Raw genomic sequence first — 115,343 nt, 5'->3', positions numbered from 1 at the left:
GCTCTCCGTCGCACCTTTTAGCTTGCCGCTTACGATGAGTTTGTTAGCATAGATTTCGCCATTTACAAAGCCGCTTTTGCCTATCATCACGGTGTTTTTTGAGCGGATACTTCCCTCAAACTCGCCATCGATATGCAAATGGCAGTCTGTGTCGATCTCGCCTTTGATTTTCGTGCCTTGCGCGATAATGGTGGCAGCTCCGGCTTTTTGCCCTAGTCCATTAGATTGTTTATCGTCGTTAGTAAAGATTGCCATGCAATGCTCCTTTCTTTTTGAAATATGGAATCAAAGTTTTTCATATCCCACTGCACGAAGTTCATGGGATTGATAGGCTGCTCCAAAAATCGCACTTCATAGTGCAAGTGCGGTCCGGTGCTCACGCCGCTGTTGCCCGTGCGCGCGATAAGCTGCCCCTTTTTGACAAAGGTGCCGCTTTTTACGATGATTTCATTTAGATGCGCATAATATGTTTTAAAGCCAAATGAATGGGTAATCTTGACAAGCTTTCCATATCCGCCATTCCAGCCAGAATCCGCCCAATCCACCACGCCATCAGCTGTGGCAAACACGCCTGTGCCTATTCTCGCGCCAAAATCTGTGCCAGTGTGCTGGCGCACGACGCGAAGCACCGGGTGGAATCTCGTGCCATAAGGGTCAGTGATGCCAGAAAATGTCTCTAGCGGATAGCCATTTGGGATAAATTTCATAAAAAACGCTTTTTGCGCGCCAGTGATACTCGCCACATCGATGCGCTCTAGCAGATTCTCATTTGGCGTATTATCCACGCCTATGACACCTTCGAGATTGTCTATCTTATCGCTCGCGATAGCTATCTCTTCTAGGCGCTGGTTTATCTCATCATTCAAAATCGCATTGCCTAGCATCATCGTTTCATTGCGCTCTTCGATGAGTGAAGTCCTAGCGTTTATATCAGCGATTTCAGAGCGAAAGACGCCAATAGAGATGATGATAAAAAACACCAAGCTCAAAAAAAACAGCAACACATAAAGCGTGATTTGCCGAAAAATCATATTGACATTGATGTATTTACTGCCATCTTTATGGGTAATCATCAAAACAAGGCGACGATCAAAAATCATAAAGACTCTTTTTTGTATTTTTCGCTTGAGCTCACTCGCAATGTTTGTAATCTAGCGATATCTTCGATCGCCCATACTAGATTTTTCCAATCAATCCCATCTTCTTTTTGAAAAATCACATCAAAATTATCAAATCCCCAGCTAGCGTAAGTCTCTGGGTTTAGCGGGTTGCCTAAAAATCCCACTTCATAATACAGCCTATCGCCATTAGAGCGCCCGCTGCTGCCGCTATATCCGATGATTTGCCCCTTTTGCACGAAATCGCCCTTTTTGATAGCAAGCGTGTCAAGATGCGCATAGACAGACGAGAATCCAAAAGAATGCGTAAGCTTGATGACATTTCCTAGCCCAGTTTTGCCATTTTCTTGCACGAGCACCACCACGCCATCAGCTGTGGCAAGCACAGGGGTTTTGTGGTTGGTAAGATAGTCCATCCCGCCCTCTACGCCTTTGATATTACGCAAAGGGTGGATGCGCTCGGATGTTTTTACCTTTTCTTGAAAATCTTTTAGTGGGTCGCCATTTGGGATGAGGTTTAGCAGTAGCAATTTGTGCGCGTTGCTTATGCTTTGGAGATCGACTTTTGTCATTTGGGGGTATTTGGTGATATTGCTTTTGATATTGACGATGTCTTCTAGCTTGTCGATTTTGGAATTTACCGCTTCTAGCTCATCGGTTTTTTGCTGTATGGCGTTTTTTAGCTTCGCGTTTTTTTGGTAGATGGAGTGGTATTGCGCGATGGCGTCATTTTTTTGCTTGACGATGTCGTTTATTTGGTTCATCAAAAAGTCCATGACAAAAAAGCTCGCCAAAAACATCACAAACACCACCACTGCGCCAAGCACTATGAGTTTGCTCGCGTTGCGCGGGAGAGAGAACTGCTTTGAGCCTTTCTCATCGACAATAGAAACCACTAATCGATCTTGCATTTTGTATTCTCCAGAAATGTTTCTGCCACGCTAAATGAGCCAAACACGACATACTCGCTGTCATCTTGAATATGGCTAAACTCCCCATGCTTGATGCCAAGCTCCTCGCAAATGCTTACCAGTTCTTGCTTTGGCATAATCCTTGGGTGCGACACAGGGATAATCAATAACTCGCTAATTATGGGCTTTAGGATGCTTAAAATATTGCGCACATCTTTTTGAAAGAACGCATTATACACCAATTTTATGCGTTTTTCGCCAATAATTTTCAAAATGCACCGCGCGCCATCGACATTATGCCCCACATCAAGCAAGATATTTGGCGCGATCCTCTGCGCTCTGCCGGGCAGGTCAAACCGCGCTAAATGCGCGAAATCAACCGCTACGCCAAAAAACGCCAAAGCTCGCGTGGCTACGACTAGATTCTCCTGCAAAAAATGTGCCATATTTTTGGCATACGCGCGCATATTTTTATCGTTTTTATACGCGGATTCTATGTCGTTTGGCGTGATAAATGTGAGATGTGCGGGGCGATTTTTAGCAAGATTTTGTTTGGCGTCTTGAGTGGTATTTTTTGCGATGTTTTGCGCGATTTGCATGACTTCTGGGAAGCGCTGGGGGGCGATGAGATTGTGCGCGCCCATCGCTTTTAGCTTCGTCGTCGCGATATCCTCGATGCGCTCGCCCAGCATCTCTTGATGATCGTAGGAAATCGGCGTAAAAACACTCAAATCAGATTCTAGCACGCTCGTGCTGTCATACTCCCCGCCAAGCCCCGCCTCACACACAAAATACTCGCTCCCCTGTGCTAGCACAAGTGCCAAAAATGTGGCATATTCAAAATAGCTGGCTTCTTTGATGAAGTCAAACTTTTGCAAAAATCTATGCGCGCGCTCTAGCTCATCATCGCTAGTGATAGCGCCAGAATCTGGCGCGGCGGGCGTTGGTGTGGTGTGTATTGGCGCTGTTTTAGATTCTAGTTTGGCACGCGTGATTTGCGCTTCATTTTGCGCGCTTTTAGATTCTAGTTTAGATTCTGGTGCATTTGGCGCGCGTGGCGTTTCAAGCGCATAATTTTTATAAAACCTCTCGCGGAAGTGAAAAATATGCGGCGAGGTGAAATGCAGCACTTTTGCGCCCTTTTGCATAAGCCCTAGCGTGATAAAGCGCCCCGTGCTGCCTTTGCCATTGGTGCCGATGAGGTGGATAATGCGCGCTGGCAAGGTGATGTGAGGCTTTAGCAAATCATAGATTCTGCGCGCGCGCGTGGGGTCAAATGGCGCGTATTCTGCGCCTTTGGATTCCAAAAACGCTAGATATGAAAAAGTTTGCAAATTTTGCGAGATTTGTGAAGTTTGCGCGTTTTGTGAAGTTTGCGCGTTTTGCAAATTTTGTGAAAAAGTGCCAGAATCTGATTTCATCGCATTATCCTAGATATTCCAAATTTTTCAAACTTTCGGGGCTTATTGTTGTTATTTTGTTGTCATGGCGCGTAAGCCAATATTTGCCAAGCGCGAGGCAATCCACAAACAAAGCCGCAGCCAAAACTCGCCAGATTTTACTAAATTTAGATTCTACAAATTTAGATTCTGCTAAATCTCGCGCGCAAAGATTGCAAACTAGATTCTAGCGCGAGAATCCAGAATCTAAAATCTGCCTAAATCCACCAGCCCGCCTAAAATCCGCCAAAATCCAGAATCCAAATCCCAAAACTCGAAAATCCCAGAATCTAGATTCTACCTTTTTGCGCTACTTTTGCCCCTCAAAAGAGAGTCGCGCCACGAAGCTATCCATCGTCTGCCCGAAGGCTTGATTTATCGCGTAGTAGCGGTTGTTATAAGTGGTGAGCGGGCTTTCTAGCGAGACATTGTAGTCAAAATACCCGCTGCCGCTAAATGTCCTGCGCGAGCCTTTTTTGTTGTCATAAGTGTAGGTCACATAGGTGGTCACGCGGTAGTAGGTGGTGAAGGCGCTTGAGCTCACCGCGAAGGTGGTGTCAGTGATTTTATTGACATCGATGGTGATGATGCTATCGGCTTCTTCCTCGCTGCCTACGCGTGTTTGGAAGCGCGCGATGATGTTTTTGTTTAGCAAGTCTTTGAGCTCGACGGAGTTTTCTGGGTTTGGGAGATTGACATTTAGCTTGACATAGACGCGCTCGCCTAGCGCTTTTTGGGCGTATGTGGCGGAGGGGACATAGCCACAGCCTAGCAAAAAAAGCGCGCAAAATACGCTAATGATGCTAGCTAATGCGATTTTGCTAAGCTTTGCAAGTCCGCCAACCCCGCCAATTTTCCAAAGCCCGCCAGCTTCACAAACTCCGCTAGCCTCGCTCATCTCACCGCCCGCGCGCCAAAGCATAGATTCTACCCTATCACAAAATTCACTAGCTTTTTTGGCACCAGAATCTGCTTTTTGATAGTAGCGCCCTCTAGCCATTTTTGCGACACTTCTTTGGCTTTGGCTAGTATATCATCCTCGCTAGCATTCGCACTCACGCTGATTTCTGCGCGCTTTTTGCTATTTATCGTGATAGCAAGCGATATCTCTTCACTCACGAGCGCGCTTTCATCCACCGCGATTTCACAGAAATTTGCCAGCCCGAAAAACTCCTCGCTCATCTCCCAGCACACATGCGGGATGATAGGCTCTAGGATTGAAAGCAGCACGAAATACCCCTCCGTCCAGATGTCTTTATCATCTTGGGCGGATAGGTAGTTTAGCGCCTCCATGCATGCAGCTATCAAGGTGTTGAAGTTATAGTTATTTTGGCGCTTGGTGAAAACTTCGCCTGCCTTTTGCAGCGCCTCATACACTTTTTTGCGCGCGAGTTTTTGCTCTGGGCTAAGGTTGCTCGCATCTATCTTTGGCAAAGTTTTGGTAGGATACACGCTGCTGGCGCGCTCATAGAGCTTGCGGATGAAGCGATACGCGCCATCCACGCCACTATCGCTCCACTCTAGCTCCCTAATAGGCGGCGCGGTAAATAGCACAAAAAGCCGCGCAGTATCCGCGCCATACTCGCTTATCAAGGCGTTTGGATCGACGACATTGCCTTTGGATTTACTCATTTTCGCGCCATCTTTTAGCACCATGCCTTGCGTGAGTAGGTGGGAAAATGGCTCATCTATCTCACAATACCCCAAATCGCGCAAGACCTTCGTCCAAAAGCGCGCATAAAGCAGGTGCAAAATAGCATGCTCGATACCGCCGATATACTCATCCACGCTTAGCCAATACTTTAGCGCGCGCTTATCAAAAGCGCTTTTCTCCCAGCACTCGCGCGGCGTGGCATAGCGCAGAAAATACCAGCTAGATTCTACAAAAGTATCCATGGTGTCTGTCTCTCGCGTCGCTTTGCTGCCGCATTTGGGACAGGTGCAGTGCCTAAATGTCTCATGTTTGTCTAGCGGGTTGCCTTCGCCTGTGATTTCTACATCTTCTGGCAAGGTGATAGGGAGATTTTCGATTTTCTCACACACGATGCCGCAGCTCTCGCAATGCACCATAGGAATGGGCGCACCCCAATATCGCTGTCTTGACACGCCCCAATCGCGCAAGCGGTAGTTGGTGACGCGCTGTCCTAAGCCCTCGCGCTCAAAATGGCTTATGACTTTTTCGCGTGCCTCATCGCCACAAAGCCCATCAAACTCGCCAGAATCTATCATTTTGGCATCTTTGGTGAAGGGGAGCGCGGCGGTGTTTGCGTTTGCGTTGGTGTTGGTGCTCGCGCTGGTGCTGGTGCTGGTGTTCGCGCTCGCGCTCGCGGATTTTGCAGAATCTTGCGCGTTTGGCGCGGTGGTGGATTCTGTGCTTGCTATATCTAGCACTTGTTTGATAGGCAGGCTGTATTTTTTGGCAAACTCAAAATCCCGCTCATCATGCGCTGGCACGCACATCACCGCCCCGCTACCATAATCCATAAGCACAAAATTCGCCACCCAAACCGGTAGCTTCTCGCCACTTAGCGGGTGTGTCACGCTAATGTCAAGTGCCACGCCCTGCTTTTCTGCCATGGAGCGCTCGCGCACGGAGGTGTTTTGCATGCGCTTTATCTCTTGCGCTTTATCATCTGGCAGAGAATCTAGCATGGCTTTTACGAGAGGATGCTCGGGTGCTAGCGCGCAATATGTCACGCCAAAAATCGTATCTGGGCGCGTGGTGAAAACTTCGATTTGTGAGAGGGTGTCGAGATTTTGCGCGCCTTGTGGAGTTTGCGCGCTTGTGCCAGAATCCGCATCGGCATTTTTAGATTCTGCGCTGGTGTTTGCAGAATCTACATTTGCATTTTTAGATTCTAGATTTTGCGCGCTTTTAGATTCTGCATTTTTGGCAAGCATTTTTTCTAGCGCGCCTTTTGACTCGCTATCAAGGGAGAATCTAAACTTCAGCCCGCTAGATTTTCCTATCCAGTTGCGCTGCATCGTAAGCACCGCACTCGACCATTTACCCTCCAGCAAATCCAAATCATCTAGCAGCTCTTGGGCGTAGTCGGTGATTTTGATGTAATATTGCTCCATCTCTTTTTGCACGACTTCAGTATCACACCGCCAGCATTTACCTTCGATGACTTGCTCATTTGCCAGCACCGTTTTATCATTGGGACACCAATTGAGAAAAGATTTTTTGCGATAGATGAGCCCTTTTTGCCACATTTGGATGAAAAACTCTTGCTCAAAGCGCGTGTATATGGGATCGCAAGTCGCTAGCTCTTGCTCTTTGGAAAATGACAGCCCAAGGCTTGCAAGCTCTTTTTGCATGTTGGCGATGTTGTTGTAAGTCCATGTTTTTGGGTGGGATTTGTGCTTTATCGCGGCATTTTCAGCAGGCATACCAAAGGCGTCAAATCCGATAGGATGCAGCACATTGAACCCACGCGCACGATAAAATCTAGCCAGCGCATCGCCAATGCAGTAATTTCTCACATGCCCCATGTGTATCGCGCCGCTTGGGTAGGGGAACATGCTTAGGATGTATTTTTTGCGCGATTTTAGATTCTGCAAAGTTGCGCTAGCATCGCTTGCTTGGCTCGCAGAATCCGCCTCTTTAGAATCTGCGCCTGCAAGACTTTGCATAAACTCCCAAGAAGGCTCAAAGCTGCGATTGGATTCCCAGTAGTTTTGCCATTTTTGCTCGATAGTTTTTGGATTGTATGTCCGCATGATGTGTCCTAGTAGTCAGAATCTTGCTTTTGCGCGCTTTCAATCAGCAGCAAGACAAGCGAAAAAAGATTTGCCATCATCGCGCCTATAGCAAACACAAACGCCAGCTTTTCATTGTGAAACACCTGATACACGCCAAATGCCGGTAGCAAGTGCAAATCCGCCACGATAGAGCTAGCAAAAAGCTCGGATGATAGCTTTTTGCGAACGCCGATTTTTAGCGTGGTGGCGATGAGGTTTAGCGCCACAGCGACAAACAAAATCGTAACCTCTGGCGCAAACAAAAATCCCGCCGTAGAAGTCGCGCTGCTTAGCGTAAAAAATATAAATATGATTCTGCCCCAATCCATTTTTGCTCCTTTTTTAGATGAGATGCCAGATGAGATGTCGATTGGATCGATTCGCTGGCTAAATCCAAAAGCGCTAGAATCTCATGCCAAAATCTCGTATGAAAATCCCATATCAGAATCTAATGCGAGATTCTAGCGTAAGATTCTAGCGCTTTTTGCTTTGGGCGGTGCTTTTTGGCGTTGTTTTGGTCGCTTTTGGCTGGCTTTGGCTTTTTTGACCTCGTTTATCTCGCTTGGCTAGCTGGCGCTTAGCGCTTTGCCAGCACATTGGCGCTTTGCTAGCCTAGCTTTTGGCGCGTATTTTGCGCTTAGATTCTAGATTCTAGCTTTTGCTAGCCATTCGCGCCACGCGCCACACAAAGCGCGCCAAACCTCGCCCATTCTTCGCCCAGATTTTTCTTGGATTCTGCTTGGATTCCGCCTATACGCGCCCGCCTTCATACTGCTGGCGCATTTTTTTGCGCTCAAGGGCTCGCTTTTGTTTTTGCATCTCTTTTTGGTGGTATGAGTGGATATTAAACCCTAGCAGTATCGCTAGCTTGGGCGCTACAAACATCGAGCTATAAGTCCCCACGATAACGCCAATAAGCATAGGCAGCGAGAATCCAACGATAATCGCCCCGCCAAAAATATAAAGTGTCAGCACCACAAAAAACACCGTAAGCGAGGTAAGCAGCGTGCGCGATAGGGTGTTTGAAATTGCTTCATTGATGACTAGGCTTATGTCGTTTGTGCGATCGGTTAGCATTTTTTCGCGGATGCGATCAAAAATGATGATAGTATCATTTATCGAGTAGCCAATAAGTGTGAGAAGTGCCGCGATGACTTCTAGATTCATATCTATGTCAAATACCACGACGCTAGCCGCGGTGATGATGACATCATGCACGAGTGCGAGAATCCCAGCGAGTGCGAAGCGCCACTCATAGCGAAAGCTCACATACACCATCATCGCGATAAGCGCGAGTGCCAGCGAGATGATACCCTTTTGGCGCAGCTCCTCGCCCACTTTTGCGCCCACAGAATCTAGCTTGCGTATCTCAAACGCGCCACTAGGTGCAAGGATAGATTCTAGCAGGGGCGCTAGATTTTGCCCTTCTAGCTCGGCGTTGTTTGGGATTTTTATCGCTAGCTCATATATGGAGTCAAACTCACTCACCTGCACGCCTTTAAACCTCGCATCAGCCTCTAGCAGCGCGCGCACCTGCTCGATAGGGGCGGCGACTTCATAGCGGATCTGCGCCACACTCCCGCCGGCAAAATCAATCCCGGGCGTAAATCCGGGCTTTATCAAAAGCACGATAGCACCGATTAGCATCACCGCGCTAATCCACAGCCCATAGCCAGAATATTTGACAAAATCAAAGATTTTTACTTTTTTGAATATTTCCATTATTTGTCCTTATTTATGGCTTTGGCTTGATTTGGCTCGTTTGTGACTTTTGGCGCGCTATTTGTCGCGGGCTTTGTCGCGCTTTTTGACGCGCCAGCCGGTGCGGGCGCATACGACACGCCAAACCAAAAATACATCCTCTTGCTTTTGGAAATCACCGGCAAAAGCGCTTGATACACGCCTTGTGTGCCAATGATAGCTGTGATGATAGAAGCCAAAATCCCAATGCCTGTCGTGATAGCAAAGCCTTTGATAGCGCCCGTGCCATACGCATAGAGCAGCACGGAGGCGATGAGTGAAGTGATGTTTGAGTCAAATATCGCTCTAGAGGCATTCACATAGCCTATCTGGATAGCGCGCGCGATATTTTCGCCCGCGCGCAGTGCCTCGCGTATGCGCTCATTTATGATGATATTGGCATCCACCGCCACGCCCACGGTTAGCACGATACCAGCCATACCCGGCAGTGTCAGCGTCGCGCCAAATATCGCCATCGCCGCAATGATAAGCAAAAGATTCACCACAAGCGCAAATGACGCGATAACGCCCGCCATAGAATAATACACTATCATAAATCCAACCACCAGCACAAAACCGCCTATAAGCGCAAACATCGATGCTTTGATGCTATCTGTCCCTAGACTTGGTCCTACGCTTCGTTTCTCCAGCACGCTAAGCGGTGCAGGAAGCGCGCCAGAACGCAGCGTGATAGCAAGGTCTATCGCCTCTTCTTCGGCGAAATCGCCACTTATCTGCCCGCTGGATGAGATTCTAGCGCGGATGACGGGTGCGGAGTAGATTTTGCCATCTAGCACGATAGCCATGCGCTTGCCGATGCTCGCACTAGAAAAATCCGCAAACCGCTTCGCCCCTTGCGAGTTTAGCTCAAAAGAAACGACTGGGCGATGTTTATCATCATAAGCTAGCCTAGCATCGGTTATCATACTGCCATCTAGTATAGGCACGGCTTTTAGCAGTAGCTTTGGTATCTCTTGGCCATTTTTCTTGGCTATCGAGGCCTCTTTGGTGGATTCTGCAAACTCCAAAATCACATCATTTGCGCTCTGCGCTTCAAAATCACTCATGCTATAAACGCGCGCCACTCTATCCTCATCCACTGCCATCATTTGCAAAAACGCCGCCTTTGAGATAAGCGCTCTCACGCGCTCTTCTTGCTGGGTGTTTTTGATGCCCGGAAGCTCTACTAGGATATTTTCCCTGCCTTGTTGTGTCACGCTTGGCTCGCCTAGTCCAAACTCATTTAAGCGGTTGCGTATCGTAGAGATGGCTTGTGCTATGGCTTGTTTGCGCACCTCATCTTGCTCTAGTGGCGTCATCGCTACGATGTAGTGGTTTTGACTCGTTTCGTATTTGATACCGCGCATGGTATCTAGCATGCTATTTAGTGCGGGGATATCGTCCGCATCGATGATGTCAAACTGCACGCTAGCATCTTGGGCTTGGATAGGAGAGAGCAGAATCTGCTTTTGGCTGGCTTCATACTCGATAGATGAAGCGATAGAGGCATATCGCGAGATGATAGCAGCGTCTGTATCTACGCCTAGCAAAAGGTTTAGCCCGCCTTGCAGATCAAGCCCTAGCGTGATTTTTCGCATATCTTTGGTGAGATTTGTATCGATGAGGCTAGGCAGCGAAAACACCGCACCAAAAATCACCGCCACCAGCAATACAAGCAGTCTTTTGTTTAGCATTTGCATATATTTTGGCTCGCTAGATTCTAGGATTTGGCAGGAGTTTCTTCTAGCGCTTTATTCCAGATGAATTCCTTAGAAACGCGCGCGGTGCTGTCATCGCTCAATCGCACGGTAAAAAATGTATCCTCTACTTTGATTATCTCACACACTAGCCCGCCATTAGTGATGATTTTGTCGCCCTTTTTTAGGGATTCTACCATTTCTTTGTGTTTTTTGGCTTGCACGCGCTGTGGTCGTATCAAGAAAAAATAAAACACCGCAAAAAGCACAATAAAGGGTAGCAAAGCGACTAGCATATTATCATTAGAACCTTCAAGCATGGTATTCCTTGTTTTGAAATAAAGTCGCTATTGTAACACTAGATTTATTTATTTTTCTTTAGTTTGGCAGTGAATATCAAAAACACTGCGCCTATGATTCCAGATAATATGGAGCCGCTTAAAATCGCGATTTTGGAGATTTCTGTGGCTGCTTGTGCGTGCGCGGTATTTTCAAACGCTAGATTTGAGACAAAAATCGACATCGTAAATCCAATCCCAGCCAGCATCCCAGCACCCAGAATCTGCAGCCACGAGACGCCATTTGGACGCGCGGCGATGCCTAGCTTTTCACAGGCAAAAGTCGTGATAAAAATCCCTAGTGGCTTGCCTATAATAAGCCCCAATGCCACGCCTAAAAATATATGATCTATCTTTAAAATATCGCCAAATCCGATATCCCCGCCAATCTCCACGCCAGCATTTGCAAAGCCAAAAAGCGGCATGATAAAATACGCACTCCAAGGATGCAGCGCGCGCTCAAGGCGTCCTAGCGGGCTTTGTATCATAGAGATGCGCTTTTGCATATCGCGCAGATTGCGGACTTGTGATTCATTGAGGAAGGTTTGATCTTGCCGATTTGCGCGCGCGAAGCTGTCCGTGGTATCTTTGATAAATGGCGCAAACTCTTCAAAAGAGATTTTGGGGCGTATGGGGATGCAAAAAGCTAGAATCACCGCCGCGATAGTGGCGTGTATCCCGCTATGATGCACCGCAAACCAAAGCCCGATACCTACGATGATATAAGGCGTGAGCGCTTTTACGCCAAGCTTATTTAGCGCGATGAGCACAGCGATAAAGCCAAGTGCCACAAGCATCCACATAAAATGCAAATCGCTCGCATAAAATATCGCAATGACGACAATCGCACCCAAATCATCCACCACTGCGAGCGTGACTAGAAACACCTTTAGCGCCATAGGCACGCGCGATTTTAGCAGCATTATCACACCTAGTGCGAAGGCAATATCTGTCGCCATAGGTATCCCAAAGCCATGCGCGCTAGGCGTGCCAAAGTTTAGCCCATAGTATATGAGCCCCGGCACAACCATCCCGCCAAGTGCGGCAAGCGCTGGGAAGATCGCTTTTTTAAAGCTTGCTAACTCGCCAAAAAGCACTTCGCGCTTGATTTCTAGCCCAACCATGAGGAAAAACACCGCCATCAGCACATCACTAATCCACTCATGTATGCTAAATCCCACAAACAAGCTTCTGCCCTCACCCGTAGCGCCCAAATGCGCGAGCGCTGGAAAAGGATGCATAAGCCCCTGTATCTCTAGCCCCAAATCCAAATGCCAAAACTTAAAATACGCCTCGCTTAGCGGCGAGTTTGCCACAATCATCGCAGCCACAGCGGCAAAAAACAAAAACACCCCACCAAATGCTTCACTTCTAAGGAAGCTCAAAAATACATCTCTAAGCCCCGCTTTTTCTAGCCTTTGCTCTAGTTTTTGCCTATTGTCTAGCTCCACGCGCGCTCCTTGTTTTTTGGGTATAAGTTTTGGGTTTTTGGTTTTGGGGTTTGGCGGTTTTGCTAATTTGGCGTGATATTTTGTCGCTATATTTTGCCGCGCGCCAAGCCCCTAAGCCTATTAAATGTAAAGCAAAAAATCATAACAAAAAATATATATTTTTTAACTGATACAAGCTGCTTTTTGGTAGAATCCAAAAATTTAACGCAAAAATTAATGAGTGATGACATGAATGATTTGACTTCGAAAATAGATTCTGGGCGGATAGATTCTGCAAGCGAAGCGAGACACGCAGACGCGCGCGCAAGCGGCGATAAAAGCGAGACAAACGAGCTAAGCGCGCCAAAAGCGCAAATAACGCAAATAGCGATAAAGCAAGCGCTTTTGATGGATTTCGCGCGCATCGCCTATCCGATAGAATCCAGCATCGACTCATCGCTACAATGCCTAGAATCTATGGCGGCAAATGCTTTGGATTCTGCTTTAGATTCTGGTGCAGAGGGGGATTTTGGTGATGTGGATTCTAGCGATATGGATTCTGCGCTAGAATCTAAAAATGCAGAATCTAGCGCGTTAGATTCCGCGCCTGCCAACATCGAAGCGCTTGCGATATTGCTTTCTTTTGGCGAGCAAAATTGCGAGCGCTATATTAGCACTAGCATTTTTGCAGATATTCTCAAGCGCGGCGCAAACGCACGAGAATCTAAAAAAACAGAATCCGCCACACGAGAATCCAAAAAGCCAGAATCTAAAAAAGCAGATTCTATAGATTCTGGCGCATTATTTATCTCTAAAAGTGACGCCGCGCCTACCATGCGCGAGGCGCTTATTATGCAGTTTGCCCTCCTAGCGCGCGCCACGCCAAGCACGCTCAAATCTGCTAAAGCAAAGCTTATGCGCCTAAACGCTGCTGGCATCATCACAAGCACGCGCACAAGGGCTTTGCTAAATCTATTTGACACGCATAACGCAACACTTGAGAAGTTAAGCGCCGATAAAAAGATGCAAAAAAGTGCGAATCTCTCGCAAGACACACTCCGCCACGAGCTAAAAAACATCACAAACATCATCAAAAAAGCCGCGCCAGATTCTGCCAAATCGCTAGAATCTATTTTGGAAAACCTAGCGCATAATCGCTTTTCTATCGGTGTGGCGGGCGTATTGAGTGCTGGCAAAAGCACCTTTTTAAACGCGCTTTTGGGGCAGGAGATTTTGGGGACTTCGACGATTCCAGAGACGGCAAATCTCACGATTTTGAAATACGCCAAAGAACCTTATGCAGAGATTTATTTTTGGAGTGAGGAGGAGTGGAGGCAGCTAGAATCCACGCAAAACGCGAGACAAAACGCTGGCGGTGAAAATGCGGATTCTGCGCCAGAATCTATCCCAGAATCTAGCGCGCTGGAAAATTTAGATTCTGCCCCAGAATCCACCGCGCCCAAAAACGCAGAATCCGCCCCCACTTCAAACCCCGACTCCCCCCTCGCCCTCATTCGCACGGGCAAAAAGCGCATAAACATCGATGAGCTCTCGCGCTACACTTCTGCCAATCACCAAAGCCGCCTTTGTGATTTGGTGGAAAAAGTGGAGCTTTTCACTCCGCTCGCGTTTTTGCAAAATGGCGTGGAAATCGTGGATACACCGGGGCTTGATGACCCTGTGATAAAGCGCGAGGAAATCACTAGAAGCTATATGCGCGCGTGCGATTTGCTGATATATGTGATGAATGCCAGCTGTGCCGCCACGCAAAAAGATATGGATTTTATCTTGCAAACGCTTATGAGCGGGCATATCTCGCGCCTTTTGGTGGTGCTGACACGCGCGGATTTGCTAGAATCTAGAGAGCTAGAATCCAGCCTTTCTTACACCAAATCAAGCCTTGCCAAAGAGCTGCAAAAGCTGCATTATGAGGGCGATATAGATGCGCTTTTATCGCGGATTGATCTTATCGCGGTTTCTGGGATTTACGCGCTTGCTTACAAGACGCAAGATAGCGCGATGATGCAAAAGGCGCAAGATGCTGGATTCTCGCTAGAAAAGACAGGCATCCCACAAGTAGAATCCTACCTAGAATCCATGCTTTTAGGAAGTGAAAGCCAAAAGCAAAAAGATATGCTCTATAGCGCGTATAGGCACACTTCTAGCATCATAAAAGGTGCGCTAGAGGCGCTAGCTTTGGAGCGCGGGATATTTGAGGCGGATGAGGGCGAGAAAGAGCGGATTTTGCGCTCACTTAATGCCACGCATGAAGCGCTGCTAGATAGCCAAAACGCGCTAGAATCAAGGCTAAATAGCGCGCAAGATGAGTTTGCCCGCTATCTTTCTGGGCTTGGTAGCATCATCGATGCGCATTTGCGCGCGCATCTTTCGCGCCTGCATACGCAAATCTATGATGATGCGGTGTATGAATACGCGCGCGGTGCTAGCCCAAGCAGCGAGCGGATAAACGCCATCACCACGCAAAGCTTAGCTGATAGCCTAAGCGATCTCATGCGCGAATACCAATACAAGCTCACGCAAAAACTACTAAACCTAAGCGCGCTGCTAGAGGCAGACATCGCGCGCATCGAGACAATGGGCGCGCTGGATTCTGACGCACTAGGCGCGCTAAAAATCGAGCTGCCAAGCATATCTAGCGCAAATGCCAAAATAAAAGCTTGTGCTAGCGAGCTTGGCGAGGCTATCTATAAGCTAACTACAGGCTACAGCAAATCCACGCAAGAGGTGCTTAGAGGCGCGCTAGAATCTAAGATTTTCGCCTACATAGATACGATAAATGCGATAATCGCGCAGGAAAATGCAAGCATAGAATCTAGCCTTTGCCAAACTTTTGATGCGTATAGGAGCGCTTATAAAAAGGCATTGCAAGAGAAAATGAATCACAGCAAGCAAACGCTGCAAAACGCGCTAGAGCGCGCTAAGGGGGCGAATAAGGAGCGGATTTTGGCAGAGAATCTGGCAGCGCAAAAGATACTAAAAACCACGCAAAATGAAGTCCAAATCATCATCGAGGCGCTAGCATGAAAACAAATGAAAATATGAAAAATGTGGATTCTGGTGTTTTGGATTTTGCTAGTTTAGATTCTGGCGCGCGGGATAAAAATCTAGAATCTAAGACGCTAGATTCTACCACCGACTTACTAGAGCGTTTTATAAAAGAATGCCTTATAAACACCTCCCAAAGCCCACTCCAAAAGCTCATCGCCCAAACGCGCTACACCCTAAGCCACTACTCAAAGCTAAGCGCGCACGCCTCAAATGAGCTAGCTAGGCTAGAATCCATCATCGATGAGTCGATAAAAATCGCGATTGTCGGGCAGTTTTCTAGCGGGAAAAGCACCTTTTTAAACGCGCTTTTGGGCAGGGAGATTTTGCCTAGTGGCATCACGCCCATCACCTCCAAAGTATGCGAAATCCGCTATGGCGAGGCGTATGAGCTGGAGGTGCGCTACAAGGATTCTAGCATCAAACATAAGCCGCTGTCGTTTCTCCACACGCTTGATGAGCTGGAAAACACGCATATATCAGATTTCAGACTATACGCGCCAAATGAGATGCTGCGCCAAATCTGCTTCCTAGACACGCCCGGATTCAACTCACAAAACGCGATAGACACGCAAACCACCAACCAAATCCTAGAAAGCGTCGATGGCATCATTTGGCTATCCCTCATCGATAATGTCGGCAAGCAGAGCGAAAAAGACATACTGCAAGTGCATATCAAAAAATACGCCGCGAAGTCCATCTGCGTGCTAAACCAAAAAGATAGGCTGAAAAATGAAGATGAGGTAAAAACGAGCCTAGAATACGCCAAGCGCGCGTTTGAAGGGTTTTTTGGCGAGGTGGTGGCGATCTCGGCCAAACTCGGACTGTGCGCGCAAATCAGCACTCGTGGTGGTGCAAATGGGCGCGCTGGTGGCGCGCGAGGAGAATCCATCAATGTGGATTCTGGCAGCGCGGATTCTACTTTGGATTCTAGTGCGCCTGCAAACACTGCAAGCACCACCGCCGCGCCCCGCACACTAGATTCTGCCCTCTGCGCAGAATCCAACATGCAATCCGTGATAGATTTCATCCGCACAAACCTCACGCCAAACGCCAAAGCGCTAAAAACACTCCACATCAAAAAATCGCTAAAAGCAATGCTCCTTAGCGCGCTTTGCCACACACAAAACGCCAAAAAAAGCCTAGAATCCTTGCTAGAGGAGCTCGCCCTGCAAGATGGCAGGGTGCGATTTGGCGCATTGCAAAGCGGGCTAGAAAAGCGCTTTGGCGCGCTATTTGTCGCGTATAATAGCCTGCTAGAGAGCCTCGCGCAAGAGATTTTCACCAAAATGCAAAGCCAAGAAATACAGCTGCCAATCACCACCAAAAACAAGCTAGGCATGCGCACCACGACGCTAGAGAAAAAAAGCGCGCCATATCTGCCAAAAGATATGCTTATCAGCCGCCTTTGCAGCGAGGAGGAGGCGAGCCTGCGCGAGTTTCGCAAAGTGGGCTTTGCGCTAAGCGAGTTTGGCGAGGCGTTTGGCGAGATGCTAGGAGCGCAGGCACGCGAGCTAGATTCTAAGATAGCGCGGATAAAGCTATGCTTTTTGCCAGAAGCGCTAGCAGAATCTAGGGCGCGGTATTTTAGGGATTTTGGCGCGATAAATGAAGTCTCTACGCGCAAGATTTTAGCGTTTTCTAGCGTGCTAGAATCCATCGCGCGCGATTATGAAAAAGCGGGGCAAAAGATCCTATCTAGCCTAAAAAGCGAGCTTTTCGCACTTAGGACGCTCATCACGCTAAACTATGCCAATGCCATCACGCTCGCACTCACCAAGCTTGATGCCAAAATGGAATACGCGCTCAAAAAGCACCTACAAAACCCCAAAGACTTCGCGCTTTTCACGCCCACGCTAGAAAATATCCGCGATGAGCTAAATGCTGCTTTGCATTTTTTGGTGTTTCAAGACAAGCTATTTTTGCAAAACTCGCTCTATAAGCGCGCGCTATGGGAGATAGGCGAGGAGTATGAAAAATCGCTCGCACGCGCCCGCGAAGCGATATCCGCCACACAAAACGAGCTGCAAGAATACCGCCACACCCTAAAATCACAGCTAGCCACCATCAGATCGCAAAATGCATAGATGCGTAATGTGCAAAAGTGTAAATACACATGGGTATTATATATGCGTATTGCCGCGCCGCTGGCTTGCGCTATACAAAACAAAGTTTATTTAAAAGCTAGCGACGATGCGCTAGAGAAAAACAAAAAAAACCAAAAATATGCCCTGCTAATTAATTATGATTTCTTGTTAATTATGTTTCATTGCAATGACAATTTTATATATCTTTATATATTTTGGCGTGCTATTTTGCAGAATCTAGCCAGAATCCGCCTCGCGCTTACATATTCGCAAATATTCTGCCGCTCACAAATATTCCACCACATAGCAAACGCTCCGCCCCAGCGCCTACACCATAAACATTTCCCAATATTACAAATCCCGCCCCGGTGCCTACACCACAAACGCGCTTAGCGGGTAGCTTTTACCAGCGCGCTTTAGCTCGATATACGCGCGGATCCCTTGCGCCTCATCATCGGCGAAGCCTTTGAGCTCCTCGCCAGCCTTTGCTATCATCTCTAGCTCCAAAAGGGCTAGCACATAGGCTTTGTGCGCCTTTTCATCAGCGCTTGAGAGCGCGGCAAAAAGTGCTAGCAAGGCATCGGGCGATAGTTTGCCGCTAAGCTTTTGCGCCAGCTCTACATAGTCTTTGGGCGCGAATGCTGCTTCTTTGCAAAGCTTTGCGACAAAGCCAGATTCTAGCTTCTCGCCAAGCTCGATTAGTGCGAAAAGCGCCTTTTGTAGCATTTTTGGCTCGAGGCATTCGCTCACTTCTAGCGCCTTGTATATGTCTTTTTCTTTTCTAGCATCGCATATCACGCCAAAGGCGAAGCGGCGCAGCTCCATATCTTTGCTCGCATCGCATAGGATTTCAAAGGCGTTTTTACTGCCCTTTAGCGCGTAGTTGCGCCAGTTTTGCAGCACAAAAGGATTATTTGGCGAGAGTTTAAATTTTCGCAAATCCTCAAACGCGCCCATATTGATGCTTTTATACAGCTCAAACATCCTATCCACGCGCGCATTCCCAGAATCTAGACTCGCTAGATTTGGTGAAAGCTCATAGCGCAAAAGCGCGCTTGAGATGCGTGCTAGCTCATCGTCTTTGATGCGCGGTGGCGCGTAGCTTTCAGCGGCGTTTTGGAAGAGAATCTGCTCGATTATAGATTCTGCGTCTTTGGCGTCGTTGCGATTGTTTAGCATCGTTTTGACCCACTCAAAAGCAAAAAAACAAGTCGTGAAAACAAAAAATATCACCACCGCCAGCACCACCCAAAGCGCGATAGGGAGGCTGATCCCAAGTCCTATATCAAAGCGCTCCATCGTGATATAATACACCCCGCCAAACAGCGCGATAAAAAACAGCAGCGAAAACAGCGCGTAATACTTAAATTTCATTTTTGCTCCTTTGTTTGCTAGCTAATGGATTGGCTTGCGCTGATGCCTTTTGCGAGATTTTGGCTTTGTGGTATTTAGCTGCGGCCTTTGTGATATTTGAGCCACAGCTTCTATGAGATTTTAGGAGATTTTAGCCATAGCCTCGCGCGACAAACCAGAATCCAAATATTTTAATCAAAAATTCTAAGCGGGATTTTAACCAAATTTGTAAAAATATGAAATAGCTTAAAACAAATTTCTGGCGCGCAAGTGGATTGCTTCGCGTGCAAGCCCGCTCGCAATGACGGAAGGCAGTTTTGGATTGTCAAAGCATTTCTTTGACAATGACAAAAAAGCGCAAAAATACCAAGTTGTCATTGCGTAGCAAGCGCGGAATCTACCAAATTTTGCGTGCTTTTGCCTTCTGGCACGCGCGGCTTTTATATTTTGGTTTGCTCGCATTTTGGTTTGCCTACATTTTGGCTTCCACATTTTAGCTTGCTTGATATTTTCTTTTCCTCACATTTTGACCCTTTGCATTTTATTTATGTTTGCGCGCGAATTTTTACTTTTAAGCAGATTTTTAGGGGGGCATAATACTCCGCTATTTTTATGGATTTTGTATTTTTGTGGATTTTGCGACTGGCTTTTATCATTTTCTAGCCTTTTTGGTAAGCTATGAGGCTTTTGAAATCTTGATACCATCGCTTCATCTGTATAAATGCTCGCAGATTGCAGTTTCGCGCCAGATTTGCGTGGCGCGCTAATACTTGCTATTTGCAAACTCTATAACCATATTTAGAGGTGATTGATGAAAACTCTTTATAAAACATTCCGCGCGCAAATATGCGCCTGTCTTTTTGCCTTCGCCTTTTTGCAAGGGCTACATGCTGCCATAACGACAGAAGTCATCGGCATAGGCGAGAGTCTAGAAGCTGCCAAAAAAGATGCCATAGCCAATGCTGTGCGAGAATCTATGGGCGAATATGTCCGCACCAAACAAGTGCTAGAAGATGAGAATCTCAATGAAAAAATAGTCGGCTTTAGCAACGCCTATGTGCTAGACTACAAACAGCTCTCCGCTCACAAAAACGAGCATGGACTCTATGAAGTCAAAGCGCAAGTAGAGATAGAAGATGGCAAGCTTGTAGGTGTGCTAAAAGATCTCAATGTCGATGTTAGAAATCTAGATTCTGGTAATTTCAAAGTCTATGTCGATGAAAGCTACAAAAAACTAGAGGACTTCAAAGCAGTATTTCAAGACACCGTCATAGAGCCACTAAAAAGTGGCGAGGCATGGGAGACGAAGATTTTGACATTTGATCCATTAGAGCTTACGGAGGTTTATCAATATTGTCGTGAGAGAGAGGGCTGGTGTGGCAGATTTCGAACGCCAGAGCGCTTAGACTATAAAGCCTATGTGCTGACACTGCGGGCAAAATACCAAGAAGGCTATCTAGAGGGTGTAAAAAAGCTTCTCTCTAGCGTAGGGAAGGTTTGTGATAGTGGAGATAATAGTAGCAAAGGATGCTATGCTCCCGAGAATCAGATTGTGGGAATTCCTCTTTATAGTGATGTCATAAGATTTTATGCCCTTACACCAGAATTGCAAGTATTGTGGAGTCTGAGGCTTGATGATTTATTTAAAACCTATGTGTCATCAGAGCTGTGGAAATTTGAGGGAGGGAATTTGCGGATTAGATTTTTTGACAAAAAAGGCTATGAACTTCCATATGCACCGAGAATTTTTGATGGTAGAGACCTAATAGACCGTTTAGATGTAGTTAATTCTCAATTCCATATAGATATACGCAAACTTGATGAACTTGACCGCAAGAGAAGAGACACCTATCGTGCAAGATCATATAGTCCAAATTACCACCTAGTGCCCCGTAGAGGCCAATTTCTCGTAGATGCACCAGATATCATGATGGTAATTCATCTCACGCAAGAGGAGGCAGAAAGACTTGGCTCGATAAAAGCGACATTTTCGCTCGCAGAACCCCTTAGATAAAACACCCAAAAGGAGACACCATGAAAAACGCCTCAAAAAAACTTTTTGCCTTACTTTTTGTATGCTGTGTGAGCGTAGGGCTCGCTGATGACTTTGAAGATATACAAACGCTAGGCGTGCAAAGAAATGAAATCGTCATAAACCCGCAGACTAAAGAAATCACGCGTATCATCTCTATCGGCGAGGCAAGCTATCATTTCGGCGATGCTAAAGATATACGCCAAGCCACTACCAAAGCCGAGCTATCCGCCAAAGCCTATATCAGCAAATACCTAAGCGAGGATATCAAACCCCAAGAATCCCAAGAACAGCTAAGCAAAATCCTAAGCGAGCAAAGCTCTGAAGGTGCAGCAAGTGTCAGTAAAAAAGATGTCGATACGCTCACGCAAAATATCAGCATCCAATCTCAAGCTATACTCAAAAATGTCGTAACGATAAAAACGCAGGTAAATAAAAGCTCAAAAGTCGTGCGCGTGACACTAGGCTGGAATCGTGACGCGAAACCAAAAAAGCCAAGCAAAAAATATGAAGACTTCTAGGATTTGCGCGCTTTTGCTTTGCGCGCTAGGAGTGATACTGCAAGGCGCGCCATTTGAAAAGGCTAAGCAAATATGCGAGGGCAAGGATTCTAAGGTATTAGAGCAAACATTGGAGGGGCAGGAGTATTTTGTGATTTGCACGCGTATTGTGGATAAGGAGGCTGATGCCAAAGGACAAGCACGCGCGCAAATCTATGCGCGATCACAACTCCTAGCGCACCTCAAGCAAAACGATCCAAAGCTAGAAAGTATCAGAATCTCACAGCTTCAAAATGAACTATCAAGCGATAAAAATACGCTCATATCCTTGCTACCAAAGCAGAATCTAAGCAAAATCTATGCCAAAGAAACGCAAAAAGCGCAAGATAAAAGCGGGCTGGATTCTAAATCAGATGGGCTAGATTCTACGCAAGGCACGCAAGATGAAGCGCAGACAATCGATACTGTCAAAGCCTTGCAAGTGCTAAAAGACATAGAAAAAGGCTTGGATAAAAATCAAGCAAGTGCTAGCAAAAATGCTGATAAAAGCGCGCCAAATAGTCAAAATGGGGTTAGTCAAAATACAGCTCAAACTGCGCCAAGTATTACACCAAATATAGAGCAACTCCAAGAGCTAGCAAAAATGTATTTCCAGCTCGGCGACATAGAATCTTACAACCAAATGCAGGACAAAATCCTTTTGTATAAATTCCAGTAATCCGGCGCTTTGAAGCCGCGCAGACGATGCGTGGCGCGTTTTGCAGATGATGTTTTTGTGGATGATACATTTTGCAGATGATGTATCGTAAGCGAGATATTTTAAGAGATTTAAGAAATATCATTTGCAAATTTCAACGCCTTTTTGGTGAGATTTGAAATCGGCAGCAGATCCCCTAAATGCGCGAAAGTGAAGCTATCATTCGCAGGATTTTTAGAATCTTTGCTAGATTCTAGCGCATACACAGAGGCGGTGATTTTGTATTTCGTGTAAGAGTGCTTAAACTCCCCGATATAGCGCGCTTTGGCTTGCTGTGCGGGTGAAAAATCCCCCAAATGCGGCAGATTATAAAGCCCCGCATATAAGCCACTCTCCGCCTTTCTAAGCGCAAAGCAAATGCCGCGAGAATCCTGCGTAGAATCCCGCACAGAATCCCGCGCATAAAAAATGCAAAGCTTAAGATGTAGATTCTCGTATTGTTTGGCGGTTTTTAGCGGGTATCGCGCTGGCGCGCTTTTGCCTTGGCAAAACTCGCTCAAAGGGCAAATCAAGCAACGCGGCGCGGGCGTGCAAATAAGCGCGCCCAAATCAAACAAGGCTTGGTTGTGCTCAAAACTTGCATTTTTATTTAGCAGGCGATGCGCTAGGCTCTCGAGCTCTTTTTGACTCGGATTTTGCAATGCAAAAAGTCGCGCCAAAACTCGCCTGATATTCGCATCCACAAACCCCACACTCTCCCCAAAGCCAAAACACGCAATCGCGCCCGCCGTGTAGCTCCCGATGCCCGGCAGCCGCTTTAGCGCATCCACATCTGCGGGCAGCTGCGCGCCATACTCCCTAGCGCAAATCTGCGCGCACTTTCGCATATTGCGCGCGCGGGAGTAGTAGCCAAGCCCCTGCCACGACAAAAGCACCTCGGATTCTAGCGCTTCACTTAGTGCGCGCAAAGTCGGGAAACGCTCCAAAAATGGAAAATAAAAAGACTCCAAAACGCGCGAAACCTGTGTCTGCTGCAGCATGATCTCGCTCACATACACGCCATACGCCTCGCTCCCATCGCGCCTAAGGTTGCGCCACGGAAGCTCCTTGCGCCCGGCTTTCTCATACCATTCCAAAATCCGCTGCTGCACCAACGCCAACGAAGAAAAAAGCAAAGACATAGCCTAGCAACACGCGCGCTTATACGCAGAAAATACCCTAAGTGCGGGCGCCAAACTCAATGCAAAATCTGCATACATAATCTTTGCCTTTTATTTATAAATGTGGGAAATGTGCTAAAAGCATTATAAACGCGAAAGTGCCATAAACGCAAAAACGCGAAAACCCAGCGCATTGTAGCAAACACGGACTAAAACAACTCTTTTATATGCGCGATTTGGCTAGTCTGGGTTTATGTGATTTATTTGGCTTGAGATGTGCTCGATTAGGGCGATGCAGGCGCGTATGTCATCTAGCCCAAAGCCCATGCCCGCTAGGATTTCTTGATAGCTTTTGGTGTGTAAATCCTCAAATCCTTGCGAAAAATCAAATGATAAAGGCTCGCTCATGTCGCGCGGCGTGGTGCTTGGTGGATTTGGCGCTTTGTCTTGCGCGTTAAGGGCTTTTGGCGCGCTTGTGGAGGCGGAATCTCTTGTGGAGGTAGAATCTTGCGGGATGGATTCTAGTATTCGCAGCGCTTTTTTGGCTGGTGGCTGGTGGCTATCAGTGCGCGCAAGATTGGCAGATTTCGAGGTGCTGGCAAAATCTAAAGCGCTAGCAGAATCCAAAGCTTTTACGCCTGTCCTGCCAGAATCCAGAAAATCCATATCACGCGGGTTTTGTGCGCCAGAATCTATGCCTGCCGCCCCAGAATCCATAGAATCCACAAATCCCGCACCTCGCACATTTTTCGTATTGCCCCGCGTATTTTCCACATTTTGCGCGCTAGATTCCACGATTTCCGCGTCCTGCGTGTTTTCCACCCTATGCGCCGCCAGATCATCGCTTTCTACCGAGAGCAGCCACTCCACGCGCGCATTTGCAAGCTCTAGCACCCCACTCGCGCGCGTCTCGCTAGCGCCACGCATCTCATTGCGCGCAAACGCGCCAAACACAAACAGCAGCATATCAAACAAATGCACACCAATATTGCACACAATGCCCCCGCTTTTGCGCGCATCGCCCTTCCAAGACGCGCCATACCACCGCCCGCGCGGCGTGATGTAGCGCAGCCGCAGCTGGTAGATTTGCTGCGGATTTTGCGCGAGCTCGTGCGTGATGCGCTGCTTTAGCGCGATGATGCTTTCATGCAGCCTAAGCTGGAGTATCCCAAACACCCGCGGTTTAGGATGCGTGCCAGAATCTAGCAAATCCGCAGAATCTATTTTCGCCTTTTCTGCCCTTTTTTGCGCGGCGGATTCTAGCGCTTTTAGCTCATCAAAAGAGCTTATATCTAGCACCAAAGGCTTCTCGCAAATCGCGCTCGCACCGTGATTTAGCGCGATGGCGATGTGGTGCTTATGCAAAAAGTTTGGCGTGCAAATACTGATAAAATCTAGCCACTCGCCCCGCCCACTAAGCGCGTCCAAAAACGCGACAAACTCCGCCTCCTGCGTGAAAAACGCCGCCTCTGGAAAATAGCTATCCAAAATCCCCACCGAGTCGCTGATGTCTAGCGCGCAGATGAGCGTCCCGCCGACTTCTTTGATGGCTTTGAGATGGCGCGGCGCGATGTATCCGCCCACGCCTATCAGCCCAAATCGCGGGCGTTTGGCGCTGGCGGGTGCGCTTTGCGCGCGGCTTTTGTTTGCATTTGCGCTATTATCGGCGTTCTCTGCATTCTCTGCGTTTGCGGCGTTTGCGGCGTTTGCGCTCTCTCTAGCGTTCATTTTCGCTCCTTTTCTCTCATATAGCTCCCATATCGCGCTGGCGATGATGTCGCATGCGTTGCCATCGCCAAAGGGCGTGGCGCGCGGCTTTGTGGCGCGTGCGCTGGAATCCGCCAAACTAGATTCTGTCAAGCCAGATTTTGCCAAACTAGAATCCAAATCGCCAGAATCCAAATCTTTAGAATCCACTTGCGCGTTAATCTCGCTGGCAACGCGCGCAAACGCTGCGAGTATGGATTTTTGCGTGTTGGCTAGTATATGCACGCCTGAAAGCTCGGTGTATTCGCTGTTTTCGCGCAGTGTGATATGCGGTTTGCCAAAAAAGTAGGCTTCTTTCTGCAAGCCGCCGCTATCACTCATCACGCACGCGGCGCGCTGCAGGCAAAATAGCATGCCAAAATACGAAAGCGGCGCGCAGAAAAATATCGCGCTCTCTTTTATCCGCGCTAGTTTGGCGCGCAAACTAGAATCCAAAGGGGCAGAATCTAAAGAGGTAGAATCTGGGGAAGCAGAATCCAAAAGGGCAGCGTCCGCCATGTAGCCCAAATCCGCATCAAAATCCAAATCCGCGCTAGATTCTAGCTCTGCCAAAGCGCGTGCGGTGCGTGGATGCAGCGGGAAAAGTATAGGCAAATGCCAGCTTATTTTGGCTAGGGATTCTAGGATTTCTAGCAGTTTTTTGGCGTCATCGGTGTTGGTATTGCGATGAAGCGTAGCGATGGCAAAGCGCGGAGTTTTGGCATTGCTAGGCGTATTTTGTCGCGCGCTAGAATCTGATTTTGATATGTCAGAATCTAATTTTATCGCGCTAGATTCTGCTAAACTTGCTAGCATTTTTTGAAACTCATCCCATGAGATCGCACGACTAGGCGCGAAATTTTTGGCAGAATCTAGCAGCGTGATATTTGGCGGCGTGGCGCGTTTGGCAAAATAAAGGCTCGCATCAAACATCACATCACCACTTAGCAAAATGCGCGCATCATCGCGCAGCGCCCCATCTCTAGCCTCTCGCGCTAGATTCTCGCGTGCGCGCTCGCTTGGCGCACAAAGCAGGGTGGCGAGCCTATCAGCCAGCACGCGATTGCGCTCCTCTGGCATCGCGGCATCATAGCTACGCAGTCCCGCCTCGACATGCACGAGCGGCACGCCGCAAAGATGCGTAGCAAACGCACCGCTAAGCGTGGAATCCGTATCGCCATACACCAGCACAAAATCAGGCTTTTTCGCCAAAATCTCGCGTCTAATCGCTTCACTCATCGCCCATAGTCGCGCGATGTTGCGGGTGGTGGTTTTTGAGCGGGTGGGATTTGTGCCAGAATCCACTTGCGCCACATTTTGCCACGCGACGCTTAGCATCACGGGACGCAAATCAAGCTCTTCTAATATCACCCCGCTTAGTTCATAGTCGTAATGCTGCATCGTGTGGCAGATGACCTCGCGGATGCCAGCGCGCTCGAGCGCTAGGCTTAGGATTTTTGCTTTGACAAACTGCGGGCGCGCGCCGATGATAGTCAGCACAAGGGGTGTTTTTTCGGGATTGGCGGTTTTGTTTAGTTTGGCAGTTTTGTCGGTTTTTGGCATGGCGCGCCTTTTGGATTCTGGTTGGATTTTAAAATTTTAGATTCTAGCAGGTCTAATTTCTGCGTGATTTTAGCACAAATAACACAGAAATAACCGCCGAGCGCCAAAACAAATTTAGAACAAAAATCAAGGTAAAATCAACGCCAAAACTAGAGCCAAATCAAAGCCAAAAAGGAACAAAAAATGCTTCATCTAGCCAAAATCTACGACAAAGGGCTACAATGCAGCAAAAAGATATTCTTGAGACTTTCAAAAAATATGTGGGCGAGTTTGGGCTGGATCAGAAGTTTCAAGTCCCGCTTTGCAAGGCGCAGAGGATTCAGAATTTTGGCGAGGATATCAAAAGCGCAAACGAGCTTGCCGGCGCGCTTCAGACGCTCCAAATCGCGCTGAAAAAGATGCTTGACATATCTGGTGGGTTGCAAGATGAGGGCGGGCTGGCAGCGCGCGCAGAATCTACACATAGCGCAGAATCCGCGCATATCGCAAAATCTGCGCCTATCGATAAAAACGCGCGCAATCTCGCGATACATCAAATCCAGCAAAAAATCGCGGAATGCCGATTTATGGGGAGCGATCTATTTGGCGCGGTGCTAAGCGCGAAGGTGGGCGCGCAAAGCATCGAGTTTGACAACCCTTCGCCCATGCCTTTGCTTGAGCGAGGCGATGTGAGCGGGTTTGTGGGCTATGTGCAAGATAAGCTTAGCGAGATTTCTGAAAAGCTTGGCGTGATAAGCGAGGCGATCACGCAAGAGCGGCTTTTTGGCAAAAAAGAGGTGGTGGTAAGCGATGTGGTGGATTTCGATCCCAATGTGTTTAAAAAGATGTTTTAGGGACTTTGCGGGCGTTTGATTTGGCAAGCGTTTAATTTTGACGAGCATTTAATTTTTATAATTTTGGAGGGCTTGGCTAGATTTTGGCGTTTAGGCATACTTAGGACTGGCGTGGCGCTAACATTTATTATAGGCAGAATCTAGATTTATAGCACTATAGAATCTATTGCCAAGTTGTCTATTGCCAAATTATCTATCGCGTGAATAGCTGTGGTGAAAGCAGATTCTAGCGCTTTAGCCTCATCATCGGCGTGCATTTTTTGCAGCGGCTTTTTTAGCACGAGCATAAAATCCTTTCGCATATTTGCCCCAAACCACAGGCGCATATCTTTTGGGCTGTAGATCCCAATGGTAGGGACTTGCAGCATATCTGCGATATGTATCGTGCCCGTGCTTGGGCTGATGAGCGCACTTGAAGCACGCAGAAGCGCGATAAGATTTGCCAAATTTTTGTCATTTTCAAAAATCGCGATATTTGGCAGGCTTTTAACAAGCTTTGGCAGACTCGGCGCGCCAGCAAAGCTAATAAACACAAAAATAATGTGCCTATAGCGCTCCGCCAAACGCGTAGCCAGCGCAGCGTAGGATTCTAGGCTAAGGTTTGTGGGGCTTGAGCGCACAAAGGGGTTTATGCAGATGATGTTTGGCGTGGCTGGCGTTGTGGCTTGTGTGGCAGGGGCGACTTGCGTTGTAGTCGGCATGGCTTGACGCGCAATATTGTCAATAAAATGCGAGATTTTTGCATTTGATTTTGCATCTTGGCAAAAGGTGATACGCGCAAAATCGATGCGCGAAATTTGGCTGTCATAATGCCTCACATCGATGCGGCGCACAAGCTTTAGCAGCGCCTCGCGATAGGTGATGCGCGAGAATGCGCGCGAGAAAAACGCCTTCTCAAAGCGCGGCTGGAGCGCGTTGCGCGCGGTGGCAAAAGTGATGATGCGCCTTGCGCCACTAGAAGCCACGAGGGCGCATCGCCAGCGGTTTGGCTGGGTAAGCAAAAAGCACTCAAACGCCTCGCGCTTGATATGGCTCGCAAGCCCCTCGCGACTCATCTCATCGGTATTGACGCACACAAAGCGGCTCGAAAAATCGCGCAAATGCTCGCGCGCAAATGCTCGCGCGACACTATCAGCTGGGGCGGCAGAATCTAAATGACTATTAGAATTTGCGAAATCTAGGGAATTATCAGAATCTAAAAAATTAGCATTTTGCACTTCTTTAGTTTCTGCAGGTTTTTTGGATTCTGATAATGTTTGGGATTCTATAGGATTGCTGGATTCTGCGGGGTTTGTGGATTCTAGCGATTTTGTAGATTCTGCCAAGCTTGCGCTATTTGCATCCGCGCCAAAATCCGCCACTTTTTCTGCTAGCTGGCTAAAAATCTGCGCGCCTTCAGCATTGGTATATACGACTATCTGCGCGCGCGGGTAGAGCTTGCAAAGCGCGTATAGCGCGTGTATCGCCACCACGCTATCGCCGATAAATGCGCTGCGGTAGAATCCGATTTTTTGCGGGCAAGGCGCGCCAGAATCCGCCAAACTTTTGGATTCTATAATTTCGCATTCTGCGCTTTTGCATTTTTGGCTTTTGGATTCTGCGCTAGAATCCGCCGCGCTAGATTCTGCGCCCCTAGACTCGATCCCGCCGCTTGCCACGCCTACGCCCTTATTTCGCCATTGCCGCGTATTTTGTATTTGGTGGTGGTGAGATCTCGCGCGCCCATAGGTCCGCGCACATGCAGCTTCTGCGTGCTGATGCCAATCTCTGCGCCAAGCCCAAACTCCCCGCCATCGCTAAATCTGCTCGAGGCATTGACATACACCGCCGCCGCATCCACCGCGTCCAAAAACCGCTCCGCCGCCGCGTAGTCGCTGGTGATGATGACTTCGCTGTGCTGCGAGCCAAACGCGCCGATGTGTGCGATCGCCGCATCCATAGAATCCACGACTTTGACGCTTGCGATTTTTGCGCCAAACTCACAGCCAAAATCTGCGCTAGTGGCTGGGATGACACAAGCGCGCGCACTGGAATCTTGTGCGCTGGAATTTGGCGCTTTGGAATCTTTAAAATCTTTGGATTCTGAAGCGCTGGAATCCACCATTTTAGAATCTGGCATTTTAGATTCTCCCGCTTTAGATTCTAGCACTTTAGCTTCTCCCAACTCGCGCAAAATCGCTAGGCTTTTTTCACATACGCGAAGCTCGACGCCCTCTTTGCGCGCTATGCTAGCGAGCTTTGGCAAAATCCTTTGCGCGATGTCGCTATGTATCAGCAGCGTTTCGCAGGCGTTGCAAGCGCTTGGTTTTTGGCATTTGGCGTTGATGAAAATCTCTAGCGCCATTTTTTCATCCGCGCTAGAATCTATGAAAATGTGGCACACGCCCTTATTATGCATCACCACCGGCACTTTGGCATGCTCTATGACAAAATCGATAAGCCCCTCGCCCCCGCGCGGTATCACGACATCTATGAGTCCGCGCGCGCCAAGGAGTGCTAAAATATCCTCATGACTAGAATCTATGAGGCAGCGGATAGGGAAAATGTCGCGCGATTCTTGCAGCACCTCGCCAAACGCCGCTTGTATGATTTGCGCCAAAATCGCATTGGAATGCCGCGCCTCTTTGCCCCCCTTTAGCACCGCGCCATTGGCGGATTTGATGCAGAGCGCGGCGGCATCGATGGTGACATTTGGGCGCGACTCATATATCATGCCTACCACGCCAAGCGGGACGCGCACCTTTTCTATGCGTATCGCGCTTGGGCGCACGCTGCCGCTGATGACTTCGCCCACGACTTCATCTTGCGCGATGATTTCTGCGATGCTTTGGCGCATGGCGTCTATCTGCTTGTCATCTAGGCGCAGTCTGTCGATGAGCGAGGGTTTTAGCCCGCGCGCGCTGGCGGTGGTGATGTCTTTTTGGTTTTGCGCTTTTATCTTGTCGCGCCTTTCATCTAGTAGCGATCTCATGCGCGCGAGTATCGCGTTTCTGCCGTTTGCGCCGATTTGGCTTAGGATTTTGCTAGAATCTTTGACTTGTTTTAAAATCGCGTGCATATCGTGGTTTGGCATGTTTTGTGTGTTTGGCGTGCTTTGTTTGGCGTTTGTCATTTGCTGGCCTTTTTGGCGGATTCTGTTTTGCCGGATTCTGTTTTGGCAGAATCCCTAGCGACTTTCTCGCTCATCGAAATATCATTACTATGCACCACCTCATCGCCTAGCGTGCGCCCTAAGATAGCGGCAAACTCTTTGGAGTCTTTGCCGATGATTTTACGCACTTCAGCCCCGCTATATCGCGCCTTTCCCACGCCAAGCTGCGCGCCGCTAGAATCTAGAAGCGCGACAACTTCGCCCGCGTGAAACTCGCCCTCGCATTTTATCACGCCTTTTGCTAGCAAACTTTTGCGCGATTTTACCGCGATGGTAGCGCCTTCATCAAGGGTCAGCGCACCTTTTGGTATGGTGGCGTATTCGAGCCAAAGGTTGCGCTTTTTGATACCGCCTTCTTGGCTTTTGAAATAAGTGCCGATGACTTCTTTGGCAAAAAATCGCTTGATATTGCTCGTGTCGCTGCCGCCGATTATCGCGACATCACAGCCCATTTTTAGCGCTTTTTTCGCAGCATTTAGCTTTGAATTCATCCCGCCAGTGCCAACGCCTGAACTACTACTTTTTGCCAGCGGCAGGACAGAATCTATATCGCTTACTTCATGGATTGCCCTAGCACTCGCATCTTTGCTGGGATCGGCTGTGTATAGGCCATTGACATCGCTAAGGATAAGCAGCAAATCCGCATCCATCATGCCAGCCACGAGCGCGGCGAGATTGTCATTGTCGCCAAAGGTTTCGATGTATTTGAGCTCATCGACTAGGAGGCTGTCGTTTTCGTTGATGATAGGTATCACGCCAAGCGCGAGTAGGCGCTCTAGCGTGGTGCGCGCGTAGTAGAATCGCTTGCGATTTGCCAAATCATCTTTGGTAAGCAAAATCTGTGCGACTTGTATGCCATGCGCGCCAAACGCCTCATCATACTGCCACATAAGCCTAGCTTGCCCCACCGCAGCGCACGCCTGCTTATCGGCGATGTCTTTTGGGCGCGTGGGGAATCCTAGCAGCTTAAAGCCCGCTGCTATCGCGCCTGAAGAGACGATGATGATGTTTGGGATTTGCTCTTTTAGCTTGGCGATTTGGCTAGCGAGGCTTGCTAGGTATTGGCTTTGCACTTCGCGTGCGTGGGGGATTTGCTGGGATTGCGGAGCTTGTGCTGATTGTGGAGTTTGCTGGCTGTTTGGATTCTGCGCGGGTTGCGAGCTAGATTTTGTTTTATTGTTGGATTCTGCTTTGTTATTAAATTCTGCTTGGGCGCTAGATTCTGCTTTATTATTTGCAAAATCTTGTGTGAGAATCGAGCTGCCTATTTTTATGATAAGCGTTTGTGGGGTGTGTAGCGCTTGGCGTGAGATTTGCGCCAAACTAGAATCTAAAATACCAGATTCTATATTTTTGGAATCCGCTTTTTTGGATTCTAGTATTTTTGCCTTTTTAGATTCTGCTTTTTTCGTCACGCTAGAATCTATATTTTTAGATTCTGCGCGCTTTGGATTCTTTGCGCCCGCACTTTGCGCCTTTGGATTCTGCGCGCTTGTATTTAGAGAATTTTTGCGTGATTTCATAGCATTTTAGCGATAGGCTATTATTTAAACAGCCCTTTTAGCGCGCCCACTGCTTTTTGCACTTCGGGGTTTTTATCGATTTGCTTTTCTATCTCTTTTTGCACGGCTTGCTCTGCTTTTTTCTGCACCAGCTTGCTAAAATCTATATCCACTTTTGGCGAGTTTATCGCGCCATTGATATTGACATCCACGCTATCACCCTTTATCGCGGTTTTTAGCTTGGCGTTGATAGTGGATTTTTCTAGGTCGGTTTTGATATTTTCACCATTCATCGCAAAATCGCCACTTTTCATATCAAGGCTAGAGTTTAGCGTCATGCCTTTAATATCGCTATTTAGCGCGATGTCATTAAATATCAAGCCTGTCGCATCAAACTTGGCGTATTGTTTTAGCGCATCGGTGAGCTTGTTTTGCAAAAATCTGCCGCTTGAAAGCTTTGCTTTTAGATTCCCGCTTTCTTTAGCGATATTGTAAGCTAGATCGCCATTTACTTTTGCGCTAAATACTTGCGGATATTGCGCCATTTTTAGCAATGACACGAGATCTAGCTCTTTTATCTGCGCGGTGAAATCATCGCCTTTAAGCAGCGCATCGACACTGCCTCCAAGGCTTGTAGTGTGGAAATCCGCCTGTATAGATTCTGCGATATGCGCGCTACCATTTGCTTCAAAAGCGCCCGCTAGCTCGATTCCGGTTAGGAATTTTAGCTTTTTGAGATTTGGGATTTTGGCGGTGTAGGGGGTTTTGATATCGATTTTGTTGATATCTATCTCTATTTTTGGCAGATTTACCTGCGCGATACCAGAATCAAAGACAAACTTCGCCTCGCCCACGCCGCGCTTGATATTTGCCTCGGATGCATAAGAAAAAGGCGTATTTGGCATATCTAGGTCAAACTCTTTTTTGATAGCGGCATTTTGCGTCGTGCCTTTTAGCGTGGAGATCACACTTGCACTTATGCCTTTATCTAGATCCCATATCTCGCCTTTGGCATTCTCGCGCCCGGTGATGTAGATGGGCTGATAGAGCATATAAAGCAGCTCTTCGATTTTTAGATTTTGCAGATCAAAAGTGATTTTCTCCGGCGCAAAAGATTTGAGTGATGCGGTGTAGGTGGTGGCAGAATCTGCGAGATTTGTTTTGCCAGAGATTTTTAGGTCATTCATATCGCCGATGATGTTGCCATTTGTCGCAAAGGCACCGCGCACTTTCATGCCGATGATGGGCGTAAATGCGCTGATGTCTGTTAGATTTATCCCATAGGTGCTTTTGGTGGCTAGGTTTGCTATGGTTGTCGCACCGCTAGAAGTGATGCTGCCGATGTTTGAGTTAAAGGCAAATTTGTGCGTGACTTTATCCATGTTAAATATCGCATCTAAAGTGGTGGTGAAATCTGTCTTTGGCACGCTTATGTCAAAATCTTGCGCGATGAGTTTTTGTGAGAAGCTGCCATTTGTGATTTTTAGCAATGCCTTGCCATCAAACTCTAGCGCATCCTCGTTTTGCTCGTTTTTCGCCACTTTGCCTAAAATATCCGCGTCTAAATCAAGCGAGCCATTTATATATGGCTTTTGCCCTATCATCGCTAGCACCTCATCGATTTGCAGCGCTCTGATGTCGGCAAAAATCTTTGTAGGCGTTAGATTATCAAGCGTGATATCTAGCGTGGTGTTTGATTCTGCGATGTCGCTTTTTGCCTTTATCTCAAGCGTCTCAAACACCTTTCCCTTAGCACTAGAATCCACTTCAAACGCCCCAGCCAGCGGCACGCCCACCATATCGCCAAAAAGTGAGATGTCATTGGCATCGACATTTAGCCCAAGGTCGATAAAGAGCGTGAAAAGGTTATAATCGCCCTTTAGCGTGATGATAAGTTTTGGGTCGTTTTTGATGATGATTTCAGTAGAAGTAAGCCCAAGCGAAAAAGTCTCAAGCTTTAGCGGCAGGGGCGAGTATTTGTCGATTTGTGATTGGATGATGGGCTTAAAGATAGCGTTGCCTATGGGGCTAAACACAAGAATATATATAAGCAAAAGCAGTCCTAGCAAAATACCCAAAATCCACAGCAAAAGCTTTTTCATATCATCTCCTTGATGCGTAAAATTACAAAATGGTGTTTGGATTCTGCTCATGCGAGAATCCAAAAATTGCGCCAAAATCTAAAAATCCAAGCGCGCAAATAATCCCGCATTATAGCGCGCTTTTTCTTAATGCCTCATAGATTCTAAGCATATCTCTATGCGCCACAAAATCATGCGCCCTTATGATATTTGCGCCATTTTGCAGCGCGATTAGATGCAGTGCCAGCGTGCCGCTAAGCCTATCTTGCGTGGCTTTTTGCCCGGTGATTTCGCCTATCGTGCTTTTGTTGCTAGCACCTACAAGCAGTGGCAGGGAAAAATGCTTGAAATGCTCTAGGTTTTGGATAAGTGCTAGATTTTGTCGCACATCTTTGGCAAAGCCAAAGCCTATGTCTAGGATGATAGCGCTTGCTTTGGCATCTTGCAGCCGCGCGATTTTCTCCGCAAAAAACGCATCAATATCCAAAATCAAATCATCATAGCTCGTGAGCCTTGCCATATCTTTTGGCGTGCCGCGCGAGTGCATCAGCACCACCTGCGCGCGATAACGCTCGATGACTTTAAACATCTGCTTGTTGCTAATCCCGCTCACATCATTCACCATCTCAAATCCAGAATCTAGCGCATAATCCGCGCATTCTGGGTTGTAGGTATCGATAGAAAAGCAGGCCTTTTTATGCAACTTTTCTTTTTTGATAAACGCACACACTTCTTTGATGCGCGCGATTTCTTCGCGATAATCGATAAGCTCACTGCCCGGGCGCGCGCTAGCGGCGCCTATGTCTATGAGTGTCGCGCCTTGTGCGATGAGGCTCTCTATATCGCTTATCGCTTGCGCGCTAGTTTTGCGCGATGGTGCGTGGAAGCTATCAGGCGTGAGGTTTATGATAGGCATGATGAGGGGTGCGCGGTAGATGTAGTCGTCGTTCGTTATGTATTTTTGCGAAGCGTTTTTTTGCGCGGATTCTGCGTTTTTGGCGTGGTTTTGGTTTGTGGATTCTAGGATTTCAAACGCTTGATATTTGGCGCGCTTGGCAAAAGCAGAATCCACATGCGACTCTAACGCTAAGGCGAGCACTTTTAGCCCAAAGGGCTGGATTTTGCATTTTTCTATCACGCGCGCAAGCTGCGCTTTTGTCGCTATCACAAGCGCGCGGTATTTTTTGCGCTCACAAAGTATCGCCTCTCTTGGCGTGGCGAGATCGCCGCCCGCACTTAGCAGCTCTTGCTTTAGGATCATAAGCGCTGAAATGCTAAGATTTTCTACGATGAAAAGCAGTATCTCGCCTTTGGAGCGCATGATGCGCACACCCATTTTTTCACACGCTATGGATTCTAGCGCATCATCCAAAAACGCCGGCAAAATACGCTTGCAAGCGATTTTAGATTCTAATGATTTTTTATTTTTTTTAGAATCTATTTTTTTGGCATCCATTTTTTTAAATTCTACTTTTCTAGAATCCACCTTTTTAGATTCCGCACTTTTTTTGGCTTTTTTATTTTTTTCTTTTTTATTGCTTTTATCAGCGGTTTTCATTTTGCCCCTTTTTGTGAGATATGCTTTATCGCCCCATTTGTGCTCCCATTTGCACCTTATTTGGGCGCGTCTTTTGATACACCATAAGCAGCAGCGGCAGCAGCACAAACTCCTTCCTGCGATAGTTTTCAAGCTCCAAAAACGCATTATCAAACATATTTAGCTCATCCTCATCTAGCCGCAACCCGCTGCGAAAGACCGCATCCAGCAGCGATGCGACAAGCGCCCTGCCATAGATTTTATTATCACTGCTATCTTGGGAGAGCGATTTTATGAAGTTATAAATATCTGATAGCGAAAGCTTGTTTATATCTAGGCTAAAGGGCGCGATGGGCTCTTTGCTTCGCATATCTTTTAGCAAAAGGCGCGAGCGGATGGTGGGTAAAAATGCCGTTTTGTTGCGCGCGATGAGGATAAATTTCACATTTTCTGGCGGTTCTTCGAGAATCTTTAGCAAGGCATTTTGCGCTTCGTTGCGGAAAGAGTGCGCGGCGATTATTATGGTTTTTGTTTCGCTGCTGGCGATGAAGGCTTCAGCGATTATTTCATGCACGCTTTTTATTTTTAGCTCATTTTCTTCATAGATACGCACGAGGCTTGGGTTTAGCGGCTCGGCTATGCGCGCGATTTCTTGTGAGATGTCGTTTGTTAGGATTATCTCGCCTATGTGATTCATTCTGGCACTACTTGATCGATGATGCAAGCATACGCCGCTTTTTCAAACAATTTCAGCATTTCAATAAGCTTATAATCCAAAAACTCATCATTCCCGCGCAGATAAAACGCGCCCTTTATCCCCTCATCCATCAGCCAAAACAAGCCATGATCTTTACTTAGGCACAAATCCGCGATGCGATTATTCGTCTGCCCCACATACCAAAACATATAGTTTTTATCATAGGCGATATCTAGCATATTTTTTATGTCAATAGCATTTGATTCTTGCAGGTTAAAATCACTTGGAAACATATTATTCAGCGGAAAAATCGGCAATAGCGGGCGCCTCACCCCAGAATAGTAGAATCTAGAAAGCGCATAATGCCTAAACCAAGTGCGCTGCTCATCAGTCGCTAGCAAAAGCGCGCCACCATTTGCGATATGCCTTATCGCGCGCAGGGCAGTATCCGCCCATAGGCTACGCTCCATCTCTAGCCACTCTAGATCATTTGCCCATTTTTTGCACTCATTGCGTATAGATTCTAGCAGCCACACGCGAAAATCTGTCGTCTCTATTTTGCTCATATTTTTCTCAAATTTTATTTGTCTAGCTTGTATGCGCTATGCAACGCGCGCACTGCTGTTTCTGCAAATCTGGATTCTATGATGAGTGAGATTTTTATCTCGCTTGTGCTTATCATCATGATATTTATGTTTTCACTCGCGAGTGTTGAAAACGCCACGCTAGCCACGCCAGAGTGGCTTTTCATCCCCACGCCTACCACGGAAACTTTAGCGATATTATAATCATACTCGATAGAGCCCACATCTTTTTTGAAGCGCTCAAGCGCTAGTTTTGTCTGCTCTATTTCAGTTTGTGGGATGGTGAAATCTATGTCTGTTTTGCCATCGCGCCCGATAGTTTGGACTATCATATCGACATTTATATTGCCTTCACTCAATGCGCCAAAAATCTCTGCAGCAATGCCCGGGCGGTCGAAAACATCCGCGATACTCACGCGCGCTTGGTTTTTATCTAGTGCGATTCCGCTAACGATTGGTTTTTCCATGATATTCTCCTCTGTGGTTATAAGTGTGCCTTCTTTTTGCGTGAAGGAGCTGCGAGTGACCAGTGTCACGCCCCATTTTTTGGCTAGCTCGACAGAGCGATTTAGCAAGACTTTTGCGCCCATGGAGGCAAGCTCTAGCATCTCATCATAGCTGATTTTATCTATCTTTTTGGCGTTTTTCTCGATGCGCGGATCGGTGGTATAGACGCCATCCACATCTGTATATATCTCGCACAAATCCGCTTTCATAGCGCCAGCCAGCGCCACCGCTGATAGATCGCTCCCACCGCGCCCAAGAGTCGTGACTTCGCCCTCTGTGTCTATCCCTTGAAACCCAGCTACCACGACGATATATCCATCATCTAGCAGCTCTTTGACATGCCATGTGTCTATCTCTTCTATGCGCGCTTTGGTATGCGTAGAATCCGTGCGGATGCCCGCCTGCGCGCCGGTGAGTGATATGGCTTTGTAGCCTTTGGATTCTAGTGCTATGGCTAGGAGTGCTGCGGTGACTTGCTCGCCTGTGCTTAGCACCATATCCACTTCGCGCGGCTTTGGCAAAGGGCAGAAATATTTCGTCCAGTTTATAAGCGTGTCTGTCTGCCCGCTCATCGCGCTCACCACGACTACAAGCTTATTTGCCTCTTTTGTTTCTTGATTTATAGTAGCTTCTATCACACGATTTGCGACATTTTCGATGCGCTCGCAGTCGCCCACACTGGTGCCGCCATATTTTTGCACGATTAGCATGATAAATATCCTTTCTTTTGAAAATACGCCAATACCTCGCGATAAACGCCGGCTTTAAACCCGCTGATTTTTTGCAAGGCTTTGTCAATCGCCACAAACTCATAGCGCGCAAACTCCGGCTCTGGCGTGTTTAGATCGATTTGCGCGCCCTCTTTTAGCTTCACTAGAAAATACTTTTGCTTCTGCCCGCAAAAGGGCGCTTTGGATTCTGCGATATGTGGCGGGTAGTCGTAATATATCCAGCTAGATTCTGGGGCAGAATCCGCTTTGGCAGAATGCAAAACAGAATCTAGGCTGGCAGAATCTAAGCTGGCGGATTTGGCGCTGGAGTTTTGGCTAGAATCTAGGCTGGCAGAATCTATTTTGGCAGAATCTGCTTTTGCCAAACTCGCAGAATCCGCGCCTGTTTTGCTCGCCAAACCCCCAGCGTTTGCAGAATCCGCATTTTTAGATTCTGGATATTGCGCGATGATTTCTACTTGATTTGTGCCTATCTCTTCTTCTAGCTCGCGATATAGCGCCTCTTTTGGCGTCTCGCCCTCATCAATCCCGCCTTGTGGAAACTGCCACGCGCCCGCTATATCGCTGCGCTCACCGATAAATATCTCACACGCGCTCGGATAGCTAGGCGAGAGGATAATCGCTGCGACATTTGGGCGATAGATTTTACTAGAATTCATTCGGGCTGCCTTTGTGCCTTTGGTGGCTGATTGACATAAAAGCGCAATTATAATACAAAATGCTTAAAACCAAGCCAAAGCGCGCCACGCCAAAATGCCAAAATCCATGCCGCAAAAATGCCGCACAAAACCAATGCATCAAAATCCAGCCGCGCCTTTACATTTCGCGCGCCCCTTTATATTGCACCTTATTGTCACGCGCTTATTTATCGCACCTTGCTTGTCGCGCGCCCTTATTTGTCACGCTTTTTTGCGCCTTTTATGCTATGTATTTTATCGAGCCACTCATTTAGCGTTTTTTCAAAGCCAATATCCCGCCGCTCGACAAACTCCATAAACTTCATCAAATACCGCTGCTCCACATAGCCGCCAAAATCATGCGGGTAGAGATACTCGCGCGAGTGTGGCAGGATGTTTGGCGCGATAGGTAAGATCTCGCCCTTTTCTATCGCGCTAAGTGCGGCGTTTATCGCCTTGTATGCGGTGTTGCTTTTGGGCGATGAGGCTAGGTAGATGACGCATTGCGCGAGGATGATTCTAGATTCTGGGTAGCCGATTTTGCTGACGGCTAGCATGGTGGATGTGGCGAGATTTAGGGCGTGTGGGTTGGCATTGCCGATGTCTTCGCTAGCGAGAATCACCAAGCGGCGCGCGATAAACTCTGGCGCTTCGCCGCCTGCGACAAGCCGCGCTAGATAGTAGATGCTCGCATTTACATCGCTGCCGCGGATGGATTTGATGAGCGCGGAGGCTAGGTTGTAATGCGTGTCGTCCTCGCTCGCGCCGTCATTTAGGCTGTGTGGGCGCAAGGATTTGGCGTCTTCTAGCGTGATATGGGGCTTTTGGGCGAGGACTTCTAGGAGGTTTAGCATCGCGCGCGCGTCGCCTGCGCTGCTAGATATGAGGTAAGCGGCGGCGTCTTTGTCGATGGTGTGGGTGGCAGAATCTAGCGCGCTGGATTCTGTTTTTTTAGATTCTGCGTTAGAATCCATTTTTGCGCCAGAATCCATTTTTTCACCAATATTTTCCCCGCCAGATTCTGCATTTTCCCCAGAATCCAGCGCGCCAGCAGAATCCGCATTTTTGGATTCCGCGCCAGCATCCACCTCCGCTATCCCTAGCAGCTTCAATGCACGATCTAGCAGCGCCCGCATATCCTTTGGGCTTAGCACCTTTAGCTCAAAAAGCAGCGAGCGCGAGCGGATCGCGTTTGTCAGCGAGTAGAAGGGGTTTTGTGTGCTAGCGCCAAGTATTAGCGCCTGTCGCTCCTCCATCACCGGCAGAAGCGCCTCCTGCTGGGGCTTGGTGAGGCGATGCACCTCATCGATAAACACCACCGGCGCGATTAGCGAGTCTTTGTAGGCTTTTAGATTCTGGCGCAGCGCATCAAGCTTGAAATCCGTCGCGTTAAACTCCAAAAACACCCCGCCAATCTCCTTGGCGATGAGCCTTGCCAGCGTCGTTTTCCCCACGCCCGGCGGTCCATAAAAAAAGCAGTGCGGGCACTGCCCCGCCTTTATCGCGCGATACAGCGGCTTGTCCGCGCCGATGATGTGGCGCTGCCCGATGAGCTCTGCCAAAGTGCTTGGGCGCATACGCACCGCTAGATTCATGCTTTCTCCTGCGTGTGGGGTCGCTTTGCAATGCCTGATGCCTGTCAAATCACAGATTTGCAAAAGCGTATTATACCCCAATGCGCTAGATTCTAGCACAAAGCTAAAGCAGAATCTAAAGGCCAAAATCTGCTGAACGAGCGCGCCACAAAATGCGCGCCCAAATATTTATGAAGCACCTAAAAGCACACCAAAATAAAATACCCAAAAACGCCTAGAAACTATACCCAGCGCCTAAGCCCAAAAAGTTAAACCCAGCGTTGCGCGGCGTCAAATCGCCATTGGAGTAGTGTTTGATAAATATCTCAAGCGAGAGCCCCCCCCCCCCCCCGATTTGCTGCGCGTAGCCCATAAATAGGCGCTCGCCAAAGGTAAAAGCCGAGCCCACGCGAGAATCTAGGCGCGAGCGGATGTAAATCCCGATGCCAAGCCCCGCGTAAAAATGCCTGCCGAGGCTGAAAAACACATCTTGCACGCCGCCAAAAATTACTTGGTTAAACGCCTCATTTTTGTCGCCAAATCGATTGCCGCCAAACATATACTCTAGCTCCACGCCAAGCCTGCCGGGTAGGCGAAATGCGCGGTTTGGCTGGTAGTAATGCACGCCGATGATGCCAAGCCCGGAGAAGCCAGAGCGCGTGGTTTTGGAGTGCAGCATATCCGCGCCGCCAACGACTTGCAAAATATTCTTTTTGCCATAAAAGGGCGGTTTGTCGGCGGTGGCAAGCTTTTGGGAAGCCTTGGCGGGGTTGGCGGATTTTGTGGATTTGGCAGAATCGGCTTTGGCGAGGTTGGCGGAATTATCGGCTTTGGTAGATTTGGCGGGGTCGGTAGTTACGCCTGCGATTTGCGCGGCTTTTGTGCTTGCAGAATCCATATTTGCACTATTTGCGTTTGTGTTTATTTCGCTATCGCTGGCAGTATTTGCACTATCCGCGCTTAAACTGCCAACCATAAGCACCAGCGCAAATCCCGCGCTAGCAATGATTTTATAGGGGGGGGGGGGGGGGAATTGGCATTTTTTTCCTTTTTTTTTTAGGGTTTGCCGATTTTTTGGATTTTTTCTTATTTCCCGGGCAACCCAAAATCCTAAAATCTGCTTTTAGATTCTGCGATTAAAAGCGCGCATTATATCAAATCACCCAGCGATTAGGCAACATCTACCAAGTCTTGCACGCCAAGCCCCTTTTTTTTGCCTTTTTTACCCCTCCACTTTTTTTAAAATTTTTCGTCCCGTCCCGCGCACTTCAAAATCAAAAATAACAATTAAGCGATTTCTAAGGGGGGGGGGGCATAATTCGCCCGCGAATTTTAAGGCTGGTTTTAGCTTGCGCTTTTTGGCTTGCATTTCATTTTGTGCCAAGCCAGCGCCAAATCTTGCGCCAAACCGCCTCAAACTTACGCCACAAACATTACCAAAGGGGATAAAATGAAAGTTTTTGATATTTCTCGAGATTCTCGAGTTTTTAAGGTATTTTGCGCTCTCTTAGCATCATCAGCGCTAGCACACGCAGCACCAAGCGCGCAAGCAGCAAATGTCGCCACAAACTCCGCAAACACCACAGAATCCACCAGCCAAACCACAAAAACCGCACCAACCACGCAAGAAAAATTTGCAGAATCTGGCGATGGCTTTTTGGGGCTATACGCAAGCGCTGGCAAAATCACGCTCTCTAGCCCATCGGCCTATGGCGCAGAATCAAGTGTCGGCAATGTTTTGCCGGGCATTGGCGCAAGAGTTGGATACAGAAGTTTTTTCACTAGATATGTGGGGCTAAGATACTATGCAGATGTGGAATATATATGGCAGAACGCCAGCCAAACTTATGGCACAAATAGCGCAACATCGACCACCAGCATACTAATAAGCAGCGTAAATATGGATGTATTGCTAGATTTTCTACATACCAAACACGCTAGCTATGGCGCATTTGCGGGCGTGGGCGCTGGGTATCAGATGCTATGGTCAGAATCTATGTCTGTAAGGGGAATCCACGCGGATTTTAAACTAGGCTTGCGCGCAGCCAGCAAATCTGTGGGCGCAGAGATTGGCATCAAAGCGCCATTTGTCAATATGGAGAAAAAGGATGAGATGTATTCGACAACCGAGCCGCTACTTATCATAAACCAAAACATTCCGCGATTTTATGTCGCTTGGGATTTGTATTTTTAGGAGTTGTGTTTCTTGCCGAGCTGCGACCTTGGATTCTGGTCTAAAAAGCGTGCCGGCATAGCCTAGATTCTTGGGTTATGCAATTTACAAAAGCAAAATCTGGGTTTGTGTGAAAGTTTGCAAATGGGCTTACAAGCCTTTGGAGAGGATGGCGATGGCGGCGGTTTGGGAGCGCAAAATAAAACTAGAATCTAGCGCGATTACGCGTCTGCTGGCAAACTTCTCGCGCTCTTTTTTGCTAAATCCGCCTTCTGCGCCGATGATTATCCCGCCACTTAGCAGGCTTGATATAGACTCTGCGCCGCTAGTTTTTGTGCTAGAATCCTTGGCGCGAGAATCCTTGCCCTTGCAGCCCTCGCCAAAATCATCGCCACCAGAATCCGCGCGCCTGCTCGCGTTGTTAAAATTTGCACTGCTTAAAACTTCACCAGAATCTGCCTTTTGCGCGGATTTAGATTCTGCATCGCCAAAATCTGCTTGAGTGCTTGCGTTGTCAAAATCTGCGCTAGAATCCACACTAGAATTTAAATCATCGCTAGAATCCACGCGCGCACCAGCGCTGCCAGAATCTGCTCCAAAATCCACGCTAGATTCTGCGCCAGATTTCACGCCACTCACCACCTCGCCGCCAAAATCCAGCGCACAAGCCCGCTCATAGCGCGCCAGCACCTCATCCAAATCGCGCAAAATCTCTATCTCCATCATATCGCTTCGCCCGCATTGCTCGCATGAGCCTATCAGAATCCGCCTAAGCTTTTCTAGCTCGATTTTGGCATTTTTCTGGCTAAACTCCGACCAAAACAGACTAAGCCTGCTAAGCCCAAGCTCGTTTAGATAAGGCAGGGCTTTTTGTATCGTTTGTGGATGCGTGATAGCCCAGATGATATGGGTAAATCGCGACATTTTGCAAGGTGTGCGCGCGCTAGATTCTAGTCTCAAATGCGCGCTTTTGCGATTTATCGAGATGATAGCATAGGTGTGAAGCATATCATCGCGCAGGTTTCGCAGGGCTAGAGTTTCGCTAGCTTTGGTGCGCCTAGAGCCAAATATATGTATAAAGCTTTCACCCTCTATCTCCACCTCTGGCGCGCCGGCGTCCGCGTGATAGACAAAGCGCATTTAGATGATTATCCTTAGGCTAAATGCTAGCGACACCGCCAAATCAATAGCATATAAAATCTTGCAAAATCGTATATAAGAAAGCATGAGTGGTTCGCTGGTGCGCGCTAGTTTTAGCTTTTTGATACGCACAATTTCGCCGATAAAAATAAAAAGCATAAAGACAATCATCCCTAGCACTTCAGCATTCATATACCACTGCGCGCTAGCTAGGATAAACACGCCACTAAGGCTACCCACCGCCACTAGCAAAAAAATGATAGGCATCACAAACCAAATCTTAATGATGACTTTTTGGTAACTTTTGTAGGTAAAAAGGGTGTAGAGATTTATGACAAAGGGTATCGGGAAAAATGCCATAAAAAAGCTGTGAAAAAATATCATATCATTGAAGGCTTTTGCCACCATATCTATTTCTATCGGCTCCATTTGCTACCTCTATATTTTATTTTCGCCAAAAGCGTTTTTGTGTTAATTTTAGCATATTATTATTTCAATCTTATTGATAAAAGGGAAGCAGTGCCAAAAAACAACACTAAAGATATGGATGATGTCACGCCACAGGCGGATTCTGCGCGAAAATCTGGGGTGGATTCTAGCAAGGATTTCAATGCGGATTCTCGCATAGATTCTCGCGCGCCAGAATCCAATGCGCCAGAATCTAGCGCGCGCAAAATCGGCGTGGTTTTGCTAAATATGGGCGGTCCTACAGATATTCATAGCATCGAAGCGTTTCTGAAAAATATCTTTAGCGATCCGCTCACCTTGCGTATCAAAAACAATTTCATGCGCAAAATGGTAGGCAATATGATAATCGCCAAGCGCCTAGAATATGTCAAGCAAAACTACCTAAAAATCGGCGGCAGCTCGCCCATCATCAAACACACATTTAACCTCACCACCACGCTAAACAGCCTAGATTCTAGCAAGGTTTATACCTATGCGATGCGCTATGCACCGCCTTTTTCTATCGATGTTTTGCAGGATTTGCAAGCGCAGGGCGTGAATGATTTGGTGCTTTTTAGCATGTATCCGCAGTTTTCCTCCGCCACGATACAATCCTCCCTCATCGACACGCACAACGCGCTAAAGACGCTCTCATACAAGCCGCGCGTGAGTGTGATAGAGCATTTTTCCACGCATACGCCTTTTTATGAGCTGGTGGTGGATAGTATCGAGCGCACGCTTGGGGGTGAGAGCGCGGAGGATTTTGTGCTGATATTATCCGCGCATAGCCTGCCACAAAGCGTGGTGGATAAAGGCGATCCCTATGTAAGCCACTGCGAGGAAGGGAGGCAAATCATCACGCAGATTTTGCAAGAGCGAGGCATAAAATTTAGCGATATAAAGCTATCATACCAATCAAAAGTAGGTCCGATGCGCTGGCTCTCGCCTTTTACCAGCGATACCATAGCCAAGCACGCGCACAAAAAAATCCTCATCTACCCCCTAGCCTTCACGATAGATAACTCCGAAACCGACTATGAGCTAAGTATCGAGTATCGGGAGCTGGCGGAGCGCTTGGGCGTGGAGGATTATCGCGTGTGCCCTTGCATGAATGATGCGCATGAGTTTGCCAAAATGATAATATCGCTGGTGGAGGACAAACTCGCGCAAATTGATTCTATAGTGGAATCCGCGCTAGAGTCTATAGATTCTGGCAAATAGTGCCAAACAAGCGCGCCAAAGCGCAAAACCGCCCAAAGCGCCAAATCGCATAAATCACGCCAAAATAAATAAAAAGGAGAATCCACATGCTACCCATATCACCAAACGCACACAAAGCCGCCAGCCAAGCGACAAAGCCAAGCGACAACAAGCTAGCCAAACTTCTGCTAGGCGTTTTGCTAGCCTTTGGCGCGCTGTATCTAGGTGCTTGCAAAGATGAGGCAAGCGCAGAATCTAGCGCGCTGGATTCTAGTGAGCTTGATAAAAAGTCCTATGCTGGGCTAGAAGATGTATTTGCCGATACTAGCGACATCCGCACCAATGGCAAATATATGCTACTAGTCTTTGGCGCTAATGGCTGCAAGTATTGCGAGAATCTAAAAAATGACATCAAAAATGACGAGGGGCTAAAAGCCTATCTCAAAGAGCATTTTAGCTCGTATTATATCAACACAAGCTATCGCAAGATGCATCAATTTAGTGTGGGCGAGAAGGGCGCGATAAAAGACTATGCGCTTCCTACGCGAAAGCTTGCTGAAATCTATCGCATAGGACCTACGCCCACGCTTGTTTTTGCGACGAAAGAAGGTAAAACGATCATCGCCTATCCTAGCTACCTGCCGCCAAAGCAGCTAAAAGCGCTGCTGAGATTTGTCAATGAGGGCGCGTGGGAAAAAGCGGGCGATGATAATGCAAAGCTTCAGCAGGCATTGCAAACATATCTGCAAAATGAGGCATAATAAGGCAAGCGCCAAACAAACAAAAAGGGGTGCAAAAAAGGGCGCAAAGGCGCGCAAGCTAGATTCCAAGCTAGATTCTATGGGGCGCGCAGAATCTATAGGGAGCTAGAATCTAAAAGAGGCTAAAATAGAGTTTAAGATACTAGAATCTAGATTCTAGTATCTTAAAAGCCAGCAAATCACACAACAAAACGCAGAATCTAAACCACACCAAAGGGAGACACCATGCCAGCAAGCAACACAAACCACACACCAAACACTAGCCAATCACGCGCGAGCCAACCAAACGCCAGCGCCAACAAAAGCACCACCAAAAAAGGCTTCACCAGCTATTTTGCCACCTATGGCAAGGCATTTTATTCTTTTTGGGTGATTTTGCCGATGCTGTTTTTTTACGCGATTTCATGCGCGGTGGCGACTTTTATCGAAAACGATTATGGCAGTGTCGCCGCGCATACTATCGTGTATGGCTCGTGGTGGTTTGCGCTTTTGCATATTTATTTGGTGATAGCACTCATCGCTAGCTTTTTTCATATGCGCTCATGGAAGCGCAAAAAATACGCCTCTATGCTTTTGCACGCCTCTTTTATCGTCATCATCGTGGGCGCTGGCATCACGCGGTATTTTGGCAAAGAGGGGATGATATTTATTGAGGAGGGCAAAAGCAGCGATTTTTACTACTCTAATGACAACTTCATAAATATCGCAGCGCTCAATGATGAGTGGCAAAAAGATTTTGCCTTTATGCCAGCAAATATTAATATTTTTGGCACGCTTTTTTCACGCCCAAAGATTGATGATGAAGTAAGCATTTTTGGCAAAACGCTTAGTGTGAGATCGACTGATCTAGCGATGATGCGCGATGATGAGAATCCAAACAAAAATAAGCCTATGATTTTGCATATCGATGTAAGCTATAATGGCGAGACGAAGTCTATCGCGCTTGTGGGTGGCAATGGATTTTCAAACGAGCACGCGCCCGTGCGCGAAGAGATAGGCGGGATGAAGTTTAGTTTTCATTGGGGAAGTAGGCGCGTGGAGCTGCCTTTTGCGCTGCGACTGCTAGAGTTTGAGAAAAAAACCTATGCTGGCACGGACAATCCCTCCTCTTATGCCTCTGAAGTCGAAGTGCTAGATAGAGAAGGCAATATCATCAAACCCTTTAGAATCTATATGAATCATGTGCTGGATTTTGGCGGGTATAGATTCTATCAGAGCGATTATTATCAAAATGAGGAAAATGGCAAATATATAACCGTGCTTTCTGTCAATAATGACCCGGGCATGATACCTACATACATAGGCTATGCGATGCTGATGATTGGCGCGCTATGGCTGTTGTTTGACAAAAAGGGGCGATTTATGCAGTTAGCGAGATTTCTTTCAAAAGCGCAAGTGGCGCAAAAAAGCGCGCTGGCAGTCGTGCTGCTGGCTTCTAGCATGGGGCTAAAAAGCCTAGATGCTTTCCCGGTAAATGCCGCGCAAAACCAAAAGCCAAATATAGAGACGCACTCTAGCGAGCCGAGCGCTATTATAGATACTAAAGCGGATTCTGCCAAAGGTGCTAGGGGCGCAGAATCTAAAAAGGGCGCGCGAGGTGTGGAATCTAAAAACGCGGATTCTGCAAAAGCGGATCCTGCTTCAGATTCTGACGCTATCCAAGCGCCAAAAGGCTTAAGCGAGCAAGCCGCGCGCACATTGCAGCAAGCCCTGCAAGACGCGCAAACTTACCCCACGCAAATCGATCCTAGCCATATACAAGAGCGCTTCGAGCTTTTGCGCGAAAATTCCAAAGAGTTTGCCAAACGCCTAGCTAGAATCCAAATCCAAGACTATCAAGGCAGAATCATGCCGCTTGATACGATGGCCATGAATATCGTGCATAAAATTTATAAAAAAGACGGCTTCAAAGGGCTTGATAATACGCAAGTGATAATGGGGCTTATGGCGTTTCCGCAGGATTGGGCGACTATGCGACTTATCGATACCACCACGCCAAAACTCCGCGATATTTTAGGCTTGCCAAAAGGCGAGCGATATGCTTCAAGGATGGATATATACGACCCAATGCTTGATGAATCAAAGCTGCATAATTATTTCGCCGATACGATGCAAAAGGCAGAGAGCGAGTATAATGTATTTGACAAAGATATAAAAAGCGTGACAGAGCGCTTTGAGATTCTAAAAAGCGTGCAGAATCTGCTTTATTTTCGCGTGTTTCCAGATATCAAGACACAGCGCTGGTTTTCTGTAAGTGAGATCATGCGCGCGCATGCATTTGGCGAGATAAGCGATCAGCAGTATGAAGAGATGATAAAATCCATCGATCCTATCATGGGATTTTTGCTCTATGGGATAGTTGAAGGTGTTACGACAAACTCTTGGGAGAAGGCTATTGGCGCGCTAAAAGCGCTAGAAAACTATCAAATGCAAAATGGCGGGCAAAACTACCTAGATGAAAGCCATGTAAGCTGGGAGATATGGCTAAATCATTACAATATCTTTGAAAAGCTTACGATTCCTTATATTTTGCTGGGATTCCTAGGATTTGTGCTAGTGCTTGTGTATATTTATAAAGACAAGCCGATACCAAATCGCGCGTATCAGGTGTTTTTGGCTCTGGTGTCGCTGTGTGTGATAGCGCATACTTTTGGGCTAGGCGTGCGCTGGTATGTCTCTGGGCATGCGCCTTGGAGCAATGCGTATGAGTCGATGATTTATATCGCGTGGGCGTCTGGAATCGCTGGCGTGGTGTTTTTCAGGCATTTTATGCTGGCACTTTGTGCGACTAGCTTTTTGTCCGGGGTGAGCCTTTTTGTCGCGCATCTAGGCTATATGGAGCCACAGATCCAAAACCTCGTGCCCGTGCTTCAGTCATACTGGCTAAATATCCATGTCTCTGTTATCACTGCTGGCTATGGATTTTTGGGGCTTTGTTTTGTGCTTGGCGCGTTTGGGCTCATACTCTTTGCGCTTCGCAGCACAAACAAGCCACATATCGACAAAGCGATTCTGTCTGTGGGCGCTATCAATGAGATGAGTATGATTTTGGGGCTTTTTATGCTGACGGTTGGGAACTTCCTAGGTGCTATTTGGGCGAATGAGTCTTGGGGGCGCTACTGGGGCTGGGATGCCAAAGAGACTTGGGCGCTTATCTCTATCGGAATCTATGCCATAGTGCTGCACCTGCGATTTGTGGGCTTTAAAAATATGCCTTTTGTCTTTGCGGTGGGTAGCGTGCTAGCGTTTTATAGCATTTTGATGACTTATTTTGGCGTGAATTATTATCTCTCCGGCAAGCATTCTTACGCGTCTGGCGACCCGATGCCTATCCCTGTGGGGCTGTATATTTTTATCGCGCTTACTATCGCGCTTATCATCATCGCGCGATTTAAAGCAAAAACGCCGCTTGCAAAGGCAGGCGCGGAATCTAGTGTGCTTTTGGATTCTGGTGTAAATGTGGATTCTGACGCAAATGTGGATTTTGTAGAATCTAGCTCGCGTCCGCACGATGCGGATTCTGGCGCAAATGTAGATTCTAGCGCAGAATCTAGTTTTGGCGCGCCTTTAGATTCTCACAAATAGCAGGGGTTTGCTTGAAAAAGGCGCTTTTGTGGATAGGCTCATTTTGCACTAGCTTTTTGCTTTGCGCGCTTTTGCTTATTTTTACAAGCATTGGCAACAAGATTTTATCCACCTTCCTCCAAAGCGCGATAAACAAAGCCTACAACGCCCAAAGTCAAATCAGCGATTTACGCATAGGGCTAGGCAAACTGCAAGCCTCGCTGAAACTCGCGCAATCGCTAAACCTAGACATACAAGGCGTGTATAATTTCAAAGGTTTTGATATAAACGCGAGCCTTTCTATCGACAAAGCCGCACTTGATGCGGCAAAAAGTGCTAGAGATTCTAGCAGGGATTTTTCAAAAAACACAGATGAAACTATTTTCATAGGAAGCTATCGCTTGCATGGCAGCTATGATAGCTACACTATCACGCCTACAAAGCTAGCCACGCAAACGCCTTCAAGCACTTCGCAAGGCTCGCGAGACTTTTTACAAGCTTCACCACAAGCCCCTTTGCAAACTTTATCTCAAGCCCTTTCGCAAACTTTATGGCAAGATTTTGGTGCGCCCTCATTTGCGCTCATCGCAGAGGGAGGCTATCTCACGCTAAACGCTTATAAAGTAGAATCTAGCAACATCCCCCTAAACCTCATCGCGCGATTTTTGCGCCTAAGCATCGCGCCTCAAGGAGTGGCTAACATCATCGCAGATAAACGCGCGCTAGAATCCAGCACGCAAAACGCGCCAAAAACCGCGCAAAATCTAGCTATCAAAACACAAGGCGCGCCGATAAATTTCGACATAAAATACCAGCAAATCACCGCTGGCAAAGTGGCAGAATCTAGGAATATGCTAGGCGTTGTGGAGCTGGATTCTACCCAAGGCGTTTTATCCAACCAATCTAGCGCGCGCCAGCCAAACCAAAAGCTAGCGACAAACCAAAACGCTTCAAGCCAGATTCTGCCAAATCAGATTCTGCCAAAACAAATCCTTTTGCAAGGCAGCGCGCAAAATGACGCGCCATTTTATATATTGCTAGGCGTAAAAACGCAGAATCTAGCTGGCGAGCCCACCACCGCGCATTTTGGCAGGCTAGCGATTGAGGGCGATATGAGCGCTAAGCGCATCGCATACATGCTAGATATACAGGATTTAGAAGCGTTTGGCAGGGTGTTTGGGCTAGAGTTTGTCGGCTCGATGCTGCTTAGTGGCACTATCGAGGATAATGATGGGCTAAAGATTAGTGCGCAGAGCGAGTCTTTTGGCGGCGTGGCTAGGGTGAGTATGGAGGGTGAGACGATAAGTTTTGGCGGTGAGGATTTATCGCTTACGCAGATTCTGGGCGCGCTGCAAATGCCAAGGATCGCCGATGCGCGCGTGAATCTGCAAGGCATCTACAACCTAGCCTTTCACAAAGGCTCACTCACTGCGCAAAGCCCTAGCGTCTCGCTAATGCTAGATAGTGAGAATCTAGGGCTAGAGGGCTTCGTCGCGCATGAGTGGGCGCAGGATACTTGGGGTGTGGGCGCGGATACCAGCGCGCCTTTGGCGCAGGCGCAGCTGGAGGGCAGTATCGATGGCGCGCGCATAGATGCGCAAATCACGCTAAAATCCGCCACGCAAACGCTTCAAAGTAGCGCTTGTCGCATCGATCTAAGCGCGCAGACGCTGGATTTGCGCCTGCTAGAGCCAGCTATTCGCATTAGCGGCAAATTTAGCGATTTATCCACGCGCCAAGAAGGGCAAGATACAGGCACGCAAAATATCGATTTGCAGAATATAGATTTATATGGCGTGGATTTAGGCACAGATTTGCCAAACGAGGATTTAAGCGGCACAGATTCTTGGTAGCATGGTTTTAGCGTGGATTTTTGATAGCGCGAATTTGTGGCAGCGTGGATTCTTGATAGCGCAAATTTGTAGAATGTGGATTTTGCAAAATGCAGTTTTGCAGATAAATTTGCATAGCATGGATTTAATCTTAGATTCACGCGAACTAGATATGCGAGATTTTGATTCACAAAACACAAAATCACAAAATAGATTCTAATACGCAACAACCAAACTTCCAGCAATCCGCCACACCCCTCCCCCTCCACCATAATTTTAGATTTTGATGTTCTCAAATAAATTAATCAGTTTATTTTCCAAGCAAGCACAGCGGCATCGCGCACGCAAAATTAGCACTAACATTAGCGGCAAAAAGTGAGCGCCACCATCGCCAAACTCCTAGAATCTGCGACAAATGACAAGCTACCAAACACCAAAGAAATGCGCTAAAGGAAGTGCGCTAAAGACAAAAGTCAAAGCCCGCATAAACCCACATACATAAAACAAGTTCTCTCCAAAATGCAAAAGATGTCACAACAACAAACATATATGGGGATTATATATGAGCTTTTATTGATTTCTAAGGGGGGGGGGGGGGAAGAATCTTTTTAAAAAGGCTAAATACAAAATGAGTGGCAACATTTTACGACACATCATCATTCAAGCTGGCGGTAAAGGCACGAGGTTAGAAGGACTTACCAAAAATAAGCCAAAATGCCTTGTGCCATTTGAAAATCTCCCCATTATTTTTCATCTTTTTGCGCGCTTCCCGCACGCGCATTTCACAATCATCGCTGACTACAAAATAGAAGTTCTCACAAAATACCTCGCAATCTTTGCCACGCAATATAATTACTCCATAATCCACGCGCAAAATGAGGGGACAATCTCTGGGATAAAAGAGGCAATTGCGCCTTTTAGCGATAATGAGCCTTTTATGCTTATCTGGTGTGATTTGATTTTGTCAAGCGATTTTGAGATTCCGCCACTAAATCAAAATTATATTGGAATCTCGCAAAGCTTTGAGTGTCGCTGGAGCTATGTAAATGGTGAGTGCAAAAAAGAGCCAAGCGTGCAAAATGGCATAGCGGGACTTTTTATCTTTAAAAATAAACTTGAGTTAAAAAATATTGCAGAATCTGGTGCGTTTGTGCGATGGTGTCAGATTCAAAAAATCCCTTTTACGCCCCTGCCACTTGTAAATTGCAAAGAAATTGGCACGCTTTTAAGCTACAGCGATAATAATCCAACGCCCATTTGCCGCCCATTTAATCACATAGAGTTTAGAGGTAATGAAGTTATCAAAACGCCTCTAAATACGCAAGGGGCGCAAATAGCGCAAAAAGAAATTGCGTGGTATAAATTTGTGCAAGCAAAAGGCTTTGAAAAAATCCCGCAGATTCTAAGTTTTGAGCCCCTTACAATGAAGCGCGTGCAGGGAAAAAATATCTTTGAGTATGATTGTTTATTGCCATCACAGCGCAAGGAGATTCTAAAAGAAATCCTAGATTCCCTCTTAGAGCTTCATAATCTAGCCCCAAAAATCCCCGCAAATATGCAAGATGTGATGCAAACTTATATCACAAAAACTTTTGAGCGGATAGAAAAGGTGCGCTCGCTTGTGCCATTTGCAGAAAATGAGTTTATCAAAATCAACGGGCAGTATTATAAAAACATTCTTTTTGATAAGCAAAAAATTATTGATAAGATTCTCACTTTCGCGCCGAGTGAGTTTTGCGTGATACATGGGGATTGCACTTTTTCAAATATCCTTTTTGACACCTTTAATATGCGCGCGATTTTAATCGACCCGCGAGGCTATTTTGGGGAAAGCCAGATTTTTGGCGATGCGGATTACGACTATAGCAAGGTGTATTACTCGCTAAATGGGGATTACGACCAGTTTAATCGCAAGAAATTTACCCTTGTAATAAAAGAAAATGAAGTGGATTTTGCCATTAAATCAAGCGCGTGGCAGGATTGCGAGGAGTGGTTTTTTGAGTATTTGCAAATAAGGGGCGAGCGCGTAAATAGGGAGAAAATAGCGCTTTTGCATGCCCTTATTTGGCTTGGGCTTAGCACTTATGCGTGGGAGGATTATGATTCTATTTGCGGGGCGTTTTATAATGGGATTATCAAGCTAAGGGGGATTTTATGAGTGGGAAATCTTTGGATTCTAGCGTGCTTAGATTATCCAGCCTGCCTAAAACTTAGCTTTTTGATATTGATGGCACGCTTGTAAAACATAAAAGCAAGCATGATGGCTTTTTGGAAGGTAGCGAGGAACTTTTGCCCGGCGTGAAAGAATTTTTTGAAAATCTGCCAAGTGAAGATATTGTGATTTTACTCACAGCGCGGAAAAACTCGCAGATTCCAGTACTTGCAAAATTTTTGCAAGAAAATAATATTAGATTTAATCATATTTTACCAAATTTGCCTATGGGCGAGCGGATTTTGATAAATGACTGCAAGCCCCCAAATGAAAAAAATAAGGGCGGGCTAAAAACTGCGTATGCGATAAATACAAAGCGCGATGAGGGAATAAGATTTGGTTTAGAGATTGATAAGGAAATGTAAAAATGAAATTTAAAGATATAGAGCCGCTATTGCAAAAAGATAGATTCTATTTTGCTAGCCCCTGTGGTTTGGGGGATACTTATTTTCTTTGCGCACTCAAAAATGCATTAGAAAACAAGCTTAATGGAAAGATTATTTTTATTATTCAAGAAAGCCATATTCCCGTGCTTGAGCTTTTTAATAACGCTGATTTTATCGCGATTGAAAATGAAGAATTTAAAAATAATATCGATCTTCTTAAAATTTTTTCTTTTTGCAAGAGTATTCCGATGCTTGGCAAAGTATATCCCGCCCATCCAAGCCGCCTAAATAAACAAGATATTATAAAAGATTCTTTAATAAAAATGTATGAAAGATTGTTTGACTTGCCCGATAATTACAAAATGGATTTTCCAACAAATCTGCCATCTTTAAATCCAAAATTAAAAGCAAGATTGGAACAAATAGCGCCATTAGAAAAAATAGTTTTTTATTTACCCGAAGCAAACAGCATGGAATCCTTGCCTCAATATATTTTTACTAGAGATATGGAGACATTACAAAAAGAAGGCTACAAAATAATAATCAATACAACAAAGCATGATTATAGCTACGGAGGAACATATAATCTTGATTTAAGCTTAAAAGATGCAATTGCTGTCGCATTAAATGTAGGCAAGGTTATTTCTATGCGCTCTGGCTTCTGTGATTTGGTAGCTTATAGTGTAAAAAATCTGCGCATCTATTATCCATCTGGCAATTTAGAATTCACTTCCGTATCGACAAATAAAATCAGTCGCAATGTAGAAGAAATCGTATTTCCAACATCATTAGAGGCAAAATATTTGCCATATCAAATCGGCAATCTTTTGCTTGCCTACCAGCACAGAAAAATATCATTTTTTAAACTCTTAAGAAAAACCTATAAGGCCTACAAGCAACCTTTAAACACGCAACCAACAAATTACCCTGTAGAATTTATGGAATCCATTCCTTGCAAACTTGGTTTAGCCTTTATAGAAAATAATGGTAATCTCGTGCGTTTTGGTATTTTAGCTTTTGTGCTAAGATTTTGCGCGATAAAAAATCATAAGTTTTTTATCAGAAAAAAACTAAAATATCTCCAAAATAGTTCAACTTTTCCAATTTAATTTTACTAAAGTAATATGTATGGCAAAAAGTAAAATATATTATAAATAAATTTTACGAAGAAGGAAGAGTAAAATCCCACTTTAAGGGATAAATGCAAAATGTAGCCATATTAAAAACTATATAAATAATATCAATTTTAGATAAAACCAAACAACAAGACAGCACATTAGACTTATTTGAAGGTCACAATAGTTTGCTAAATAATAATAAAGTTAATCATGTCGATGTTTTCAAAAGCGTGACAGAGCGCTTTGAGATTCTAAAAAGCGTGCAGAATCTGCTTTATTTTCGCGTGTTTCCAGATATCAAGACACAGCGCTGGTTTTCTGTAAGTGAGATCATGCGCGCGCATGCATTTGGCGAGATAAGCGATCAGCAGTATGAAGAGATGATAAAATCCATCGATCCTATCATGGGATTTTTGCTCTATGGGATAGTTGAAGGTGTTACGACAAACTCTTGGGAGAAGGCTATTGGCGCGCTAAAAGCGCTAGAAAACTATACAAATGCAAAAACTAGATTTATGCCTGCTAAAGCCATCTATTCGCATCAGCAGAAAATTCAGAGATCTATTTGCGCAGCAAGGAAGTCAAAAGGATAAACCCGCGAAACTGTGACTCATAAAATATAGCAAATTTGAATCAAAAGCTGTTTTTCAAATCGCTTAAAAATCTTTCGCAAATCGATAAAAATGATTGGTTGGTCCATGCCCTTTGCCTAGCTCGAGCGAGTGCAAAATCGCGCCAAAGATGTATTCTTTTGCTTTTTGTATGGCTTGCGCACGCGGGAGGCCGAGCGCTAGGTTTGAAGCGATAGCGCTGCTTAGCGTGCAGCCTGTGCCATGTGTGTTTTTCGTGCGGATTCTAGGCGATGCAAACACGCTAAAATCCACGCCATCAAAAAAGACATCGTTTGCACCCATGCCTGCACTAGAATCTAAATTTGCAGAATCCGCCACGCAAACGCTAGATTCTGCCACACCAGAATCCACTGCGCGCACGCCAGAATCCAAATTCGCAGAATCCACCACGCCTGCGCTAGAATCTGCACCGCCATCGCCAGCCTCACCACTATGCCCGCCTTTGACGAGCACGCTTTTTGCGCCCATTTTATGAAGCACGCGCGCCGCCTCTTTCATATCATCAAGGCTTTTTATCGCAAATCCACAAAGCTCGCTAGCCTCGGGGATGTTTGGCGTCAGCACATCGGCAAATGGCAAGATGAGCTCGGCAAACGCCAGCCGCTCGCTTTTTGGCATGAGCGGGAATCCATTTTTGGCAAACATCACCGGATCGATGACAATATTTTGGGGCTTGTATCGCTCAAAATTCTGCGCCACAGCATCCATGATGCGCCTAGAGCCGAGCATGCCGACTTTGGTAGCCATCGGCGGGATGTCTTCAAACACCGCTTCAAACTGCTCGAAAATGCACTCCACCGGCACATCAAAGCTACTTATCACGCGCGCGGTATTCTCCGCCACCACGCTCAAAACCACACTCATCCCATAAAGCCCATGCGCGCCAAAGGTTTTGAGATCCGCCTGCATCCCAGCCCCGCCGCTGCAATCACTCCCGGCAACGCTCAAAATAGGAATAGCGCGCGTGGTTTGCGCGGGTATAATATGGGGGGTAGTATGCGCGTTGCGTGCGTTATGCGCGGGCTTAGATTCTGACTCCATAGAAGTTTTTGCCTCCGCAGAATCCGCTTTTTTAGATTCTGCATTTTTAGATTCTAGATTATATTTTGCGCCCATTTAGATTCTCCTTAGATTTTTAGATTCTGCTTTTAAATTTCACGCCGCATTATAGCGATTATTCGCGCGATTTTTATTTGCTTATGCGCTAAAGCCAGCGACTAGAATCTAGCGCGCGTTTAGCCTCGCAATATCGCGATATTTAATCTTTTTGGCTTTAATACATTTTGCAATCACAAATCACAACAAGGATTTTTATGCAAGCATCACAGCAAAAAGCGCAAAAATGCGTGCTCATCATCACCGATGGTATCGGCTACAAGCCAGATTCTCCTTACAATGCCTTCACACAGGCAAAAAAGCCCACTTATGATTGGCTGTTTGAAAATGTGCCTTATAGCCTCATCCACACTTATGGCGAGAGCGTGGGGCTGCCGCACGGGCAGATGGGAAACTCGGAGGTGGGGCATATGAGTATCGGCTCTGGGCGCGTGCTGTATCAAGACCTAGTGCGTATCTCGCTGGCGGTGGATTCTGGCGAGCTGGCGGCACACCCGCTGCTAGCAGACATCGCCACAAACGCGCGCGATATTCATCTGCTAGGGCTTATGAGCGATGGCGGCGTGCATTCGCACATCTCGCATACTATCGCGCTGGCTAGGATAATGCGCGATAAAGGCAAGCGCGTGTTTTTACATCTCATTACCGATGGGCGCGATGTGTTGCCAACCTCCGCGCCAGAATACCTAGCACAAATCGAAGCACTCTGCGCAGAATCTAGCGACACTAGCAATGCTGGCGACACAAAAGGCGCGCAAGGCGAGGGCGCAAAGGGCGACATAAGCATCGCCAGCATTTGCGGGCGGTATTATGCGATGGATCGCGACAAGCGCTGGGATAGAATCCAAGAAGCATATAACATGCTAGCAAACGCCACGCCAGCCACGAGCCTAAGCCCAAGAGACTACATCGCCAAATCCTACGCAGAAAATATCACCGATGAGTTTATCAAGCCCGCGGTTTTTGGCGCGTTTGCAGAATCTGGCGGGTTTGATGAAAATGATGGGCTTATTATGAGTAATTTCCGCTCCGATAGAGCGCGCGAGATCATCGAGGCACTTGGCGCGCAGGATTTTACGCATTTCGCGCGTCCGAAGCGATTTTCTCATATCATCACGATGTGCGAGTATGATGAGCGCTTCACCTACCCCATACTTTTCACCAAGCAAAAGCCCCAAAATACGCTAGGTGAGGTGCTTTCGCGCGCACACAAAAGACAGGCACACATCGCAGAGACAGAGAAATACGCGCATGTGACATTTTTTTTCAATGGTGGCGTGGAGGAGCCGCTCGAGGGCGAGACGCGCGTGCTTATCCCCTCGCCAAAAGTGGCGACTTATGATCTGAAGCCCGAGATGAGCGCGCCAGAAGTGGGCGATGCGGTGCGCGCGGCGATGAAAGATGGCATCGATTTTGTCGTGGTGAATTTCGCAAATGGTGATATGGTGGGACACACAGGCAAGCTTGATGCGGCGATAAAGGCGGTGGAGGCAGTGGATAGCGAGCTAGGCAAGATATTTGCGCTGGCGCGAGAGCTGGGCTATGCGGTGGTGCTGACAAGCGATCATGGCAACTGCGAAGCGATGCAAAATGAAAAGGGCGAGATTTTGACAAATCACACTGTGGGCGATGTGTGGTGCTTTGTGATGGCAGAAGGTGTGAAAAGCGTGGATTCTGGCGCGCTGAATAATGTAGCACCAAGTGTGCTAAAAATCATGGGGCTAGAAATCCCGCAAGAAATGGATAAACCGCTGGTGTAGATTCTGCTGGAATCTTTGGCGGATTCTTTTCTGAATTTGGCTAGATTCTAGCGACTTTGGCGAGAATCTAGATTTTGCAAATTAGCATCATAAACTCACTTTATATATTGTTTTAGCGATTGGATGAAATGATTTGCATCTCCGAAATAATTAGGATAAGCCTTTTTTAGTTTGCGAATGCTTTCGATATCCACCAAAACAGCATTTATATCGCTATTTTGCTCCATCATCTCATAAAACAAACTAGCCTCTTCAAGGTTATTTTTGTGAAAAGTCGTATAGCTAACCACGCCTTGCTTAAAATCAAGCCAAATCACACAATACAAATTTTTCTCTTTTGTATTGATAGCGCTTAGAGCCAGATTCACACCACCAAGCAAGCTTAAAATCTGATGCGTTTTATCTAAGCCGATGAGCTCTTTTATCTCTTCATCACTTGCTTCATTATGCAAGATTTTAGACGCTAGGTAAAAAAACCTTTTATGCTCGCGCTCGCCTTGTCCTAGCTTCAGATTGGACTCGCTAATCAGAGAAAAAATCTCAACCGCAGTAGCCCAATAATGCTGCGGCAAGCTTCTTATTTGAAACTCGATTCTATAGCCTTTGAGCGCGTCCTTGCCCTTTGCATACTCAAAAACGATATGAAAACTCCTATATCCATCAGGCTTAGGATTTGTAATATAATCATCGATTTTTATGATTTTTAGGGCTCTTTTGTTGTTATCATAAAGCTCGATGATTTTTTGTGCGTAATTTTTGGTTTTTTGCATATCGCCAAAAACCGCCCTGACACCTCCAATATCTTGCATCCTATCAAGCCCCATAGCAGAAAATCTCTGCAATTTTGCTCTAATCGAGCTTAGCCTTTTGAGGCGTCTTGCGATAAATAGAGGCTTTGGCGTTTTGTCTTTGATAGTGTTGATAAGCGTGTTTGTGACTAAAATATGAGTGTTTCTATAAGTATTTAAAATAGCGATATCATCTGCGTTTTCATTATTTTTTTTGATATTTTCACCTATTTTGCGTATTTTTGTTTTTGAGATTTTATCCATCGCCTGCCTTTATAGGTTCAAATGACGCAATTTATACCAAAAAAATCAGCAATATACAATTAAGTTTATTTGAGGGTTTTTGAGTTTTGTAAGGCAATAAGGTAAGGGGTAAGGTAAGTTTGTATATTTATAGCCTATCCCAAAGTGGATAGGCTATAAATCTAAAGCAGCCTAGAATTTATACGCATACGACAGCATTATGGTGCTGCTTGGTGTGGTGGAGATTTCAAAGAGATTGGCTCTTACGCCACCTGCTTCATTTACCCCATTGCTTTCGTTTGCTGCCGTTTTGTCATTTGTATATCCTCTATACAAATAGCTTAGGAAAAACTGATGATGCACTTTGTAGAAATAATGGATTCCAATCCCTGAAGTCCAAGTAAATTTACTATAGCTTGGGAATGTTGTGCCCCTTGTCCTACTGCTATCTGTAATATCCACGCTTTGCCCTACAAACGAAGTCCCTTCAAATCCCACGCTTAGGTGTGCCCCAAAGTTGTGGTCGCCTTTGTAGATAAAGTCATAAAGATAGCTGGCTTCTAGTCCATATTGCAGGGCATGGATGCTAGTATCAAATGTCAGAGTCCCATTGCTGATTGTTGCCAGCTCATCAAACTTTGTTCCATAATAACTATATCCCACATAGCCCTTGAATCTAAAGCCCGCGTTTTGTGCGTAATACCACTGCCAGCCTAAATCTATATTTACAGGAAAAGCTGTAAAACTTTTTTCTTGGCTGCCTATATTATCAGAACCGTTTACTGTGCTAAATGGCGGAATCCAATTTTCTCCAAACGCCAAACCAACGCTACCACCAATAAAACATCCTGTGCTTGCATGCTGCCCTTTGCAGAATCCAAATGCGCCGCTTTTATCAACGACTGCATTTTTAGATTCTGCTTTTGCGTTATCCTTTGAGCTTTGCCCCGCTTTTAGCTTCTCATTTTTCTGCTTTAGCTCTAGCAGCTGATTTTCTTTTTCTAGCGCGTCTATTTCAGCCTGCATATCTTTCGTGCTTTGTGCCTCATCTGCGTGCAAACTTGCCATGCCAAGAAGCCCAACCAAACTCACCGCTCCAAAAACTTTGAAAACCCTAGAAATGCTTTTTGCAGAAACTCTTTTTGCGTTCATTTTCGTCCTTTGTGTTATTTTTATCGCTTTGGCTTTGCGCGAGTTTTGGATTTGCAAATCTAGATTCTGCGTTTTTGCATCGCGATTTTGCATCGCGCTAAACGCATCATTTTGCATCCGCTCTAAACCTCGATGACAAGCCAAATCCGAAGTGCCAAGATAACAAAAATGGGGGGGGGGGGGTCAATATATTGAGCCAAAAACCGCGTGAAATTTTATGCAATCATTACGATATGAAACATTTTTGGTGTAAATTCGCATAAAATCGCAGAATCTGAAGCGAAATTGAAAGGGGAAAATAAAGAAAATTTTAAGCTAAATCCAAAGTAGAATCCAAAATAGAATCTAAGGCGAAATCTGAAAAAGTTTAAGCCAAAAAAGTGTAAGGATTTTTAGCCAGATAAAACCTTGCACGAAGCATAAATCCAGATTCTAGATTCTAGTGATTTTATTGAGATGTGTGCTTGCGTGAATATTTTTGGTTTTATTGAGATGTGTGCTTGTGCGGAGATTTAATGCGATTGAAAATTTGCTTTGCAAATTTTGGATTCTGCATAAATTCCGCGATGCAAAATCTATGCAGAATCTAGGTTCGGCGCTACCGCGCCTTTTATCTCAATTTAATTTACCCAAAAATCCTTGCGGATTTTTGGGTCACTAAAAAAGTTTATTACCCGCGAGATTTTAATAGATTGCCTCACAACTGTGTTGCTCGCAAAGCGCAAGCTTCTTTAGTAATGACAAAGGGGGTTGCGAGGCGCTGGGGCGTTCTTATCTAAAATAACTAAAAATCCTTACGGATTTTTGATTCTTTGGATTGCTTCGGATTCGCAGAATCCTCGCAATGACGAATTGAGATTTTTTGTTGTGCGAGATTTGAATTCTGGGATTTTGGCATCCTAGAATCTTAGCTATCAGAATTTAGAATTGGCAATTTGAATTTCTAAATCCCCAGAATCTACAACTAGAATCTAAGTTTGCGCTTCGTGCGAATTTTTAGAATCTAGGTTTGCGCTGGCGCGCCACATTATTCTAAAAATTTTAAAATTTGCGCTAAAACGCAAAAAGAGGCGCGAAAGCAAAAAGTATTTAGAGAAAGTATAAAAGTATTTAGACATTGTGTCTATAATTGCGCCAGATGAATGTTTGGCAGTGCCAAATGCGATGCCAAAGCGCAGGGCGACACCTTGCATTAAGCGCATTTGCCAAGCAATATTTAGCGATAAATGCGCTTTGCGCGCGCAATCCCAGCCAAACCACAAACCCCAACAAAAAGGCAGAAAAATGCAAGCAACACAACAAACAACCCAGAATCCAGCATCTGCAAACAACAAAGCAGAATCCAAAAACGCCGCCTACGCCTACCGCCCTTCAAGCAAGCTCACGCTTTTTTGCGGGCCTTGCGTGATAGAAAGCGAGGAGCAGATAAGACGCATCGCCGAAGGACTAGCGCCGCTTGCCAATGATGCGCGCATAGATTTTTATTTCAAAGCGAGCTTTGATAAGGCAAATCGCACGAGTCTCGATGGCTATCGGGGTCCGGGCATCGATGAGGGGCTGAAAGTCCTAGAATCTATCAAGCGCGAGTTTGGCTACAAGCTGATAACCGACATCCATGAGAGCCACCAAGCAGCGCAGCTCGCGGAAGTCGTCGATGTGATACAGATTCCGGCGTTTCTCTGCCGCCAGACAGATCTCATCGTGGCGGTCGCGCAGACAAAGGCGATGATAAATATCAAAAAGGGGCAGTTTATGAACCCCAAAGATATGCGCTACAGCGCGCTAAAAGCGATAAAAACGCGCGGCGGCGAGGAGGCGAGCTATGATGAGTCGCTGAAATATCGCGTGTGTCTGACGGAGCGCGGCGCTAGCTTTGGCTATGGGAATCTGGTGGTGGATATGCGCTCGCTGGTGATTATGCGCGAGTTTGCGCCGGTGATTTTTGATGTGACGCATAGCGTGCAGATGCCCGGAGCCGGCGGGGGCAAAAGCGGCGGGGATTCTAGCTTCGCGCCTTATCTTGCGCGCGCGGCGGCGGCGGTGGGCGTGGATGGGCTTTTCATCGAGACGCATTATGATCCGAGCAATGCGCTAAGCGATGGCCCAAATATGATCCCGCTGGCGGATTTGCCGGCACTTTTTGAGCAGATTTTCGCGATACGCGAGGCACTGGGGAAGCAGTGCTGGTTTTTAGACCCTTAGCCTTTAGATTCTGCTCCTTGGTAAATACTTTTTGTGACAACAAGGCTTCATTATTTGCTTGATAATTTTACATTTATGGCTTCTTGCGTTTTCGTTTGGCTTAAAGCGTTTTTGGCAAATCTAGGGTATAATGCGCTTTTTGTGTCAAATTAAACGCTTGTCAAGTTATTTAAGTCCAAACTAGAATCCAGCAAGCTAGCGCAAACCAAAACCAAAGCCCAAAAGGCGAACCCAAAAAGCGACAACGCAACGCCAAAGCAAGCAACGCTAAAAGCAACAAAACCAAAGGCAACCCGCCAAACCCCGCTATTAACGAGCAAAGGAGCATTTGTGCTGTATTATCTGTATTCCCACTTTGATATCAATATTTTCAAATATCTGACTTTCCGCGCCGGGATAAGCTTTTTTTTAGCGTTTTTGATATGTGTGTTTGTGATGCCTCGATTTATCCTCTGGGCAAAAGCGCGCAAGGCAAACCAGCCCATCTCTACCTTCGTCCCAGCGCATCAAAGCAAGGGCAACACCCCCACCATGGGCGGCAGCGTCTTCATCGCGAGTGCTGTCATCGCCTCGCTGCTTTGCGTGCAGCTTAGCAACCTTTTTGCCCTGCTTGGCATTGCGACGATTGTTATCTTCGGGCTTATTGGCATGCGCGATGACTATATGAAAATCTCGCGCAAGTCAAACGCCGGCATGAGCGCGCGCGCAAAAATGCTTTTGCTGCTTGTTAGCGCGCTTGGCATTAGCCTCGCATTGCACTATGGCGCGGGGCTTAGCTCAGATTTTTACATACCTTTTGTGAAAAAGCCGCTGTTTTTGCTAAGCGATTATCCTATCCTTATGATTGCGTTTTGGATTCTGGTGTTTCTAGCGACTAGCAATGCGGTAAATATCACCGATGGGCTGGATGGCTTGGCGAGCGTGCCTAGTATCTGCGCGATTTTCACGCTGTGTGTGTTTGTGTATCTCTCCGGCAATGCCGAGCTTGGCAAATATCTCTTTTTGCCGATGGTAAATGCCGGCGAGCTCATGGTAGTGGGCGTAGCGCTCATGGGCGCGCTGCTAGGTTTTCTGTGGTATAACTGCCACCCGGCGCAAGTTTTCATGGGCGATAGCGGGAGTCTCGGCGTGGGCGGTTTCATGGCGTATATGGCTATCGTGTCAAACAATGAAGTGCTGCTGCTTATAATTGGGCTTATTTTTGTGATAGAGACGCTGTCTGTAATGCTGCAAATCGGCAGCTACAAAACACGCAAAAAGCGCATCTTTCTTATGGCGCCTATTCATCATCATTTCGAGCAAAAAGGCTGGGCGGAAAACAAAATCATCGTCCGATTTTGGATAATCGCTATCCTTAGTAATATCGTAGCGCTTCTAAGCATTAAGGTGCGGTAAGGCGCTTTGGTGGCGGATTTGCGCGGGGTTTTGGCGTTTTGGCTGGCGTTTTGGCGATTTGACAGGGGCGCGAAATAAAAAGCGAGTAAAAATAGGTGAAAAGTAGGCAAGATGGATTCTAGATTTTTAAAAGCATTTTCACGCATAAGCATTCTAGGCTATGGTGTCACGACAAAGCCAATCGTGGCATTTCTAAACGCGCATGGCGTGGCGTGTGATATCTATGATGATGCGTTTGTGGAGGCTAAAAGCGCGGAGTTTGGCGCGGGCATGGAATCTAAAAACGCCAGCGCGGATTCTGGCGCAGAATCTAAAAATGCAAAAGTGGATTCTGGTGCTTTAGATTCTAGCACGCGCAATACTTTTGCGCCCTCAAGCGCATTTGATGCAAACCACTCAAAGCTAGAAATCATAAGCCCCGGAATCCCGCCGGCACACAAATATTTCTCCAAAGCAAAACATATCATCAGCGAATATGATTTTGTCTGGAATCTGCTAGATGAAAGCCTATCAAGCGCGCAGAACCCAGCGCATGCAAAAATCACCAATAGCGCAGGCAACGCAAACGCCGCAGATTCTAGCGCAGAATCCATCCTATCCACCATCCCAATGATTTGGATAAGCGGGACCAATGGCAAAACCACCACGACACAAATGCTAACCTTCCTACTCGAGCGCTTCGGCGCGCAAGCAGGCGGCAACATCGGCACGCCACTCATCCACCTAGCACAAAATCGCGCGAAAATCTGGGTGCTAGAGACGAGCTCATTTGCCATGCACTACACGCACCGCGCGCGCCCGCAGGTGTATCTGCTGCTACCGCTAAGCCCCGATCATATCAGCTGGCATGGCGGGTTTGATGGCTATGTGCGCGACAAACTTAGTGTGCTTGCGCGCATGGATAGCGACTCTTTCGCGCTTTTGCCACATGATTTGCGCGAGCATCCCCTCGTGCGCGCGTATGTAGAATCTAGCAAATCTGATAAATCTAGCGCGCGCGCAGAATCTAGCACGCCTAGCAAATATGCAGAATCCGCCGCGCCCGGCAAATCTATCGCGCCCGGCAAATCCGGCGGCAAGGCGATTTTTTACAAAGATTCTGGCGATTTATGCGAATTTTTGGGCGTGGAGAAATCCGCGCTAAAATTTGGCGAGCCATTTTTGCTAGATGCGCTAGTCGCACTTTGTGGCGTGCGATTTATCGCACAAACTGCGGCGTTTGCGAGGCTTGGCGCACCTGCTAGCGCGCTAGAGCCAAGCGCATTGTGCGCGCATCTAAACAGCTTCACTATCGGCGCGCATCGCATCGAGGAGTTTTTCGAGCTGGATGCGCTGGGGCGCAAGTGGCTTTGGGTGGATGACTCCAAGGGCACAAATGTCGATGCGACGCTGCAGGCTATCAAGCGCTACAAGGACAGGGCGCTTTTTTTGATTCTAGGTGGTGATGATAAGGGGGCCGATTGCGAGGAGATATTTTTGCTGCTAGCTCACATCGCAAAAAGCGCAGAATCCAAAGGCGTGCATAAGGGCGTGCAGATTTTCACCATAGGGAGCAATGAGGAAAAATTGCTAAAATTAGCCAAAAAGCATGGCATAAAAGCTAGCGCATGCCAAACGCTAAAAGTGGCGGTAAATGCGATAAAATCCGCACGAGGCGCGCTAGAAAAAGCAGAATCTAAAGCAAAATCTAAAAAGGCGGATTCTTTGGATTCTGGCGTTTTGGATTCTAGCGTGGATTTTGCAAAAGCGGATTCTGCCAAAATAGATTCTGGTAGTTTAGATTCTAGCGATTTGGCAAGCGGCGTTTTGGATTCTAGCGACTTTGTGGGGCTATTATCACCAGCGGCGGCGAGTTTGGATCAATTCTCCTCCTATAAAGAAAGGGGCGATCTTTTCAAAAAATACGCCACACAAACGCAACGCTAGCACGCCAAACACAACACAAGCGACACAGGCAATAAATGCGAGCAAAACCAAAAGCATAAGGAAAAATCATGAGTGAAAGCTATCAGCCAAAAGAGATAGAAACAAAGATTTATGAGATTTGCAAAAACAGAGGGTATTTTGAGATAAATGGCAACGCGCGCAAGGGCGCAAAAGCCAACCACCAAGACGCCAACGCAGAATCTAAAAAAACGGATTCTACCAACAATGCCAGCGCAGAATCTAAAAACCGCTATTTTAGCATCATCATGCCACCGCCAAATGTCACAGGCGTGCTGCATATCGGGCATGCGCTCACTTTCACACTCCAAGACATCATCGTGCGATACAAGCGCATGCGCGGATTTGTCACGCTCTATCAGCCCGGGCTCGATCACGCCGGCATCGCCACGCAAAACATCGTCGAAAAACAGCTCCTAGCGCAAGGTATCCACAAAGAAGACATCGGGCGCGAGGCGTTTATAGAGAAAGTCTGGCAGTGGAAAGAAGAATCCGGCGGCAAGATTCTCGAGCAAATGCAAGCGCTTGGTGTGAGCGCTGCGTGGTCGCGCACGCGCTTTACTATGGATAAAGGACTCGCACAAGCGGTGCGCGAGGCGTTTGTGGCGTGGTATGAGCGCGGGCTTATCGCGCAGGGCGATTATATGGTGAATTGGTGCACGCATGATGGCGCGCTAAGCGATATCGAGGTGGAGTATCACGAGCAGGCTACAAACCTCTACTATCTGCGGTATTTTCTCGCGCCAGAATCTAGCGCGCAAGATTCTAGTGTAGAATCCAAAAATGCAGAATCCAGCCCAGAATCCAAAAACGCAGAATCCAGCGACTACCTCATCGTAGCCACCACGCGCCCAGAGACATTTTTTGGCGACACAGCGGTGATGGTAAATCCAGCGGATTCTCGATACAGCCACCTCATCGGGCGCAAGGTGCGCTTGCCTTTGCTTGATAGAGAGATACCTATCATCGCCGATGATTCGGTGGATATGGAGTTTGGTAGCGGCGTGGTGAAAGTCACGCCAGCGCACGATACCAACGACTATGAAGTCGGCAAGCGCCACAACCTAGAATCCATCATCATCTTTGATGAAAAAGGCGTGCTAAACGCGCATGCAGGCGCATTTGCAGGGCAAGAGCGACTTGAGGCGCGCGAGCGCATCATAAGCGCGCTAGAAAAAATCGGCGCACTAGAAAAGATAGAGCCCTACACCAACCAAGTCGGCAAATGCTACCGCTGCGGCAACATCATCGAGCCCTATATCTCAAAGCAATGGTTTGTGGATAAAAAAATCGCAGATAGCACCATAAAGCGCGTGAATGAGGGTGAGAGCAGATTCCACCCAAGCCTTTGGCTCAACAATTTCAACGCATGGATGCGCGAACTGCGCCCGTGGTGTATCTCGCGCCAGCTGTGGTGGGGGCATCGGATTCCGGTGTGGAATTGTGAATGCGGGCATCAATTCGCCTCCACCAAAGAAGTAGAATCCACCTGTCCCAAATGCGGCGCACACACGCTCACGCAAGATCCAGATGTGCTAGATACTTGGTTTAGCTCGGGACTTTGGGCGTTTAGCACGCTTGGCTGGGGCAATGGCGGCGCACAAAGCGAGCAGTATAATGCCGATGATTTGGAGCATTTTTATCCAAATAGTCTGCTTATTACGGGTTTTGATATACTATTTTTCTGGGTGGCGCGCATGCTTTTTAGTGGTGAGTCGCTGCTTGGCAAACTACCTTTTAGAGATATCTATCTGCATGCGCTCGTGCGCGATGAGTTTGGGCAAAAAATGAGTAAATCGCGCGGCAATGTCATCGATCCGCTAAGCGTGATAGAGACGCATGGCGCGGATTCTCTGCGATTTGCGCTAGCGCTTGCGTGCGCGCAGGGGCGCGATGTGCGGCTATCTGGCGCGCAACTTGATCAGAGCAAAAACTTTGCAAACAAGCTTTTCAATGCCACGCAGTTTTTGCTAATCTATCTAAAGCAGATGAGTGAAAGTAGCGCAAAAGTAGATTCTGTGGATTCTGGTGCTGGCGCGGATAAAAGTGGCGCAGAATCTAGCGCAAACAACGCGGGCGACATTTCAGACTTCACGCCAAAGATAAAAGAACTAGATTCCATCGATGACTTCCGCACACCGCTAGGACGCTACGCCAGATCGCGGCTAAACCACGCCACCAGCGAAGTCATAAGCGCACTAGAATCTTATCGCTTCAACGATGGCGCGAGTGTGCTTTATCGCTTTTTGTGGGGGGAGTTTTGCGACTGGTGCATCGAGTTTGCCAAAGCACAAAAAGAGGCGATATACGAGCTTGCAAGCGTCCTGCAAAGCGCGCTAAAGCTACTGCACCCTTATATGCCATTTTTGAGCGAGGCGCTTTATCATAGGCTGGGCGGCACGCAGCTAGAGGATATCGCAAGCGGCGCGGCGGATTCTATCATGATATCAAGCTACCCGCTAGAATCTAAGCGCGATGAGGCGCTGGAGCGTGAGTTTGAGCTCATTATGGATTGCATCATTTCTTTGCGGCGCGCAAAGGCTAGCATCGAGCTTGCCAATAAGCCTATAAAGGTGGCATTTATCAAGCCAAAATCCGCGCTAAAGCCCTTTGCTATAGCGCTTATCGAAAAGCTAGCGCGCGTAGAATCTATCTCGATAGTGGATGAGAAACCTAACAAAAGCGTGGCGGATGTGGGCGAGCTGTGCGAGGCGTATTTGCCGCTGGAGGGGCTTGATCTAAGCGGCATCATCTCGCGCCTAGAATCCCAAAAGACAAAGCTAGAGAAAGAAATCGCCAAAATAGAGGGCATGCTAGGCAATGAAAAATTTTTAGCCAACGCGCCAAAAGCTGTGCTAGAATCTAACCAAAACGCCCTAAATGACGCGCGCGCAAGGCTAGCAAAAATCCACGCCGAGCTAGAGAGTATCAACCTAAACTAGGCGCGCAAAATCAAATCACCATGCAAAAATCCAAACAAGAATCCAAGCAAAAATTCAAACAAAGAATCCATGCAAAAATTTATGCAAAAATCCATAGCCAAAAAGCGCACAAAACCCAGCCAAACGAGAATCCATGCGTAATCTAATGATTATCGCGATGATGGGCTGGGGGCTCGTGTGGTCGCTTTCAAAAACGCTCATAGAATATGGCGCGCCCGAGCAGATAGCCGCGATTAGATTTGGCATCGTCAGCCTTTGCTTTTTGCCTATTATGTTTATTTTTCGCATACCTTTTGCCTGCCCGCGCCAAGCGATTGTGCCGACGATCCTCACCGGCGCGCTAAATGCGCTGTATTCCTATCTCATGTATGCGGGCATGCCCTATGGCGATGCTGGGAATGCGGGCGTCATCACCGAGGTGCTAGCGCCCATTATGGCGGCGTTTCTTTGGAGTGTGTATCGCAAATACAGGCTTGGCGTGAGAGAACGCTTTGGGTTCGCTTTGGGCGTGCTTTCTGGCGCGTTTTTGCTAAATGTTTTTGGCGATTGGCGCGCGATGTTTAGCCTTTTTCATGTGATTTATTTGCTAGCGGCACTTGATTGGGCGTTTTTGATGATAACCTCACGCCTTGCCACAGAATCCATAAACGCCATCGCGCTAAACTTCTACTCAAGCCTCATCACCTTTGCGCTGCTTAGCCCTAGCCTCATGCTTTCGCCTAGCGCGCAGATTTTTAGCGCGCCGCTTGAGTTTTGGGTGTATTTAGCGATAGTCGCGGTGTTTTGTACGGTGTTTTCGACGACGATTTTTTATCGCGCGCTTTTTGTGCTAGGCGTGGTGGAGGGCGGAATCTATGCGCTGCTCGTGCCGATTTTTGCGCTATTTTTCGCGTGGATTTTGCTTGATGAGGTGCCGCATTACTACACCATCATCGGCGGCGCCATGGCCGTGGGTAGCATATATATCATAAACTACCTAGGCAGGAAGTAGCAAAAACCAAAGAAAATGCATCGCGTATTTCAAAAGCACAAAAATAGCATAGATTCTGCAAGACGCCAAATGATTCGCATTTTGACTTAATATCTTAAACAATGTCTTGCAAAACCCATTCTTGCAAAATTTAAAAATTTGTTGCAAACATCTTGATTTTTATAGAAAAATCATTATAATTCCGCCGCAAATTATCTTAAAAGGAGTTCTTATTATGATAAATATTTTGGGAAAAATATCAAGCCCAGCCACCACCCCAGCAAAAAGTCAAGGCACAAGCCAAAACAGCCTCCTAGCAAAAGCTGCGACCAAACAAACCGTAGCTAGCACAAGCGCAAAAGCGCCAGCAGACTGCGGGGGGGGGGGGGTAAGCAGCAAAAATGCAATTGCTGCGCGCATAGCCCTATCATTTAGCTTCGCCTTTTTTAGTCTCATCCCTTTTGGCCTTATCCTTTTGCCTCAAAATCGCTCGCTGTAGAATCCCCAGATTCTGCCAGCGCCCAAAGCGAAACCTCCGCAAGCCACAAAACCCACAGCCAAACCACCACAGAATCTAGCGACGCAAACAGCGCAAGAGACTCGCGAGAATCCGCGCCCGCACAAAGCACACAAAACGCGCAAAACGCGCAAACCACACCGGCGCAAACCGCGCCAGATTCTCTAGATTCTACCAGCCTAAGCGACTCCAAATCCTCCAAAGATTCTGAAAAAATCGAAAGCGTGCTTTTGGAAAAATCCGTAGTCACCGCCACCGCCGGACAGGCAAAAGACATCATGGATGCGCCAGTAAGTGTGAGCGTGGTGAGCAAAGAGGATTTGCAAAGCCGCCCTTATCGCTCGCTTGGCGAGGCGCTAGAGTTTCTGCCCGGTGTCAATGTCTCTTATAACAACACCGCTTCGCCCTCTATCTCTATGCGCGGGCTTAGCTCGGCTTACACGCTTGTGCTGATTGATGGCATGCGTCAAAACACGATGAATACGCAGCTTGTCGTGGTTGATGTGTATAATGGCTTTATGCCACCGACAAGCGCGATTGATCGCATCGAAGTCATCCGCGGTCCTATGAGCACGCTCTATGGCTCTGATGCGCTTGGCGGCGTGGTAAATGTCATCACAAAGCCGGTGCCAAAAAAATGGGGCGGGAATATCACCCTGCGTAGCATCATCACAGAATCTAGCAATCAAGGCTCTACTTTGCAGCCACAAATCTACCTCGCTGGTCCATTATCTAGCAAAGTGGGCTTGGCTCTGCGCGCGCAAACCATCCATCATGGTGCGCCGGGCGAAGTGAGGGATAATCTAGGGCAAGTCATCACGCCTTCGCGTGGTGCTTACACGCCAGCTTTTAAATACTTCTTGCAAAACTATGGCGCGCGCCTAAGCTGGACTCCAAATAGCCAGAATCTGATTTATGCGGATGTGGATTATGCCTTTTTGGATTATGACAATCCGCTGACTTCTGCGGGCACAAGGCCGATTAACCTTACAAAATCCTCTCTTGGCATCCAAAATATCAATGCAAATATCGTGCATGATGGCAAATACAGCTTTGGAAATTGGAAAAATTCTTTGCAATATTTGCGCTGGACCAATACAGGTGTGATGCTGGCAAATGGTGCAGATCGCGCGGTGGAGGCAAATGACTTTATCGCTAGCTCAAGGCTTAGCCTAACCCTTTGGGATTACAACACCTTAAATGTCGGCGCAGAATATCGCCTCGAGCATTTCAAAGACAGCTCGCTTGATAAACTCAATCAATATCGCAATGTTGTAGCGCTTTATGCAGAAGATGAGCTGCAGATCCTCGAGCCGCTTATTTTCACGCTTGGCGCGCGTTATAATTTCAGCGATCAATTTGGCTCATTTCTCGCACCTCGCGCGTATTTAGTCTATAATATTACAGATTCTTGGAATATCAAAGGTGGCATCGCGACAGGTTATCGCGCCGCTTCGATTAGCGAATCTAGCGATGCTGTGCGCGGCGTGGCTTCTTGGGGCGCTGCGATTGGGAATTCCCAGCTAAAGCCAGAAAGCTCTATAAGCTATGAGCTTGGCACTATGTTTGATAATGAGTATATAGATTTTTTCGCTCACAGGATTCTATACAGATTTCAAAGACGCTATAGGCTCTATTAGCGGCACAGGCGCAAACATTAGCCCTATTTGTCCGGATCCTGCGGGCACTTGCTATATGCTTTCAAATATTACCAATGCTCGCAGCTATGGCCTAGAAAGCAGCTTTGGTGTCAAGCCATTCTATGGCGTAGGCTTTGATATGAACTACACGCTTACGCGCAACACGCAAATCGATGGCAATGACTTCTATCTTATGCCAATTCACAAGCTTTCTGCCAAGCTTTCTTATACCTATGACAAATTTTATGTCTATTTGCAAGGGCTCTTTAGCTCGCATTATTCACTCACAAGCGCATATCGCAATGTTTCTGTGATTAGAGAGTTTTTCGGCGGGCAGTATTATAAACCCTACACTTTGCTAAATCTAGGCGCAAGCTACACCCTAGCTTTTAGCGATAAAACCAAAATCCGCCTTGATGCAGGGATTTATAATCTTTTGGATGTGGATTTCTATGATGTGCGTCGCATAGGAACGCGATATGTCAATCTCTATGGCCCAAGCGTGCAAGATGGTAGGCGCTACTATGTCAATGCAAGCTTTGATTTCTAGCCCCAAAGGCGCGCGATGAATAAAAAACGCTGGATGTGGATCCACACTTATTTGAGTATATTTTTTCTGCCGGCGGTGTTTGTCTATATCATCACAGGCGTCGCGGCGGTGTTTGATATGGAGCATGCATGGGAGGGCAAGGCGCAGTTTTTAGAGATTGATCGCCTGCCAAAGCCCGGCGAAGAAGTGGCGTTTATCAAAAGCGTTTTAGATTCTCACAATCTCCCAATGCCAAGCAACACAGAGATAGAAATCTATGAATCCGGCGCTGTGAGGATGGGGACTCTGGGCTATAATGTGGTGGCGTATGGCTCGTTTGACAAGCAGACAAAAGAGCCATACTACCGCCTTATGGTGCTAAAGCGCAATCTTTTTGGCATTATGCTAGGGCTTCATGTGAGCTCAAACACGCCATTTTTTGACATCGTGGCGGTGTGCTTTAGCATTTCGCTTCTTATTTTTTATCTCTCTGGCTTAGTGGCGACGAAGTTTTGCAAAGGCAAGCGAAAAAGCGCTATATGGGTGTTTTTAAGCGGAATCTTTGTGATAGCTTTAAGCGCACTGCCAAGCCTTTAATGATATAAAGCTAGAAAATTGGAGGCGTTATAGAGGTAAGGTAGATTTGTAAAATCTAAAAGCTGCAAGATCGGATTCTAAAATCGCATAAATCCCAAAAGCCAAAACCACAAAATCCAAATCGCGCGCTTAAGATTCTGGCATCTAAGATTCTAAATTACAAGCTTTAAAGCCCCCAAAATCGAGGCTTTAAATACTGCAAAAAGCTGATAGCTCAAAGCCCTACAGCCCGATGACGCCCACGCGCTCTTTGTTGTATTTGGGGTCAAGCGCGATTTCTATCATCGCCGCGGCGTAGTCTGCGTAGCTGCCTTTGGATTCGCCATTGGCATTGACTTCAAACTCTTCGCCGATGATTTTGTATTTGCCACTTTTTGGTGCGTCAAAGACAAAGTCCGCTGGCGGGGAAACATGCACCCAGTTTGTGATAGCGCCTGTGCGTAAAAATGCTAGCCCTTCAGCCTGCGCGCTCGCAAGTGGTTTGAACTCATCTGGGAAGCTTGGCGTGTCGATTAGCTGCGTGGTGTGACTTTTATCCATATAGAGGCTGCTCGCGCCGCCGACGATGAGGAATTTCGCGTCATTGCCTTTTAGCACGCTAGCCAAATGCTCGAGGTGCTTTTTGTGAAGCTCGAGATTTTGCCACTCACCAAACGCATCGATGATGATGTCAAATCCGCTCAAATCGCTCGCAGTCAGCGCGAAAATGTCCTTTTCTACCACTTTTAGATTGGCGTTTTTGATGTCGGCTAGCTTCTTGCTATCGCGCACAAACGCGGTCACGCTTAGCCCTTTTGCCAGCGCTTCTTGCGTGATGAGTTTGCCTGCGCGCCCGCTTGCTGAAAGCACCGCGACTTTTTTGCCGCTAGCGCCTGCGCCTAAGTCTTGCGCGAAGCTTAGCGTGCTAAGGAGTGTGAGCCCTAGCAGCGAGCCCGCGCCTATTTTTAGAAATCCTCTTCTGTTGATGTTTGACATGTTGTGTCCTTTTTTGTGAATTTCATTTTCAAAGGCTTGAAGCGATTTGCTTGATGACTTTAAAAATGTTGCTGGAATTGTATAGATGTTAATCCTAAAAATCAAGTAGGGATTTTTTTATGATGTAGTTAGTTTTTTGATACTATTGTGTGATATAGGTATTTTTATGCGGATAAAAATTTGTGAAAATTTTTGGATTTTGGTGTAATTTTTGGTTGTGGCGGGCGGAGTTTTGGTTTGATGATGGTGGATTTTGGTTTGAGGGGCGCGAGTTTTTGGTTTGAGTTGGGTGGATTCTGTGGCGGATTCTGGAAGTAAATTTGCAAGTCAAAAGGCAGAATCTAGCGCGACGAAATTTAGATTCTGCCTTGAGTTTGGATTCTGCCTTTTGTGTGCGCTTTTGGATGCTAATGCGCTAAATTTAGATTCTGCGCTTTGCGCTCTTAGATTCTACACGCGCGGTTTGGCGCATTCATCGACAAGGTAGATGATGTGCTGCCATGAGAATCCGCTTTTTTGCGCCAATCCTATCTCGCAAGTGCTAGAGCTGCTAAAGCCCCTTTGCGCGCCGCCAAACATAGCACCCGCTTGCGCCTCGCTAGAATCTAAACTTTTGCACGCGCCAGAATCCACGCAAAACTCCGTACTCTCGCGCGCGCCTTTAGATTCTGCACCACACGCGCCAAAATCCTTGCCAGAATCCAATCTTGCAGAATCCGCGTAGATAGATTCCACGCAAGCGCGCGATTTGCCGAGATTTTTTAGCGCGCTTTGGTTTAGCTCTGGCGTGATGAAGCCCTTATTCCCAGCAAAGCCGCAGCATTTGATGACATCTTCAGCGCACACTTGCGCGCTTAGCGCGTTTGCAAGCAGCATCATCGAGCCCTCCCAGCCTTCATTTTTCGTGGCATTGTGGCGCGTGGAGCATGGCGCATAGAGCGCGATTTTCTCGCTAGTAGGCGCTATTTCTAAGCGCTCCAGCAGATATTTTGCCACAAAGGCTGGCATATCATATATACGAAGTTTGCGCGCGCAAGAATCCGGATTTGCAGAGCCTAGATTTGCAAAATCCAAGCCCTTAGATTCTATCTCTCTGATGCTAGCCAGCAGCTCGAGCGAGCATGCGCTATGATCGCAGACTATGGGGATGCGCCCATTATCACTAGCCTTTAGCAGCGCCTCATAGGCATTTTTGGCGAGCGTATCTTTTGCCTGCGGGTGGTTTTTGTGCGCTTTGCCGCAGCAGAGTTTTTGGATGTTTGGCGGGTATTTTACGCTGTAGCCCGCCTTCTCGCACACGCTTTCAAACACCTGCGCTAGCGCGCGTTTATCGCTGGCGGCATCATTTGGCGCAAAGATGCGATTGAGACAAGAGCTAAAATACACCACCTCGCAAGGCGCGCCAGAATCTAAAGTAGAATCCCTGCTGGATCCCGCCTTTTTATCCCCCAGCACATACCCATTCGCGCGCGGCATAGATGCTGGCAGTATCGGCGTGCCTAGCGCGTTATGCAAGCCACTTGAAAGCTTGAAAGCGACATTTTTGCCAACTATCGCTTGCAGCGCATTCGCACTCCTCACGCCAAACCTCGCCAGCGCCCCCATCCGCGCGATGTCAGCACTCATAAATGACGCTATCGCGCGATTTATGCCAGCTTTTAGCGTTGGCGCGGCGTTTGATTCTTGGGATTTTTTGAGCGCGATTTTGGCGGTGTCGATTTCTAGCGGGCAGAGTGTCGCGCACATCGAGCAAGTCGCGCAAGTCTCCACGCCAAAATACCCATACCCGCTTTGCAGCGCCTCTAGCTCTTTTTGCTCGCTTGGCGTTTTGCTAGGCAGTGCGCTTAGGCGCGCTATCTCGCGATACACGCCGATGCGCTGGCGAGGTGTTAGCGTGATGCCTTTGCTAGGGCAGATTTTCTCGCAAAATCCGCACTCCATGCACGCATCAAGATAGTCTTCTATGAGTTTGCTGCTGGCTGGTTTTAGGTTTTTGAGATGGATTTGCGAATCTTGCGTGATGATGACATCTGGATTTATAAGTCCCTTTGGATCGAAAATCGCCTTTATGCTTTTGTTTATCTCATAGGCTTTTGCGCCCCATTCTAGCTCGACAAATGGCGCTACCATGCGCCCTGTGCCATGCTCTGCTTTGATGCTTCCGCCAAGAGAAGCCACCATTTTGGCAAGCTCCTCCATAAACGCGCCAAATCGCGCAATCTCACTCTCCCTATCCAAAAGCGGCGTGATGATAAAATGCACATTCCCACTTAGCGCATGCCCAAAAATGATGCCCTCATACGCAAATCGCTCAAAAAGCGCGCTGATATTTTCTATCCCCCTAGCAAAATGCGCTATCTCAAAGCACACATCCTCCGTGATGACAGTCGCTCCGCTAGGGCGCGCGGAGGCGGAGAGCGGAAGCAGGGCTTTGCGGATTTTCCACCAAGATTCTTGCTCTTTTTTATCGAAGCTAAAATGAGCGCCAAAAAGGCTAGGCACGGGTGAGAGCGCTTGCGTGATTTTGGCGATTTTGGATTCTAGGGCGGGCTTTTCATTATCCTCTAGCTGCACCAAAATAGCGCAATTGCCCTTAGATATCTTACCAATCTCTGGCGGCAGCGCCGAGTCGCCAATCTTGCTAGAAATCGCCAAGCACGCATAATCCATCATCTCCGCCGCACTCACGATATCTGAATGACTCGCTAGAATCTCAACCGCCTTGCTAGCCAAGCTTAGATTCTCGTAAAAAAGCAGCGCGCAAGCCTTATGCGCGAAGTCCTCCACGCACTCATACTCCACGCGTGAGATAAATCCCAGCGTGCCCTCCGCGCCGATGAAAATGTGGTTTAGAATATCGCGCGGCGTGTCAAAGTCAAGCAGTGTGTTTATCGCATAACCGGTGGTGTTTTTGATAGCAAATTTTTTGCGTATGAGCGCGCTAAGGCTTTCATCTTGCAAAATCTTCTCGCGCAAATCCTGCAACGCGCGCCATTTATCGCTATGAATCGCCAAAAAATCCTCCACGCGCTCGCCTTTAGCCGCCCTCGCGCTTGTATCAAGCACGAAGCCATCATGCAGCACGACGCGCACGGATTTTATCGTCTGGTAGCTGTTTTGCTTCACGCCACAGCACATACCGCTGGAGTTGTTGGAGAAGATCCCGCCAATCATCGCGTTGTTTATCGTGGCGGGGTCTGGTCCGATTTTTTTGCCATATTTTTTGAGTGCGGTGTTGGCGTCCGCGCCTATCACGCCGCAGTCGCACCAGATGGATTCTGGCGCGGTGGGTTTTGGGGCGGTGGGTTTTGTGGCGGTATTTGGCGCGCTAGATTTTGGCGTAATGGATTTTGTGGCGGGCGCGCTAGAATCCACAGAATCTACTTCGCCGCCGCTCGCGCTATTTTCTTGCGAGTCGCCAAAAACCAGCGAAATATTTTTCCAAAAATGCGCACACACAACAAGCACGCTATCACTGCACGCCTGCCCGCTAAGGCTTGTCCCCGCCGCCCTAAAGGTAAGCGGCACGCCTAGATTCTCGCTAAGTCTTAACAGCTCTTGTATCTCGCGCTCATCTTGCGCCCAGATGACGAGCTTTGGGATGTAGCGATAGCATGAGGCGTCCAGCCCATAGGCAAAGCGGCGCAGATAGTCGGCAAATACGCGATCGGTGCCTATAAACTTGCGCGCTTGCTCGTAAAATCGCGCGTATTTTGGCTCTAGCGCGAAATCTGGCGATATAGATTTTTGCGATGTGGATTCTGGTGTGGCGTTTGGTCCAGAATCTAGCGTGGCGTTTTTGTTATGCGCGCTGCTGGCGTGATTTGTGTTGCTTGTGCTGTCTGCGTGCTGGCTTTGCATAGGCTCTCCTTTTTGCGATTATCCAAGATGTGTGATTTATGAGAAAGTGTAAGTGTGTATTGTAGCATAAGCTTTTATTTTGCGCGCTAGATTTATTTCTGCTACAATTGCGCGTTTCATGCGTGCGTTTGGCGAAAATTTGGCAAGCGCGCCGGAATCCAAACACAAAATCCAGAATCCAAAACGCAAAATCCAAAAAGGGCAAAAATGAGAATAGGCATCGTGCGGCTTTCATCGTTTGGCGATGTGGTGGTGTCAGCAAGCGTGCTTGGCGCATTCCGCCGCGCGTTGCTCGCACTTGATAGCAGGGCAAAAATCGAGTGGTTTGTCGATGAGAGATTTGCCGGGATTTTGGCGGATTCTGCCTGCATAGACGCGCTGCACGCACTCCCCATGCGCCGCATCAAAAGCGCCAAAGCCGCCGCAAATCTCTGGCGCTACCTGCGCGCACAAGGTCAATACGATGTGCTGCTCGATCTGCAAGGGCTGCTAAAATCCGCAATCGTAGGCAAAGCCATCCGCGCCAAATGCTTCATAGGCTTTGGCTGGAGCTCCGCGCGCGAGGGGGCGGCGAGCCTGCTATATACCAAGCGCGTGCAAATCGCCTATGATGCAAATATTCTTACGCGCAATGCGAGGCTTTGTGAGGTGGCGCTGGAAGTAGTGGCTGGATGCGTGCTAGAGTCGCGAGAATCTGGGGGGCTGGAATCTAAAAGTTTGGATTCTGGTGCGGTGGATTCTGCGGTGGTTGGCAGAATGGATTCTAAAAAGGCAAATTCCAAAAAGGCGAATTCTGTGGATTTGGATTCTGTGGATTTTGCAAAAATAGATTCTAGCGAAGTGGATTTCGCGCAACTCACGCGCGAAAATATAGCCAAATATCGCGCGCAAAGCTTTGGTATAAATCGCGCTAAAATCCCTCGAGAAGTGCTTGGCGAAGTCATCGATTTGGTAGAATCTAGCAAAATGGATTCTGGCAAAAATGCCGCCAAAGATTCTGTCAGCGATTTTGTCGAAAACTCTATCAAAGATCCTATCAGAGATTCCACCGCACGCGCAAACGCCAGCGCAGACACCACCACAAGCCAAAATCCACCCGCGCCAAATGCCAGCGCAAACACAAGCGCCAAACTCTACAAAGCCCTTTTTGTCCTCGAAGCCTCTATCAGAGAAAAAATCTACCCCGCCGCCAGCTACGCCGCTTTGGCACGCGATATGGCTAGCGCTTTGCGCGCGCAGGGCAGGAGATTGGCAGTATTTATCATCTACAATGATGATGAAAAAGGCGCGCGCGATTTCTATAATATGCTAAGCGCAGATGCGCCTAGCGACACGACAAACGCGCCAGAATCTAGCTTGATGACATCTAGCGCATCAGATTCTAGCATCGTGGCGCACATCTTACCCAAGCTTGATTTCAACGCATTAAAATTCACCCTAGCCAGCATGGACTGCGTGGTGGGCGGCGATACGGGCGTGACGCACCTCGCGTGGGCGCTTGGCGGGGCGGAAATCATCACGCTTTTTGGCAACAGCGCCACAAGCAGCGGCAAAAATATGCGCGCCACCAAAATAGAGCGCGTGCTGCTAGGCAACCCATATCTCGTGAGCCAAAGCGCGCGATTTGAGATAGCCAGCATCCCCCCAGCGCAAATCTTCACCCTCTGGCAAAGCCTAGAATCCAGCCCCTAACGCCAACTTTACTAAGCAGCGATAAAAGCAAAATATTCACACTGTGACGCGCAACATAGATTCTGCTTAGACAAAACATAGTCCATATGGATTACTAAAGAAGCAAAGTGGGTTTTCTTTTTGGTAATGACAATTTGTAGATTTTACTTTGCAGGATCTGGGTTTTGCAAAGTAATGAATATCCATATTTGGGCGGTCTTTGCTAAAATATATCGATTTAATCCAATCCAAAATCCAGCAAATCGCCTAGATTTTTAGCCTTATCTTCGCGGCTTTATTTTTGCGATTTTATCTCTGCAAATTTCACCCCTGCGATTTTATCTCTGCGCTCTACCTCCCCATGAGGCTTAGTATCCCATCTTTGCAGCTTTTGCCGCCTAGGATGGCGACGACTTCATTGACGATTGGCGTGTATATCTCGTTTTTTTTGGCGATGTCAAATATCGCGCGCGCTGTCCGCACGCCCTCCGCCACCTCGCCTATTTCGCGCAAAATATCATCGATGCGCTTGCCTTGCGCGAGTCCTAGCCCCACGCGATAGTTGCGCGAGAGCTTCGAGCCCGCTGTCAAAAACAAATCGCCCGCGCCATCAAGCCCCAAAAATGTCTCGATTTTCCCGCCAAAATACCGCCCAAAGCGCTCCATTTCTACAAGCCCTCGCGCGAGCAATGCAGCCTTTGCATTCGCGCCAAGCTCTAGCCCATCGCAAATCCCCCCAGCGATAGCGATGACATTTTTATACGCGCCAGCGATTTCGGCACCCACTAGATCGCTGCTAGGGTAGGGCTTGATAAAAGGCGGAAAAAGTGCGGCAAACTCGCGCGCTAGAGCGAGGTTTTGCGAGTGGATGGAGATAGCGCAAGGCAGCGATTTTCTGACTTCTGCGGCAAAGCTAGGACCGCTAAGACAGCAGATGCTCTCCATATCGATAAACTCGCGCGCTATCTCATGTACAAACGCCCCGCTGCCCTCCTCCACGCCTTTTGATGCGAAGAGGTATTTCGCGCCCTTTTTGAGAGGCGCTTCGCTTAGCCATTGGCGCAAGCTTGGCGTGCTGATAGCCACCACGATAAACTCCGCCTCCAAAGCCTTATCCAAAGCCACCTGCGTTATAGCAAAAGGCGCTTGTATCTCGCTAAGCGTGCGCCTAGAGGCGATAGAAACCGCCTGCTTGTGCGCGAACGCAAACGCCAGCGCGCTCCCCCACGCGCCACCACCACAGACACTAATCATGCTCATCCACCACCTTATCTAGCATCCCGCTAGCAGACATGATGAGTGCTGTGACAAGCCCCAAAACTCCGACTATCGCGACATACACCGCTATGAAAAATGGATTCCCGCTACCCATGCAAGCGCTTACAAAAGTGGGCGCGAACCCGCCAAAAATCGCATAGGCGATGTTGTAAGAAAAGCTAAGTCCAGAGAAGCGGATTTTGGAAGGGAAAAGGCGCAGGGCAAAGACTGGGGCAAATATCGCGCTCCCCACGCCCAAGCCACACACAAAATAAAGCGCCAAAATCGCGTCAGTCGCCACCTCTAGCCCCTCAAACACGATGCCAAAAAGCGTAAGCGCACCTATGATAAAAAGTGCGTGGAATATGTAGCATGCTTTATACACGCCGATTTTATCGCTCAAAATCCCAGCTATCACGCAGCCGCTACACATCCCTGCTACGACTAGCATTTGCAAAAGAACGATTTGCACCTCGCTAAATCCGAGCTTCGCGCCGACAAATTTTGGCATCGTGAGCGTGATGACAACCACCGCGCAAGTAAGCACCCAAGTGTAAATCATCGTGATGATGCTTGGAATCTTCGCCCTTGCTAGCACTTCTTTTACTGGGAAGTTGTGCTGGGCGTTGCTCTTGCGTATCTCTTGGAAGACGGGCGTCTCTTCAAGATAGCGGCGCAAAAATGCCGCGATGATGCCAAAAATCCCGCCTAAGATAAAAGGAATGCGATACGCCCATTCATTTATCTCCTCCGCGCTAAATATCAGCCGCACAATGATAGCCACGATACAGCCTAGCAAAATCCCCCCAGCCACGGAAGCTGTCAAAATGCCAGTGGCAAGCGCGCGCCTATCTTTTCTCGTGTGCTCGCTGACAAACACCCACGCACCCGGCAGCTCGCCGCCAATCGCGATGCCTTGCAGAATCCTAATAAGAAAAAGGATAATCGGCGCAGCATAGCCGATACTCTCAAATGTCGGCATAACGCCAAGCGTGAAAGTAGGGATGACCATAAGCACGATGGAGAGCATAAACATATTTTTGCGCCCGTTTTTATCGCCAAAATGTGCCATGATGACGCCACCCAGCGGGCGGGCGAAATACGCCGCTGCAAACGCGCCATAAGTGTTTAGATTTGCCCAAAATTCGCCTAGAGATTTGGGGAAAAACTGCTGCGTGATAGCATTGATAAAAAACAAGAAAATGATGAAGTCATAAAACTCAAGCGTCCCGCCAAGCGATGAAAGCCACAGGGCGCGCTTGTTGTCTTTGGTGAGTGTTCGCATATGGATGCCTTTTGGATTCTGGGATTTGTGTGAAGTGAAAACGCTTATTATAAGATAAAAATGCCAAACTTACAATACAAACTAAATATTTTAAGCGTGGTTGTGGGGCGCAAAAGTCGCGGGAGAAATGCGCTGTCAAATGTGCGTTGCCAAATTGCGCGCGAAAAATGCTTGAGGAATTGCGCGCGTGAGGTTGTGCTGGCAAGATTGTGCTTGTAAAATTGTGCGAGGCGCGCGCTGTCACAATGTGCGTGAGGTTGGCAGAATCTAGGATTTTGTGGCTTTTTCGACTTTTTGATTTTTGGTGTTTGGGAGTATTTGAGGGCGTTTGGGTGGTGGGGCGCGATGTGAATTCTTGAGATTCTGGTGGATTTTGCTAGATTCTGCCAAAAGCTGCCACGCCTCGCTAGAATCTAAATTTGCCAAATTCCACGCCCGCTAGATTTGCGCTAGATTCTGCTCCCTAAAATTCTGCGCGCCAAAAGATTCCACGCCCGCTAGATTCTACTCCCCAAACACACGCTTATAAATAGCATCCACGCTTTTGGTGTAGTAGTCAAACTCAAAGCACTCGCGCACCGCATCCGCGCCGATAAGCCCCACCAGCTCGCTATCCGCTAGCAAATACTGCAAATACAGGCTTTCACCCTTTTCATTGAGTGCGCTTTTACCCTCTTGCAGATCCTGCCACACTTTCATCGCGTTGCGCTGGACGATTTTATACGCATCTTCCCTTGAAACACCTTTTTTAGGAAGTTCCAAAAGTATGCGCTGGGAAAAGACTAGCCCGCCGGTTAGGTTTAGATTTTTTAGCATATTTTTAGGATAGACGACAAGCTTTTTGATAAGGTTACTTAAACGCGCTAACATAAAATCCGCGGTGATAAAGCCATCAGGCAGGATGAAGCGCTCCACGCTCGAATGGCTGATATCGCGCTCATGCCACAGCGCGACATTCTCCATCGCAGGCAGGGCGTAGGAGCGTATCATACGACAAAGCCCGGTGATATTTTCACTTAGCACGGGATTGCGCTTGTGTGGCATAGCAGAGCTTCCTTTTTGCCCCGCTTCGAAAAATTCTTCCGCCTCATACACCTCTGTGCGCTGTAAATGGCGGATTTCCACCGCGATTTTCTCACAGCTACTTGCAAGCAGTGCAAGGTCGCTCATCACGCGCGCATAGCGGTCACGCTGGATTACTTGATTACTCACAGGCGCTGGGGCTAGCCCTAGTTCCTCACACACGAGCTCTTCTAGCTCGATAGGCGTATGCGCGAGATTCCCCATCGCACCGCTTAGCTGTCCTACGCTTATGGTTTGCATGCTAGATTCTAGCGCTTTTAGGTGGCGCCCTATCTCATCATACCACACCGCGCACACCAGCCCAAAGGTGATAGGCTCGCCGTGGATCCCATGACTGCGCCCAACCATGAGCGTATATTTATGCTCCATCGCACGCGTTTTTATCGCCTCGCGCAAGTCTTGCAGGTCTTTTATGATGATTTTTAGCGAATCGCGAATCTGCAACGCCACCGCCGTATCAATGCAATCGCTTGAAGTGATACCATAATGCACCCAGCGCGACTCCTCACCCAAAGACTCCGCCACACTCGTGGTAAAAGCTATCAAATCATGCTTTGTCACTGCCTCGATTTCATCGATGCGCGCGATGTCAAAGCGCGCGTTTTTGCAGATTTTCTCACAATCAGAATCTGGAATCAGCCCCAAGCGATTCCACCCGCGCACAAGGGCCTTTTCCACCTCTAGCCACGCGCTATATTTTGCCTCCATGCTCCAAAGATTTTTCATCTCACTTCTTGCATATCGCTCGACCATTTTTGCTCCTTTTTTGCTGGGTTGTCACTCCCTTAGTGTAAATTTTATAAGCTTTGCGCTTGTCAAATGATATTTTTACAAAAATTCTTTGAAACTTTCATCAAGCAGGCAATTTTCAAGACTTTTTTGCGAAAACAAAAAGCGCCCATCACACACAAAACCAAGCTCTTGCCAATCGATATTATTAAGCCTTTCGCAAGCTTTTTCTAGCGCGTGCAAATCTTTGCTAAATTTTGGAAAAATAGCCAAAATCGAGCCATCATAAGCCTTGCAAGAGTGCATAAAAAATGGCTTTTTATTGCGCGTTTTGGTATTTACATAGATGCGCGGCAAGTCGCTTTTGTGATAGTCTCTGCCCCAATGCCACCAATTATTTTCGCCAAATTTTTTTATTTTGCGTGCCAAAAGCCTTGCTTTTTTGTCAGACAAAAGCTCTTTTGCCGCTTCGCCATAAATCATTTTTCTTGTTTTGCCATTTTTTGCTGTGTGAGAGCAGACAAAATCGACATTTCCCAGCTTCTCATTTCTAAACACTTCATCAGCGCCGCTCACCGCGCCGACTTTTACAAAAAAAAGCGTGCTAAAAGGGATAAAATAGTGATTTTTGGTAAAGAGAATCTGCCCATTTACGCAAGAAAACTGCTTTGAAATATTTGTATTGCGCTTGAAATTTCCTTTTTCAAAACGCCAGATGATGCAATTTGGCTGCGCTTTGCTAAAAATTTTTTTGTCGCCAAGCTCGATTATATCAGTAATTGTGCCTAAAGAAAAAAGAAATTCATTTAAACGCATACTTGCAGTGCTTTTCAAAAAATCACGCGGCGTGATAAAAATCAGCTCGCCCTTCTCGCGCAAGTGCAAAAGGCTTTTGTAAATAAAAAAAAGATAGAGATTGCTTCTTTCATCAAAAATATTTTTATAATCAAAAAGCAAATTTTTTGTCTCTTTTTGTATGTCTTGATAGCGCACATATGGAGGATTACCGATAATTGTGTCAAATTTTTCATTTATCGGATAGGCAAAAAAATCCATATTCAAAATATTTTTATCATTTATTACACTAGAATCTAGCTCGATGCCAACTTTTTGATTTGGCAGATTTTTGAAAAATGCTCCATCGCCACAGCTTGGCTCTAAAAATCTACCATTATTTTTTACCAAAGAAAGCATAAGCTCAACTATACTTTGCGGGGTGAAAACTTGTCCTAAGGTGGCTATATTTAGCGAATTTTTCTGCGGATTTTCTATTGATATTTTTGTGGATATTTCTGCGGATATTTTTGTGGATTTTTCTATGGATTTTTTTGTCATAGTTTTATCTTTATTGTTTAAATTCTGGGAAAAAATCCAAAAATTCATCATAAGCTTTTGCTCTTTGATAAAGACTTTTTGCCAAAGTGCCTAAAATAAAATCTTTTGCTTCATCATAAGTTCTTGACACCAGAGTTTTATTTTTCGCCCAATTTGCTTGAAAGGGCAAATTATTGCCATTTGGCACAAGAGAATTTAGCGATTTTAGACAAGTTGCAAAAATATCTTTTTTATCTTGTTTGTTAATAACCAAAAAATAATAATCTCTGGTATTTGACTCTAAATTTTCTTTCAAGGCTTCAAAAAGGTTAGCCCAGCGGATTTCATTGTCAAAATGAAGAAGCTTGCCAGTGAGTGCATAATATACTCCAAGCTTACAATTAAGATTATCGATGCTTAAATTTGTGATTTTAATATTTACAGGATAAAAAATATTATTTTCTTCAAAGGCAAAATCAAACCAATCTCGCTTTTTGGGATAAATAATATCAAATTTTTTGGCAATAAAATTAAAAACTTCATCCTCATTAAAAGCAGAATCTATGCGCCCATCGCGTGAGTTTTGGCTCAATGATAGCTGATTTTCTATCAAAAAATCTTTGATATTATTTAGCTTTTGTGGAATCATATTTTATGCCTTTTTATTTTTTGCAATTTATGGATTTTATCGCTTTGAGTCGTAGTTAATGCAAAAACACCGCGATAAAAGCTAGCAAATAATATATTTTGTAAAATTTATAAAATCATCGCTAACCCCCGCCGCACTTTGCAATTCAACTATGCAACAAAGCCGCTTTCGCTGACCTATGCCACCCCGAGTTGAGCTGGATTTGAGCCAAAGTTTGAGCTAAGTTTGAGCTTGGGTTTAACAGGCTCAAGGCATAGCGCAGGGAGTTATTTTGCTATTATATAGAATATGGACTTGGTGCAATATAAAATGCTTGCAGCCTTGCTTTAAGCCCTTTGGCTTTTGCTAGTCATAGATTTTGCGCGCTTATCATTTTATCATTTGCCTATCATCGCCTATCATTTTTATCATTGCGCTTATCACAGAATCTAGTCGCGCAAAAATCTTACGACCTATAATCCGCGTTGATTTTTACATAATCATAGCTCAAATCACAGCCCCAAGCGGTCGCGCTTTTGTTGCCATTTTTGCAGTCGATGAGGATTTCTACTTCTTTTTGCGCTAGGATTTTTTTGGCTTTTTTCTCATCTATGGTTTGCGCCTCGCCATTGCGCATTATCCGCACCTCGCCCACCTTGCTAGCGATAGTCAAATCCACCTTTTTCGCATCAAATTCCGCGCCACTATACCCCATCGCACAAAGTATGCGCCCCCAATTCGCATCATTGCCAAACATCGCCGCTTTTACGAGGCTTGAGGCGATGATGGATTTTGCGATTTTGCGAGCACTCTTTTTGCTGCTGGCGTTTTGGCAGTGCGCGGTGATTAGCTTTGTAGCGCCCTCGCCATCTTGGGCTACTTTGCGCGCGAGTGTGGTGGTGATGGCTTTTAGCGCTTTTTTGAAGCTTTGGTAGTCTTGGTCGTTTTCATCGCTTATGAGCGGGTTTTGCGCCCTGCCATTTGCTAGGGCTAGCACCATGTCATTGGTCGAGGTGTCGCCATCGACGCTAATCATATTAAAAGAATCCTTGACATCCTTGCTAAGCGCTTTTTGCAGTAGCTTTTGGGTGATGTTTAGGTTTGTGATGACAAAGCAAAGCATGGTCGCCATATTTGGGTGTATCATCCCGCTGCCTTTGGCGATGCCAGCCACGCGCACGCGCTTGCCGCTAGTGGCGATGAACTCCACGGCGGCTTCTTTTGGCATTGTGTCTGTCGTCATTATCGCGCTCGCGGCGTCTTTGGCGCTTTGGCGCGATGATGATTTGGCTTGGGCTAGGAGGCTTATGCCTTTTTTGACTTTTGGCATGGGGAGCGGCACGCCGATGACGCCGGTGGAGGCTAGCAGTATGCTAGAGGATTCTACGCCTAGCACAGCACCCGCAGTGATCGCGCACTCCGCGCAGTCGCGCATGCCTTGCGCGCCGGTGCAGGCGTTGGCATTGCCAGAATTTACCACGATAGCGTGGATTGGCGATTTTTGCGCTAGCTGGTTGGCATCGAAATCAACGCATGCCGCGCGCACTTTGTTTTGCGTGAAAACGCCCGCACCCACGCATGGATAAGGGCTAAAGATTAGCGCCATGTCGTTGCGGTTTTTGTATTTTATCTGCGCTTTTGCGGCACTTGTCTGAAAGCTAGAGATGGCGTTTAGCCCGCTTTTTAGGGTGATTATGGGCGTGGTGGATTCTGGTTTTTTGGCTTTAGGTGGTTTGGGCGATTTTGGTTTTTTGGGTTTTGTAGCGTTTTGGGCGTTTGTGGCGAGCGCGGTTTTTATCGATTTTGGCGCTTTTGGTGTTTTTGGCATTTTGGGCGCGTTTGCGTTTGCGCTGTTGCTTGATGCTTTGCTGGATTTTTTGTTTTGCATTTTGGCTGCCTTTTTGGTGGGGTTGATAGAATCTGCGTTTTTAGATTCTATATTTTTAGATTCTGGTGCGCCAGAATCTGATTTTTTAGAATCTAACTTCATAGAATCTATTTTGGCAGAATCCGCCTTTTTAGATTCTAGCCCAGTAGATTCTGGCGCGCTGGGATTGGCGCTATTAAGTGTCGGGTTTATTTTTTGCGTGGAGAGTTGCAGTAGCTTTTTGGCGGATTTTATGATATTTTTGGCAGATTTGGTGGCTTTGGTGGATTCTGCGTTAGTGGATTCTGTGGCGTTGGCGGGCTTATTATTTGGCGTGTTTGGCATTTGGCGCTCCTTTATGTGGTTTATGTGATTTTTGTCGAGGTGTTGTCGCGATTTAGGCTAAACTCGTAACGATTGGCGTTTGGTTTGCTGTCCCAGCCCTGCTTTTTCCAGAAGGCATTGCCGATGAGATTCTCGCTAAAAGCGATGAGTGAGATGCTAGAGATATGCTCTTTTTTGAGTGCTTCGAGCGCGCGCGATACCATCTGCGTGCCGATGCCCTGCTTGCGATAATCCCGATGCACGCACACATGATACAAGCTACCATAGCGCCCATCATGCCCGCACAAAATGCTTCCGATGACTTGCTCTTGCTTGCCGCGCTTGATGCAGGCGATGACGCTGGTGTGTGGGTTGCGCGCTAGAAATCGCGCGATGCCCTCTCTAGAATCATCAACGCTTCGTATATAAAAGCCCTCAATCCCGCGCCACAGCTCAAACACGCCATCATAATCGCTTATGCTCATCGTGCGGATTTGCAGGGTGTCTAGCGCGTTTGGCTTGGTTTGCTCGGCGCTCTTGCTAGAATCTAGCGCGTTTGGCGCGGTATTTTGGCTTTCAATTGATGCTCGCATGTGGCTGCCTATGGGAAAATGGGCGCGGATTCTAGCGCGGTGGATTCTGGCAGACCAAAGGCGATATTCATATTTTGCACTGCTTGCCCGGCGGCACCTTTTATGAGATTGTCTATCGCGGCGGTGATGATGATGCGATTCGTGCGCGCATCGACATAGGGCGTGATATCGATGAAGTTGCTCCCCTCCACCCAGCGCGTCTGCGCGCTCATGCCCTCATCTAGCACGCGCACAAAAAACTCGCCCTCATAAAACTCTCTATAAATCTCGCGCAAAGAGGCAGAATCTAGCGGGCGGGCGGGGTTTGTGCTAGAATTTTTAGTAGAATCTATATTTTTTGGCGTCGCATAGATAGTCGCCAAAATCCCGCGATTTATAGGGATGAGATGTGGCGTGAAGCTTATGTTTATGGGCGTTTGGGCAATGTCGCTTAGGGCTTGCTCTATCTCTGGCGTGTGGCGATGCGAGGCGATTCCATAGGCTTTGAAATTCTCATTCACCTCGCAAAATAGAGAATCTACCTTGCTAGAGCGCCCAGCACCAGAAACGCCGGATTTCGCATCGATGATGATGCTTTGAGGCTCGATGATGCCGCGTGCTAGCAGGGGGGCTAGGGCTAGGATAGAGCATGTGGGATAGCAGCCCGGATTTGCGATGAGGCGCGCGGTGGCGATACTCTCGCGTGCTAGCTCGCTTAGCCCATATACGCTGGATTCTAGGAGGGCTGGGTTTGCGTGCTTGTCGTGATACCATTGCTCAAAAACGCCAGCGTCTTTTATGCGAAAATCCGCGCTTAGATCGATTACTCTAGTGGATTCTAGGATTTTTGGCGTGAGGATTTTGGCGCAGAAATTATGCGGAGTGGCGCAAAATAAGACATCTATCTCTTGGCATAGCGCCTCTAGTGCGCTGGCATCGATGCATGATAGTGGCAGGATTTTGAAAAAGTTTTGGTAGCTTTGGTGGTAGGGTTTGCCGACACTGCTTTGTGAGCCTAGCCAAATGATTTGCGCTTCTTTGTGTCCTAGCAGCAGTCGCACGAGCTCGTTTGCCGCGTATCCGCTAGCGCCCAAAATCCCTACTCTTATCATAAAAACCCTTTGTCGCTAAATAAGCTTGCTTTATAGCAAAAGTTTTTATACTGCACGCTTAAAGCGCGCAAAACATAGATTGGGCGGATGTGGATTCTGGGTTTTAGCAGAATCTAGTTTTGCGATGCGCCAAGATATGAAAGCACCTCATCGATGATGACGCTTGCGCCATTGATGTTTATCATGCTTGCGAGTGCTTGTGAGGTGGATTCTAGCATGCTAGGCGTGCAAGAGTCGATAAAATCTAGCACGGGATTTTTAGTAGAATCTAATTTTGCAGAATCCGCAGAATCCATTTTGCTAGATTCTAACGCACCAGAATCCGCGCTCAAATCTTTTTGCAAATCTCCCTGCAAGCTACTTTGCAAATCCCTTTCCAAAATCATCGCGCCAGCACCGCGCGAGACGAAAAACTGCGCGTTGCTTGCTTGATGATTTTTCGCCGCATGTGGGTAGGGGATGTAGAGTGTGGGAATAGCGAGTGCTGCGTTTTCCCACACGCTGCTAGCCCCAGCGCGCGCCACGCACACATCCGCGCGCACAAGGTAGCTGATGAGTTCTTTGCTGAAGTCAAAAAGCGTGATTTTATCCAGCAATCCCAGCTTTTGATACGCCTCGCGCACGCGCGCTAGATCCCGCGCGCCGCATTGATGTGTGATAGATATGCCGCGGCTTAAAAGCGTGGGAGCAAGGGCAAGGGCTACATCATTTATCGCTTTTGCGCCTTGTGAGCCGCCGATGAAAATGATAGATTCTAGCTTGTTGCGGATTCTGCGCTTTTGCAGGGCTTCTTGCTTGATAGGATAGGGCGTGAAAGGCTCTTTAAACGCGCTAAATACGCGCTTGGCAAAAGGTGCTAGGAGTTCATTTAGCCTGCCCATCGTGGCGTTTTGCTCGTGGATAAAAAGTGGCTTGCGAAAAACTATCGCGCCGATACTCGCAGGTCCCGCGCTAAACCCGCCCACACTTATCACCGCGCGCACTTTGTGGCGTTTGAAAATCTCGCGCACTTTTTGAAGCGCGCTAAGTTGTGCGAATATCGAGGCGAGCTTGGATAGCCCGCGCTTATTTACCACGCCAGAAGTTGGCAGAAAATAGCAGGCTTCAAAAAGCGCGGTGGAGTTTGTATCGGCAGAATCTGCGTTGGTGGATTCTGCGTTGGTAGAGCCTGCGTTGGTAGAATTTTGCGCGCTGGATTCTGCGCCAGATTTCACACCAGCATCAGAATCCACGGAATCCAAACTAAATTCTGCGCGAGAATCCGCCCCAGCATCCCCAAACCACGCTCTATCCTGCCCGCTAAGCGAGCCGATATACACCGCTTTTTTGCCCCGCTTCCTTAGCTCTTCGCCAAGGCTTTGTGCGATAGAGAGATGCCCGCCTGTGCCGCCACCGGTTATTACGATCATTACGCGCCTTGGAGCAAAAAGGACTTCAGCGTGTCTTTAAACCCAAAATCCGGATAATCCATCATCGAGAGCGCGACTTGCGCGGCGGTCTTGTCTTTGGTGTTAAACACGAGTGGCGCTAGGAAATTCACCATGGACTCTTCGATGTCTCTTTGCAGCACCACGATGCAATACACCTCCACTTTGGCATCCGCATCAAGCCCCAAAAGCAGCTCTATATATTTGGGTATGGTGAAGCTGTATTCGCGTAGCATGTAGGGATTGACAAGCATCATTTCTAGGCTTTTGTCCGCGCTAGAAATTTTTGCAAAATAATCATCAAGCTTCATAAAATCCACGCTTGTGATATGCTCAAACCCCAAAATCGGCGCTTTTATCTGATAAGTCATAGGCTCTCCTTAAAAGTGATATTTGGCTAGTGATTAAGCAAAAGTTATGCCAAAAATGCGCTATAATCAGCGACTTTGTGGCGAGCAAAAAATAGTGGCAAAATAGCGGGCGAAATGGCAGGAAAAAGTGGGTAAAAATACTAGAATCTAAGCACAAAATCCTTGCCAAGCAAGCCCAAAAAACCCAAAAACATAAAGGAGAATCCACATGGTAGTTTTAATCACAGGCGCATCAGCGGGCTTTGGGCGAGCGTGCGCGCAAAAGTTTGTAGCAAATGGCGACAAAGTCATCGCCACCGCGCGCCGAAAAGAGGAGCTAGAATCCCTGCAAAGCGAGCTAGGCGAGCAAAATCTAGCCATCATCGCGCATGATATTACCGATATAGAAGGGCTAAAGCCAAAGCTAGATTCTACGCTAAAAGCGCGTGGCTGGGATATAGATGTGCTGGTAAATAACGCAGGGCTTGCACTAGGGCTCGCTCCCGCGCAGGAGTGTGATATAAATGATTGGGAGCGCATGATAGAGGTAAATGTGCTAGCACTCGTGCGGCTTACGCATTTTGTGCTGCCATCTATGGTAGCGCGCAAAAAGGGGCATATCATAAACATAGGCTCAATAGCCGGCAGCTACCCATATCCCGGAAGCACCGTGTATGGCGCGACGAAGGCGTTTGTGAAGCAGTTTAGCCTAAATCTGCGCGCGGATTTGTATAGCAAAAATATCCGCGTGAGTGATATCGAGCCGGGGCTTGCTGGGGGGAGCGAATTTTCACTCGTGCGCTTTAAAGGCGATAAGGCAAAGGCGGATTCTGTCTATGAGGGCGCTACGCCGCTAACCCCGCAAGATATCGCCGAGGCGGTGTGCTGGGTGGCGCATCTGCCTATGCATGTAAATATCAATCGATTAGAGATGATGCCTACTTGCCAAGCCCCCACCGCGCTAAATGTCTATAAAGGATAGCTTCTAAAAAATCCAATAGAATCCAAAAATTTCTCAAGGAATCAAATGTCGCAAATGCACTTCTCCAGAATCCAAAAATTTATCATCCGCTGGAAAACGCGCTCGCTTGGCGCGGATATCGATGCGCTGATTCTCATCGTAAGCGTGCTTGTGTATATGGGGCGCAATGAGATGACAGAACAGCTAGAAATCGCCAAACAAATCATAAATAACCGCGTCAAGCAGACAGGCATGGCGCATGTGGTGTATGAGCGCGTGGAAGTGGAGGTGGCGGAGTATCTCTCAAATGAGGGGCTTTATATCCGCGCGCGCGATAGGATGTTTGAAGAAATCACGCATGATATACAGCTCTATGGTATCGCGCTTGATATGCTACAAGGCGAGAAAAACGCCTCGAAACTGCAAATCGTGCGCTCTGTCGTGCAAAAAGCCTATGATGAAGAATACACGATAAACAAAGAATCCAAACGCCTGCTAGAATCGCAAGAGATTAGTTTGAAGGGGTAGGGGGCGAGGAGCTGGCAGGCTGGTGGCTTAAGGGGGTTATAATGGCTTAAAGAGGCAGGCGAGGGGTTTTGGATTTTTGCTAGATTTTAGATTCTGGCGGGCGGTGGTTGGTAGCTTGTGTTGGTGTTTTGGCGTGTGCTAGAATCTAGCGCGGTTTTGTGGTTTGCATGACTTTGGCGCGGTTTAGATTCTGCGTTTGATTAGAATCTAGATTCTGCTTTATAGTCGCAATTGATAAGCGCACAAATCGCGGTTTTATAGTGCAAATCACAGCATTATTTGCAATTTACAGCGCGCAAATCACAGCGTCATGAGAAACGCCTCGAGTGCGCGCTTTTCTGCCTCGCTTAAGCCAAGTGGTTTTAGCAGCGCATCGGTTGTGGGGAAAAGCGGGTCATCTTGCTGCTCTGCTGTGGGTCTTGGGCGAAACATCCCGCCATTATAGGCATTGATGACGCCTTTTAGGTTTGGAAACAAGCCATTATGCATATATGGCGCGCTGCGGCTCACACCGCGCAGGCTAGGCGTTTTGAACCGCCCCACATCGCGACGATCTCCACTCACCTCATACCGCCCCAAATCCTCATACATCCGCCCATAATAAGTAAGCCCTAGATTGTGGTATTTGCCATCGCTCATCTCCACGCCATCATGGCAGTTTAGGCATCTAGCTTTGGTGCGAAAAAGATGCAGTCCCCAGAGCTCCTCATCATTGAGCGCATCCGCCTGCCCTTGCAAAAATCTATCAAACTTGCCAGCACGCGGCATGAGCGAGCGCTCATAAGTGGCAATGGCTTGCGCTATGCGCTCTTGCGTGATTTTGGGTGTGCCAAAGGCTTCGTTGAAATCCGCGCGATAGGATGCTATTTTGCTAAGCTTTTTGGCGGCTTTTTTGGGATCATACGCCATTTCTTTGGGATCGATGATAGGCATCAATGCTTGGTCTTCTAGGCTTTTTGCTCTGCCATCCCAAAACTTCTCTTCACCAAACGCGCTCATAATGATGCTTGGCGAGTTTCTGCGTCCTAGCTGCCTATCATGCCCATAGCTCACGCGCCGCCCATCGCCAAAGCCTAGCTCTTTGTCATGGCATGAGGCGCAGGCGATTTGATCGGATTTGGAGAGCTTTGGGTCGTGGAAAAGCTTCCTGCCAAGTTCGGCTTTTTGCTTGGTGTAGGGGTTGGATTCTGGATAGGGAGGGGCGGGCGGAAGGGGTGCAAGCTCGCGATATGACACGCCAGAATCTGCGTTTTTGGATTTTGCGCCTTTGGATTCTGCGTTTTGGGCAGAATCCGCGCCAATCAAACTAAAATCTATATGAGGTGCTATCCACTCGGATGAGGGGCGCAGGTATGAGGCGCGGAGTTTGGCGATATCTTTTGGCAAATCGAAGTCTTTTTGCGCGCTAGATTCTGCACCGCTGGCTATCGTAGCAAACGCCACAAAAACAAACAAAGCGCAGAATCTAAAAACGCCAAAAACACCGCTCATATTTTCCACCAACCATATTCCCAGCTAAGCATAATTCCCACTAGCCATAATTTTTGCCAAATCCCAAGATTTCAAAAAGACAGCCGCCACTTTTTGCGATTTACTTGCAAATATTCCATAATAAAAAGAAGTAGCATTATAACAAAATAAGCACAAAAATATCGATAAAATAACGCCTAGAGTCCAAAGAAGCAAAAAGTTAAGTTTATAGATAGAAATAAAAGAAAGGTTCTAAAAGCAAGGGATGAAGCATTTTGTCTTGCTCCTTAGTCTCCTTGCCTTTAGCGTAGAATTTATAGCGCTAATCGCGCCAAAATATTGCGATATTATTGTGCTTGATTAGATTCTGTAGTAGTTGTTTGGAATATCTCTACTTCTTGCGCGCTGCACGCTTTGTAAGTCATCACGAGCATCACTATATACGCGATAGGAAGCAGCACAAAACCGATGATGATATACATACTAACTGCACAGATAGCAAGCACTATAAACCAAACCACACCATAAATGATGCTTCGTATCAAGCTATTTTTGGCTATCAACCAATATGAGATAAAAACGCCAAGAGGACCAAAGATTAGTGCCAAAATCAAGCCAAAAAGCCCGCTGCTGCCACTGCTCATTTTCACTACTGTTTTTTGTTCGTTTGCCATTGTTGCAACCTTTGATTTAGAATTTTTGAAACGCGCATTATAGCAATTATTTTTTATTTTTGTGTTAATTTTTGGCGATGATTTATTTAAGAAAGTTTGTATTTTTTGTCGCATCGCCAAATCCCAAACATTTGCTTTTTGCAATTTAATCTTTGTTTGTCAGCATCTATTACAATTCTGCCTTTATCGCCCAGCACGATTCTAGCCTAGCACATTTAGCGCGCATGATTGATGCTTGGCGCATCTCATTTTGTGAGTTTGCTTATGAATCCTAGTCAAGAAAATCCCGCCTATAAAAATCCTCTACCCATCATCTCTATCGTCGTGCCTTGCTACAATGAAGAGGTTTCATTGCCACGATTTTATGATGAGATTACAAAAACGATGCATGAGACAAAAAGCCTGCTTGCTAGTCACAATCTTTTGCCAAAAAACGCGCCATTTTATGAGCTAATCTTTGTCAATGATGGCTCAAAGGATAGGACGCTGGAGATTTTGGATTCTCTGCAAAGCAAAAATGAGGGACTGCAAAATGCTGCATTGCAAAATAATGCGCCAAAAAGCGAGAATCTAGGCGCACAAAGCGCGCAAAAAGAATGTGAAATCGGCGTGTTTTCCTTTTCGCGCAATTTTGGCAAGGAAGCCGCGATTTTAGCAGGACTGCAAAAAGCGCGCGGGGAGGGCGTGATACTGCTTGATGCGGATTTGCAAGACCCGCCAAATCTGATCCCGCAAATGATAAAAATCTGGCTAGATTCTAAGCGCGAAATCAAAGTCATCTACGCGCGCCGCACCACGCGCGCTGGGGAATCCAAAATCCGCGCGGCCCTAAGCGAGGCATTTTACAAGCTTTCAAACTGGATCTCTGAAGTAAAAATAGAATCCGGCGTGCGCGACTTCCGCCTTATGGATAGGGAGGTTATCGATGCGCTTTTGGAGATGAAAGAGTATCATCGCTTCTCAAAGGCGATGTTTGCGTGGGTGGGCTTCAAGCGCGAGTGTTTGGAATATGAGTATATCCCGCATTTCAAGGAGAGTTCCAGCTGGAGCTTTTGGAAGCTGTTTAAATACGCGATTGAAGGGATTGTGAGCTTTAGCACGATGCCTTTGCGTATCGCTTTTGTCATCGGCGCGCTCATTTCTGTTTTTGCTGTGCTGTATGGAATCTATCGCATTATAGACACCATCATGTATGGAAACCCAGTGCCGGGCTATCCAAGCCTCATCGTCGTCATCACCTTCATCGGCGGGATACAGCTGATGCTTTTGGGCGTGATAGGTGAATATATCGCTAGAATCTACGAGCAGGTGAAAATGCGCCCGATTTATATCCTAGAAAGTCGCGCAAGAAAAAATAGCGCAAGTTTAAAAAATGGTGGAGGCGCTGTGGCTGGCAGCAATGCGGATTCTAGCAGTCATTGCGAGGAGCGAAGCGACAAAGCAATCCATAAAAATGCAGAATCTGCGCTAGATTCTGATAGTCATTGCGAGCGTAACGCAGTGGAGCGTGGCAATCCATAAAAGGAGTTTGATGCAGAATCTAAATGTAAAAATTGCCAAAAAAGCGGATTTAAAAGCCTAGATTGCTTCGTCAGCCTTTGGCTTCCTCGCAATGACGCGCGGCGTTTTGTCATTGCTAGCGCGAATCTCGCAATGACGCCAAATCTTGTGCGTCTATTGCGGGGGCAGGGTTGCCATTGCGAGGTTTTTACAGACGCGCAGGGTTTTGTTCTTTTGTCATTGCGAGCGGTAGCGAAGCAATCCATTTTTAGAATCTTTGCAATGGTTTAGATTCTAAAGATTCCAAAGCCACCGCGCTAGAATCCCCAAACCTTAAAAAAAGGTGGCAGAAAAAGCGATTATTCGCGCTAAAACGACACAAAATCAATAAAAGGAGCCTAGTATGAATATCTTATCCCGCTCGTTTAGGGAGTTTAAAGTCGCCTCTTGGGCGTTTTTCCACACGCAAGGTTTTTGGAAGTATTTTCTTATCGCCTTTAGCCTTTATGGCTTAGGGATTTTGAGCCTTATCCGCGCAGATGTGTATTATATCGATGATTTGAACCGCGCGATTATCGGCTATAAAGAGTGGGAGAATTTCTCGCGCTATATTAGCTGGTTTCTCTCTACCTTTATGCATATGGATTCTGTGCTGTCTGATGTTTCGCCGCTCACCCAACTTGTGGCGATTGCATTTTTAAGCTTTGCGAGCCTTATTTTGGTGTGGAGCATGCGCGAGGTTATTTGGAAAAATGAAGATTCTAATTGGGAATCTAGCGAGCTTCCTTACAAAAAGCGCCTAACCACACTTGGCATCATCGCTTCTATTCCGCTTGGGCTTTCGCCCTACTTCCTCGAGGAGCTATCCTTTAAATACGACTCGCCTTATATGGCGCTAAGCGTGCTTTTCAGCGTGATCCCTTTTGTGTTTATCCACCACATTCGCGCGTATATCCCGGTTTCCATTCTCTGCTCGCTTGGCATGTGTATGACTTATCAAGCAAGTAGCGGGATTGAAGTGATTTTGGTGCTATTTTTTGCGTTTTTGATGTTTAACCAAACAAATGCCGGCGTGAAAAAGGCTTTTACTTTTATAGGTGTTTCTGCGCTAAACTATATCATCGCGCTTAGCATTTTCAAATTTTTCATCATGCATGAAAACTCACATTCTCAAGCAAGCACCGCGATGCTAAAGGGCAGCGATTTGCTTAGTGGCTTTTTGCGAAATATGGATATGTATCTAAACTACCTTTGGAGCGACTTTGGCTTGGCAGGGGTGAAAATCTGCGTGCTGGCGTTGCTTGGGTTTTTTATCATATCTGCGATGTATCAAGCGCGGATAAATAAGATTCTCTCCCTCATCCTAGCTGTTGCGGTGCTAAGTATAGGAATCTGCTTGAGCTATGGCACCTATCTTGTGCTAGAGCAGCCGCTTACGCGCCCGCGTGCGTTTATCGGTATCGGCCTATTTGTCGCGGCGCTTAGCGTGTATGTGGTGAGTGCGTGGCGTGGCTGGGCGTATAAGCAAAAAGATCAATCCCGCACCAACTCCACGCGCTATGTTTCCCGCCCACTGCCTCAAAGGGCGTTTTATATTTTAAGCGCAGTGATTGTTGGCTTTTGCTCTTGGTCGATGGTGGTGTTTGCAAACTCCTATGGCAACGCACTTTCACAACAAAATGAATACCAAAAATTCCGCCTAACCGTGCTTCTGAATGATCTCGTAAATGCCACGCCACGCTATGCGGACGCGGATAATTATCTCTATCGTATCAAAGGCTGGGTGACAGCTTCGCCAGCACTTGAAAATGCTTCAAAACATTATCCGATAATGAAGCGCCTTGTGACGATTACGGACACCAAATACTGGGTAAGAACGGCGATGAAGCACTATGGCTGGGGCGAGGTGCCTGAAGAGCAGCTTAAAACTACGCCTGAAACAGAGGATTTTAACGCGCTCAAAGAAGATCCGCGCTGTGATCCAAAAACCGCCGGCAAGCGCCTAAAGCTAATCGATAATATCTATCATCGCATAGAGGTGTATCCGCACTGCGCTCTTATTGAGTTTAAAGGCAAAGAACGATATATACACGAATACGATCAAGAAATAAGAGAAGAGCAAGAAGCGCTCGAGCAAGAGGCTCTAGAAAAAGAAGCGCAGGCGCAAGCGGATCTAGAGCAGGCGGCGCAAAAGCCAGAATCTAAAAAATAGAATCCAAAAAACCAAAAGGCGCAAAGCCCAACCCAAACCACACAACAAAGGAGCAAACATGATAAAACTAGCGATAAATGGCACCGGGCGCATCGGGCTATGCACCGCGCGCATCATCGGGCAGCGAGATGACATCGAGCTTGTCGCGCTAAACTCCACAGCGCCCATCGATACGCTACTTCACCTGCTGCGATACGACTCTATCCATGGCAAATACGACGCGCACAAAATCGATGACAACACCCTACAAATCGACAAGCAAAAGCGCGTCAAAATCCTAAGCGACCGCGACCCTAGCGCGCTAGATTTTGGCGAGGCGCAAGGCGTGATAGAATGCACCGGCAAATTTAACTCCGCCGCCAAAGCAAGCGCACACATAAAAGGCAATGTCAAAAAAGTCATCATCTCCGCACCCGCCGAAGAGACGCCCACTTTTGTCTATGGTGTAAATGAGGCAAGCTACAAAGGCGAAAGCGTCATCTCAAACGCCTCTTGCACCACCAACTGCCTAGCACCCATCGCAAAAGTGCTAAACGACACCTATGGCATAGAATCTGCACTTATGACGACGATCCATAGCTATACAAACGACCAGAATCTGCTTGATGTCAAGCACAAAGATTTGCGCCGCGCGCGTGCCGCCGCACTTAGCATGATACCCACAAGCACGGGCGCTGCCAAAGCTGTGGCACTTGTCATCCCAGAGCTTGCCGGGAAGTTTAATGGCTACTCGATGCGCGTGCCAACGCCTGATGTAAGCCTCGTGGATCTAAGCGCAAATCTCACAAAGCCAGCTAGCAAAGATGAGATAAACGAGCTTTTCAGAAGCATGGCAAAAAAGCAGCCAAATATTTTCTATGTCGATGATGAGCAGTGCGTATCTAGCGATTTCATCGGCACGCCTTATAGCGCTATCATCGTGCCTGATAAAACCTCGATGATAGGCTCGCATTTCCTAAAAATCCTAGCATGGTATGACAATGAAATGGGCTATTCTACGCGGCTTGTGGATATGAGCGTATATGCGCTGACGCATTAATTAAACTTTTTGGGATTTTTGGGTTTTTGTGGCGTGATTTGGATTCTGGATTTTTGAGATTTTTAGATTCTAGAATCTAGATTCTGGCGCGCTTTTAATGTTTTGGCATTTTGGCGCAAGGCTAGATTTGAGCTTTGCGCGAATATTTAAGGGGGAAGGATGATTGTATTTGAGTCGTTTTATGATGAGGTGGATTCTGGGGATTTGGCGCTGGATTCTGGCGCGCCTGCTAGCCAAATAGACATAGAATCTATTTTTCGCGCCATAGCAAAAGAGCGCGATGAAGAGACAAGCGGATATTACAAACTCCCCTTTGATGAAAGCGCGATAAGCCAATCGCTCGCATACATCAAGCGCCACGAAGCGCATTTCTCGCGCATCAGCGATATAGTCGTTGTGGGCGTGGGCGGAAGCTCGCTTGGGCTTAGGGCGCTAGATTCTGCGCTTAGGGCGCGCTTTGGCGCGGCGGATTTTTGCACGACAAACGCCACTAAAGAATCCAGCAAATGGGAATCCGGCGACTTAGAATCCGGCAAATCAGAATCTAGCACACCAGAATCCAGCGCAAAAAACGCCAGCCAAAATATCGCACGCAACGCCACACAAAATACTACCCAAAACACCACACCCGCGCGCAACCTGCATTTCCTAGAGCACACCGACCCCTTTGAAAGTGCTAGAGTGCTAGCCCATATCGAGCGCATCGGCATCGAGCGCGCGCATTTCATCATCATCTCCAAATCCGGCACGACCATCGAGACCTCATCGTTGCTAAAATACCTCATCGCGCGCTATGACCTGCTAAAGCGCACAGAGCATATTTGCTGCATCACCGACTACGACTCGCCGCTGCTGCATTTCGCGCAAAAATGCGGTATCGAGGCGCTTTGCATCGATAAAAATGTGGGCGGTAGATTCTCGGTGCTTAGCCTTGTGGGCGTGCTGCCTTTGTGTCTGCTAGGATATGATGCTAAAGCCCTGCTGGAGGGCGCTAGAGCGATGATGGAGGGCTTTTTTGCTAGGCGCGAGGAGCATATTTTACGCAAAGCGCAGTTTTTGCTAGCGCACCAAAAATCGCTGCCTATGAGCGTGCTATTTGCCTATGGCAGCGTGTTTAGCGATATAAACAAATGGTTCGTGCAGCTTTGGGGCGAGAGCCTTGGCAAGCTTGATAAACATGGCAAGCACACCGGGCTTACGCCTATCGCGCTGGTGGGGAGCATCGATCAGCACTCGTTTTTGCAGCTCATCGTGCAGGGCGAGCGCGATAAGTTTGTGAGCTTTTTGTCATTGAAAGAGAGCGCGTGGGATGAGGCTGTAAATATAGAAACCAAAGGCGCAGAATCTAGAAAAGTGGATTCTGGCAAGGCGGATTCTGCGCTAGAATCTAAAGGCGCGGATTTGGCCAAAATAGATTCTAGCAAAGCGGATTCTGGCGCAAAATCTTTCAAAACAGATTCTAGCGACTTTATCATCCCGCCACTCTCCTTGCCCTTTTTAGAATCCACCGATTTTGTCAATGAGACGCCGTTTTTGCGCCTACTCAATATGCAAAAGCAAGCCACACAAGAGACGCTACAAAGCCAAAAAATCCCGCTAGATTCTATCACGCTAGATAGGCTTGATGAGTGGCATTTGGGCGCGCTGATTGCGTATTTTGAGCTGCTGACTTCATGCGTGGGTGCGGGGCTTTTGATAAACACTTACGATCAGCCCGGAGTCGAGTTTGGCAAAAAGCGCTTGAAAGAAATGTTTCACGACAAAAAGGCAGAATCCAAATGAGCCAAGCAGACAAAACACCGCAAAATGCGCCAGAATCCGCATTAGAATCCACACCAAGCGCGCGGAGTGAAACAATAGAGGGCGCAGCAAACCAGAATCTAGATTCTACCAAATCAGAATCTGCGCCAGCCGCTAAAGCAGGGCAAGCCACGCAAACCCCCAAAACCCCCCAAGTCCCCCAAACAAACCACCTCCGCATCCTCTTCCTAAGCGTCCTATACAGCGGCAAATCGCCCAAAGCACCCGGCACCGCAGGCAGCGTGTTAAGCGTATTTTTGGGCTTGCCGATTTTGTATTACTCCACGCAGACGCTATTTTTGCTAGCACTGCTGCTTGGCGCGCTGGCTATCCGCGCGATAGATAGGCACGAGCAAGAAGCCGGCATCCATGATGAAAGCTGGATAGTCATCGATGAGCTTGTGGGCGTGTGGGTGGCGATGGCGATGGCTGGGCTTAGCGTGCTTGGCGTGGCGCTAGCCCTCGTGCTTTTCCGCGTGTTTGACATCTGGAAGCCATCAATCATTGGCAAAATAGACCGCGATGTCAAAGGCGGGCTTGGCGTAGTGGGCGATGATTTTATCGCGGGGCTTGTCGCTGGTATCGCCTCTCTAGCGCTCATCGCGCTTTGCCGATACGCCAATATCCCGCTAAATCTTTGGCTGTTTTAGCGCGCTTGCGTTTTGTGTTTGCGTTTTTGGGCGCTTGGTTACAGATTTAGATTCTGCCCAAACCCAACCAGAATCTAATTTTATTTTCACACACGCATTTTTTATGCCAAATTATTTTTAGATTCTAGATTTTATTTTTAAGGATTTTTATGTCAAAAAAAGCATTGGTGCTAGGCGGTGGTGGCTCAAAAGGCGCGTATCAAGTGGGCGCGTATGAGGCGTTGCTAGAGCTTGGATTTAGCTTTGATATAGTTGTTGGCACTAGCATTGGTGCGCTAAATGGCGCACTCATCGCACAGGGCGATTTCCACAAAGCGCGCGGGCTATGGGAGCAAATAAGTGTCGAAAAAGTCATATCAAATGGGCTAAATCTCACGCATGATTTGGATTATTATTTTTCAAACACACAAAAAATCATGCCTTTTCTTAAATCCTACGCGCAGAATAAAGGCATGGATACCACGCCCCTGCAAGCGATAATGAGCAAATATCTAGACTGGGAGAGGCTAGAATCTTCACCCATAGATTTTGGCCTTGTCACGCTTGAAGTCCCAAGCCTCACGCCCCATGAAGTGCGCAAAAGCGAGATACAAAAAGACCTGCTCACACTTTGGGTGCTAGCCTCCGCGTCTTGCTTCCCGGCATTTCCGATATGCGAGTTTGGCGGCAAAAGCTTCATCGATGGCGGATATTATGACAATGTGCCTATTGATTTTGCCTTCAAAATGGGCACGGAGAGCGTCATCGCCGTGTCGCTAAACCCAGAGTTTGAAAGCCGCTACGACACAAACCCGCTAGTCACGCACATCAAGCCCTCAAGCTACCTAGGCACAATGCTAGACTTCGAGCCAGCCGCCATCGCGCAAAACATAAGGCTTGGCTACATCGAGACACTGCGCGCTTTTGGCAGGCTCAAAGGGCGCAAATACTGCTTCGCAAAAGACAGCATCGATAGCGCGCTAGAGTCCAAAATACTGACACTCATCCGACAAATCCTAGCCCAAGAGCTCAGCAAAAACTACTCGCCTTCCACCATCACAGCAAGGCTTGGCGCACAGCTGGCAAACACCGGCTTAATCTCTAAAATCACCTCACAAACGCCATTTTGCGACAGGCTGCTAAGCCTTGCCAATTTCCACAAAGCCCCAAAAGTAGGCTGGGAGGATGTGCTATTTTTGCTCGCAGAATCCTACATGGAGATCTGCCAATACGAGCGCACCAAAATATGGGATATGCGCGAGGTTTTGGCAAAGGCTAGCGCGCATTTTGAAAGCGGCGAGTTTGGCAAGGTGCTAGAATCTAGCGCTGGAGGCTTGGCTGGCGGCAAAGTGGATTCTAGCGCAGAATCCAGCACACAAATAGCGACAAATCAAGCGGGCGCAAAGGCTAGCAAAAAGAGCAATGAAAAAGCCTATGAAAAAACCCAAGAAAAAACTCAAGAGAAGTCCGGCGAAAAAGGCGCGCTAGATTTTATGCTAGATATGATGGCTGGAATGGCAGGCGGGGCGAAGTTTTCGCATTTCAAAAAGCAGCTTTTAGACTACAAGCCAAACGCTGATTTGCTAGATGACAAAAGCGCCCCCATAAGTGCCTGCGTCCTCCTCGAACTCATGCTAAATATCTAGATTCTTGTTTTACTTCCAGATTCTGCAAATATTGCTATGCCAACGCGATAATTTCAATCTCATTTTGCAATTACATAAACAAAGGGCGCCCACCAAAGCCAAAAATGCGACAATAAAATAAAATACAAAATCCAATAATAAAGCACCAAAATCTATGCGTTACTTTTACATTTGACGTGCTATTTTTTCTTCACTAGCGAGTGGAGTATTTCTAGCGCGATGGGGAGCTTCGTGAAGCCATCAGAGTCCATAAAATGTCCGCCTTTCGCCACTTTTGTGAGCTCTGCGTCTATCGCGCGCGCTAGATTCTCGCTCCATTTCACAGGCACGATTTCATCATCATCAGCCGCCAGCACCGCCCTTTTGCGCGCTGTGGCGATGATTTGCTCCGCTTGCAAAGGCGCTTTGGTAAAATCATCAATCTCTGGCAGTATCGGCAGCGGCTCGTAGAATCCAGCCACGCACAAAATCCCGCCGATGCGCGTGCTGGTATCTTGCGCGCGCATGGATTCTAGCGCCCTAAGCGTGGCGATGCAGCCTAAGCTATGCGCGACAAAATAGCTCTCCTCATCGATGCTGCCAAGCCCTCGCATCGCTTCTTGTATGGCTAGTATCCACTCATCGACTTTGGGCGCGCTTGGCGTGGGGAGGGCTGGGATATCGACGATAGCGCCTTCCTCACGCAATTTGCCAGCGAGCCAAGCGAACCAATTTTTGCGCGGATGCGAGTCAAAACCATGTATGATGCAAATCTTTTTGCCCTCCAGCAAAGGCGCGGCAGAATCTAGTGAGGCGTCTGATAATCTAGCCATAATCGCGAGTCCTTCAATAAAAATACAAAAAATCAAGCAAATAATAGCAAAGTAGCGCAGAATCTGCTATAAAAATCTCAAAAAATGCAGAATCCAAAGGGCAAACAAGCACCGCGTGATGCCAAAATGAGCTAGCAAAGCTTGCAGCAAAAGCAAAAACTACGCAAATCTAAAAAGTCCAAAAAGTAGGGGCAGAAGCGATGCATAGAAGTAAGGGGTAGAGGCGATGGATAGAAGTAGAGGATAGAAGCGATGGATAAAAACGAGGCGAGCTAAAGCGATTTGAAAATCAAAAACGCACAAAGCCCAAAACAAAAAAACCAAAAAACAAAACAAAAGGCAGAATCCAAGAGCAGTTACTTAGTGAGTAGTTGCTTGGATAAGCAGTGCTTAGTGGCGCTTAGCAGGATTCTAGGCGCGCTTGCGCTTATGTTAGCTTATTTAGCCCTCTTTTGCTTGGCGCTTTTGCTACCCAGAATCTAGATTCTAGATATTGCGTCAGCCACTCTGCAAAATCTGCAAAGCTACGAGCACTACAAGCAACTCATAAGCCACAGGTAGCCCATGAACCACAAGCGACTACGAGACTACACAAGCGCATTGCAAGCATCGCGAGCATATCTAGCGTGTAACGCACCAAATGGCGCGATTTCAATGCCTTGCGTATCGGCTACATCTGGCGCATTTTCGCATTTCGCGTGCTTCACAAGCTACACGCATTTACACAAGACGCCTGCACACAAGCACGCACTTAGCGCAAACGCACATCAAATACAAACGCGCATCCAGCAAGCCGCCAGCGCGCCGCCACCAAAAAGCTTGGCGCTTATTTGCGCGGATTTGCCTCATTTACGCGAAGTTTTCTTCCCATAAACTCTGTATTGTCCAATGCGCTAATAGCCTCTAGCGCGCTCGCATCTTCCATTTCTACAAAGCCAAAACCTTTAGCCCTGCCAGTGTCGCGGTCGCTGATAAGTTTCACGGAATTTACCGCACCAAACTTACCAAAAAGCTCCATCATATCCTCGTTTGTCGTAGAGTATGGAAGATTGCCAACATAAATACTTTTCACCTTAAATCTCCAAAAATAGATTCTCCAAAATGCGGCAATGAGATAGCTCACAAAGTCTCGGAGAATCTATGCAGGCTTAAGCTCAAAGTTACAATTAGAAGTGCTTAATCATAGGCTTTTTGTGCTTAAAGTTTATTGAAACCCCCGCGCGCTCAAGCGATGATTATTCGTTTCTAAGCACGCTTAGCGCATCAATTTGCGAAGCCTTTTTGGCGGGGTAGTAGGATGATAGGCACACGATGATGATAGCGCCCAAAATAGTCGCGCCAAAATCAAACGCAGACAAATCCAAAGGCAGCTGGCTTGTGCCATACACATCCGCAGGCAGGCTGATGATAGGGAAAGTCGCTAGAATCCACATCGCCACAAATGACAGCACCACGCCAAGCACGATGCCACCAAGCCCGATAGTAACGCCTAGCAAGAAAAATGTCTTTTTCACCTCTTGTTTGCTAGCGCCCATGCTAAGCAATAGCGCGATTTCTTTGCGCCGATTCATCACAACCATTAACAGCGAGCTTATGATATTGAGGCTTGCCATGAGGATGATAAGCATCAGCACGATGAAAAGCACCTGCTTTTCTAGATCCATCGCCGCAAAGAGATTGGCATTTTTCTGCCACCAGCCTTCAAGCGCAGCATTCACACCTATCTCGCGCAGATATTCACGCAGCGCCTCGATATCTTTCATCGGCTCTTTTGATGCGATATGCACGCCATCGTAGAATCCATTATCGATGTTTTTTATCCGTGCGAGCGCATCAAGGCTCGTATACATATACGCGCTATCATACGCGCCGATCCCCGAGCTAAACTCGCCTTGTAGATTAAATCGCTTCATCACAGGGCTTAGCACCAGTCCGGTGGGCTCAAGCTTGGTAAAATACAGCGTGATTTTATCGCCATGCTCCAAAAAATTCGCCCTAGCCACGCTTTCACCGATGATGATAGAGAATCTATCCGCTTCCAAGCGCTCTAAGGTGCCGCTAGATTCTATAGCTTTGGCATACACGGAGTTTATCCGTGCCTCGCGCGCCGGATCCACGCCAAAGACTATAGCCGCCTCCATCGTGTCATTTATCCGCGAGACGGCTTGCGTGTAGAGATAGGGGCTGAAGGTGAAGTTGGGAAATCTAGATTCTAGCTGCTGCAAGGTTGCATCCGTGATGCCGCGCCTATCGAGCGGATACATCGTCAGCGGATAGCTCATCACAAAAAGCCGCTTTTCAAACTCTTTGCTCATGCCATTCATGATAGCCATCGCGACGATGAGCACCATCACGCCTATGCCAATGCCTAGAAATGCCAAAATCGCGGTGATAGAAATAAATGGCTGGCTTCTATCAAAGCGCAAAAAGCGCTTGTGGAGGAAGGAGACGATGCTTTGGGTGGGGGTATTTTGGTGATGTTTGGGTTGTGGCGCGGTTTGCGTGGCTTGTGCGTTATGTGTGCTTTTTGTGGGTCGCGCGGCTTGGGTATTTTTGGCGTTGTGCGCGCTTTGGGCGGAAGTAGATTCTGCGATATTTGCGCTATTTTGGCTTGTTTTGCTTATTTTGTTTGTTTGGCCTGATGTGTTATTTTTTTTGTTATGTATCATAACCGCTCCGATTATTTGTTATGTTTCTGTAAGTTTCGCGCGGTTTGGATTCTAAGCGCGCCAAACAAATATGGCAAAATCTAGATTCTGCGCTCAATTAAGCCAAATCGCGCCCAAATCGCACTAGAATCTAAATCAAGATTCTAGCAAATCCAAAAGCCCACAAATCTAGATTCTGTGATTTAGCCAAAAAGCAAAAATCATTAAAATAACGCGCCAGTAACAAGCAAAAACCAGAATCTAATTCGCCAGCATACCCTTTTTTGGTCCGCTTCTGCCATGGCAAAGCTTGTATTTTTTGCCACTTCCACAAGGGCATGGATCATTGCGCGATACCTTTTTGCCGCCGCTCACGCCACCAGCCGCGCCAAAATTCGCACCACCAGAGCCACCGCGCGCCATACCAAAATCCTCCACCTCTAGATTCTCCTCTATCGCCTCTTTGTTTGTCACAAGCTCCGCGCTTGGCGTCTCGAGATCGCTTATTATCTCTTGTGTTTGCTCCGCAGAGTCTCTGTCATCTTGCAGCTGGATGTATTGCAGCATTTTTGCCGCTTGGATTTTTATGGATTCTATCAGCTCCATGAAAAGGTTGTAGCTTTCTTTTTTGTATTCGACAAGCGGGTCTTTTTGGTTATACCCGCGCAGCCCGATGCCTGTTTTTAGCGTATCCATCGCATACAAATGCTCGCGCCACATATTATCCAAAATCTGCAGATAAATGATGCGCTCTATCTCATTGCGCTGCTGTGCGGTGATAGGCGACATTTTGTCTTCATACGCTTTTTCTAGCTTGCTTTGGAGGCACTCTTGCAGATTCTCATCGCTAGATTCTATGGATTCTAGCTCTTGCGCGCTTATCTCAAAGCCAAAATCCTCTTTCAGCACCGCCGAAAGCGCATCGAAATCATACTCGATAGAATCCTGCGCCTGCGCCTTTTCCATAGTGCTAGCAAGTGCTAGGGCGCGGTTATCACGCACGCGCTCACTCATATCATAATCAGGCGTCAGCAACTCATCGCGAAATTTATACACGCTTTTGCGCTGCTCATTTGCCACATCATCATACTCTAGCAAATGTTTGCGCGACTCAAAATGCAGATTCTCCACCTTTTTTTGCGCGTTTTGCACGGAGCGCGTGACGAGGCTGGATTCTATATGTTCGCCATCTTTTAGCCCTAGCCGCTCCATGATACCCTTTAGCTTATCACTGCCAAATATCCTCAAAAGCGCATCTTCAAGGCTTAGATAAAACTGGCTAGTTCCGGGATCGCCCTGCCGCCCCGCGCGCCCGCGCAGCTGGTTGTCTATCCGCCTGCTTTCATGCCGCTCGGTGCCTATGATATATAGCCCCCCAAGCTCTTTTATCTCATCTGTGAGCTTGATATCCACGCCGCGCCCCGCCATATTTGTAGCGATAGTCACAGCGCCCTTCACACCGGCATCTTTGATGATCTCTGCTTCTTTGGTGTGCTGTTTGGCGTTTAGCACTGTGTGAGGGATGCGCTCTTTTTTCAAAAGCTCATGCAAAACCTCGCTTTTTTCGATACTCGCCGTCCCTACGAGCACCGGCTGCCCTTTGGCGTGCAGCTCTTTTATTTTGCCAATCACTGCTTGGAATTTCTCGCGCTCGGATTTGTAGATGAGATCGTTTAGATCTTTTCGCATTATGGGGACATTGGTAGGTATGGAGATGACTTCTAGGTTATAAATCTGCAAAAACTCTGTCGCCTCTGTCTGCGCTGTGCCCGTCATCCCAGCGAGCTTATCATAAAGGCGGAAGTAGTTTTGGAAAGTGATGTCTGCTAGCGTTTGGCTTTCTTCTTTTATTTTGACACCTTCTTTTGCCTCTATGGCTTGGTGCAGCCCCTCGCTAAAGCGCCGCCCTTCACTTAGCCTGCCGGTAAATTCATCGACTATCACCACCTCGCCCTCTTGCACAACATAGTCTTTGTCTTTGGCAAAAAGATAGTTTGCCTTCAGTGCTTGGTCTAGGTGGTGGGATAGCGCGGCATTTTCGATGCTATAGAGATTCTCCACGCCAAAGAGCTCTTCGGCTTTTTTGATACCAGATTCTGTGATGAGGATCACGCGATTTTTTTCATCGATGCTAAAATCCTCTTGCGCGCGCATTTTTTTAGCGATGCTATCTGCACTCTGATAGCTCTCCATCTTGCGACTCACGGGTCCAGAGATGATAAGCGGCGTGCGCGCCTCATCTATCAATATAGAATCCACCTCATCGATGATGGCATAGGCATGGTGCTTTTGCACTTTGGATTCTAAGTCGTATTTCATATTATCGCGCAGATAGTCAAATCCAAACTCATTATTCGTGCCATAGACAATATCGCTAGCATACGCGCTAAGCCGCTCGGCATCATTTTTCAGCGCTCCAGTGATGATGCCTACGCTAAATCCTAGGAAATTATACAGCGGCGACATCTCATTGGCATCGCGGTTTGCTAGGTAGTCATTCACCGTCACGACATGCACGCCCTTGCCATTTAGCGCGTTTAGACACACAGCAAGCGTGGCGACAAGCGTCTTGCCCTCGCCCGTTTTCATCTCAGCGATACGCCCATCATTTAGCACCATACCACCGATAAGCTGCACATCAAAATGCCGCATGTTAAGCGTGCGCACGCTCGCCTCACGCGTGATAGCAAAGCTATCCTCTAGCACAGAATCCAGACTCGCGCCATTTGCCACCTGCTCTTTTAGCGCAGCAAATCGCTCCTTCAGCTCATCATCGCTCAATGCTTTGTAAGTGGATTCTAGCGCGTTTATCGCGTCAGCGCGTTTTTTGTATTTGCGGATAAGTTTGTCATTGCGTGTGCCAAAAATAGATAAAAACATCAAAAGACCTTTTTTGTGTAGTTTGCGTTGGTGGGGCAAATCGGCGCTATATAGGCACTTTGGGCGCTTGGCATATGCTTGCAAGGTGCTCTGCATTAAGTGCTTTGTGGGCGCCTTGCAAGGTGCTTGCGAGGTGCTTTGCAGCGCGCCTTGCTTGCTTTTTGCTTTTGGTGCTATTGAGCGCTTTTGCTTTGTCTGCGTTTGTTTTGCATGCGCTTTGTGCTTATTTTGCAACTTGCTTTGCGCTTGCGCGCGTGGATTCAAGCGCATTTCAGCAGGGCATTATATTGCAAATAATGTAAAAATGTCTTTAAGCCTCACAACCCAAGCAAAAAGCATTTGCTTTACAGAAATATTTGGTTGTTGTAAGTAAAATTTGCCTACAAATTTTAGTAAAGCGAGTTTGACGATAACAAACCAAGAATCCAAAAATAAAAGTCTAGATTCTAGTGCTAAGTGCAAACCTTGCCAAAAATACAAGCTAGCGCCAAGCGCACGCACTATCCAAAGCACAAAGCCCGCGCCAAAGTCGTATGAAGCTACCAAAAACGCAATCCTCGCGCTAAAACACAAGCACTATCCAAAAGCGCAGAATCTGCCAAAAACACGAGCTTTGCAAAAATCGCGCGCCTTACCCATTCACGCTATCTAGGCTCTTTTTCATATCGATGACGATGCGGAAATCCGCCTTGCCAGCAGCGACTTTTTGATAAGCCTCATCGAGTTTATCCGCTGTGATTATCTCCACTTTTGGATATATGCCATTTTTCACGGAGAAATCCAGCATCTCTTGCGTCTCTTTGATACCGCCGATGAGTGAGCTATAGATTTTGCGGCGGAAGCTCCAAATCATCGCGTTGCTATCAAGCTTTGGCGCATCAGCATGGCTTGGCAAGCCCACTATCGCCATCTCGCCATACATTTTTAGCATTTGTTGATAGGCGTTGATGTCGTATTGATAGGGGATGGTCGAGATGATGAAGTCAAACTCATCTTTGATGCTGCCAAACTCCGCCTTGTCATTGACATCGACGAAGCGTTTCGCGCCAAGCGCTAGCACCGCATCCTTTTTGCTAGCTACGATGTCAAACGCCGTGACCTCAGCACCTAGGGCTACCATGTATTTCACCGCCATATGCCCTAGTCCGCCCACGCCCGCGACAGCGACTTTATCGCCCTTTTTTACCTTGCTAAATCGTATGGGCGAATAAGTCGTGATGCCAGCGCAAAGCAGTGGTGCTACTTTTTCAATTTGTGCGGTTTTTGGGACTTTGATAGCAAATTTTTCGCTCACGACATAGTTGCTAGAATACCCGCCCATCGTGATTTCACCATCATGGAAGACATCGTTACTATTGTAGGTGAAGACAGTTTTGCCATTGGTGCAAAACTGCTCTTCGCTGCGCTTGCACGCCTCGCACTCCCCGCAAGAATCCACCATACAGCCAATCCCTGCATAATCGCCGACTTTGAATTTTTTCACCTTGCTGCCTACCGCGCGCACGACGCCAGCTATCTCGTGTCCGGGCACCATAGGGTAGCGCGGCAAGCCGTGATCGCCTTTTAGCGCGTGCAAATCACTATGGCAAATCCCTGCGTAGAGGATTTCTATCAATATGTCGTTTTCGCCCATGGCGTGGCGGCTGAAGCGCACAGGGGAGAATCGCCAATCGCCACTAGATGCGTAGCCATAGGCAGGGATGCGTTCGTTTGCCTTCGCCGCGCTTAGCATGCGCTCTTGCTCGGCTGCGTGCTTGGTGGCTGTGCTAGCTGGTGTGGGCGTTGTGGCGGTGGTGTTGGCGTTTATACTGCTGGCGGTGTTGGTGCTGTTTGTAGCGCTTGCGCTGTTTGCACTGCCTGCGCTGTTTGTGTTATTTGCATTGCTCGCGGTGGTTTTGCGCGCGGATTCTGCTTTGGCAGCTTGCAGGGGTGAGAATTGGCTAAGTGTAGCGATGCCTGCGAGTGCTGCGCCTCCGACTTTGGCGCTTGTCTTGATAAACGCCCTTCTGCTTTCATTTTTCATGATGACTCCTTTGGATTTGATACAAATGCCAAAATGCGCGCAAAGCCAAAGAAATTGAGAAAAAAGAAAAATTGAGAAAAAAGCGAGATTGGGAAAGAAGCAAGATTTGAGAAATTATGATAAAGGCTAGAATCTAGATTCTAGGTATCGCAGAATCTAGGCTTGCAAATCTTTGATTTTGCATTGTGGATTCTGCTTTTGGATGCTGTGGATTTTGGATTCTAGATTCTGAATTCTAGATTTTGGATTCCGCCTCTAGATTTTTTGCTTTCTTTTGGGTTTAAGCGTCCCCTTTCATTCCCCTTTCTTTTTCTCTTGGGGGCTTGTGTTTTCTCTTTTCCTTTCCTCTTTGGTTTGGGTTTGGTTTGGGCTTTCTCTCCCTCTTTCTTTTTAGCCTTGCTGCCAAATGGTATTTGATGTTTTGAATTATAAAGGATGATAGTAGCTATCTATCAAGAGCAAAATGTAAAAAAGCATACAGAATCCCAAAAAAATAATTTAGACAAATCAAGCATTAGAAGAAAGGTGGCATTTGGTTTTCAGATTTTAAAAACTGCCTTACGATTTTCATTCTCTGGATTACTCCTCTATGCTCGTAATGATGACAAGATATAGCCCTAGAATTTGAGCAATGTGCGTTTTGGCTTCACACAAACGCGCCAAAACGCGCCTTTAAAATACCCCTACTCTTTTGGTATCTCTTTGATGATTCTAGCGGGGTTGCCGGCGACTATGACGCCGCTTGGCACATCTTTTGTCACGACAGCGCCAGCGCCGATGATGCTACCCTCGCCGATACTCACGCCCGCGCACACCGTCGCGCCCACGCCCATCCACACGCGAGCGCCGATATTTATGGGCTTGCAGTAGGTGATGCTGCGCTTGTGCGGCTGCAAGTCGTGGTTGATGGTGACGAGATTGACGCGCGGGCCGATGAAGCACTCATCGCCGATATTTATCCCGCCGCGATCCATAAAAGTGCAGTTTTGGTTGATAAACACGCCCTTGCCAAGCCGAATATTGCGCCCAAAATCCGTGTAAAATGGCGGCAGAATCCAGCAGCTCTCATCCACGCGCGCGCCAAAAAGCTCGCTCAAAATCTCGCGCGCGGATTCTGGGCTGTGGTAGCCGGTGTTTAGCTTGGCGATGAGTTTTTGGGCGTTGTGGATGATTTCTAGGATTTGGTGAAAATCCTTTTCCTTAGAATCTACCAGCAGCCCCGCTAAATCGCGCGCGAAAATATCCATTTGGCTCGCATCTTGTTGTTTTATGTCTTGCTGTTTTGCGCCTCGTTGTTTTGCATTTTGCGCCACCTTAGCAGATTTTGCATTATGTGTTGATTTCATAAAAACTCCTTGTGGTAAAATAAAATGCGATTATAAAGGATGATAGTAGCTATCTGTCAAGAGGTAAAAGTAAAATATGGAAGCAAAAGCAATTTTATCTTTATGGTTTTTATATTTTCCAAGTCTTGCAAAACTTAGATTCTAGCCAAAGCGCGAGAATCTACCCACGAGAATCTACCAACGAAAATCAGCCAAAGCTCTACCAAATGAAATCCGCCAAACAGATTCTGCAAGATAGATTCTAGAGCAATCGCGCGCACAAAAATCCATAATCTAGAATACTAAATATTACTGTTGCACAACTTAATATTGTCATCTGTAAAAATTTTAAATATTAATTTTTTAAATTTTACACCCATAATCTGTCATGTTTACGATGCTTTTAGCTGTTGTTTTTTAACGCGCCAACATTTTTTAATATTCGTTTGGTCTTTTTTAGAATTTTATATAATCTTGGAGCGAAGTATGCAATTCTTACGCTATTGTCAACTTTTTGCATATAAGGCTTTAGTGGTTTTAGTAGCTCTCTAGTGTGGCGTGGGTTTTCATCATAGTACAAGCTTCTAAATGCCTCATTCGCATGATTTATAATAAAATATTTTATTTTATCCTTAAGTGGAGTGTTTGATAGCGTTCCTATGAAATCAATAAGCCCCACACATACATATAAATATGAATAATGCATGTAGTAAAATTTATAAGAAGATCTTTGTTTTAGCGCAAATACCATATCTGTAAGGCTAGATGAATAAGTAAGTAACGGAGAATTTTCAGTTATATCGTGCTCACAACCAGATCCCGAGCGAATACGATGAATAACCAATTGCTTATTTAATATTTTGATTTGTTTTGCTTTGGCAAAAAGTATTATACCAAATGGGGTATCTTCAGCATGTATCGTAGGGTAAAATCTTAAGTTATTAAGTAGATTAATGTTAAACATGCCTTCCCATCCCCAATGAAAC

General features: G+C 47.2%; 87 protein-coding genes and 4 pseudogenes (1 of these 91 running past the window's edge). 36 read left to right on the top strand and 55 right to left on the bottom strand.

Annotated features, from left to right (window positions below; all coding sequences use genetic code 11):
* From BKN38_RS00470 to nhaA, 12 genes and pseudogenes are all read right to left on the bottom strand, one after another.
* On the bottom strand, positions 1-255 hold the 5' portion of the coding sequence (locus BKN38_RS00470; RefSeq protein ID WP_066458439.1) for a polymer-forming cytoskeletal protein. 153 nt of this gene lie to the left of the window's left edge; 255 of the gene's 408 nt are visible here — the first part of the coding sequence; its start codon is at positions 253-255; the stop codon falls past the left edge of the window.
* Positions 213-1,100 carry a M23 family metallopeptidase gene (locus BKN38_RS00465; RefSeq protein ID WP_066458441.1) on the bottom strand — a complete coding sequence of 296 codons (888 nt, stop codon included), beginning with the start codon at positions 1,098-1,100 and terminating at the stop codon, positions 213-215. Before BKN38_RS00465 ends, BKN38_RS00470 begins: the two co-directional genes overlap by 43 nt.
* Positions 1,097-2,029 (bottom strand): M23 family metallopeptidase, encoded by a 933-nt coding sequence (locus BKN38_RS00460; RefSeq protein ID WP_066458443.1) that lies wholly within the window; start codon positions 2,027-2,029, stop codon positions 1,097-1,099. The genes BKN38_RS00465 and BKN38_RS00460 overlap by 4 nt, the downstream gene beginning before the upstream one ends.
* A complete protein-coding gene (locus tag BKN38_RS00455; protein ID WP_066458446.1) occupies positions 2,014-3,450 on the bottom strand; it encodes a Mur ligase family protein in 1,437 nt (478 codons plus the stop codon). Before BKN38_RS00455 ends, BKN38_RS00460 begins: the two co-directional genes overlap by 16 nt.
* A 328-nt stretch (positions 3,451-3,778) precedes the next feature.
* Complete coding sequence (lptE, locus tag BKN38_RS00450; protein WP_371113545.1) at positions 3,779-4,285, bottom strand: LPS assembly lipoprotein LptE; 507 nt, start codon at positions 4,283-4,285, stop codon at positions 3,779-3,781.
* Between the two features lie 110 nt (positions 4,286-4,395).
* Positions 4,396-6,204 (bottom strand): annotated as a pseudogene (locus BKN38_RS12215) (class I tRNA ligase family protein); the annotation flags it as partial.
* Positions 6,205-6,357: 153 nt separating this feature from the next.
* Positions 6,358-7,191: pseudogene (locus BKN38_RS12210) on the bottom strand (class I tRNA ligase family protein); the annotation flags it as partial.
* Positions 7,192-7,199: 8 nt separating this feature from the next.
* Positions 7,200-7,541, bottom strand: coding sequence for a DUF6394 family protein (locus BKN38_RS00440; protein ID WP_066458451.1), 342 nt, complete (start codon positions 7,539-7,541; stop codon positions 7,200-7,202).
* Between the two features lie 421 nt (positions 7,542-7,962).
* Complete coding sequence (secF, locus tag BKN38_RS00435) at positions 7,963-8,934, bottom strand: protein translocase subunit SecF (RefSeq protein ID WP_066458455.1); 972 nt, start codon at positions 8,932-8,934, stop codon at positions 7,963-7,965.
* 116 nt (positions 8,935-9,050) lie between these two features.
* A pseudogene (gene secD, locus BKN38_RS00430) lies at positions 9,051-10,652 on the bottom strand (protein translocase subunit SecD); the annotation flags it as partial.
* Positions 10,653-10,672: 20 nt separating this feature from the next.
* Complete coding sequence (gene yajC, locus BKN38_RS00425; protein ID WP_066458461.1) at positions 10,673-10,969, bottom strand: preprotein translocase subunit YajC; 297 nt, start codon at positions 10,967-10,969, stop codon at positions 10,673-10,675.
* Positions 10,970-11,013: 44 nt separating this feature from the next.
* Positions 11,014-12,372: a Na+/H+ antiporter NhaA gene (gene nhaA / locus BKN38_RS00420; RefSeq protein ID WP_066458482.1), complete on the bottom strand. Its 1,359-nt coding sequence runs from the start codon at positions 12,370-12,372 to the stop codon at positions 11,014-11,016.
* Between the two features lie 282 nt (positions 12,373-12,654).
* Between nhaA and BKN38_RS00415 the strand changes: the two genes are divergently transcribed.
* Positions 12,655-15,462: a dynamin family protein gene (locus tag BKN38_RS00415; protein WP_143000170.1), complete on the top strand. Its 2,808-nt coding sequence runs from the start codon at positions 12,655-12,657 to the stop codon at positions 15,460-15,462.
* A complete protein-coding gene (locus tag BKN38_RS00410) occupies positions 15,459-17,570 on the top strand; it encodes a dynamin family protein (protein WP_066458465.1) in 2,112 nt (703 codons plus the stop codon). Before BKN38_RS00415 ends, BKN38_RS00410 begins: the two co-directional genes overlap by 4 nt.
* A gap of 372 nt (positions 17,571-17,942) precedes the next feature.
* Here the strand turns inward: BKN38_RS00410 and BKN38_RS00400 are convergent, their stop codons facing one another.
* Positions 17,943-18,944 carry a hypothetical protein gene (locus tag BKN38_RS00400; protein ID WP_066458466.1) on the bottom strand — a complete coding sequence of 334 codons (1,002 nt, stop codon included), beginning with the start codon at positions 18,942-18,944 and terminating at the stop codon, positions 17,943-17,945.
* A gap of 790 nt (positions 18,945-19,734) precedes the next feature.
* Between BKN38_RS00400 and BKN38_RS00385 the strand changes: the two genes are divergently transcribed.
* From BKN38_RS00385 to BKN38_RS00375, 3 genes are read left to right on the top strand one after another with little or no spacing between them, the layout of a single operon-like run.
* The gene (locus BKN38_RS00385; RefSeq protein WP_066453493.1) at positions 19,735-20,937 is read left to right on the top strand and encodes a hypothetical protein; all 1,203 of its coding nucleotides are present in this window, start codon (positions 19,735-19,737) and stop codon (positions 20,935-20,937) included.
* Between the two features lie 20 nt (positions 20,938-20,957).
* Positions 20,958-21,476: a hypothetical protein gene (locus BKN38_RS00380; protein ID WP_066453495.1), complete on the top strand. Its 519-nt coding sequence runs from the start codon at positions 20,958-20,960 to the stop codon at positions 21,474-21,476.
* A complete protein-coding gene (locus tag BKN38_RS00375) occupies positions 21,463-22,173 on the top strand; it encodes a hypothetical protein (protein ID WP_066453498.1) in 711 nt (236 codons plus the stop codon). The genes BKN38_RS00380 and BKN38_RS00375 overlap by 14 nt, the downstream gene beginning before the upstream one ends.
* 110 nt (positions 22,174-22,283) lie before the next feature.
* Here BKN38_RS00375 and mutY read toward each other — a convergent pair whose 3' ends face one another.
* Both mutY and BKN38_RS00365 read right to left on the bottom strand, forming a co-directional pair.
* Positions 22,284-23,327 (bottom strand): A/G-specific adenine glycosylase, encoded by a 1,044-nt coding sequence (gene mutY / locus BKN38_RS00370; protein ID WP_233712814.1) that lies wholly within the window; start codon positions 23,325-23,327, stop codon positions 22,284-22,286.
* Positions 23,328-23,552: 225 nt separating this feature from the next.
* Positions 23,553-26,621 carry a UDP-N-acetylglucosamine 2-epimerase gene (locus BKN38_RS00365; protein WP_066453504.1) on the bottom strand — a complete coding sequence of 1,023 codons (3,069 nt, stop codon included), beginning with the start codon at positions 26,619-26,621 and terminating at the stop codon, positions 23,553-23,555.
* A gap of 221 nt (positions 26,622-26,842) precedes the next feature.
* Here BKN38_RS00365 and BKN38_RS00360 point away from each other — a divergent pair, with 221 nt between their 5' ends.
* Positions 26,843-27,454, top strand: a complete 612-nt coding sequence (locus BKN38_RS00360) for a flagellar FLiS export co-chaperone (protein WP_066453506.1) — start codon at positions 26,843-26,845, stop codon at positions 27,452-27,454.
* Positions 27,455-27,600: 146 nt separating this feature from the next.
* Here BKN38_RS00360 and BKN38_RS00355 read toward each other — a convergent pair whose 3' ends face one another.
* The 11 genes and pseudogenes from BKN38_RS00355 to BKN38_RS11550 all read right to left on the bottom strand — a co-directional run bounded on the left by BKN38_RS00355 (position 27,601) and on the right by BKN38_RS11550 (position 41,471).
* Entirely contained in the window at positions 27,601-29,112 is a 1,512-nt protein-coding gene (locus tag BKN38_RS00355; protein ID WP_066453508.1) for a glycosyltransferase family 9 protein, read from the bottom strand.
* A gap of 2 nt (positions 29,113-29,114) precedes the next feature.
* The gene (locus BKN38_RS00350) at positions 29,115-30,566 is read right to left on the bottom strand and encodes a glutamate-5-semialdehyde dehydrogenase (protein WP_066453511.1); all 1,452 of its coding nucleotides are present in this window, start codon (positions 30,564-30,566) and stop codon (positions 29,115-29,117) included.
* Positions 30,563-32,128, bottom strand: a complete 1,566-nt coding sequence (proB, locus tag BKN38_RS00345; RefSeq protein WP_070957636.1) for a glutamate 5-kinase — start codon at positions 32,126-32,128, stop codon at positions 30,563-30,565. The genes BKN38_RS00350 and proB overlap by 4 nt, the downstream gene beginning before the upstream one ends.
* Positions 32,129-32,148: 20 nt before the next feature.
* Positions 32,149-34,209 carry a hypothetical protein gene (locus tag BKN38_RS00340; protein ID WP_070957635.1) on the bottom strand — a complete coding sequence of 687 codons (2,061 nt, stop codon included), beginning with the start codon at positions 34,207-34,209 and terminating at the stop codon, positions 32,149-32,151.
* A 109-nt stretch (positions 34,210-34,318) separates the two neighbouring features.
* Complete coding sequence (gene folP, locus BKN38_RS00335) at positions 34,319-35,746, bottom strand: dihydropteroate synthase (RefSeq protein ID WP_070957634.1); 1,428 nt, start codon at positions 35,744-35,746, stop codon at positions 34,319-34,321.
* Between the two features lie 25 nt (positions 35,747-35,771).
* Positions 35,772-36,422 carry a DNA polymerase III subunit delta' gene (locus BKN38_RS00330; protein WP_066453520.1) on the bottom strand — a complete coding sequence of 217 codons (651 nt, stop codon included), beginning with the start codon at positions 36,420-36,422 and terminating at the stop codon, positions 35,772-35,774.
* Positions 36,419-36,988, bottom strand: a complete 570-nt coding sequence (locus tag BKN38_RS00325) for a HobA family DNA replication regulator (RefSeq protein WP_066453523.1) — start codon at positions 36,986-36,988, stop codon at positions 36,419-36,421. The genes BKN38_RS00330 and BKN38_RS00325 overlap by 4 nt, the downstream gene beginning before the upstream one ends.
* A 14-nt stretch (positions 36,989-37,002) precedes the next feature.
* A complete protein-coding gene (locus tag BKN38_RS00320) occupies positions 37,003-38,223 on the bottom strand; it encodes an aspartate kinase (protein WP_066453526.1) in 1,221 nt (406 codons plus the stop codon).
* A gap of 452 nt (positions 38,224-38,675) precedes the next feature.
* Positions 38,676-38,903 (bottom strand): annotated as a pseudogene (locus BKN38_RS00315) (RNA pyrophosphohydrolase); the annotation flags it as partial.
* A gap of 233 nt (positions 38,904-39,136) precedes the next feature.
* A complete protein-coding gene (locus tag BKN38_RS10160) occupies positions 39,137-40,516 on the bottom strand; it encodes a replication-associated recombination protein A (protein WP_083329073.1) in 1,380 nt (459 codons plus the stop codon).
* 214 nt (positions 40,517-40,730) lie between these two features.
* Entirely contained in the window at positions 40,731-41,471 is a 741-nt protein-coding gene (locus BKN38_RS11550) for an acyloxyacyl hydrolase (protein WP_256325497.1), read from the bottom strand.
* A 474-nt stretch (positions 41,472-41,945) separates the two neighbouring features.
* Here BKN38_RS11550 and BKN38_RS00295 point away from each other — a divergent pair, with 474 nt between their 5' ends.
* Positions 41,946-42,689 carry an outer membrane beta-barrel protein gene (locus BKN38_RS00295; RefSeq protein WP_066453531.1) on the top strand — a complete coding sequence of 248 codons (744 nt, stop codon included), beginning with the start codon at positions 41,946-41,948 and terminating at the stop codon, positions 42,687-42,689.
* A 129-nt stretch (positions 42,690-42,818) separates the two neighbouring features.
* On the opposite strand, the gene BKN38_RS00290 is transcribed toward BKN38_RS00295, so the two are convergent.
* Complete coding sequence (locus BKN38_RS00290) at positions 42,819-43,808, bottom strand: RsmE family RNA methyltransferase (protein WP_066453533.1); 990 nt, start codon at positions 43,806-43,808, stop codon at positions 42,819-42,821.
* Complete coding sequence (locus tag BKN38_RS00285) at positions 43,809-44,237, bottom strand: hypothetical protein (protein WP_066453541.1); 429 nt, start codon at positions 44,235-44,237, stop codon at positions 43,809-43,811.
* A 90-nt stretch (positions 44,238-44,327) separates the two neighbouring features.
* Between BKN38_RS00285 and hemH the strand changes: the two genes are divergently transcribed.
* The 8 genes from hemH (at position 44,328) to BKN38_RS00240 (ending at position 55,921) form a co-directional block, all read left to right on the top strand.
* Positions 44,328-45,476 carry a ferrochelatase gene (gene hemH / locus BKN38_RS00280; protein ID WP_256325496.1) on the top strand — a complete coding sequence of 383 codons (1,149 nt, stop codon included), beginning with the start codon at positions 44,328-44,330 and terminating at the stop codon, positions 45,474-45,476.
* 86 nt (positions 45,477-45,562) lie between these two features.
* A complete protein-coding gene (locus BKN38_RS00275; protein ID WP_066453545.1) occupies positions 45,563-46,216 on the top strand; it encodes a thioredoxin family protein in 654 nt (217 codons plus the stop codon).
* A 225-nt stretch (positions 46,217-46,441) separates the two neighbouring features.
* A complete protein-coding gene (ccsA, locus tag BKN38_RS00270) occupies positions 46,442-49,801 on the top strand; it encodes a cytochrome c biogenesis protein CcsA (protein WP_066453549.1) in 3,360 nt (1,119 codons plus the stop codon).
* Between the two features lie 11 nt (positions 49,802-49,812).
* A complete protein-coding gene (locus BKN38_RS00265; protein ID WP_066453552.1) occupies positions 49,813-51,633 on the top strand; it encodes a hypothetical protein in 1,821 nt (606 codons plus the stop codon).
* 607 nt (positions 51,634-52,240) lie between these two features.
* Positions 52,241-53,770 carry an NTP transferase domain-containing protein gene (locus BKN38_RS00255; RefSeq protein ID WP_066453562.1) on the top strand — a complete coding sequence of 510 codons (1,530 nt, stop codon included), beginning with the start codon at positions 52,241-52,243 and terminating at the stop codon, positions 53,768-53,770.
* A gap of 110 nt (positions 53,771-53,880) precedes the next feature.
* Entirely contained in the window at positions 53,881-54,189 is a 309-nt protein-coding gene (locus BKN38_RS00250) for a hypothetical protein (RefSeq protein WP_199769859.1), read from the top strand.
* Positions 54,190-54,191: 2 nt separating this feature from the next.
* A complete protein-coding gene (locus BKN38_RS00245) occupies positions 54,192-55,319 on the top strand; it encodes a hypothetical protein (protein WP_066453565.1) in 1,128 nt (375 codons plus the stop codon).
* A gap of 194 nt (positions 55,320-55,513) precedes the next feature.
* The gene (locus tag BKN38_RS00240; protein WP_066453568.1) at positions 55,514-55,921 is read left to right on the top strand and encodes a hypothetical protein; all 408 of its coding nucleotides are present in this window, start codon (positions 55,514-55,516) and stop codon (positions 55,919-55,921) included.
* A gap of 63 nt (positions 55,922-55,984) precedes the next feature.
* Here the strand turns inward: BKN38_RS00240 and thiD are convergent, their stop codons facing one another.
* The gene (gene thiD, locus BKN38_RS00235) at positions 55,985-56,941 is read right to left on the bottom strand and encodes a bifunctional hydroxymethylpyrimidine kinase/phosphomethylpyrimidine kinase (RefSeq protein WP_082942412.1); all 957 of its coding nucleotides are present in this window, start codon (positions 56,939-56,941) and stop codon (positions 55,985-55,987) included.
* A 332-nt stretch (positions 56,942-57,273) separates the two neighbouring features.
* Here thiD and gpmI point away from each other — a divergent pair, with 332 nt between their 5' ends.
* The gene (gpmI, locus tag BKN38_RS00230; protein ID WP_066453572.1) at positions 57,274-58,836 is read left to right on the top strand and encodes a 2,3-bisphosphoglycerate-independent phosphoglycerate mutase; all 1,563 of its coding nucleotides are present in this window, start codon (positions 57,274-57,276) and stop codon (positions 58,834-58,836) included.
* A 95-nt stretch (positions 58,837-58,931) separates the two neighbouring features.
* On the opposite strand, the gene BKN38_RS00225 is transcribed toward gpmI, so the two are convergent.
* Together BKN38_RS00225 and BKN38_RS10155 are read right to left on the bottom strand one after the other, a co-directional pair.
* On the bottom strand, positions 58,932-59,888 hold the full coding sequence (locus BKN38_RS00225) for a RelA/SpoT domain-containing protein (protein ID WP_066453577.1): 957 nt from the start codon (positions 59,886-59,888) through the stop codon (positions 58,932-58,934).
* 171 nt (positions 59,889-60,059) lie between these two features.
* A complete protein-coding gene (locus BKN38_RS10155; protein WP_082942409.1) occupies positions 60,060-61,136 on the bottom strand; it encodes an outer membrane beta-barrel protein in 1,077 nt (358 codons plus the stop codon).
* 1,167 nt (positions 61,137-62,303) lie between these two features.
* Between BKN38_RS10155 and kdsA the strand changes: the two genes are divergently transcribed.
* From kdsA to BKN38_RS00185, 6 genes are all read left to right on the top strand, one after another.
* On the top strand, positions 62,304-63,221 hold the full coding sequence (gene kdsA / locus BKN38_RS00210) for a 3-deoxy-8-phosphooctulonate synthase (protein ID WP_082942626.1): 918 nt from the start codon (positions 62,304-62,306) through the stop codon (positions 63,219-63,221).
* 330 nt (positions 63,222-63,551) lie between these two features.
* Positions 63,552-64,616, top strand: coding sequence for a phospho-N-acetylmuramoyl-pentapeptide-transferase (gene mraY / locus BKN38_RS00205; RefSeq protein ID WP_066457314.1), 1,065 nt, complete (start codon positions 63,552-63,554; stop codon positions 64,614-64,616).
* Between the two features lie 111 nt (positions 64,617-64,727).
* A complete protein-coding gene (gene murD, locus BKN38_RS00200) occupies positions 64,728-66,542 on the top strand; it encodes a UDP-N-acetylmuramoyl-L-alanine--D-glutamate ligase (protein WP_066457313.1) in 1,815 nt (604 codons plus the stop codon).
* 68 nt (positions 66,543-66,610) lie between these two features.
* Positions 66,611-69,502: a valine--tRNA ligase gene (locus BKN38_RS00195; protein WP_066457311.1), complete on the top strand. Its 2,892-nt coding sequence runs from the start codon at positions 66,611-66,613 to the stop codon at positions 69,500-69,502.
* 133 nt (positions 69,503-69,635) lie between these two features.
* The gene (locus BKN38_RS00190) at positions 69,636-70,493 is read left to right on the top strand and encodes a DMT family transporter (protein WP_066457308.1); all 858 of its coding nucleotides are present in this window, start codon (positions 69,636-69,638) and stop codon (positions 70,491-70,493) included.
* A gap of 214 nt (positions 70,494-70,707) precedes the next feature.
* Entirely contained in the window at positions 70,708-70,971 is a 264-nt protein-coding gene (locus BKN38_RS00185) for a hypothetical protein (RefSeq protein WP_070957632.1), read from the top strand.
* On the opposite strand, the gene BKN38_RS00180 is transcribed toward BKN38_RS00185, so the two are convergent.
* Positions 70,940-71,269 (bottom strand): hypothetical protein, encoded by a 330-nt coding sequence (locus BKN38_RS00180; protein WP_066457302.1) that lies wholly within the window; start codon positions 71,267-71,269, stop codon positions 70,940-70,942. The two genes, BKN38_RS00185 and BKN38_RS00180, sit on opposite strands and share 32 nt — an antisense overlap.
* Here BKN38_RS00180 and BKN38_RS00175 point away from each other — a divergent pair.
* Genes BKN38_RS00175 through BKN38_RS00165 form a run of 3 tightly spaced genes read left to right on the top strand, consistent with a single transcriptional unit; the run spans position 71,220 to position 73,755 of the window.
* Positions 71,220-72,629 carry a TonB-dependent receptor domain-containing protein gene (locus BKN38_RS00175; RefSeq protein ID WP_143000169.1) on the top strand — a complete coding sequence of 470 codons (1,410 nt, stop codon included), beginning with the start codon at positions 71,220-71,222 and terminating at the stop codon, positions 72,627-72,629. The genes BKN38_RS00180 and BKN38_RS00175 overlap by 50 nt on opposite strands.
* Positions 72,630-72,684: 55 nt before the next feature.
* The gene (locus BKN38_RS00170) at positions 72,685-73,179 is read left to right on the top strand and encodes a hypothetical protein (RefSeq protein WP_066457294.1); all 495 of its coding nucleotides are present in this window, start codon (positions 72,685-72,687) and stop codon (positions 73,177-73,179) included.
* A 15-nt stretch (positions 73,180-73,194) separates the two neighbouring features.
* Positions 73,195-73,755 carry a PepSY domain-containing protein gene (locus BKN38_RS00165; RefSeq protein WP_066457286.1) on the top strand — a complete coding sequence of 187 codons (561 nt, stop codon included), beginning with the start codon at positions 73,195-73,197 and terminating at the stop codon, positions 73,753-73,755.
* 222 nt (positions 73,756-73,977) lie between these two features.
* Here BKN38_RS00165 and BKN38_RS00160 read toward each other — a convergent pair whose 3' ends face one another.
* Positions 73,978-74,730, bottom strand: coding sequence for an SDR family oxidoreductase (locus BKN38_RS00160; protein WP_082942625.1), 753 nt, complete (start codon positions 74,728-74,730; stop codon positions 73,978-73,980).
* 280 nt (positions 74,731-75,010) lie between these two features.
* Here BKN38_RS00160 and BKN38_RS10475 point away from each other — a divergent pair, with 280 nt between their 5' ends.
* Positions 75,011-75,217, top strand: a complete 207-nt coding sequence (locus tag BKN38_RS10475; RefSeq protein ID WP_143000168.1) for a hypothetical protein — start codon at positions 75,011-75,013, stop codon at positions 75,215-75,217.
* On the opposite strand, the gene BKN38_RS11375 is transcribed toward BKN38_RS10475, so the two are convergent.
* Positions 75,181-78,591, bottom strand: a complete 3,411-nt coding sequence (locus BKN38_RS11375) for an FAD-binding and (Fe-S)-binding domain-containing protein (protein WP_066457283.1) — start codon at positions 78,589-78,591, stop codon at positions 75,181-75,183. The two genes, BKN38_RS10475 and BKN38_RS11375, sit on opposite strands and share 37 nt — an antisense overlap.
* 207 nt (positions 78,592-78,798) lie before the next feature.
* Between BKN38_RS11375 and BKN38_RS00150 the strand changes: the two genes are divergently transcribed.
* On the top strand, positions 78,799-80,283 hold the full coding sequence (locus BKN38_RS00150) for a glycosyltransferase family 9 protein (RefSeq protein ID WP_070957630.1): 1,485 nt from the start codon (positions 78,799-78,801) through the stop codon (positions 80,281-80,283).
* Positions 80,284-80,613: 330 nt separating this feature from the next.
* Here BKN38_RS00150 and BKN38_RS00145 read toward each other — a convergent pair whose 3' ends face one another.
* The 11 genes from BKN38_RS00145 to fliW form a co-directional block, all read right to left on the bottom strand.
* On the bottom strand, positions 80,614-81,522 hold the full coding sequence (locus tag BKN38_RS00145; RefSeq protein ID WP_066457270.1) for an NAD(P)H-dependent glycerol-3-phosphate dehydrogenase: 909 nt from the start codon (positions 81,520-81,522) through the stop codon (positions 80,614-80,616).
* Entirely contained in the window at positions 81,509-82,804 is a 1,296-nt protein-coding gene (locus tag BKN38_RS00140) for an MFS transporter (protein WP_066457269.1), read from the bottom strand. Before BKN38_RS00140 ends, BKN38_RS00145 begins: the two co-directional genes overlap by 14 nt.
* 267 nt (positions 82,805-83,071) lie before the next feature.
* On the bottom strand, positions 83,072-83,230 hold the full coding sequence (locus BKN38_RS10840) for a hypothetical protein (protein ID WP_156528262.1): 159 nt from the start codon (positions 83,228-83,230) through the stop codon (positions 83,072-83,074).
* A 78-nt stretch (positions 83,231-83,308) separates the two neighbouring features.
* Positions 83,309-84,640: an adenylosuccinate lyase gene (gene purB, locus BKN38_RS00135; RefSeq protein ID WP_066457268.1), complete on the bottom strand. Its 1,332-nt coding sequence runs from the start codon at positions 84,638-84,640 to the stop codon at positions 83,309-83,311.
* A 75-nt stretch (positions 84,641-84,715) separates the two neighbouring features.
* A complete protein-coding gene (locus BKN38_RS00130; protein ID WP_371113544.1) occupies positions 84,716-85,810 on the bottom strand; it encodes an Eco57I restriction-modification methylase domain-containing protein in 1,095 nt (364 codons plus the stop codon).
* 151 nt (positions 85,811-85,961) lie between these two features.
* The gene (locus BKN38_RS00125; protein ID WP_066457266.1) at positions 85,962-86,579 is read right to left on the bottom strand and encodes a restriction endonuclease; all 618 of its coding nucleotides are present in this window, start codon (positions 86,577-86,579) and stop codon (positions 85,962-85,964) included.
* Between the two features lie 445 nt (positions 86,580-87,024).
* Positions 87,025-88,770 (bottom strand): bifunctional glutamate N-acetyltransferase/amino-acid acetyltransferase ArgJ, encoded by a 1,746-nt coding sequence (argJ, locus tag BKN38_RS00120; RefSeq protein ID WP_233712838.1) that lies wholly within the window; start codon positions 88,768-88,770, stop codon positions 87,025-87,027.
* Between the two features lie 20 nt (positions 88,771-88,790).
* A complete protein-coding gene (locus BKN38_RS00115) occupies positions 88,791-89,249 on the bottom strand; it encodes a GNAT family N-acetyltransferase (RefSeq protein WP_199769841.1) in 459 nt (152 codons plus the stop codon).
* 101 nt (positions 89,250-89,350) lie between these two features.
* Positions 89,351-90,433, bottom strand: a complete 1,083-nt coding sequence (gene argC / locus BKN38_RS00110; RefSeq protein WP_066457263.1) for an N-acetyl-gamma-glutamyl-phosphate reductase — start codon at positions 90,431-90,433, stop codon at positions 89,351-89,353.
* A gap of 113 nt (positions 90,434-90,546) precedes the next feature.
* Positions 90,547-91,842 carry a UDP-N-acetylglucosamine--N-acetylmuramyl-(pentapeptide) pyrophosphoryl-undecaprenol N-acetylglucosamine transferase gene (locus BKN38_RS00105; protein ID WP_066457260.1) on the bottom strand — a complete coding sequence of 432 codons (1,296 nt, stop codon included), beginning with the start codon at positions 91,840-91,842 and terminating at the stop codon, positions 90,547-90,549.
* A complete protein-coding gene (gene fliW, locus BKN38_RS00100) occupies positions 91,842-92,231 on the bottom strand; it encodes a flagellar assembly protein FliW (protein ID WP_066457258.1) in 390 nt (129 codons plus the stop codon). The genes BKN38_RS00105 and fliW overlap by 1 nt, the downstream gene beginning before the upstream one ends.
* A gap of 208 nt (positions 92,232-92,439) precedes the next feature.
* Between fliW and BKN38_RS00095 the strand changes: the two genes are divergently transcribed.
* Both BKN38_RS00095 and BKN38_RS00090 read left to right on the top strand, forming a co-directional pair.
* A complete protein-coding gene (locus tag BKN38_RS00095) occupies positions 92,440-93,192 on the top strand; it encodes an SDR family NAD(P)-dependent oxidoreductase (RefSeq protein WP_066457255.1) in 753 nt (250 codons plus the stop codon).
* 45 nt (positions 93,193-93,237) lie between these two features.
* A complete protein-coding gene (locus BKN38_RS00090) occupies positions 93,238-93,699 on the top strand; it encodes a hypothetical protein (protein WP_066457252.1) in 462 nt (153 codons plus the stop codon).
* Between the two features lie 300 nt (positions 93,700-93,999).
* Here BKN38_RS00090 and BKN38_RS00085 read toward each other — a convergent pair whose 3' ends face one another.
* Positions 94,000-95,190 carry a cytochrome-c peroxidase gene (locus BKN38_RS00085; RefSeq protein WP_082942628.1) on the bottom strand — a complete coding sequence of 397 codons (1,191 nt, stop codon included), beginning with the start codon at positions 95,188-95,190 and terminating at the stop codon, positions 94,000-94,002.
* A gap of 326 nt (positions 95,191-95,516) precedes the next feature.
* On the bottom strand, positions 95,517-95,843 hold the full coding sequence (locus BKN38_RS00080; protein ID WP_143000167.1) for a hypothetical protein: 327 nt from the start codon (positions 95,841-95,843) through the stop codon (positions 95,517-95,519).
* Positions 95,844-96,074: 231 nt separating this feature from the next.
* Between BKN38_RS00080 and BKN38_RS00075 the strand changes: the two genes are divergently transcribed.
* From BKN38_RS00075 to BKN38_RS00050, 6 genes are all read left to right on the top strand, one after another.
* Positions 96,075-97,364, top strand: a complete 1,290-nt coding sequence (locus BKN38_RS00075; RefSeq protein ID WP_233712837.1) for a glycosyltransferase family 2 protein — start codon at positions 96,075-96,077, stop codon at positions 97,362-97,364.
* Positions 97,365-97,746: 382 nt separating this feature from the next.
* Complete coding sequence (locus BKN38_RS00070) at positions 97,747-99,555, top strand: glucosyltransferase domain-containing protein (RefSeq protein ID WP_066457241.1); 1,809 nt, start codon at positions 97,747-97,749, stop codon at positions 99,553-99,555.
* A gap of 58 nt (positions 99,556-99,613) precedes the next feature.
* A complete protein-coding gene (gene gap, locus BKN38_RS00065; RefSeq protein ID WP_066457239.1) occupies positions 99,614-100,594 on the top strand; it encodes a type I glyceraldehyde-3-phosphate dehydrogenase in 981 nt (326 codons plus the stop codon).
* Positions 100,595-100,753: 159 nt separating this feature from the next.
* A complete protein-coding gene (locus BKN38_RS00060; RefSeq protein ID WP_066457230.1) occupies positions 100,754-102,376 on the top strand; it encodes a hypothetical protein in 1,623 nt (540 codons plus the stop codon).
* Positions 102,377-102,573: 197 nt separating this feature from the next.
* The gene (locus tag BKN38_RS00055) at positions 102,574-103,044 is read left to right on the top strand and encodes a phosphatidylglycerophosphatase A (RefSeq protein WP_066457334.1); all 471 of its coding nucleotides are present in this window, start codon (positions 102,574-102,576) and stop codon (positions 103,042-103,044) included.
* A gap of 149 nt (positions 103,045-103,193) precedes the next feature.
* Positions 103,194-104,669 carry a patatin-like phospholipase family protein gene (locus BKN38_RS00050; RefSeq protein WP_066457227.1) on the top strand — a complete coding sequence of 492 codons (1,476 nt, stop codon included), beginning with the start codon at positions 103,194-103,196 and terminating at the stop codon, positions 104,667-104,669.
* A 179-nt stretch (positions 104,670-104,848) separates the two neighbouring features.
* On the opposite strand, the gene BKN38_RS00045 is transcribed toward BKN38_RS00050, so the two are convergent.
* The 4 genes from BKN38_RS00045 to secA form a co-directional block, all read right to left on the bottom strand.
* Positions 104,849-105,481: an alpha/beta hydrolase gene (locus tag BKN38_RS00045; protein WP_066457225.1), complete on the bottom strand. Its 633-nt coding sequence runs from the start codon at positions 105,479-105,481 to the stop codon at positions 104,849-104,851.
* A gap of 826 nt (positions 105,482-106,307) precedes the next feature.
* Positions 106,308-106,553, bottom strand: a complete 246-nt coding sequence (locus tag BKN38_RS00035) for an RNA-binding protein (RefSeq protein WP_066457221.1) — start codon at positions 106,551-106,553, stop codon at positions 106,308-106,310.
* Between the two features lie 163 nt (positions 106,554-106,716).
* On the bottom strand, positions 106,717-108,150 hold the full coding sequence (locus BKN38_RS00030; protein ID WP_082942622.1) for an FtsX-like permease family protein: 1,434 nt from the start codon (positions 108,148-108,150) through the stop codon (positions 106,717-106,719).
* Positions 108,151-108,390: 240 nt separating this feature from the next.
* A complete protein-coding gene (secA, locus tag BKN38_RS00025) occupies positions 108,391-111,009 on the bottom strand; it encodes a preprotein translocase subunit SecA (RefSeq protein WP_066457323.1) in 2,619 nt (872 codons plus the stop codon).
* A gap of 403 nt (positions 111,010-111,412) precedes the next feature.
* Between secA and BKN38_RS00020 the strand changes: the two genes are divergently transcribed.
* Complete coding sequence (locus BKN38_RS00020; protein ID WP_066457220.1) at positions 111,413-111,661, top strand: hypothetical protein; 249 nt, start codon at positions 111,413-111,415, stop codon at positions 111,659-111,661.
* On the opposite strand, the gene BKN38_RS00015 is transcribed toward BKN38_RS00020, so the two are convergent.
* From BKN38_RS00015 to BKN38_RS00005, 4 genes are all read right to left on the bottom strand, one after another.
* Positions 111,641-112,741 (bottom strand): NAD(P)-dependent alcohol dehydrogenase, encoded by a 1,101-nt coding sequence (locus tag BKN38_RS00015; RefSeq protein WP_066457321.1) that lies wholly within the window; start codon positions 112,739-112,741, stop codon positions 111,641-111,643. The genes BKN38_RS00020 and BKN38_RS00015 overlap by 21 nt on opposite strands.
* Before the next feature lie 974 nt (positions 112,742-113,715).
* The gene (locus tag BKN38_RS00010) at positions 113,716-114,378 is read right to left on the bottom strand and encodes a sugar O-acetyltransferase (protein WP_233712836.1); all 663 of its coding nucleotides are present in this window, start codon (positions 114,376-114,378) and stop codon (positions 113,716-113,718) included.
* Between the two features lie 134 nt (positions 114,379-114,512).
* Complete coding sequence (locus BKN38_RS11545) at positions 114,513-114,638, bottom strand: hypothetical protein (RefSeq protein WP_256325494.1); 126 nt, start codon at positions 114,636-114,638, stop codon at positions 114,513-114,515.
* A gap of 122 nt (positions 114,639-114,760) precedes the next feature.
* The coding region (locus BKN38_RS00005; protein ID WP_070957629.1) for a hypothetical protein at positions 114,761-115,343 on the bottom strand (583 nt) is incomplete at its 5' end.

Origin of the sequence: Helicobacter sp. CLO-3, assembly GCF_001854545.1 — a bacterium.
Classification (GTDB): Bacteria; Campylobacterota; Campylobacteria; order Campylobacterales; family Helicobacteraceae; genus Helicobacter_B.
Note: the sequence above shows the minus strand (reverse complement) of the source record. Positions and strands in the feature narration are given on the sequence as shown.

Bases quoted from the DNA above. Each gene is read 5' to 3' on its own strand.
- BKN38_RS00465 (WP_066458441.1), bottom strand. From the start codon at position 1,100: ATGATTTTTGATCGTCGCCTTGTTTTGATGATTACCCATAAAGATGGC.
- BKN38_RS00460 (WP_066458443.1), bottom strand. From the start codon at position 2,029: ATGCAAGATCGATTAGTGGTTTCTATTGTCGATGAGAAAGGCTCAAAG.
- BKN38_RS00455 (WP_066458446.1), bottom strand. From the start codon at position 3,450: ATGAAATCAGATTCTGGCACTTTTTCACAAAATTTGCAAAACGCGCAA.
- BKN38_RS00440 (WP_066458451.1), bottom strand. From the start codon at position 7,541: ATGGATTGGGGCAGAATCATATTTATATTTTTTACGCTAAGCAGCGCG.
- secF (WP_066458455.1), bottom strand. From the start codon at position 8,934: ATGGAAATATTCAAAAAAGTAAAAATCTTTGATTTTGTCAAATATTCT.
- yajC (WP_066458461.1), bottom strand. From the start codon at position 10,969: ATGCTTGAAGGTTCTAATGATAATATGCTAGTCGCTTTGCTACCCTTT.
- BKN38_RS00415 (WP_143000170.1), top strand. From the start codon at position 12,655: ATGAGTGATGACATGAATGATTTGACTTCGAAAATAGATTCTGGGCGG.
- BKN38_RS00410 (WP_066458465.1), top strand. From the start codon at position 15,459: ATGAAAACAAATGAAAATATGAAAAATGTGGATTCTGGTGTTTTGGAT.
- BKN38_RS00400 (WP_066458466.1), bottom strand. From the start codon at position 18,944: ATGAAATTTAAGTATTACGCGCTGTTTTCGCTGCTGTTTTTTATCGCG.
- BKN38_RS00385 (WP_066453493.1), top strand. From the start codon at position 19,735: ATGAAAACTCTTTATAAAACATTCCGCGCGCAAATATGCGCCTGTCTT.
- BKN38_RS00380 (WP_066453495.1), top strand. From the start codon at position 20,958: ATGAAAAACGCCTCAAAAAAACTTTTTGCCTTACTTTTTGTATGCTGT.
- BKN38_RS00375 (WP_066453498.1), top strand. From the start codon at position 21,463: ATGAAGACTTCTAGGATTTGCGCGCTTTTGCTTTGCGCGCTAGGAGTG.
- BKN38_RS00365 (WP_066453504.1), bottom strand. From the start codon at position 26,621: ATGCCAAAAACCGACAAAACTGCCAAACTAAACAAAACCGCCAATCCC.
- BKN38_RS00360 (WP_066453506.1), top strand. From the start codon at position 26,843: ATGCAGCAAAAAGATATTCTTGAGACTTTCAAAAAATATGTGGGCGAG.
- BKN38_RS00350 (WP_066453511.1), bottom strand. From the start codon at position 30,566: ATGACAAACGCCAAACAAAGCACGCCAAACACACAAAACATGCCAAAC.
- proB (WP_070957636.1), bottom strand. From the start codon at position 32,128: ATGAAATCACGCAAAAATTCTCTAAATACAAGCGCGCAGAATCCAAAG.
- BKN38_RS00340 (WP_070957635.1), bottom strand. From the start codon at position 34,209: ATGAAAAAGCTTTTGCTGTGGATTTTGGGTATTTTGCTAGGACTGCTT.
- folP (WP_070957634.1), bottom strand. From the start codon at position 35,746: ATGAAAACCGCTGATAAAAGCAATAAAAAAGAAAAAAATAAAAAAGCC.
- BKN38_RS00330 (WP_066453520.1), bottom strand. From the start codon at position 36,422: ATGAATCACATAGGCGAGATAATCCTAACAAACGACATCTCACAAGAA.
- BKN38_RS00325 (WP_066453523.1), bottom strand. From the start codon at position 36,988: ATGAGCAAAATAGAGACGACAGATTTTCGCGTGTGGCTGCTAGAATCT.
- BKN38_RS00320 (WP_066453526.1), bottom strand. From the start codon at position 38,223: ATGCTAATCGTGCAAAAATATGGCGGCACCAGTGTGGGCGACTGCGAG.
- BKN38_RS10160 (WP_083329073.1), bottom strand. From the start codon at position 40,516: ATGAATCTAGCGGTGCGTATGCGCCCAAGCACTTTGGCAGAGCTCATC.
- BKN38_RS11550 (WP_256325497.1), bottom strand. From the start codon at position 41,471: ATGGTTGGCAGTTTAAGCGCGGATAGTGCAAATACTGCCAGCGATAGC.
- BKN38_RS00295 (WP_066453531.1), top strand. From the start codon at position 41,946: ATGAAAGTTTTTGATATTTCTCGAGATTCTCGAGTTTTTAAGGTATTT.
- BKN38_RS00290 (WP_066453533.1), bottom strand. From the start codon at position 43,808: ATGCGCTTTGTCTATCACGCGGACGCCGGCGCGCCAGAGGTGGAGATA.
- BKN38_RS00285 (WP_066453541.1), bottom strand. From the start codon at position 44,237: ATGGAGCCGATAGAAATAGATATGGTGGCAAAAGCCTTCAATGATATG.
- BKN38_RS00275 (WP_066453545.1), top strand. From the start codon at position 45,563: ATGCTACCCATATCACCAAACGCACACAAAGCCGCCAGCCAAGCGACA.
- ccsA (WP_066453549.1), top strand. From the start codon at position 46,442: ATGCCAGCAAGCAACACAAACCACACACCAAACACTAGCCAATCACGC.
- BKN38_RS00255 (WP_066453562.1), top strand. From the start codon at position 52,241: ATGAGTGGCAACATTTTACGACACATCATCATTCAAGCTGGCGGTAAA.
- BKN38_RS00245 (WP_066453565.1), top strand. From the start codon at position 54,192: ATGAAATTTAAAGATATAGAGCCGCTATTGCAAAAAGATAGATTCTAT.
- gpmI (WP_066453572.1), top strand. From the start codon at position 57,274: ATGCAAGCATCACAGCAAAAAGCGCAAAAATGCGTGCTCATCATCACC.
- BKN38_RS00225 (WP_066453577.1), bottom strand. From the start codon at position 59,888: ATGGATAAAATCTCAAAAACAAAAATACGCAAAATAGGTGAAAATATC.
- BKN38_RS10155 (WP_082942409.1), bottom strand. From the start codon at position 61,136: ATGCAAAATGATGCGTTTAGCGCGATGCAAAATCGCGATGCAAAAACG.
- kdsA (WP_082942626.1), top strand. From the start codon at position 62,304: ATGCAAGCAACACAACAAACAACCCAGAATCCAGCATCTGCAAACAAC.
- murD (WP_066457313.1), top strand. From the start codon at position 64,728: ATGGATTCTAGATTTTTAAAAGCATTTTCACGCATAAGCATTCTAGGC.
- BKN38_RS00195 (WP_066457311.1), top strand. From the start codon at position 66,611: ATGAGTGAAAGCTATCAGCCAAAAGAGATAGAAACAAAGATTTATGAG.
- BKN38_RS00190 (WP_066457308.1), top strand. From the start codon at position 69,636: ATGCGTAATCTAATGATTATCGCGATGATGGGCTGGGGGCTCGTGTGG.
- BKN38_RS00185 (WP_070957632.1), top strand. From the start codon at position 70,708: ATGATAAATATTTTGGGAAAAATATCAAGCCCAGCCACCACCCCAGCA.
- BKN38_RS00180 (WP_066457302.1), bottom strand. From the start codon at position 71,269: ATGATGTCTTTTGCCTGTCCGGCGGTGGCGGTGACTACGGATTTTTCC.
- BKN38_RS00170 (WP_066457294.1), top strand. From the start codon at position 72,685: ATGCTTTCAAATATTACCAATGCTCGCAGCTATGGCCTAGAAAGCAGC.
- BKN38_RS00165 (WP_066457286.1), top strand. From the start codon at position 73,195: ATGAATAAAAAACGCTGGATGTGGATCCACACTTATTTGAGTATATTT.
- BKN38_RS00160 (WP_082942625.1), bottom strand. From the start codon at position 74,730: ATGTCAAACATCAACAGAAGAGGATTTCTAAAAATAGGCGCGGGCTCG.
- BKN38_RS11375 (WP_066457283.1), bottom strand. From the start codon at position 78,591: ATGCAAAGCCAGCACGCAGACAGCACAAGCAACACAAATCACGCCAGC.
- BKN38_RS00150 (WP_070957630.1), top strand. From the start codon at position 78,799: ATGAGAATAGGCATCGTGCGGCTTTCATCGTTTGGCGATGTGGTGGTG.
- BKN38_RS00145 (WP_066457270.1), bottom strand. From the start codon at position 81,522: ATGAGCATGATTAGTGTCTGTGGTGGTGGCGCGTGGGGGAGCGCGCTG.
- BKN38_RS00140 (WP_066457269.1), bottom strand. From the start codon at position 82,804: ATGCGAACACTCACCAAAGACAACAAGCGCGCCCTGTGGCTTTCATCG.
- purB (WP_066457268.1), bottom strand. From the start codon at position 84,640: ATGGTCGAGCGATATGCAAGAAGTGAGATGAAAAATCTTTGGAGCATG.
- BKN38_RS00130 (WP_371113544.1), bottom strand. From the start codon at position 85,810: ATGCTTTCTTTGGTAAAAAATAATGGTAGATTTTTAGAGCCAAGCTGT.
- BKN38_RS00125 (WP_066457266.1), bottom strand. From the start codon at position 86,579: ATGATTCCACAAAAGCTAAATAATATCAAAGATTTTTTGATAGAAAAT.
- argJ (WP_233712838.1), bottom strand. From the start codon at position 88,770: ATGCCAAACACGCCAAATAATAAGCCCGCCAACGCCACAGAATCCACT.
- argC (WP_066457263.1), bottom strand. From the start codon at position 90,433: ATGATAAGAGTAGGGATTTTGGGCGCTAGCGGATACGCGGCAAACGAG.
- BKN38_RS00105 (WP_066457260.1), bottom strand. From the start codon at position 91,842: ATGATCGTAATAACCGGTGGCGGCACAGGCGGGCATCTCTCTATCGCA.
- fliW (WP_066457258.1), bottom strand. From the start codon at position 92,231: ATGACTTATCAGATAAAAGCGCCGATTTTGGGGTTTGAGCATATCACA.
- BKN38_RS00095 (WP_066457255.1), top strand. From the start codon at position 92,440: ATGGTAGTTTTAATCACAGGCGCATCAGCGGGCTTTGGGCGAGCGTGC.
- BKN38_RS00090 (WP_066457252.1), top strand. From the start codon at position 93,238: ATGTCGCAAATGCACTTCTCCAGAATCCAAAAATTTATCATCCGCTGG.
- BKN38_RS00085 (WP_082942628.1), bottom strand. From the start codon at position 95,190: ATGAGCGGTGTTTTTGGCGTTTTTAGATTCTGCGCTTTGTTTGTTTTT.
- BKN38_RS00080 (WP_143000167.1), bottom strand. From the start codon at position 95,843: ATGGCAAACGAACAAAAAACAGTAGTGAAAATGAGCAGTGGCAGCAGC.
- BKN38_RS00075 (WP_233712837.1), top strand. From the start codon at position 96,075: ATGCTTGGCGCATCTCATTTTGTGAGTTTGCTTATGAATCCTAGTCAA.
- BKN38_RS00070 (WP_066457241.1), top strand. From the start codon at position 97,747: ATGAATATCTTATCCCGCTCGTTTAGGGAGTTTAAAGTCGCCTCTTGG.
- gap (WP_066457239.1), top strand. From the start codon at position 99,614: ATGATAAAACTAGCGATAAATGGCACCGGGCGCATCGGGCTATGCACC.
- BKN38_RS00060 (WP_066457230.1), top strand. From the start codon at position 100,754: ATGATTGTATTTGAGTCGTTTTATGATGAGGTGGATTCTGGGGATTTG.
- BKN38_RS00050 (WP_066457227.1), top strand. From the start codon at position 103,194: ATGTCAAAAAAAGCATTGGTGCTAGGCGGTGGTGGCTCAAAAGGCGCG.
- BKN38_RS00045 (WP_066457225.1), bottom strand. From the start codon at position 105,481: ATGGCTAGATTATCAGACGCCTCACTAGATTCTGCCGCGCCTTTGCTG.
- BKN38_RS00030 (WP_082942622.1), bottom strand. From the start codon at position 108,150: ATGATACATAACAAAAAAAATAACACATCAGGCCAAACAAACAAAATA.
- secA (WP_066457323.1), bottom strand. From the start codon at position 111,009: ATGTTTTTATCTATTTTTGGCACACGCAATGACAAACTTATCCGCAAA.
- BKN38_RS00015 (WP_066457321.1), bottom strand. From the start codon at position 112,741: ATGCTAAGCGCGGCGAAGGCAAACGAACGCATCCCTGCCTATGGCTAC.
- BKN38_RS00010 (WP_233712836.1), bottom strand. From the start codon at position 114,378: ATGAAATCAACACATAATGCAAAATCTGCTAAGGTGGCGCAAAATGCA.